Source organism: Ruegeria sp. CG1 (genome assembly GCF_056537265.1).
The window spans coordinates 55,198-142,630 of sequence record NZ_JBQFRF010000007.1 but is presented as its reverse complement, the minus strand read 5'-3'; the positions used below and the strand labels follow the sequence as shown (position 1 = coordinate 142,630).

83 protein-coding genes, 1 tRNA gene and 1 pseudogene (1 of these 85 cut by a window edge) are annotated in these 87,433 nt (G+C 55.9%); 40 read left to right on the top strand and 45 right to left on the bottom strand.

Annotated features, from left to right (window positions below; translation table 11 throughout):
- Positions 1 to 472: 472 nt before the first annotated feature.
- From ACR0AU_RS18640 to ACR0AU_RS18625, 4 genes are all read left to right on the top strand, one after another.
- Entirely contained in the window at positions 473 to 1,222 is a 750-nt protein-coding gene (locus ACR0AU_RS18640) for a 5-oxoprolinase subunit B family protein (RefSeq protein ID WP_480796079.1), read from the top strand.
- A complete protein-coding gene (locus ACR0AU_RS18635) occupies positions 1,219 to 2,214 on the top strand; it encodes a 5-oxoprolinase subunit C family protein (RefSeq protein ID WP_170776386.1) in 996 nt (331 codons plus the stop codon). Before ACR0AU_RS18640 ends, ACR0AU_RS18635 begins: the two co-directional genes overlap by 4 nt.
- A gap of 12 nt (positions 2,215 to 2,226) precedes the next feature.
- Positions 2,227 to 2,988 carry a LamB/YcsF family protein gene (locus tag ACR0AU_RS18630; RefSeq protein WP_480796078.1) on the top strand — a complete coding sequence of 254 codons (762 nt, stop codon included), beginning with the start codon at positions 2,227 to 2,229 and terminating at the stop codon, positions 2,986 to 2,988.
- 130 nt (positions 2,989 to 3,118) lie between these two features.
- Positions 3,119 to 4,366, top strand: a complete 1,248-nt coding sequence (locus ACR0AU_RS18625) for a hypothetical protein (RefSeq protein ID WP_480593253.1) — start codon at positions 3,119 to 3,121, stop codon at positions 4,364 to 4,366.
- Between the two features lie 66 nt (positions 4,367 to 4,432).
- On the opposite strand, the gene ACR0AU_RS18620 is transcribed toward ACR0AU_RS18625, so the two are convergent.
- Together ACR0AU_RS18620 and ACR0AU_RS18615 are read right to left on the bottom strand one after the other, a co-directional pair.
- Positions 4,433 to 5,803 (bottom strand): D-alanyl-D-alanine carboxypeptidase family protein, encoded by a 1,371-nt coding sequence (locus tag ACR0AU_RS18620; RefSeq protein ID WP_170396050.1) that lies wholly within the window; start codon positions 5,801 to 5,803, stop codon positions 4,433 to 4,435.
- A 281-nt stretch (positions 5,804 to 6,084) separates the two neighbouring features.
- Positions 6,085 to 6,786: an HAD family hydrolase gene (locus ACR0AU_RS18615; RefSeq protein ID WP_480796077.1), complete on the bottom strand. Its 702-nt coding sequence runs from the start codon at positions 6,784 to 6,786 to the stop codon at positions 6,085 to 6,087.
- Between the two features lie 94 nt (positions 6,787 to 6,880).
- Between ACR0AU_RS18615 and clpS the strand changes: the two genes are divergently transcribed.
- From clpS to hemF, 4 genes are read left to right on the top strand one after another with little or no spacing between them, the layout of a single operon-like run.
- Complete coding sequence (gene clpS / locus ACR0AU_RS18610) at positions 6,881 to 7,222, top strand: ATP-dependent Clp protease adapter ClpS (RefSeq protein ID WP_170396046.1); 342 nt, start codon at positions 6,881 to 6,883, stop codon at positions 7,220 to 7,222.
- A gap of 9 nt (positions 7,223 to 7,231) precedes the next feature.
- Positions 7,232 to 8,194, top strand: a complete 963-nt coding sequence (locus ACR0AU_RS18605) for a class I SAM-dependent methyltransferase (protein ID WP_480796076.1) — start codon at positions 7,232 to 7,234, stop codon at positions 8,192 to 8,194.
- Positions 8,195 to 8,231: 37 nt separating this feature from the next.
- Positions 8,232 to 9,032, top strand: coding sequence for an SDR family NAD(P)-dependent oxidoreductase (locus ACR0AU_RS18600; protein WP_170408883.1), 801 nt, complete (start codon positions 8,232 to 8,234; stop codon positions 9,030 to 9,032).
- Between the two features lie 5 nt (positions 9,033 to 9,037).
- Positions 9,038 to 9,922: an oxygen-dependent coproporphyrinogen oxidase gene (gene hemF, locus ACR0AU_RS18595; protein ID WP_170664081.1), complete on the top strand. Its 885-nt coding sequence runs from the start codon at positions 9,038 to 9,040 to the stop codon at positions 9,920 to 9,922.
- Positions 9,923 to 9,925: 3 nt separating this feature from the next.
- Here hemF and ACR0AU_RS18590 read toward each other — a convergent pair whose 3' ends face one another.
- A complete protein-coding gene (locus ACR0AU_RS18590; protein WP_170396038.1) occupies positions 9,926 to 10,342 on the bottom strand; it encodes a hypothetical protein in 417 nt (138 codons plus the stop codon).
- Positions 10,343 to 10,530: 188 nt separating this feature from the next.
- Between ACR0AU_RS18590 and ACR0AU_RS18585 the strand changes: the two genes are divergently transcribed.
- On the top strand, positions 10,531 to 11,043 hold the full coding sequence (locus tag ACR0AU_RS18585; RefSeq protein ID WP_170396036.1) for a toxin-activating lysine-acyltransferase: 513 nt from the start codon (positions 10,531 to 10,533) through the stop codon (positions 11,041 to 11,043).
- A complete protein-coding gene (locus tag ACR0AU_RS18580) occupies positions 11,040 to 11,963 on the top strand; it encodes a Hint domain-containing protein (protein WP_170733632.1) in 924 nt (307 codons plus the stop codon). Before ACR0AU_RS18585 ends, ACR0AU_RS18580 begins: the two co-directional genes overlap by 4 nt.
- Positions 11,964 to 11,966: 3 nt before the next feature.
- Here the strand turns inward: ACR0AU_RS18580 and modC are convergent, their stop codons facing one another.
- From modC to modA, 3 genes are read right to left on the bottom strand one after another with little or no spacing between them, the layout of a single operon-like run.
- A complete protein-coding gene (modC, locus tag ACR0AU_RS18575) occupies positions 11,967 to 13,058 on the bottom strand; it encodes a molybdenum ABC transporter ATP-binding protein (protein ID WP_170733631.1) in 1,092 nt (363 codons plus the stop codon).
- Positions 13,055 to 13,747, bottom strand: coding sequence for a molybdate ABC transporter permease subunit (gene modB, locus ACR0AU_RS18570; protein ID WP_170423885.1), 693 nt, complete (start codon positions 13,745 to 13,747; stop codon positions 13,055 to 13,057). The genes modC and modB overlap by 4 nt, the downstream gene beginning before the upstream one ends.
- A gap of 4 nt (positions 13,748 to 13,751) precedes the next feature.
- Entirely contained in the window at positions 13,752 to 14,516 is a 765-nt protein-coding gene (gene modA, locus ACR0AU_RS18565) for a molybdate ABC transporter substrate-binding protein (protein WP_170733630.1), read from the bottom strand.
- Between the two features lie 408 nt (positions 14,517 to 14,924).
- Between modA and ACR0AU_RS18560 the strand changes: the two genes are divergently transcribed.
- The 12 genes and pseudogenes from ACR0AU_RS18560 (at position 14,925) to ACR0AU_RS18505 (ending at position 28,560) form a co-directional block, all read left to right on the top strand.
- Positions 14,925 to 15,000 (top strand) — tRNA-Val (locus ACR0AU_RS18560).
- A gap of 130 nt (positions 15,001 to 15,130) precedes the next feature.
- Positions 15,131 to 16,138: a tyrosine-type recombinase/integrase gene (locus ACR0AU_RS18555; protein ID WP_480796075.1), complete on the top strand. Its 1,008-nt coding sequence runs from the start codon at positions 15,131 to 15,133 to the stop codon at positions 16,136 to 16,138.
- A 540-nt stretch (positions 16,139 to 16,678) separates the two neighbouring features.
- Positions 16,679 to 18,190, top strand: coding sequence for a hypothetical protein (locus tag ACR0AU_RS18550; RefSeq protein ID WP_480796074.1), 1,512 nt, complete (start codon positions 16,679 to 16,681; stop codon positions 18,188 to 18,190).
- A gap of 774 nt (positions 18,191 to 18,964) precedes the next feature.
- Positions 18,965 to 19,189, top strand: a pseudogene (locus tag ACR0AU_RS18545) (transposase); the annotation flags it as partial.
- Positions 19,190 to 19,974: 785 nt separating this feature from the next.
- Positions 19,975 to 20,967 (top strand): TRAP transporter substrate-binding protein DctP, encoded by a 993-nt coding sequence (gene dctP, locus ACR0AU_RS18540; RefSeq protein WP_480796073.1) that lies wholly within the window; start codon positions 19,975 to 19,977, stop codon positions 20,965 to 20,967.
- Positions 20,968 to 21,025: 58 nt separating this feature from the next.
- Positions 21,026 to 21,607 (top strand): TRAP transporter small permease, encoded by a 582-nt coding sequence (locus ACR0AU_RS18535; protein ID WP_480796072.1) that lies wholly within the window; start codon positions 21,026 to 21,028, stop codon positions 21,605 to 21,607.
- Positions 21,607 to 22,896 carry a TRAP transporter large permease gene (locus ACR0AU_RS18530; RefSeq protein WP_480796071.1) on the top strand — a complete coding sequence of 430 codons (1,290 nt, stop codon included), beginning with the start codon at positions 21,607 to 21,609 and terminating at the stop codon, positions 22,894 to 22,896. Before ACR0AU_RS18535 ends, ACR0AU_RS18530 begins: the two co-directional genes overlap by 1 nt.
- An 18-nt stretch (positions 22,897 to 22,914) precedes the next feature.
- On the top strand, positions 22,915 to 24,168 hold the full coding sequence (locus ACR0AU_RS18525) for a sarcosine oxidase subunit beta family protein (protein ID WP_480796070.1): 1,254 nt from the start codon (positions 22,915 to 22,917) through the stop codon (positions 24,166 to 24,168).
- A 14-nt stretch (positions 24,169 to 24,182) separates the two neighbouring features.
- Positions 24,183 to 24,449, top strand: coding sequence for a sarcosine oxidase subunit delta (locus ACR0AU_RS18520; RefSeq protein ID WP_480796069.1), 267 nt, complete (start codon positions 24,183 to 24,185; stop codon positions 24,447 to 24,449).
- On the top strand, positions 24,446 to 27,241 hold the full coding sequence (locus tag ACR0AU_RS18515) for an FAD-dependent oxidoreductase (protein WP_480796068.1): 2,796 nt from the start codon (positions 24,446 to 24,448) through the stop codon (positions 27,239 to 27,241). The genes ACR0AU_RS18520 and ACR0AU_RS18515 overlap by 4 nt, the downstream gene beginning before the upstream one ends.
- The gene (locus ACR0AU_RS18510) at positions 27,234 to 27,842 is read left to right on the top strand and encodes a hypothetical protein (protein ID WP_480796067.1); all 609 of its coding nucleotides are present in this window, start codon (positions 27,234 to 27,236) and stop codon (positions 27,840 to 27,842) included. The genes ACR0AU_RS18515 and ACR0AU_RS18510 overlap by 8 nt, the downstream gene beginning before the upstream one ends.
- A 28-nt stretch (positions 27,843 to 27,870) precedes the next feature.
- On the top strand, positions 27,871 to 28,560 hold the full coding sequence (locus ACR0AU_RS18505) for a TetR/AcrR family transcriptional regulator (protein ID WP_480796066.1): 690 nt from the start codon (positions 27,871 to 27,873) through the stop codon (positions 28,558 to 28,560).
- Here ACR0AU_RS18505 and ACR0AU_RS18500 read toward each other — a convergent pair.
- On the bottom strand, positions 28,557 to 29,036 hold the full coding sequence (locus ACR0AU_RS18500; protein ID WP_480796081.1) for an Lrp/AsnC family transcriptional regulator: 480 nt from the start codon (positions 29,034 to 29,036) through the stop codon (positions 28,557 to 28,559). The genes ACR0AU_RS18505 and ACR0AU_RS18500 overlap by 4 nt on opposite strands.
- A gap of 93 nt (positions 29,037 to 29,129) precedes the next feature.
- Here ACR0AU_RS18500 and ACR0AU_RS18495 point away from each other — a divergent pair, with 93 nt between their 5' ends.
- From ACR0AU_RS18495 to ACR0AU_RS18480, 4 genes are read left to right on the top strand one after another with little or no spacing between them, the layout of a single operon-like run.
- Positions 29,130 to 30,335, top strand: a complete 1,206-nt coding sequence (locus tag ACR0AU_RS18495; RefSeq protein WP_480796065.1) for a methionine gamma-lyase — start codon at positions 29,130 to 29,132, stop codon at positions 30,333 to 30,335.
- A gap of 22 nt (positions 30,336 to 30,357) precedes the next feature.
- A complete protein-coding gene (locus ACR0AU_RS18490) occupies positions 30,358 to 31,674 on the top strand; it encodes a trans-sulfuration enzyme family protein (protein WP_480796064.1) in 1,317 nt (438 codons plus the stop codon).
- The gene (locus ACR0AU_RS18485) at positions 31,674 to 32,225 is read left to right on the top strand and encodes an OsmC family protein (RefSeq protein ID WP_480796063.1); all 552 of its coding nucleotides are present in this window, start codon (positions 31,674 to 31,676) and stop codon (positions 32,223 to 32,225) included. Before ACR0AU_RS18490 ends, ACR0AU_RS18485 begins: the two co-directional genes overlap by 1 nt.
- Positions 32,226 to 32,248: 23 nt before the next feature.
- Positions 32,249 to 34,630, top strand: a complete 2,382-nt coding sequence (locus ACR0AU_RS18480; protein ID WP_480796062.1) for a 1-deoxy-D-xylulose-5-phosphate synthase N-terminal domain-containing protein — start codon at positions 32,249 to 32,251, stop codon at positions 34,628 to 34,630.
- Positions 34,631 to 34,746: 116 nt separating this feature from the next.
- Here the strand turns inward: ACR0AU_RS18480 and ACR0AU_RS18475 are convergent, their stop codons facing one another.
- A complete protein-coding gene (locus ACR0AU_RS18475) occupies positions 34,747 to 35,103 on the bottom strand; it encodes a hypothetical protein (RefSeq protein ID WP_480796061.1) in 357 nt (118 codons plus the stop codon).
- Between the two features lie 606 nt (positions 35,104 to 35,709).
- On the opposite strand from ACR0AU_RS18475, the gene ACR0AU_RS18470 reads away from it, so the two are divergent.
- The gene (locus ACR0AU_RS18470; RefSeq protein WP_050602995.1) at positions 35,710 to 37,398 is read left to right on the top strand and encodes an adenylate/guanylate cyclase domain-containing protein; all 1,689 of its coding nucleotides are present in this window, start codon (positions 35,710 to 35,712) and stop codon (positions 37,396 to 37,398) included.
- Between the two features lie 72 nt (positions 37,399 to 37,470).
- Here the strand turns inward: ACR0AU_RS18470 and ACR0AU_RS18465 are convergent, their stop codons facing one another.
- The 15 genes from ACR0AU_RS18465 to ACR0AU_RS18395 form a co-directional block, all read right to left on the bottom strand.
- Positions 37,471 to 37,884, bottom strand: a complete 414-nt coding sequence (locus ACR0AU_RS18465; protein ID WP_480796060.1) for a cupin domain-containing protein — start codon at positions 37,882 to 37,884, stop codon at positions 37,471 to 37,473.
- A 199-nt stretch (positions 37,885 to 38,083) separates the two neighbouring features.
- Positions 38,084 to 38,242 (bottom strand): hypothetical protein, encoded by a 159-nt coding sequence (locus tag ACR0AU_RS18460; protein WP_480796059.1) that lies wholly within the window; start codon positions 38,240 to 38,242, stop codon positions 38,084 to 38,086.
- A 559-nt stretch (positions 38,243 to 38,801) separates the two neighbouring features.
- Positions 38,802 to 40,583 carry a thiamine pyrophosphate-binding protein gene (locus ACR0AU_RS18455; RefSeq protein ID WP_170734030.1) on the bottom strand — a complete coding sequence of 594 codons (1,782 nt, stop codon included), beginning with the start codon at positions 40,581 to 40,583 and terminating at the stop codon, positions 38,802 to 38,804.
- Positions 40,583 to 41,992, bottom strand: a complete 1,410-nt coding sequence (locus ACR0AU_RS18450; RefSeq protein ID WP_170734029.1) for an aldehyde dehydrogenase family protein — start codon at positions 41,990 to 41,992, stop codon at positions 40,583 to 40,585. The genes ACR0AU_RS18455 and ACR0AU_RS18450 overlap by 1 nt, the downstream gene beginning before the upstream one ends.
- A complete protein-coding gene (locus ACR0AU_RS18445) occupies positions 41,973 to 42,887 on the bottom strand; it encodes a sugar phosphate isomerase/epimerase family protein (protein ID WP_170734053.1) in 915 nt (304 codons plus the stop codon). The genes ACR0AU_RS18450 and ACR0AU_RS18445 overlap by 20 nt, the downstream gene beginning before the upstream one ends.
- Before the next feature lie 154 nt (positions 42,888 to 43,041).
- Complete coding sequence (locus tag ACR0AU_RS18440; protein ID WP_480796058.1) at positions 43,042 to 44,232, bottom strand: Gfo/Idh/MocA family protein; 1,191 nt, start codon at positions 44,230 to 44,232, stop codon at positions 43,042 to 43,044.
- A complete protein-coding gene (locus ACR0AU_RS18435) occupies positions 44,225 to 44,899 on the bottom strand; it encodes a hypothetical protein (RefSeq protein ID WP_170734027.1) in 675 nt (224 codons plus the stop codon). Before ACR0AU_RS18435 ends, ACR0AU_RS18440 begins: the two co-directional genes overlap by 8 nt.
- On the bottom strand, positions 44,889 to 46,076 hold the full coding sequence (locus ACR0AU_RS18430; RefSeq protein ID WP_480796057.1) for a Gfo/Idh/MocA family protein: 1,188 nt from the start codon (positions 46,074 to 46,076) through the stop codon (positions 44,889 to 44,891). Before ACR0AU_RS18430 ends, ACR0AU_RS18435 begins: the two co-directional genes overlap by 11 nt.
- A complete protein-coding gene (locus tag ACR0AU_RS18425) occupies positions 46,066 to 46,881 on the bottom strand; it encodes a citryl-CoA lyase (protein WP_170734025.1) in 816 nt (271 codons plus the stop codon). Before ACR0AU_RS18425 ends, ACR0AU_RS18430 begins: the two co-directional genes overlap by 11 nt.
- A complete protein-coding gene (locus ACR0AU_RS18420) occupies positions 46,878 to 47,750 on the bottom strand; it encodes a shikimate dehydrogenase (RefSeq protein WP_480796056.1) in 873 nt (290 codons plus the stop codon). Before ACR0AU_RS18420 ends, ACR0AU_RS18425 begins: the two co-directional genes overlap by 4 nt.
- A 1-nt stretch (position 47,751) precedes the next feature.
- Positions 47,752 to 49,638, bottom strand: coding sequence for a bifunctional sugar phosphate isomerase/epimerase/4-hydroxyphenylpyruvate dioxygenase family protein (locus tag ACR0AU_RS18415; protein ID WP_480796055.1), 1,887 nt, complete (start codon positions 49,636 to 49,638; stop codon positions 47,752 to 47,754).
- Positions 49,638 to 50,933 (bottom strand): TRAP transporter large permease, encoded by a 1,296-nt coding sequence (locus ACR0AU_RS18410; protein ID WP_480796054.1) that lies wholly within the window; start codon positions 50,931 to 50,933, stop codon positions 49,638 to 49,640. Before ACR0AU_RS18410 ends, ACR0AU_RS18415 begins: the two co-directional genes overlap by 1 nt.
- Positions 50,930 to 51,505 carry a TRAP transporter small permease gene (locus ACR0AU_RS18405; RefSeq protein ID WP_480796053.1) on the bottom strand — a complete coding sequence of 192 codons (576 nt, stop codon included), beginning with the start codon at positions 51,503 to 51,505 and terminating at the stop codon, positions 50,930 to 50,932. The genes ACR0AU_RS18410 and ACR0AU_RS18405 overlap by 4 nt, the downstream gene beginning before the upstream one ends.
- A gap of 30 nt (positions 51,506 to 51,535) precedes the next feature.
- Positions 51,536 to 52,546: a TRAP transporter substrate-binding protein DctP gene (gene dctP / locus ACR0AU_RS18400; protein WP_170734020.1), complete on the bottom strand. Its 1,011-nt coding sequence runs from the start codon at positions 52,544 to 52,546 to the stop codon at positions 51,536 to 51,538.
- Between the two features lie 90 nt (positions 52,547 to 52,636).
- Positions 52,637 to 53,938 carry a Gfo/Idh/MocA family protein gene (locus tag ACR0AU_RS18395; protein ID WP_480439442.1) on the bottom strand — a complete coding sequence of 434 codons (1,302 nt, stop codon included), beginning with the start codon at positions 53,936 to 53,938 and terminating at the stop codon, positions 52,637 to 52,639.
- Here ACR0AU_RS18395 and ACR0AU_RS18390 point away from each other — a divergent pair.
- Complete coding sequence (locus ACR0AU_RS18390; protein WP_170734019.1) at positions 53,937 to 54,590, top strand: GntR family transcriptional regulator; 654 nt, start codon at positions 53,937 to 53,939, stop codon at positions 54,588 to 54,590. The two genes, ACR0AU_RS18395 and ACR0AU_RS18390, sit on opposite strands and share 2 nt — an antisense overlap.
- A gap of 343 nt (positions 54,591 to 54,933) precedes the next feature.
- Here the strand turns inward: ACR0AU_RS18390 and ACR0AU_RS18385 are convergent, their stop codons facing one another.
- Positions 54,934 to 55,605 carry a GntR family transcriptional regulator gene (locus tag ACR0AU_RS18385; protein WP_170734018.1) on the bottom strand — a complete coding sequence of 224 codons (672 nt, stop codon included), beginning with the start codon at positions 55,603 to 55,605 and terminating at the stop codon, positions 54,934 to 54,936.
- Between the two features lie 117 nt (positions 55,606 to 55,722).
- Here ACR0AU_RS18385 and ACR0AU_RS18380 point away from each other — a divergent pair, with 117 nt between their 5' ends.
- From ACR0AU_RS18380 to ACR0AU_RS18365, 4 genes are all read left to right on the top strand, one after another.
- Positions 55,723 to 56,721, top strand: coding sequence for a TRAP transporter substrate-binding protein (locus ACR0AU_RS18380; protein ID WP_170734017.1), 999 nt, complete (start codon positions 55,723 to 55,725; stop codon positions 56,719 to 56,721).
- A 78-nt stretch (positions 56,722 to 56,799) separates the two neighbouring features.
- Positions 56,800 to 57,285 (top strand): TRAP transporter small permease, encoded by a 486-nt coding sequence (locus ACR0AU_RS18375; protein WP_170734016.1) that lies wholly within the window; start codon positions 56,800 to 56,802, stop codon positions 57,283 to 57,285.
- Between the two features lie 10 nt (positions 57,286 to 57,295).
- On the top strand, positions 57,296 to 58,579 hold the full coding sequence (locus ACR0AU_RS18370) for a TRAP transporter large permease (protein WP_170734015.1): 1,284 nt from the start codon (positions 57,296 to 57,298) through the stop codon (positions 58,577 to 58,579).
- 45 nt (positions 58,580 to 58,624) lie between these two features.
- Complete coding sequence (locus ACR0AU_RS18365; protein ID WP_170734014.1) at positions 58,625 to 59,770, top strand: alpha-hydroxy acid oxidase; 1,146 nt, start codon at positions 58,625 to 58,627, stop codon at positions 59,768 to 59,770.
- Between the two features lie 24 nt (positions 59,771 to 59,794).
- Here ACR0AU_RS18365 and ACR0AU_RS18360 read toward each other — a convergent pair whose 3' ends face one another.
- The 13 genes from ACR0AU_RS18360 to ACR0AU_RS18300 form a co-directional block, all read right to left on the bottom strand.
- The gene (locus ACR0AU_RS18360; RefSeq protein WP_170588270.1) at positions 59,795 to 60,208 is read right to left on the bottom strand and encodes a methylglyoxal synthase; all 414 of its coding nucleotides are present in this window, start codon (positions 60,206 to 60,208) and stop codon (positions 59,795 to 59,797) included.
- On the bottom strand, positions 60,189 to 60,707 hold the full coding sequence (locus ACR0AU_RS18355) for a 2,4'-dihydroxyacetophenone dioxygenase family protein (RefSeq protein ID WP_010437260.1): 519 nt from the start codon (positions 60,705 to 60,707) through the stop codon (positions 60,189 to 60,191). Before ACR0AU_RS18355 ends, ACR0AU_RS18360 begins: the two co-directional genes overlap by 20 nt.
- Before the next feature lie 9 nt (positions 60,708 to 60,716).
- Positions 60,717 to 61,418, bottom strand: coding sequence for an SDR family NAD(P)-dependent oxidoreductase (locus tag ACR0AU_RS18350; protein WP_480796052.1), 702 nt, complete (start codon positions 61,416 to 61,418; stop codon positions 60,717 to 60,719).
- Entirely contained in the window at positions 61,415 to 62,041 is a 627-nt protein-coding gene (locus tag ACR0AU_RS18345; protein ID WP_480796051.1) for a 2-dehydro-3-deoxy-6-phosphogalactonate aldolase, read from the bottom strand. The genes ACR0AU_RS18350 and ACR0AU_RS18345 overlap by 4 nt, the downstream gene beginning before the upstream one ends.
- Complete coding sequence (locus ACR0AU_RS18340; protein ID WP_170546583.1) at positions 62,038 to 62,958, bottom strand: 2-dehydro-3-deoxygalactonokinase; 921 nt, start codon at positions 62,956 to 62,958, stop codon at positions 62,038 to 62,040. Before ACR0AU_RS18340 ends, ACR0AU_RS18345 begins: the two co-directional genes overlap by 4 nt.
- A complete protein-coding gene (locus tag ACR0AU_RS18335; protein WP_108861947.1) occupies positions 62,939 to 63,628 on the bottom strand; it encodes an RraA family protein in 690 nt (229 codons plus the stop codon). The genes ACR0AU_RS18340 and ACR0AU_RS18335 overlap by 20 nt, the downstream gene beginning before the upstream one ends.
- A 12-nt stretch (positions 63,629 to 63,640) precedes the next feature.
- Positions 63,641 to 64,672, bottom strand: coding sequence for a C-terminal binding protein (locus ACR0AU_RS18330; protein ID WP_010437255.1), 1,032 nt, complete (start codon positions 64,670 to 64,672; stop codon positions 63,641 to 63,643).
- Complete coding sequence (locus ACR0AU_RS18325; protein WP_010437254.1) at positions 64,665 to 65,159, bottom strand: lactoylglutathione lyase family protein; 495 nt, start codon at positions 65,157 to 65,159, stop codon at positions 64,665 to 64,667. The genes ACR0AU_RS18330 and ACR0AU_RS18325 overlap by 8 nt, the downstream gene beginning before the upstream one ends.
- 22 nt (positions 65,160 to 65,181) lie before the next feature.
- The gene (locus ACR0AU_RS18320) at positions 65,182 to 65,970 is read right to left on the bottom strand and encodes an SDR family NAD(P)-dependent oxidoreductase (RefSeq protein ID WP_050606103.1); all 789 of its coding nucleotides are present in this window, start codon (positions 65,968 to 65,970) and stop codon (positions 65,182 to 65,184) included.
- Position 65,971: 1 nt separating this feature from the next.
- A complete protein-coding gene (locus tag ACR0AU_RS18315; protein WP_170719185.1) occupies positions 65,972 to 66,973 on the bottom strand; it encodes an ABC transporter permease in 1,002 nt (333 codons plus the stop codon).
- Positions 66,970 to 68,493, bottom strand: a complete 1,524-nt coding sequence (locus tag ACR0AU_RS18310) for a sugar ABC transporter ATP-binding protein (protein WP_353009384.1) — start codon at positions 68,491 to 68,493, stop codon at positions 66,970 to 66,972. Before ACR0AU_RS18310 ends, ACR0AU_RS18315 begins: the two co-directional genes overlap by 4 nt.
- A gap of 84 nt (positions 68,494 to 68,577) precedes the next feature.
- On the bottom strand, positions 68,578 to 69,612 hold the full coding sequence (locus tag ACR0AU_RS18305; RefSeq protein WP_170734008.1) for a sugar ABC transporter substrate-binding protein: 1,035 nt from the start codon (positions 69,610 to 69,612) through the stop codon (positions 68,578 to 68,580).
- 26 nt (positions 69,613 to 69,638) lie between these two features.
- Positions 69,639 to 70,508, bottom strand: a complete 870-nt coding sequence (locus tag ACR0AU_RS18300; protein WP_170734007.1) for an SMP-30/gluconolactonase/LRE family protein — start codon at positions 70,506 to 70,508, stop codon at positions 69,639 to 69,641.
- Positions 70,509 to 70,614: 106 nt separating this feature from the next.
- On the opposite strand from ACR0AU_RS18300, the gene ACR0AU_RS18295 reads away from it, so the two are divergent.
- The 7 genes from ACR0AU_RS18295 (at position 70,615) to ACR0AU_RS18265 (ending at position 77,898) form a co-directional block, all read left to right on the top strand.
- Entirely contained in the window at positions 70,615 to 71,286 is a 672-nt protein-coding gene (locus ACR0AU_RS18295; RefSeq protein WP_170663106.1) for a GntR family transcriptional regulator, read from the top strand.
- A gap of 147 nt (positions 71,287 to 71,433) precedes the next feature.
- On the top strand, positions 71,434 to 72,987 hold the full coding sequence (locus ACR0AU_RS18290; RefSeq protein WP_480439434.1) for a sugar ABC transporter ATP-binding protein: 1,554 nt from the start codon (positions 71,434 to 71,436) through the stop codon (positions 72,985 to 72,987).
- A 2-nt stretch (positions 72,988 to 72,989) separates the two neighbouring features.
- Positions 72,990 to 73,976, top strand: a complete 987-nt coding sequence (locus tag ACR0AU_RS18285) for an ABC transporter permease (RefSeq protein ID WP_174818509.1) — start codon at positions 72,990 to 72,992, stop codon at positions 73,974 to 73,976.
- Positions 73,977 to 74,032: 56 nt separating this feature from the next.
- The gene (locus tag ACR0AU_RS18280) at positions 74,033 to 75,028 is read left to right on the top strand and encodes a substrate-binding domain-containing protein (RefSeq protein ID WP_010437236.1); all 996 of its coding nucleotides are present in this window, start codon (positions 74,033 to 74,035) and stop codon (positions 75,026 to 75,028) included.
- Between the two features lie 52 nt (positions 75,029 to 75,080).
- Positions 75,081 to 75,983, top strand: coding sequence for a hypothetical protein (locus ACR0AU_RS18275; protein WP_480796050.1), 903 nt, complete (start codon positions 75,081 to 75,083; stop codon positions 75,981 to 75,983).
- A complete protein-coding gene (locus ACR0AU_RS18270) occupies positions 75,971 to 76,780 on the top strand; it encodes an NAD-dependent epimerase/dehydratase family protein (RefSeq protein WP_480796049.1) in 810 nt (269 codons plus the stop codon). Before ACR0AU_RS18275 ends, ACR0AU_RS18270 begins: the two co-directional genes overlap by 13 nt.
- Before the next feature lie 611 nt (positions 76,781 to 77,391).
- On the top strand, positions 77,392 to 77,898 hold the full coding sequence (locus ACR0AU_RS18265; RefSeq protein ID WP_480796080.1) for an MFS transporter: 507 nt from the start codon (positions 77,392 to 77,394) through the stop codon (positions 77,896 to 77,898).
- On the opposite strand, the gene ACR0AU_RS18260 is transcribed toward ACR0AU_RS18265, so the two are convergent.
- Both ACR0AU_RS18260 and ACR0AU_RS18255 read right to left on the bottom strand, forming a co-directional pair.
- Positions 77,795 to 78,019 carry a helix-turn-helix domain-containing protein gene (locus ACR0AU_RS18260; protein ID WP_171181575.1) on the bottom strand — a complete coding sequence of 75 codons (225 nt, stop codon included), beginning with the start codon at positions 78,017 to 78,019 and terminating at the stop codon, positions 77,795 to 77,797. The two genes, ACR0AU_RS18265 and ACR0AU_RS18260, sit on opposite strands and share 104 nt — an antisense overlap.
- An 840-nt stretch (positions 78,020 to 78,859) precedes the next feature.
- The gene (locus ACR0AU_RS18255) at positions 78,860 to 80,254 is read right to left on the bottom strand and encodes an aminotransferase-like domain-containing protein (RefSeq protein ID WP_480796048.1); all 1,395 of its coding nucleotides are present in this window, start codon (positions 80,252 to 80,254) and stop codon (positions 78,860 to 78,862) included.
- Positions 80,255 to 80,370: 116 nt separating this feature from the next.
- Between ACR0AU_RS18255 and ACR0AU_RS18250 the strand changes: the two genes are divergently transcribed.
- Positions 80,371 to 81,231, top strand: coding sequence for a DMT family transporter (locus tag ACR0AU_RS18250; RefSeq protein WP_171181573.1), 861 nt, complete (start codon positions 80,371 to 80,373; stop codon positions 81,229 to 81,231).
- A gap of 120 nt (positions 81,232 to 81,351) precedes the next feature.
- Here the strand turns inward: ACR0AU_RS18250 and ACR0AU_RS18245 are convergent, their stop codons facing one another.
- The 6 genes from ACR0AU_RS18245 to rhaS form a co-directional block, all read right to left on the bottom strand.
- The gene (locus ACR0AU_RS18245; protein ID WP_170733121.1) at positions 81,352 to 82,746 is read right to left on the bottom strand and encodes an FGGY-family carbohydrate kinase; all 1,395 of its coding nucleotides are present in this window, start codon (positions 82,744 to 82,746) and stop codon (positions 81,352 to 81,354) included.
- Positions 82,743 to 83,057: an L-rhamnose mutarotase gene (gene rhaM / locus ACR0AU_RS18240; protein ID WP_058272415.1), complete on the bottom strand. Its 315-nt coding sequence runs from the start codon at positions 83,055 to 83,057 to the stop codon at positions 82,743 to 82,745. The genes ACR0AU_RS18245 and rhaM overlap by 4 nt, the downstream gene beginning before the upstream one ends.
- A gap of 1 nt (position 83,058) precedes the next feature.
- On the bottom strand, positions 83,059 to 84,042 hold the full coding sequence (locus tag ACR0AU_RS18235; RefSeq protein WP_170733122.1) for an ABC transporter permease: 984 nt from the start codon (positions 84,040 to 84,042) through the stop codon (positions 83,059 to 83,061).
- Positions 84,039 to 85,019, bottom strand: coding sequence for an ABC transporter permease (locus ACR0AU_RS18230; RefSeq protein WP_170624480.1), 981 nt, complete (start codon positions 85,017 to 85,019; stop codon positions 84,039 to 84,041). Before ACR0AU_RS18230 ends, ACR0AU_RS18235 begins: the two co-directional genes overlap by 4 nt.
- Positions 85,016 to 86,557 carry a sugar ABC transporter ATP-binding protein gene (locus ACR0AU_RS18225; RefSeq protein ID WP_170624482.1) on the bottom strand — a complete coding sequence of 514 codons (1,542 nt, stop codon included), beginning with the start codon at positions 86,555 to 86,557 and terminating at the stop codon, positions 85,016 to 85,018. Before ACR0AU_RS18225 ends, ACR0AU_RS18230 begins: the two co-directional genes overlap by 4 nt.
- 77 nt (positions 86,558 to 86,634) lie before the next feature.
- Positions 86,635 to 87,433, bottom strand: the 3' portion of a protein-coding gene (gene rhaS / locus ACR0AU_RS18220) for a rhamnose ABC transporter substrate-binding protein (protein ID WP_058272419.1). The gene runs 200 nt beyond the window's last position; the window shows 799 of its 999 coding nt (coding positions 201-999); the start codon falls outside the window, past its right edge; the stop codon is at positions 86,635 to 86,637.

The window sequence follows — 87,433 nt, the reverse complement described above, 5'->3', positions numbered from 1 at the left end:
AAAAACCTCAGATGCCCCCAGTCTCTCCCGAGCGTCTCCGCAGCTTCCACCGCGTCCCAGCACCTCAGCAGCGCCGGTGAAGGGCGTTCTATGCCTTACGCATTCAACGCGCAAGTGGAAAATTCAAGAATATCGCAAAAAACTTCAAATTCATTTTTTATACAATAATTTCAAATAGCTGAATGGAACTCACCTCATAGAAATCGGCGAAAATCATCCTTCAAGCACATCAGATATACCGCCTAGGTTTCAGTGCTTGTTGGTTCAAACCCAACATATAGTGAGAACACTACAGTCACCCACAAGACTATACCGACTCGACGGCAATCAGCGATTCATTTCCAATCCCGGAATCGCACCCGATATCGGCGCCGTCAGGCGCAATGCAAGTTGGTCTTACAGGGCCTTGCGCATTGTCTATGGATAGGCTCAGGTCTTTTCAAAGCAAACCCGATACGCCTGTGACCTTGATATGACGAATGACATTAAGTTTCCCTTGCTGCGAACCGTTGGATTTGACGGTCTGTTGGTGACCTTTGCGCAAACCATGTCCGAGCCGTCCAACCGCGCCGCCCTGGCGTTTCGGGGCGCAGTCGAGGCGCAGCAGATTGACGGCGTGCTTGAGACTTCGGCCTCGCTGGCATCTGCATTTATTAGGTTTGATCCATTAAGCCTGTCGCATCGGGACATCGAAGAGTTGCTGCGGGCTATGCTGGTCAGTCGCGATTGGTACGCTACATCGTTGCCTGCGGGGCGACGATTCTGGAAAGTGCCGACGGTCTACGGTTCCGATCTTGCGCCACAGCTAGAAGACGCGGCATTGGCAGCAGGGTTGTCACCAGCGGACGCCATTGATCGTCTCAGCCAATCGCGTGTGCGGGTTTTAACCATCGGATTTGCGCCGGGCCAACCTTATCTCGGGCCACTCGGACCCGAATTCAACATTCCACGCCTGAAAGAGCTGACGCCGATGGTACCTGAAGGGGCGTTGGTTTTGGCAATTTCGCAATTTGTCCTGTTCTCGGGGCCAACCCCAACCGGATGGCGTCATGTTGGACAAACCGCGTTTCGTTGCTTTCGTCCGGACATGGAGCAAAGTTTTGCCCTCAACCCCGGTGATGAGATGCAGTTCATCTCAGTCTCGCGCGAGGAGCTTGAGGATATCCGTACAACCTGCACTGATGGCTCTGGTGGTGCGAGTTGCGAGGAGATCACGACATGACGCTGATCGTCCATCGCATCGGCCCAGCTTGCACGGTTCAGGATCAAGGGCGCACCGGGTATCTGGATCAAGGCCTGTCGCGTTCGGGCGCCGCAGATATAGTTGCGCTTTATGAAGGGGCCGCGTTGCTTGGTAACACCCCAACGAGCGCCGCCCTCGAAATGGCGGGGATGGGTGGTGAGTTTGAGGCAACCGCACCAACCGCCATCGCGCTGACCGGCGCACCGATGCAGGCCAGTATCGATGGCAGCCCCGTCTTGTGGAATGCCTCGCATCAGATGGAGGCTGGGCAGCGGCTGGTAGTCGGGTCGGTGCTGCAGGGCAGTTACGGGTATCTGAATCTGGGTGGCGGGATCGGGACCGACATGACGCTGGGCTCACGCGCGGCCCATCTGACCGCAAGGATCGGGCGCGCCGTTCAAGCGGGTGATCACCTGCCTTCGACGGAAACCGGCAAGACCGGCCTGAAGCTGCGTTCGGAGGATCGGTTTTCAGGTGGGACGTTGCGGGTTGTGGCCAGCTTTCAAACTGCACTGTTCGATGACGAGACGCTGGCACGGTTTACGCAAACGACATTCCGCCGCGGCGCCCGAGCCAACCGGATGGGCATGCAGCTGGATAGTGAAGGTGACGGCTTCGCGGCCAAGGGTCAGTTGAACATACTGTCCGAAGTCATAACCCCCGGCGATATACAGATGACCGGCACCGGTGCGCCCTACATCCTACTGCCCGAGTGCCAGACCACCGGAGGTTACCCGCGCATCGCAACCGTTCTGCCCTGTGATCTGCCCCGCGCTGCACAGACCCCGGCGGGAGGCGAGGTGCGCTTCGAATTCGTAACACTAGAACAAGCCATCGCGCTGCAAGCCGCATTTAAGGCCGACCTTGCCCGCCTGCCCGCCCGTGTTGAACCATTGGTCCGCGATCCGCATGACATCCCGGACCTCCTGTCCTACCAACTGATCAGCGGAATGATCTCTGCCACCGAATAAGGAGTTATTGCGATGCCGAGCGTCGATCTGAATGCCGATATGGGCGAAAGCTTTGGCCCGTGGAAGATGGGTGACGATGAAAGCCTTCTGAAGATCATCACATCAGCCAATATCGCCTGTGGCTTTCATGCGGGTGACCCGGATGTGATGGCCAAGACCATGGCTCTGGCAGCCCGGAACGGTGTGGGCATCGGTGCGCATCCCGGTTTTCCTGACCTGCAGGGATTCGGGCGTCGAAACATGAAAGTGCCCCATGAGAGCTTGCGCAATCTGGTGCGTTATCAACTGGGATCGGCAATCGGCATGGCCAAGGCGGTGGGCACTGAAGTGCGCCATCTAAAGCTACATGGAGCGCTGGCCAATATGTGCTCGGTCGATATCGATATGGCGCGGGCCTGTTATCAGGGCGCATTGGACGTGGACCCGGACATCATCATCATGGTGCTGGCGGTAACCAAACAAGAAGAAGCGGTGCGCAAGCTGGACTGCAAATGGGTGGGCGAAATCTTCGCCGACCGTGCCTATAACGACGATGGCACTTTGGTGGATCGGTCACTGCCGGGAGCCGTGATCCATGATCCGGCGCTGGCCGGACCGCGCATTCTGAACATGGTGAAGGAAGGCGCCATCATCACCGAATCCGGCAAACGCCTTGAGACCTCAATCGATACGATCTGCCTGCATGGTGATGGCCCGACGGCAGTTCAGATCGCGCACTCGGTGCGCGAGAACCTGATCGCGGGCGGAGTCGAGGTCACAAAATTCATCCATTAGTTACAACAACGTAACTTTGGCACCCCATCTCCAAACTGTTGCCCATGCAGGCCTTAGCGCCTAGCATGCATGGCAAGTGCATGATCTGACTACCACAAATCCAAGCAACGCGCCGCAAGGAGGTGAGCCTATGTCTTTTGATCTGATGTCCTACCAGCCAAGGGGCGACAAGAAGAACTCGGACTTCTTCACCGAATATCTTCCCAGGATTTACGAGCGCCGCATCAGCTCGGGCATTGCGGATCAAGTCGGTGCGATGCGGGCCATTGTCATTCAGGTCGAGACAGATGCGCTGTTTGACACGCTGGTCGAGCTTTATGTGATGACCCCCTATCGCCACACCGCCAGCTATTTGGGACAGACACACAAGTTCTCGGTGATGCATTCACATGCCGATTATCCGGCGCTGATCCTGATGGCTCCGCTCAGCCCGGCATTCGAGGATTTCATCCCGCGTATCAATCGTATGTACCCGCTGGCGCGCGGTAAGCCGCAGACGCGATATGTAGGTGAGATTTACGGTGCCACCGACCTGAAGGCGCTGACTGGAACGCTGGAGGATCAGAATATTCGGTTCGAATATTCTGGGGACACCGAAAATCCGTTCTACACGCTGGAAGGATACCGCTTTACGACGCCATCGGATTTCACGTGCAATCGCGTCGGCTATTCCACGCTGGATTTCAACGACACAGACAGTCTGGGGTTAGGCGATCGTGTTTTGCTGAGCGATGTGGAACAAGCCAAGCTGGATCAGGCCGCTGCGTTTGGGATGGATAGCAAAATCGCACCCCTGATGCTGGGGATCGACCATCTGGCGACACGCATTCTGGCCGGGGAACGTGAGGACGCGATCCTCGAGTTTCTGACCATGGTGCCTTATTACTTCTGGGGGGCCTACAACATCTTCGACATGAACTCGTCGACCAATGTGAATCGCAATGCCAGTGTGGATGACGACAAGAAATCCCCTGCCAAGGTCTTTACTGCTAACAACACGCCGTCGTTCGTGAACTCTTTCGAGCAATTGCCGATGCCAACCGAGGATTTCGTGCGTAATTTCGGACGACGCTTGCACCACATGGCGGTTGAAATTCAGGACGGCGACCATGGCGCGGGTGAGAAAAATGTCGATTTCGTGGTCAACACTCTTAAAGACAAGGGCGTTCCGTTCCTGGCCCATGTGGTCGGGGAATGCAAAGATGATCCGAACCTGAAACAGATCTTCTCAAAGCACTCGAAACACACGCTGCTGATCACCGAATACATCGAACGTTGTCATCACTACGACGGTTTCTTCACCAAGGATAACGTTGCAGCCTTAACTGCGGCGGCCGGGCAAGATGAACAGTACAAGCACGGCCACGTCTTCGATTGATTTGCCATAAAAAATGGGCTGCGAGGTCATCGCAGCCCAGGCCCATCCAGGAGAGAATGCCGGGTCTTATGACGGCCCGATCATGAAACACGTGACATTGCGCGCCTGTAACCGACGACAGGCCAGATCAGCCTGCTCGCGGGTCATGCCCTGAAATGTCGCGTCAAACCCACGCGAGCTTTGGTTCACCTTACGCAAAGTGCCTTCCAAAGTGGTCATTTCCGACAGCGCAGTTTTCAACAGAACCTTCTCGGCCTCATACCGTGTGGTGTAGCGGCCAACATTGACGCCCCAAAGGTGACCGCCGGAAGTGGACAAGCGGGTCACAACTTCGGGTTCAGGCTCGGGCTGTTTGGCCGGTTCGACCGAGGCCAGCACAACGTTTTCGGAAGGCTTGGCGCCATCCGACGGTGCTATGTCTGCTGCTGCAATCGCAGCAGCGATACCGTCCTGAATCCGGGTGTTGTCTTTTTCAGCCGTTGCGGCGACCGACCCCGCGACCTGAACCGTTTCGCTCGCCACTGGGCGCAACACCGGGCGCAGGCTCTTTTTCGGCGGGCCCGCTTGGGCGACCACTTGTGCGCTACCCAGACCTGCATTCCCTGCATAGGCCGGGCGGGCGGGCTTACGGATTGGCGCACGCGAGGGGGCACGGCGGAAACCCATATCCAAAAGCTCGGCCACCCGGGCGTTGCGCGATGCACCTGATTTGCCACCGAAGACGGTCGCGATAATACGTTCATCCTTGCGCTTGGCCGAAGCAACCAGATTAAACCCTGCAGCGCGGGTATAGCCGGTCTTGATCCCATCGGCGCCTCGATAGGCTGCCAAAAGGCGGCGGTTGGTGTTCGGTACAGTCTTGATCCCGGCATTCGTCGATTGGCGCGAGAACAGGTTGTAGTACTGCGGATAGTCATACAGCAGGTGACGGCCCAGCGTGGTCATATCCCGCGCGGTCGACAAATGCCCCGACTCGGTCAGACCATGGGCATTCTTGAAGGTGGTCCGGCTCATCCCCATCGCCTTGGCGGTGCGGGTCATGCGACGAGCAAACGCCGCCTCGGACCCGCTGAGGGCGATGCCGATCGCGGTTGCCGCGTCATTGGCGGATTTCACCGCCGCCGCCCGGATCAGATAGCGAAACGCGATTCGCTGCCCAGTGCGCAAACCCAGCTTCGAGGGCGGCTCAGCCGCTGCAGCCTTGGTGATGCGCACCTGAGTGTCCAACGTGATCTCACCATTCCGCACGGCCTCAAACGCAATATACAGCGTCATCATCTTGGTCAGAGATGCCGGATGCAACCGCGTGTCGGCATTGCGGGAATGCAGCACTTCTCCGGTGCGTGCGTCGATCACCATGGCCGCGTAAGGGGCCGCCATGCCCTGAAGTGGTGCAAATGAAAGCAGCCACAGAAATGCTATAAGTAATAAGCCCATTCGGGCCGGAACTGTCCGCCGAATCTGCACGATCTTTGCCTCTGTCTGCCTCGCGCCGCCGGGTTTTCCCGGTCAGCAATTTTTATTTTGATATTCTTCAGGCTAACACAGGGACGGGTTTAAAGAAACTGAAAGCTGCGTTTGAGTGGATCATATACACGATCAGATTCACGCTACATATGGTGTTTCATGCGCGCCCGGACACCATACCGGCGATTGTGCCGAATTTCAGGCAAGCCGTGTCGTCGAATTTTTTGTGACTGATGTCAAACGGCAACAGGTCAGGAAATCCGATCAATCAAAGCTGAAAGATCACCCAAATCCTTCAACTCGCGGAACCGTGGGTTGGAAGTTGGGACCTCGGCCTGCTCGACCTCCCATACCAACCCGTGCGGGACATGCACGCCCCAGCACCCGGCTTCGATTGGGGCCACCACGTCAGAACGCATCGAGTTTCCGATCATCATCGAAGCGTCGGGTCCATCACCGTACTGGTCAAAAATCATCGCATAGGTCGCCGCCGTTTTTTCGCTCACGATCTCGACGCCATCGAACAGCTCACCCAATCCGGATTGCGCCAGCTTGCGCTCCTGGTCGATCAGGTCGCCCTTGGTGATCAGCAGAACCTTATGCGTCTTGGCCACCGCCTCGATGGCCTCGCGCGCATGGGGGAGCAGTTCGATGGGATGTGCCAGCATCTGCTGCCCCGCTTCAACAAGTTGGCGGATGACGCGCGCCGGTACGCGATCTTCCGTCACCTCAATCGCTGTCTCGATCATCGACAGGGTAAAGCCCTTGATGCCATACCCATAGTGCTGGATGTTGCGCTTTTCGGCGGCAAGTAGACGTTCCATCAGGTGATCGTGATCGGCGTGATCGGCCAGCAATTCGGCAAAATATGCCTGAGTCAGCTGGAAGAAACGCTCGTTATGCCAAAGGGTATCGTCTGCATCGAACCCGATTGTTGTCAGCTTGTCCCGCATCGCATTTCCGTCCGGTTGCTCTTTTCTCTGGCCACCGTGACGTTATATAAGCCGGGAAACAATTCGTAGTGTTAATCGAGATTCTCTTACAGCAATGCGCAAACACCAGTGGATCATGTCTGAAAAGGACGACGAAGACGACGACACGTCGGTCCTGGTGCAAACGCGCCCCAAGACCAAGCGGCCGCCGCTGTATAAGGTGTTGTTGCTGAATGACGATTACACGCCGATGGAGTTCGTGGTGCATGTGCTGGAACGGTTCTTCGGCATGACCCATGCGCAAGCGTTTGAAATCATGCTGACCGTCCACAAGAAAGGTGTCGCCGTGGTTGGCGTGTTCAGCCATGAGATTGCCGAGACAAAGGTCGGGCAAGTCATGGATTTCGCGCGCAGGCATCAGCACCCGCTGCAATGCACCATGGAACGCGAAGAATAACGCACGGCCATGTCCTCTCGCCTTGATCTAGCCTTGAACAGCGGGCTCAGCCTGTCGCAACCGCTGACTGTTTTGGCGCCTACCCCGGACCACGATTTGTCGGACCTTCCGCGCGAGGCGCAGATGGTGCAGCCGTTCAAACCGTTCCACGATCACTTTGCCACGCAGGGCTTTGTCGCAACGCCCAATAGTGACGCGCCTTGCCAGGATGCGGTCGTGTTTCTACCGCGCGCCAAGGCGCTGGCCCGGGCGCTGATCCATCAGGCCTGCAGCCGCGCCAGCGGGGTCATCGTGGTGGACGGGGCCAAAACCGATGGCGTCGACAGTTTGCTGAAAGACATCCGCAAGCGGGTCGCGATCGAGGGGCCAATCTCGAAGGCACATGGCAAGATTTTCTGGTTTCAGTCTGATGCGGACGCCTTTGCCGACTGGGCTGCGCCTGAAAACCAAATGGTTGACGGCTTCCATACCGCGCCCGGTGTGTTTTCCGCCGATGGTATCGATCCTGCCTCGGCCCTGCTGCTGAAGTCTCTGCCAACCAAGCGCGGCACGCGCATCGCTGATCTGGGTGCAGGTTGGGGCTTTCTGTCCGCAAAGCTGATCGACGACACCTTGCGCAGCCTGCATCTGGTTGAGGCCGACCACACCGCCCTTACTTGTGCCCGCGCCAACGTCACCGACCCCCGTGCGCAGTTCCACTGGGCCGACGCCACCAAATGGAGCACGCCCGAGCCGCTGGACATGGTGATCATGAATCCGCCCTTTCACACCTCGCGCAGCGCCGACCCGACATTGGGCCAGGGCTTTATCACCAGTGCGGCACGCAACCTCACCCGCAACGGTCAACTCTGGATGGTCGCCAATCGCCACCTGCCTTACGAGGCAACGCTGGCCGAGGCTTTCGCCCGTGTTGACGAAGTGGCAGGAGACAACCGCTTCAAGGTTTTCCATGCCTCTCGCCCTCGGGGCTGAGGCCCGCTAACCTGCGCCAGAACTCAGGAGGATTCGCATGTCCTTTTCCATCGCGGGCAAGACCGCAATCGTCACCGGGGGTGCCAACGGCATCGGACTGGCCATCGGACGGCACTTTGCCGATGCAGGCGCCAATGTCATGTTCGCCGATATGGATGAAAAGCGCCTGTCCGATGAGCTGGGCGAACAGGCGGATGACAGCAACATCCGTTATTTCGCCGGTGACCTGCGTGAAAAGCTGACCATAGCCAATCTGCTTTCGGCCACGCTGGATGCGTTTGATCAGGTTGATATCCTGATCAATGGTGCGCGGCAGGTGATCCCGTCGGACCCGCTGGACACCGATGACGATTCCGTGCGCACATTGCTGAACCAGAACCTGATGCCCGCGCTGCGACTGAGCCAACTAGTGGCTAAGCGATTTATCAAACAGGCTGATGGAGACGATGAGAACCCTGCCGGGTCAATCATCAACCTGTCCTCGATTGCCGCACGCCGCACCCATCCCGATCTGATGGCCTATTCCGTTTCGACCGCTGCGCTGGATCAGATGACCCGTTCGTTGGCGGTTGCACTTGCGCCCAGCCGCATTCGCGTAAACTCCATCGCACTAGGATCGGTCATGAGCGCCTCATTGCAGTCAACGCTGAAAGAAAACCGAGATTTCCGGGACGACATCGAAAAACATACTCCGCTTTCCCGGATTGCCGCTCCGAACGAACTGGTCGAAACCGCGCAATTTCTCGCGTCGGACGCTGCGGGCTTCATGACAGGCCAAATTCTAACCATTGACGGAGGCCGCACCCTGCTGGACCCTGTCGCAGCCCCGGCCCACTGATCCCAATGTTCGATAAAGAAAAAGCCACCGCCGCTGCCTGGTTCCGCCAGTTGCGAGATGACATCGTAACCGCCTTCGAAGCGTTGGAAGACAGCCACACCTCAGGCCCCTTCTCGGATTCTCAGCCGGGAAGGTTCGAAGTCAAAGAAACTAAACGGCAGTCTGACGATGGCTCCGACGCGGGCGGTGGGCTGATGTCGGTGATGCGCGGGGGCCGCGTGTTCGAGAAGGTGGGCGTTAATGTCTCAACCGTCTTTGGTACGCTGGGTGAGCGCGCGCAAAACGCGATGGCCGCGCGCAAGGGTATTCCGGGGATGAAGGACGACCCCCGGTTCTGGGCTTCGGGCATCAGCCTTGTGGCCCATATGCAGAACCCGCATGTGCCTGCGGTCCATATGAACACCCGGATGTTCTGGACCCCACATGCCTGGTGGTTCGGCGGCGGCTCCGACCTGAATCCCTGCATCGAATATGACGACGACACCGCCCATTTCCACGCCACCCAAAAAGCGCATCTCGACCCGCACGGACCCGGCCACTACCCGCGCCTCAAAGATTGGGCTGACGAGTATTTTTATATCCCCCACCGAAAGCGCGCTCGGGGTGTCGGCGGGATCTTCATGGATGACTATTGCACCGGCGACTGGCAGGCGGATTTTGCGCTGACGCAGGACATCGGTCGCGCCTTCCTGCCCGCCTTTCTGCCTCTGGTCGAAAAACGCCGGGTGCAAAGCTTTGACGACGCGGACAAAAACACCCAGCTGGTGCATCGTGGGCTCTATGCCGAATACAATCTGGTCTATGACCGGGGCACCAAGTTTGGTCTGGAAACCGGGCACGACCCCGATGCTGTTCTGATGAGTCTGCCGCCCTTGGCCAAATGGGTCTGACCGCTAAAACCCCATATCGATGGAATTATCAAAGCAGTAGTTTTGCGCCGAAGCGGCGGAAAGGTTCTCACCCACCCTGTTGACGGTCAAAGAATATCCCGGATTGGTATCCGCGCCGGGCGGTGGAGTTAGCGAAAACTGCACTGTGCGAACACCTTTCTCGTAAGCTTTGGAAACATAAATCCGCTGCGAGTTTGAAACTCCCAATGTGCGAACTGCATAATCCCCAATTCCACACCAATAGGTGACCGCGGCCGAGGACCCGCCGACGGGCTTCACTTCGTAGGTTCCATCCTTTAGCGGCGTGATCTGGGTTCTGAACTGCGGTCTTAGTTTATAGCCAAAACCAACGCCCTGAGACTGCGCAATGGTGGGGGCCAGTATGATGGCTGTCAGAGAGAGGCATGTAAGAAAACGCATATAAAACACCCTATGAAAAACGCGATCACGGCTGAGACGACGTGGGACCAACCAGCCTATACGAATCAATATAGTCAAACCGGGCCTCAGGTCTAACTCAACCCGTAACACATCAACTTGAGTGAAAATTCTTTCTTTGAATATGTGGTGCGCTATGATCTCTGCATCAGCAGTTTCCAGAGTGGCCCGTGGAAAAGTCATTTCCCAAAGACTGGTTCGATCTTTCCGGTGAAAAATACGCCGACTTCGGTGCGTTATTTTATCTGGCTGCCCTGACCAAAACGCATCGTAACCGCAGTTTGGCGCAGGTTCTCTATGCGTTCGAAACGCCGCTGAGATTGGGCCAGTATCACATCTTCCGCCAAAACGGCTTTCCGCGCGGATTCGTGACATTTGCCGGTCTCAGCCCGGAAGCCGAATATCGCTATGCGGTGGAGGAAGAGCCGCTGAGAGATGTCGATTTCGCCAGTGGCTCATCCTTCTGGATCATCGATATGGTGGCACCCTTCGGCCAAACTCGTCAGATCGTCGACATGCTGAAACGGGACATCCCGCACCCACGCGTGCGCACCAATCGCCTCAGCAGCGACCTATCCACAAAACGTATCGTCGAATGGACACGCGATGACCAGCAACAGGTGCATATGCGCCTTTACCGCGATGCCGAATTTGCCAGAACGCTCGAGCAGGAAAACGGATGACTTCGGTTGTAACCATATCGGGCGATATCACGGGCGACGTGACCGGCTTTCCTCCTAATGTCGCTTCGGGTGACCTCGATGTCACCGCAACATCGGATTTCGGAACCTTCACCGGGGCCACCTGGGCAATCTCCGATCAACCGGATTTTGGCACCGCCTCAATAGATGCGAACGGCACATGGACCTATACCGTCGACCCGGCCTTCTTCGATAGCCTCGATGACGGAGAAATCCAATTGGACTCGTTCGAGGTGACGGTCACCGCCAATTTCGCCAATGGTTTCTTCACCTTCAGTGGAACCCAGACCCAGATCATTGATATCACTATCGAAGGCGTTTGCTATACCGCAGGCACTCTGATTGAAACGGCGGAAGGCCAGCGCGCCATTGAGACCCTGCGCGTGGATGACGACGTGTTGACTGCCGATCACGGAATACAGCCGATCCGCTGGATCGAAAGCAGCCCCATGTCGCCCGAGCGGTTGCGCGCAAATCCTGCGATGCGCCCGGTGCGTGTGACCGCAGGCAGTCTGGGACCCGGTGTTCCATCCCGCGATTTGCTGGTGTCTCAACAGCATCGCCTCCTGATCAGCGGCCCCAAGGTCGAGATGCTGTTTGGCGCGCCCGAAGTGTTGGTCGCCGCCAAACATCTGTGCTCGTGGCCGGGAATAGATATTGATACCGGTGATGAGCCGGTCGAATACCTGCATATCCTGCTTGACAGGCACGAGATTTTGTTTGCCGAAGGAGCTCAGGCCGAAAGCCTGTTTCTGGGTGAAGAAACCCTCCACACGCTGTCTTCTGACGCGCTCCAGGAACTCGCCGAGATATTCCCCGAGCGCGCCTCGGACGAACATATCGGCTTCGGCCTTGCTGCGCGGCTGATCCTGCGCGAACATGAGGCGCGTGCGCTTGCCTAGGTCCTAGACAACCCGCCCACCGACATCCTGTGGAGCCAGCGCGACGGTCTTGATCACCGCATAGCATGTACTGCCCTGCTGCAAACCCAGCGCCGCGACCGAGCGTCGGGTCACGCGCGCCAGCACAACACCCGCAGTTGTTTTGACCGACACGATTGCACCGGGCCCCTCACCTGCCCGGATCGCCTCGACCTGCCCCGACAACACATTCAAGGCTGAAAGACCCTCGGGTGGTCTATTGGACAGGATCACCTCTTGCGCCGGAATACGAATACGCAGCTCTTCGCCGATTTGATGGGCAATCCGAGGCAGGTAAAGACGAGCGCCACCGGCATCAAGTTCGGACAGGCCATCGTCGTGATGCGCCGTAACACGGACCCGCAGAACGGCCCCCACCGCGCGCACGCCTGCAGGGGCCACGGATGGGTCCGACAGAACATCGGACGCGGGACCATGCCGCACGACACGCCCGTCCTGCAGCGCGACCACGGACGTTGCAAGCCGGGCAACCTCGGCCGCCGAATGGGTCACATAAAGTATCGGGACCGATACCTCGTCCCGCAACCGTTCGAAATAGGGCAGGATTTCAGCCTTTCGCGCGTCGTCGAGCGCGGCCAGAGGCTCATCCGCAAGGATCAGGCGCGGGCTGGCCAGCAGGGCGCGGCCAATGGCGACGCGCTGTTTCTCACCCCCCGATAGCATCGCTGGGCGGCGGTCCAGCAGATGGCCAACACCCAACATCTCGATCACCCGATCCGGGTTTTCGCGTCGTGCCCCGCGCGGTGCAAACCAGCGACCATAATTCAGGTTCTGGCGTACGGTCAGATGCGGGAACAGACGGCCTTCCTGAAAGATATAGCCCAGACGCCGCCGATGCGGCGGCAGCCATGCCCCACGATCCGTGTCGAATAACACCCAATCGCCGACCGCGACCCGCCCGGCCTCGGGCCTCAGTAGCCCCGCGACTGCATTCACCACCGTCGTCTTTCCCGAACCAGAACGCCCAAACAGAACCGTTACACCGGAAGGTGCGTCGAAATCGAGGTCCAGCTTCATCCCGGTCAGCTGGTGTTGCAGGCGGACGGACAGGCTCATGATCCGGCCACGCGTTTGGCCACACGACGGCCCACATATTCCGACAGCAAAAGCGCGCCCATAGCGACGATGATCGAGATGATCACCAACCGAGTCGCCGCCGCCTCACCCCCTGGAACCTGCAAAAACGCATAGACTGCCGAGGGCAACGTCTGCGTCTGACCGGGTATGTTCGAAACAAAGGTGATCGTGGCCCCGAACTCTCCCATCGCCTTGGCAAACGCCAGGATCGCGCCCGCAATGACCCCAGGCAGGATCATTGGCAGCGTCACCGTTCCAAAGACCAGCAGACGCGACGCCCCCAAAGTGGCGCCTGCCTGTTCCAGTTTTGGGTCTACTGCCTCGATCGACAGCCGGATCGCGCGCACCATCAGCGGAAAAGCCATGATCCCGGCAGCCAGCGCAGCGCCGGTCCAACGGAAAGCAAAAACGATCCCAAGCTCGGCCAAAGGCGCGCCCAACGGCCCCTGAATCCCAAAGGTCAGCAGCAGCAGATAGCCGGTCACCACCGGCGGCAGGATCAGAGGCAGATGAACCAGACCATTCAGCAACTGGCGCCCCGGAAACCGCCAGCGCGCAAGCGCATAGGCAATGAAAATCCCAAAGGGCAACGTGATCAGCGTTGCCCAGAACGATACGCGCAGCGACAGGCGCAATGCCTCCATCTCTGCCGGGCCCAACCATCCCATCGTACTAACCTTCGGGCAGGGAGAACCCCTGCCTCACAAATTCGGCCCGTGCGGAATTGCCTTGCAAATAGGTCAAAAGCGCGTGCGCCGTAGGTTCTGCAGTAGAAGTCAGGGCTGCTGGATACACAATTTTTGGGTGGATATCTGCCGGGATGACACCGATGACCCCGACCCGCTCATCAGCCACAGCGTCCGAGCGATAGACAATGCCCAAAGGCGCCGCCCCCGTCGCAACCAGCGCCAGCGCGGCGCGTACATTGTCCGTCTGGGCGATCTGGTCCTGAACATCGCCCCAAAGTCCCAGACCCTGTAACGCGGCCTTGCCATAGATGCCCGCAGGCACCGCATCGACCAAAGCCATGGCCAGATACCCACTGCCTAGACGGGTGCTCAGGTCAAACCCCGCCTCAATCTCGGCCGTGTCAGCCCCCGGCGCACCAATCAAAACCAGCCCGTTACCCAGCAACTCAATACGTGAAGCGGTATCGATCAGGCCCTGATCCTGCAGCACGTCCATCCAATCCTCGTTGGCGGAAATGAACAGATCGGCGGGCGCCCCCGCTTGTATCTGCCGTGCCAGCACCGAGGAGGCCGCGTACGACACCGTCACCTCTTGCCCGGTCTCAGCCTCATAACTTCTGGCAATCACGTCCAGTGCGGTCTTGAGGCTGGCGGCGGCAAAAACCAGCACGCCCTCGGCCCGAACCGGGACAGCGAGTATCGCGCAGAAGGCCAAAGCTGCGATCAGACAGCGACAGGCGCCCGTCATTCTTTGCCTCCGGATCAGAGGGTTGCAATCCCTCTGGGCATATCGGAGGCAACACGTGGCAGGCAAGGCCCTTTGGCCTTACAACCAAAGCTACGGCCCATATTGAACTCAGAATTCGGTGGAAAACGAGAATCGCCCAACCCAAGATCAATATGCTGTCGCGCTTCTCTAAAACCGGAAACTCCCGAGGTAGAGCGCTCAATCGCTAAACAACGTGTCTGATCCGCCTCGCCTGGACAGCGATATCCGCATTTCGCTATTCAACCACGATATGACACATGAGTTTGCTCGATTGGTAACCGCGCCCAGTTGCCTAAACGCTGATCTGAAACCTTGCGCGATTTTGCAAAAGAAATTGTGCCATACCCTCTTGCACCCACGCACGGGCTTAGCTACATGAGCCCTCACGGGTGATTAGCTCAGTTGGTAGAGCGCTTCGTTTACACCGAAGATGTCGGGAGTTCGAGTCTCTCATCACCCACCATCCTTTCCCCGCTGTGTATCAAGGTCTTACGCGACTAGCACCTTTTGCTGGACTGCGAATGAAACTGTGCCCGCTGCACCTCCGCTGCACTTAAACGGAAAAGGTGTCTCCAACACAGGAGATATGGGCCATGGCAACAATCGTAAAAAGACCTAGCGGAAAGTGGCAGGCGACAGTGCGGAAGGACGGACAATCCCGATCCAAGTCTTTTCTAAAGCGTGCTGATGCGACGAAGTGGGCGCGAGAGACCGAGTTGAGCGCGGACAGAGGATTGCTAACTCCAACCCTCGGTGCGAGCACGTCCGAGATGAACCTTGGTGAGGTGCTGCGCAAGTACCGGGATAACGTCACGAGCGAGAAACGGTGCGCGGACAATGAAAGTTATGCAATCAACGGGTTCCTGCGCAAGTGCTCCAAGTTAGCCAGCAGGAAGGTCAGCAAGCTGCGATCCTCAGATTTTGTCCACTATCGTGACCAGCGCATCAAAACTATGAAGGCGGCAACTGTCGTTAGGGAACTGGGTTGGTTACAGCACGCGCTTGATGTCGCCTGTGAGGATTGGGGGCAGAATCTGCCACAGGGAAACCCGGTCAAGTCTGTCCGGCGACCAAAGATAGACAACCGCCGCGAGAGACGATTGCGGGAAGGAGAATGGAAGGCTTTGTTGGGAGCCGTGAACCAATCTCGGTCCCCGTTGATGAAGCCATTGTTGATGCTGGCTTTGGCTACCGGGATGCGACGTGGCGAGTTGCTGTCGATGCAATGGAAGCATGTAGACCTTGAGCGTCGGACAGTGTTCTTGCCCCAAACAAAAAACGGTCGCGCCCGTACTGTTCCTCTCAGCCCAAATGCCGTTGCCGTGTTGATGGACCTGCCACGCGGTGACGAACGGTGTTTGCCCCTGTCTGGTAACTCCGTGCGATTGGCCTTTGAACGCCTCAGACAACGTGCAGGTGTGGTTGACCTTACATTTCATGATATTCGGCACGAGGCCATGTCCCGCTTTGTGGAAAGCGGGTTATCGTTGGCGCAGGTCCAAATGATCAGCGGACATCGAGATTTGCGGATGCTAATGCGTTACACCCACCTGCAGACCGATGACATCGTGGCAAAGTTGGCAGCCGTCGAACATGCCTAAATCGGCGTGATGTTGTTCAGGGTGGTCGTAGTCTCTCGATGCGTCAGTTTTTGACCACCCTACTCCCTATCAAGCGACAACATTGCTCCCCTAGCCTTTTGGCTGTCCCGTGGCTGGCTTTCTGTCCCGCACACATTTGGAAATGGCATTAACCCTTCCTCTTGTGAACACACAGGCGCTAACCCTCCGTCTTGTGAACTAACAAGCGTTACCACTCCCTCATTTGAGCAAAACCGCTCCCTCAGTTGAGCATATAGGTTTCGCTTGGTCAGTGTTGATCGGGTCGCTTAGACGACTTGGCCTTCCTTCACTCCAATGCGAGTGGAGCAAGAGGCAACTAAGCATAAGTAAATAAACACTAAATCACGCTGACCTGTAAGCAAAGGTACTGAATAGAGGGCTATTGATCCCTCTAGTTTAGCCATTGCGCGTTCACCGGGAGTTTTCCCAGTCGCCCCAATGGGGCAAATCCATCTGCTCGACACACGTCAGAGCACTATCCCCAAAATAGGTCCAATGGACCAAAAACAGGAGACCTTCATGTCCCACATTCGTCTTGTCGACATGCCATGCGGCTATGGCAAATCCACACAGATCAACCGCAGCTTCAAAAAGCAGGAGAAGTACATAGCAGTTGTGCCTTACCTGAGTGAGGTGGACCGGTTCATCGAAGATGCCCGAAAAGGCTCGGATTTCATTCTTACACAACCCGTTAGCAACGTTAGCAACAAAAGCGATCACTGCGAGAAGTTGATCCGCGCAGGCAAATCTATCGCTTGTACTCACGCACTTTTCTACCGACTTGGAACTCTGGCAACCCAAGACACAGGGATTGCGAGATGTACTAAGTTCGATAGCAATGGCAAACCGACCATCGAAGTCGATCACCTACTCGATGGATACAACCTCATCATCGACGAGGTCATTGATCCCTTGAAGGTGGACCAGACAGTCCGAAAGGTTGACTTTAACACAGCTTACCTCGGCCTTGGCTTGGCGGAAGAGGAGCCTGTCGGACGTATTGTTCCGACGGCACTGTGGGATGAGCTCTACCACAAAGGAAACAAGACATTTGACCGATCACTCTATGACAAAGCCAAGTCGGGTGCACTGTATCGCATAAGCGAGAAGCTGTTTGTCCTCGCCATTCCCAAAGAACTCTTGCTTAAGCCCAAATCCGTGACGATTTACACGTACCTTTCTGAAGGATCGGTGCTGCTGCAGTACCTGCAAAAACTGCGGAAAGACCACCCCGAATGCTTCACTCTGGAAGTGGAGCGTCTGGATGCAGTAGATGAGGCAGCATGGCGAGAAGATGTTGCTAACGCGCTAACGGTTCTACCAATGCCAGAGATAGCGAACCAAAAGTGGACACATTGCGCACAGCTAAAGTCGATCAAAACCCATCGGGAGTGCTCTTCGATCGGTCAGAAGCTACGCAAGTTCAAAGACAGAGAACTGTATGGAGTAAACCTAAAAACCGTTATGCTGACGTGTGCACGTGACCTGTGGCATGGGGCAGTAACAGGCCAAAAGCCAAAGGCAGGCAGGCTATCAAAGCATACACGGCTGTTTGGTCGCGCAGTGAAGGAAGACGTGTACAACAAGGACACGGAGACCTTTGACGAGGAATGGACCACAAACGGTGTCAGCTTTGTGCCCAACACTACGCGCGGGACCAATGATCATATCGGGTGCACAACAGCGGTGTACCTCTATGATCAACACCCCAACCCACAACTGCTTACGTTTCTAGGCATGAAGCGCAATAGCATTGAGGCGCGTAGGTTCTCGGATGCCTATGCGTTGACGGAACTGGTGCAGTGGCTCTTCCGATCCGCAATACGTGTCGGGGGTCTAAATCTAACCGGACACGCCTACGAACCGCGGCGTCGGGTAACGCTCTACATGCCTTCTCAGAGAATGCGGAACTTGCTGTTAAACTGGCTGCTGACTGGACAGGTCAACAGTGGACCGGTCAATGCGAAAGGACAGAGACAGGTTGAGTTGCTTGCCCGGTTGGAGGGTCGTCGGGTGGCGGCAGTAGCCTAATGCCCTTTGACATAGCAGAGGAACAGATGTTCCTAACTCGTGAAGAGGCCGCCGTGCGCGGCCTTTCTCGTTTCTGGACAGGTCGTCCGTGCAAGTATGGACACATGGCTGAGCGGTATGTCAGCAATCGTCAGTGCGTTAAGTGCAACGCCGAGAAAACGGTGGAGAGGGATCGACAGTGTCGAGCAAACGATCCTTCTTACCGTATGTTCAGGTCAGTACAAAACCGATCAGGTCAGGTATTGAGGGGTTGGGCCAGCCCGTCTCGGGCAGTCGGTTGCTCGCATGCTGATTTAAAGCGGCACATTGAAGCCCGGTTCTCGGTCGGCATGACATGGGATCGGTATGGTCAATGGGAGGTGGACCATATCACCCCTCTCTCAGCTGCAGGGTCTTTGGAACACCTCATCGAACTTTGCCACTACAGCAACCTGCAACCTCTTTGGAAGCGGGACAACCTAGTAAAGGGCGGGGCGTAAGCCTCGCCCCTGCGAGTGGGCATCTATCTTCTTTGGGTTAGGCCGGTTTCAAGAGTGGCATAGGCCGCTCTGATAGCGTGTTCCGGCTAGAAGGACCAAGCAGACATTCCCTGATCTTTAGCCGAATTTCCGCTCTGCGGGACAAAACGCTCTTTCGCTGCGACTGCGCGAATGACCGCAATAGCGGCGGCGGAGCCTTGTCGCTACAAAATGGCTGATCCAGATATTCCTCCGCAACTGACCAAATCCTCTTAGCGGTCCGGGTCGCTTGCGGCGCGCAGAACAACGAAATCGAATAGCTCATCTCGTCGCACTCTCTGATGGCTATTTGACTGATTTCTATAGCCACAAGGGCCGGCCATTGGTCGATGCTAAATTGATGATCCGCATGCTTCTGGTCGGCTACTGTTTCGGCATCCGATACGAGCGTCGGCAGTATGAAGAGGTGCATCTGAACCTCCCATACAGATGGTTCTGTAAGCTCAATCTGAATGATCGCGTCCCGCATCACTCTACATTTTGCCCGGTGCCCCCGCGTGTTGAGAGACGTCCAGAAATAGAAAAACAGCGCGAAACTCTGTTCCGCGCTGCCTATATGATTTGATTGGGGCCAAAGGGAAAACTCCCGCCGACCCTCCCCTGATGCAGGGGTTTACATCATCATCATCCAAACGTTTCCGGCAACCACGGCGATTGTTAGCGTGATCATGATGGTGGCTTCTTTTGCAATTTTCAGGCCGTTAGACATTGTTTTGGCTCCAGGGCGCATGTTGTTTCTAAAATCGCACCTAGACCTCCTTTTGAGTCCTGAGAAGTGAAATTTTCGCAACCCTGCTATGCAAATTTGCCCTGCCAGATGAGGGCTATTCTCCCAATGACCGAACGGTCGTGTTGGCTCTCAAATGCCGCCTGGTGCAGGTGACGGGCATAGTGCCAACAAGGTTGTTGGCCTACTGATGCTCCAAGTAGGACAAGCTGCACTGACATCGTCCGATCAGCACGAAACTGATTCGGACTCTCAGATGACCACTGAGCATCACTTAATTTTCACCGATTGCTGACGTGCCCACTCAGAAGTGATGGCGTTATAGCTGCGGGGAGAGAATAACATTTTCTATCAATACGGTAGTCAAGATTGACAGGTTCTAAAACGCCAAGCGTCTCTGCTGCTATCGCCCGCTTTCAAAGCAACAAAAAAACAAATCCTTGCCATAACGTCATTTGTATCCCTATGTTTGACCATAGGGCAACCTATGTTCAAGAGTTGCTGTTTAACCAGATTCACAAACCAACAGGAGACTAGAAATGAAATTCACGTCACGTCTGATGATGATGACCGCGGCCGTGACGCTGGCCGCGTCAGCCGCTGTTGCGCAAGATGTACGCCTGCGTATCGCGGGCACCGTACCTGCCGAGCACTTTGGAAACGCCGTGCTTGAACAAATGGCGGAGAACATGGAAAACGCTAGCGTCGGCCTCAAGGTGAAGTACTTCCCCGCAGGCCAGCTTGGTTCCGGCGAGGAACTTCTTGAAAGCGCCATTCGCGGTAACGTGGATATGGTTCATGCCACGGTGTATGCACAGAAAGACCCAAGGCTCGAAATCAACAGCCTTCCCTTCCTGGTCACCACCAAGGAAGAACTGGATGCTGTCTATGGCGATCCGAATTCAGAGTACAACCAGATCCTCGAAGAGATCCTGACATCCTTTGGCATCCAGCCGCTGGCAACTATTGGCGAGGGCCTGATCGGAATGATCGCCACCGAACGTCCCGCGAATCCAACTGGACTGGGCAATCAGGAGATGAATGTACGCGCCTGGTCTTCGCAGATCGCGAAACAGACCATGGAAGAATTGGGCTACCAGGTGACGACCCTGAACTGGGCCGAAGTCTTCCCTGCCGTACAGGCTGGCACCATTGACGGTGCAATTTGCTGTACACCTGAATGGGCCTATACGACCTTCGCAGCAAGCGACGTAGGCAACACATATGTGCCGTACAACGCCTTCATCGAAAGCACGATGATCTACGCCAATCAGGATTTCTACAACGAACTGAACGATGAGCAGCGTGCCGTTGTGGACAAAGAAACAGCTGCAGCCGCCGCTGAGATCAGCCGGTTGGCCTGGGAGCGCAGCCAGGGCTTTGTCGATCAACTGGTCGACTCAAACTGGGAAATCATCGAATTCACGCAAGAAGAGCGCGATGCGATCAAATCCCATATTCAGGCTACCGTTTGGCCGAACGTGGCGGATGTCGTTGGACAGGACATACTTGACCGCCTGACCGCCAACTGAAGCCTAGCGAAGTGGGCCATTCTCCCCGGCCCACTTCGTCAATTCTGGAGCGGTTGCCGTGATAGAACTTGCCGATCAACTCCCACCCAAATTGGGACAAACCGTCAGACGGCTGATTAAGATAAAGTCAGCATTCCTGATGCTTTCAACATTCATCCTCGCGCTGACATTCTTCATGGTGGTGGTGCTGCGCTACGTGTTAAAGAGCGACCTATTTGCCTACGAAGAGTGGCTGATGCCCATGTGCTTTTGGCTGTTCTTTCTTGGTAGCGCTGTAGGCACATATGAAGACAGTCAGATCAAAGCCGACATTCTGGAAAGCTGGCTTACGAATCCAACTATCGTCTGGTGGCGAAAAGCCATCATCACTTCGGTTGAGTTAGTTGTAACCTGTTTTCTGGTTTATTGGGCGATCCTGATGCTACGGGATGAGATCGCCTCCTACCCGCAATGGCAGACAACGATTGCGCTTCGCATACCCTTCTTTGTCCCACGGCTCGGGATATTTGTAGGGTTTTCGTTCATGGCCTTTTACAGCGCGCTCCACCTCTACGTACTTCTGAAATTCGGAACTGCAGGCGTGATTGCTCAGATGGATAAGAGCGGCATTACCGGCAATCCCGGGAAGGGACATCCATAATGATCATCGGCATTTCCGTCTTACTTATCTGCATCCTGCTGTTTGCGGGTGTGGCTGTCCCAATCGCCTTTGGCGGCGTACTGATCTTTTTGGCTTATACCGGCGGCCATGACGTGTCTGGCTTCCTGCCAACTGGCCACTGGAAGATGAACACCGTCGTGATACTTGTGATTCCCCTCTTCATTGTTGCGGGCGACATCATGAAAAACGGTAAGATCGCCTCTCCGATTGTCGATCTGGCTGAGATGTTGCTGGGCCGCATTCGAGGCGGTCTGTCTGGAGCGTCAGTGGTCGCAAGCGCGATGTTTGGAGCCATCTCTGGTAGCGGGGCTGCAACACTGACATGCATCGGCTCGGTCATGATGCCGCATTTGCGCAAAGCCAATTATCCCGAGGGGTTTTCAGCCGCGCTTCTGGTGGCGGCAAGCCCGCTGGGCCTTTTGATCCCGCCCAGCTCAGCACAGCTAATCTATGCCTGGATCACGCAGCAATCGGTTCTCAAGTGCTTTCTGGCCACAGTTTTGCCCGGCATCATCGTCGCCTCTCTCTTGGTGATCATCAACCTGATCATGATGCGCAAACAGACCAATATTGTTTTGCCTGAAGAGCGCGAGCGACTGATCCTCGCGTTTAGTCGCAAGACCCTTGTCGCATTCCCCGCTCTGATGATGCCCATCATCATTTTGGGCGGCATTTACGGCGGCATCATGACTCCGACCGAGGCGGCGGGCGTTGCGGTGATCTATGCGATCCCTATCGGTTTTTTTGTCTACAAGGGCCTGACCTGGAAAATATTCCTCGAAACTCTGAAGGAATCCGGGGTTACCATTGGTGTGGTCATGGTCATGATCTTCATGGTTCTGATCGTTAGCCGGTTCCTGATCTTCGAAGACATCCCCGGTATGGCTGAGGAGCTGATCTTTTCGATTTCGGACAACCCTATTGTTGTTTTGCTGATGATCAACCTGACGATGATCTTGATTGGCATGATCATGGATGATTTCAGCGGCTTGATCCTGAGTGCGACGCTGCTTTTGCCTATCGCAAAAAGCGTTGGCGTGGATCCGATCCACTTTGCCGCAATCCTAGGTGTCAACTTGGGTATGGGTAACATCACGCCACCAACAGCACCTTTGTTGTTTCTTGGCGCTCGCGTCACCGATGCACCGGTGCAAAAAATGCTTGGTCCGACCATGATCTTCATCTGCTTCGCATGGTTGCCGACGCTCCTTTTGACCACATTCATCCCCGGCGTCGCACTATGGCTGCCGGAACTTCTGCTTGGCTGACAAAACAAAGGACACACAATGTCGCGTCACTATTCGGCATTTTCGGTCTTCCGCGAAGGGTTGCGGGGCCACAAGGGATGGGCTCCGCTCTGGCGGAGTCCGGCCCCGCAAGACGCCTATGATGTGATTGTCATAGGTGGTGGTGGCCATGGTTTGGCAACGGCCTATTACCTGGCCAAGAACCACGGTGTCAGAAAGGTTGCCGTGATTGAAAAGGGTTGGCTTGGCGGCGGAAATACCGGCCGCAACACAACCGTAATCCGGTCGAACTACTTCTACCCGGAAAGCACCCGACTCTATGATCTTTCGGTCCGGCTCTACGAAAAGCTCTCCCGCGACATCAATTACAATGTGATGTTCTCGCAGCGCGGAATGATGGTGTTGACCCATTCCGAGGCTGAGATGGAGATCGCTTCTCGCACAGTAAACGCGATGCAGATCAATGGCGTGGATGCGGAATTGTTGGACGCCAAGGACGTTCAGAAGAAAGCACCCATACTGAACTATGGAAGCGACGCACGTTATCCGATTCACGGGGCCATCTTTCAGGGGCGCGGTGGAACCGGGCGTCATGATGCGGTGGCATGGGGCTACGCGCGCGCAGCAGACCAGCAGGGTGTCGATATCATCCAGAATTGCGAGGTCACCGGTTTTCTGATCGAAGGCGGTGTTTGCAAAGGTGTCGAAACAACACTGGGTAAAATCCGTTCAGATCGCATCGGGGTCGCCGTTGCCGGTCACTCTTCGGTACTTGCCGAAATGGGGGGCTACAGCCTGCCCATCCATTCTTACGCCCTTCAGGCCTTCGTCACCGAGGCGGTCAAGCCGGTCATGGATACGGTGGCATTTTCACCGATGACAGGTAGCTACTTCAGCCAATCCGACAAAGGTGGATTGGTCATTGGCGGCGGTTTGGACCGCATCCCGTCTTATGCACAGCGTGGAAATTCGCCGATGCAGGAAACTGTCCTGTCCGGCATCATCGAGATGGCACCCGCCTTGGCCAAAGTCAAATTGCTGCGGCATTGGGCAGGTAACGTGGATGTCAGCCCGGACAGTTCCCCGCTTATCGGGCCTTCGGGCACCGAAGGGATCTATATCAACTGCGGTTGGGGCACCGGCGGCTTCAAGGCGATCCCGGCTGGCGGATACGTCTTTGCGCATTTGCTGGCGACAGGCGGCCACCACGATATCAGCCGCCCCTTCGACCCTGACCGTTTTCGTACCGGCCGCCTCCTGGACGAGGCTGCCGGCTCTGGCATTGCGCATTGAAGAAAGAGAGCTGAATGCAACGCTTCCCCTGTCCATTTTGCGGTCTTCGCGACGAACGAGAGTTCCATTTCGCTGGCGAGGCCGGAAAAACACGTCCTGACACCACACAAGATGTCAGCGACAAAGAGTGGGCCAACTACCTGTTTTTTTGCAAAAACGCCAAGGGACCAACCCGCGAGATTTGGGTTCATACAACCTGTCAGGAATATTTCATCATGGAACGCGACAGCGCCACGATGGAAGTATTGGGGACCACCGCAATGCGAAAGGATGCGGCATGACTGGGCACCGCATTGGAACGCGCGGTCTGGTTAACCGCTCGAAAACCCTCAGCTTCCGCTTTGATGGCAAGACTTACCAGGGGTTTCAAGGCGACACGGTCGCATCAGCCCTCTTGGCCTCCGGCGTCCGTGTACTTGGCCGGAGTTTCAAGTATCACAGACCACGCGGTGTCTGGGGCGCTTGGTTCGACGACCCGAACGCGATCGTTGATATCGAACTTGCCGGCGTCCCCTACCCCAATTGTCAGGCAACCATGACTCAACTCGTCGAAGGAATGGATGTACGCTCCGTCAACGCCTGGCCGACAGCTCAAAAGGATCTGAAGGGACTTCTGGATCTCGCCCACAGATTTATGCCTGCCGGGTTCTACTACAAGATGTTCATGTGGCCAGATTGGCACCTGTTTGAACCGATGATCCGGAAAATGGCCGGGATTGGCACGCTCAGTGCAGATGCCCAGGACGGTTTTGAAGCGGCCATATTGCACGAGCACTGTGAAACACTGGTGATCGGCGGCGGGCCTGCTGGTCTGACGGCAGCCAGAACCGCTGCCAAGTCTGGCAAATCAGTTCTTTTGATCGATGATCATCCCGAGTTTGGTGGCAGCTCCTATCGCTATCCCAACGACGCCGCAGAGGCACCGTCCTATTGGGTTGCTGAACAGCTATCCGCAATTGAGGATGCCGGTGGTCGGGTTTTAAGCAACACAACAGCGATTGGCGTTTATGATCATCAGGCGGTTTCGGTTGTGACAGATCGCGGGCTTGGAATCGCTCCGGTGGTCCGGAAACTTCGCCCCGACAACGTCATTATCGCAACCGGTGCTGTGGACCGCCCCGTCACCTTTTCCAACAATGACCGCCCCGGTGTCATGTCCCTGGATGCGGGCGCGGAGTTTCTTGCGCGCTATGGCGTAATGGTCGGACAACAGATCGCGATCCTGTCAAATCGCCCGGACGCTCAGGATGTGGCCGCGCAACTGGAAAATGTCGGGGCAAATGTTGACCTCGTCGATCCAAAATCGGGACCTGCAAAAGCGATCGGCTCCCGAGGCCTCAAAGGACTACACCTGGACGAAAACACCTATCCTTGCGATACGATCCTTGCCTCGGCGGGTCTCACACCTCTGGTTCATCTTTGGCGCCACGCGGGAGGAAAGTTGGATTGGGACGAGGGTCGACAGACGTTTGTACCGTCCAACGGACCAGAATGGATGCGCGTGATCGGTGGCGCGAATGGCACCTATGAACGAGGTGCGGTTGAGGAAGAGGCCAGAAGTGCTGCACTCAACACTCCAAGGCCAGAGCGTCATGTTTACAGCATTCCACCCCTTCTGCCCGATACGCGTAACACGGACGGGCGTCAGTGGATTGATTTTCAACATGACGTGACACTCAAGGACGTGGCTTTGGCGCATCGCGAGAACATGGTCTCGGTCGAGCACCTGAAACGCTATACGACCCTGGGCATGGCAGGCGATCAGGGAAAGACGTCCAATATTGCCGGGCTGGCAGCCATGGCCGAGCTGAAGGGTCAGAAAATCCCGGAGGTTGGAACAACCACCTTCCGCCCACCTTTTGTGCCCGTTCCGTTGGAGGCCTATCGGGGGGCGCACCGCGACACTCAAGTTGCGCCACTCAAACGTCTGGCGCTTGAGGCTGAGCATCGTGCGCTTGGCGCGGCTCTTGGTGAATATGGCGGTTGGCTGCGTCCGGCCTGGTATGGTGGGGATGATGAACAAAGCGCTGTCGCAAGGGAGTGCGAGATCGCGCGAACGGCCGCCGCGATCATGGATGGCTCAGCGCTCGGCGCGATTGAAGTGATCGGGCCTGACGCGCGCGCCTTTGTAAACTTCATCTACTACAACACCATGTCCAATCTGAAGCCAGGCCGCATCAGGTATGGATTCATGCTGACCGAAACCGGTTTGGTTTTTGATGATGGAGTCATGGCCTGTGTGGATGACACACGTTTCATCATCTCTTGTTCGTCTTCTCACGCGGATGCGGTCATGGCGCATCTTGAACATTGGCGGCAGGACAGTTTTGACCCGGATCGCGTCCATATCCACGACGCCACGCAAAACTGGTCCACGGTAACGATTGCCGGGCCCAAGGCCCGCGCCATTGTCGACGAATTGGGCGTTTTGGACACGCTGGAGGATTTCGCGCACATGACGCTGAAATTTGGCGCATTCGAAGGGGTTCAGGCCCGTGTTGCACGTGTGAGCTTCACCGGGGATACCAGCTTTGAGATTTCGGTGCCCAACAGCGCCGTCTCAAGTTTGTGGCAACGGGCAATGGCCGTTGGCAAACCATATGGCGCAGCCCCCGTCGGGGCAGAAGCGTTGATCGTCCTCCGGGCCGAAAAGGGATACATAATCGTTGGAAAAGATACCGAAGGTGAGACCATGCCCCATGACCTTGGGTTTGGTGCCCCTCGCCTTCGCAAATCCGCTGCCTTTGTTGGCGACCGAAGTCTGCATACAGAGAATGCCAGCCGTGAGGACCGCAAACAGCTTGTGGGCCTCTCGGTCGAAGACGACGAACCCTTACTTCCGATTGGGGCGCATATCGTCAAGGACCAAAATGGGGAACGGATGTCTCTGGGATACGTGACCTCAAGCCACGACAGCCCAAGCCTCAATAGACCGATCGCCTTGGCGCTGGTGAGCGGGGGTTTGGGAAAAATGGGTCAGTCCGTGGATATCTGTCATATGGGAAAAACCCGGCGGGCAACTATTACACCTTCCTGTGCATTTGATACCGAGGGAGCACGAATTGATGCGTGATGATCGCAGTAAATGGCCAGCAGCCTTGGGCCGAGAGCGCCCTTCCCTGTCAGGTGTAGGCATCGAAGTACACATGCTTGATGTGGGACGACAGACCGTGATCAGCGGTGCGCTGAACAATTGCCTTTCGATATGCGGTGCAGATATCGCGACTAAGGGCGGTACAGAAATGGCATCGCGGGATTTCTATGCGGTGCGCCAGAGACGAGATCGTATCCTAGTTGTGAATGGTCCGGCATTATCCGATGGGTGGCACACCGAAGAAGGCGTTGCGATCTCAGACATGAGTTCCGCCTATGCTGTGTTGTCCATTACCGGGCCAAATGCCGAACGGCTGATCGCGACGGGCACGGAATTTGTGGGTTGTGCGCCTTCTCCTTCCGTTTCCAGGCTGTGGCACGGATTTGGTGTACTTTTATATCGTCATGATCATCCCCAGACATATCGTATGCACGTCCGAGCTGCGCTTAAGGAGGCTGTATGGGAGATGCTTGAGCGACAGATTGCCAGTTTGACTGGTGTTCCGGATCTGGACACAGCATATGGAGGCGTCGCTAACGGGTGTAACCACGCCGGACACATTCGGAAGAAAGCAAGCTGACGAACGATCTTATGGAACGGAAACCAAATTGAGCGCCAAGAAAAGAGCACCAAAGGCAGGTTCGATTTCAGCTGAAGACTGGATCTCGGCGTCGCGGGACGTGTTGATCAAACGTGGCATATCGGCCGTCAAGGTCGAGCCACTGGCCCGGAAGTTGAAAGTAACGCCTGGAAGTTTCTACTGGCATTTTAAGAACCGCGATGCCCTGTATCGCGCACTGCTGAAGGATTGGTTGGCCACCAATGTTCATCCTTTTTTTGAAGCTCTGGAAGAAGCCGCCGATGAACCCCGCGCCCAATATCTCGCTCTCGCATATGTTTGGGTCTTGAGCCCCCAGTTCGATGCGCCACTGGATGTTGCGGTCAGGGAATGGAGCAAAACGTCTAAATTGGCTGCACGCACCCTACGCTTTATCGATCACAAACGCATATCACTGTATCAATGGGTGTTCGAAGGGTTCGGGCACGACCCTATGTCCGCTTTGGTGAGAGCGCGCACGATGTACTACCATCAGATTGGATACTACACGATGCGTATCGAGGAAGATCCGGGCAAACGGCTTTTGCAGATCCCCTACTATGCCGAAATCATCGCGGGCGATACCTGGTTGAAGGACCTGAAAACGCCGGACGATGTGAAGCGCGCATTGGCTGACTTTCCCCGGCGAGAGAGCCTGGCGGACCGTATGGCGCGTCGCCCCTTATCGTCGGTGGACTAAGCGTCGAGTTCGGGAAAAACATGCGCCTGTTTCACAACGCCGTAGACAAAACTGGTGTCGATTGAATTGATGCAACCGATCTTGTGAAGGCGCTGGCGAACAAACCGTTCATAGTCTTCTAGGTCTGATGCGACAACACGGAGCAAATAGTCGGCTGCCCCCGTCATGACGTAGCATTCCAGCACTTCCGGTATATTGCGCACTTCGTCTTCAAACAGACCAACAATATCCGCCGTGTGCCCTTGAAGCGTGACCCGAACAAACACGGTGATGGGCAGTCCATATGCTGCGGCATCGACATCGACGCTGTAGCCTCTGATTACCTCTTTCTGTTCGAGATTTCGGAGACGTCTCAAGCAGGGTGAAGGCGACAGGTTCACCTCATCTGCAAGATCGAGATTCGTTATTCGACCATTGTTTTGGAGGGCACGGATCATCTTGCGATCTGTCGCGTCTATTTTCGTTGCTTTTGGCATAAAGTTCCAATCCATGACGTCACAAGGGTGAAGATAGCAACCAAATGCCCTCTGCTCCATCCTAAAGTGCCGTGACACATAGGAGGGTCTCTCATGACGAAAGACGTTGCCGGGTTTTCCACGCGGGCAATCCATCATGGCTATGACGCAGGAAATCATCAGGGGTCACTGAACCCGCCTATATACCTGACCTCCACATTCACTTTTGAGACCGCGGAAGCGGGTGGCGCGATGTTTGCTGGAGAACAGCAAGGACATTTCTACAGCCGCATTTCAAATCCGACGCTTGATCAACTTGAAGAACGCATCGCCAATCTGGAAGGTGCGGAAGCCGGGTTGGCCACAGCCTCTGGTATGGGCGCGATTACTTCTGTCTTCTGGACACTCGTCGAAGCAGGTGACGAGGTGATTATCGACAAAACGCTTTATGGTTGCACTTTCGCCTTTCTGAGCCACGGGCTGACAAAGTTCGACGTCAAGGTCACCCCTGTTGATCTCACCGACCCCGAAAATTTGACCGAAGCGATCACGGACCGAACCAAGGTTGTCTATTTCGAGACTCCAGCCAATCCCAACAACCGTCTTGTAGACATTGCGGCAATCTCACGGATTGCCCAGGCAAAAGGCGCAAAAGTGGTGGTCGACAACACCTATGCGACACCAGTGCTAACCCGACCGTTGGAGCATGGGGCAGATATCGTCCTGCATTCGGCTACCAAGTATCTGGGTGGCCATGGTGATCTGGTGGCTGGTCTCATTGCAGGCTCTGCCGAAGACATGAAACAGGTTCGGTTGGTCGGATTGAAAGACATGACAGGATCAGTCATGTCCCCTTTCACGGCCATGTTGCTCTTGCGTGGCTTGAAAACACTGGAACTGCGGGTTGAACGGCATTGCCGGTCAGCGATGCAAATCGCCCAAATGCTTGAAGATCACCCAGCGGTGGCCAGTGTTCACTATCCGGGTCTCGACAGTTTCCCGCAAGCCGAGCTTGCACGCCGTCAGATGTCGGACTTTGGCGGCATGATCCCGTTTGAAGTTGTTGGCGGCAAGGATGGCGGTATTGCCGTCATGAACCGCCTGAAACTCATTCAACGCGCGGTCAGCCTTGGTGATGCGGAAAGCCTTATTCAGCACCCTGCAAGCATGACCCATTCCACATATTCGCCGGAAGAACGGGCCGAACACGGCATTGCAGAAGGTCTCGTGCGCCTCTCCGTTGGATTGGAGACCGTCGATGACCTGATCGATGATTTGATGGCGGCCCTGTCTCAACACAATGCCATTGCGGCTGAGTAGACCGCACTGACTGGAGGATGAAATGACCAAGAAACCACTATATGGCGATGCCACCAGCCATGCAGCGACACGCAACCAGGGCGGCTGGATCAACAAACTGGACCGAGCGCGCAAATCCGGGCCGTTTCTGGACACCCATCCGATGGACAAAATGGGCATGTCGACCAAGGCCGTTCATGCTGGCACCCATGATGACCCACGTACCGGCGCCGTTGGAACACCGATCTACCAGACCTCAACCTTCATCCTGCATGAGGAAACCTATGGGTCTATCGAAGAAGGGTTTGGTCGCGATCGTTTCATCTACACGCGCTACGGAAACCCGTCGCAATGGGCGGTCCAGGAAAAGCTCGCCACGCTTGAAGGTGCAGAAAGTGCCATCGTGTTCAGCTCAGGCATGGCAGCCATTACGGCAGCGGTCATGGCCCTCGTCGACAAAGGTGCCCATGTGGTCGCGGCAAGCGATCTCTATGGCGGCACATATAATCTCTTCAATCAGGAATTTCCGTCGCTTGGCATGTCCGCCACTCTGGTGGACAGCTACGATCTTGAAGCCATCGAAGCCGCGATACAGCCCAACACCCAGATCCTCTACTTTGAGGTGATCACCAATCCGGTGCTGAAGGTTGTCGACATCCCTGCCCTGGTTGATATCGCAAAGCGCCATAACCTGCGTCTAATCGTTGACAGTACCTTCGCCCCGCCCCCCGTCATGAAGCCGTTGGAATTGGGCGTGGATTTGGTGGTGCACTCAGCGTCGAAATACCTCAACGGCCATTCGGACCTTATCGCTGGGGTCGTTTGCGGTCCACGCAAGCTGGTCGACATGATCTGGCCGCGACTGCTGAACTATGGCGGGTCGCTCGACCCGCACGCTTGTTTCCTGTTGGAACGTGGCCTCAAGACACTGGATATTCGTATGAAGGCCCATGAAGCCTCGGCCACTGCATTGGCTGAATTTCTTGAGACCCACCCTGCGGTTGACAAGGTCTTGTATCCGATGCTGCCCAGTCATCCCGACCACGCCCGCGCCAAAGAGTTGATGAAGATGGGCACCGGCAACGTGACCTTTTTTGTCAAAGGCGGAGATCAGGCCGCTCTCGCTTTGATGGATCATCTGAAACTGCCGAAACAGGCGACCAGTCTTGGCGGTATCGAAAGCCTCATCAGCCTTCCCTTCAACTCTTCACAAGCCACGATGACCGCGCGCCAACGCGCAGATATCGGCATCTACCCCGGGTGCGTCCGCCTCTCTGTGGGCATCGAAGACGCAAATGACCTGATCGCCGATTTTGACCAAGCTCTCAACGCCATCTCCGCCATGAAAGGTGCTGCATAATGCGCAACTCCATCCCTACCGCCGCCCTGAGCGAATTCGTCAATGAAGTCTCGGGCAATCCCGAAGAAGGCCTGATGAACTACGGCATTGAGATTGACTGGGAAAGCGGCACCCGCGCACGTTCATCGACCAAGCCAATGCTGGTCGGACCTCACAAAGTCAGCAGGTCCTTCACCTGGAAAGCGGACGAACCGCGCCAGTTGATGGGCAACAATCATGGCCCCAACCCTCAGGAATTGCTGCTGTCCGGTCTTGGGTCCTGCATGATGGTTGCGTTTGTGGCCGGCGCCACGGCAGAAGGAATTCAGTTGGAATCCGTCAAGATCGACTTTGACGGAACACTGGACCTGCGCGGCTTCATGGGTCTGGGCACCAATGCTCCGGTGGGCTTCCCGGAAATCCGCTACACCATCCACGTGACAGGCGACGGCACCCCGGAACAGTTCGAAGCGCTGCATGAAAAGGCTGTCAAACACAGTCCCAATGCTCAAACGATTATCAACCCAGTCGCCCTGTCTGGCGAGATCGTCACCACACAAATCGAAGACTAACGCCCAACTCTGGGAGGCTTGCCATGACCGCTTCGCGCAAACATCTGAAAACCGTCGAACAGCTCCTGCTGTGGCATTCGCACTGGATGATCCACCACGCGAACCATGTCCGACCGAAGGTGGACGGGATCAAGATCGGCGGTCACCAGGCCTCTTCAGCCTCCATGGTGTCGATCATGACGGCACTCTATTTCTCGGCGCTGCGGCCCGAAGACCGTGTGGCTGTCAAACCCCATGCCTCACCGGTGTTTCACGCGGCCCAGTATCTGATGGGCAACCAGACTCGCGAGAAAATGGAAAACTTCCGCGGTTTGGGCGGTGTACAAAGCTACCCTTCGCGCACCAAGGATATTGACGATGTCGATTTCTCCACCGGCTCTGTTGGCCTGGGCGTCGCGATTACTTCCTTTGCATCGATCATCCAGGATTACATAGCCGCAAAAGACTGGGGCAAGGGTGCCCCCATGGGCCGCATGGTGGCACTCGTTGGCGACGCCGAGCTGGACGAAGGCAACATCTACGAGGCGCTGCAGGAAGGTTGGAAAAACGATCTGCGCAATACCTGGTGGATCATCGACTACAACCGTCAGTCGCTCGACGGGATTGTCCGCGAAGGCCTGTTCGAGCGTGTCGAAAAGATTTTCGACGCCTTTGGCTGGGACGTGGTGCGCGTCAAACATGGTGCCCTTCAACGGGCCGCGTTTGAAGAACCGGGCGGCGACAAGTTGCGCAACTGGATCGATGCCTGCCCCAATCAGGAATACTCGGCGCTGACCTTCATGGGGGGCTCGGTCTGGCGCAAGCGCCTTATGGATGATCTGGGCGATCAAGGTGATGTTACCGCCCTCATCGATCGGCGCAGCGATGACGAGCTGGCAGCACTGATGGAAAATCTCGGCGGGAACTGTGTTGAGACCATGGCCGACACATTTGACGCCATCGACCACGACCGTCCGACCTGTTTTCTGGCCTATACGGTCAAAGGCTGGGGGACGCCGATTGCCGGGCACAAAGACAACCACGGCGGGTTGATGAACAAGACCCAGTTTGCTGATTGGCAAAAACACATGGGTGTCGCAGAGGGCCAGGAATGGGAGCGGTTCGCCGGTGTGGAAGATGTTGCTGCTCTGGAAGGTTTCCTGAAAGCTGTCCCGTTCTTCGCAGATGGACCGCGTCGGTTCAGCGATGCAAAGGTGCCGGTGCCTGCGGTTGAATTCAGTAGTGATCGTGAAATCTCAACCCAAGCCGCTTTTGGTAAAATTCTGGATGACCTGTCCAAAGGTGACAGCGACCTTGCAGCCCGTATTGTAACCACGTCTCCCGATGTGACTGGCACCACGGGCCTTGCCTCTTGGGTGAACCGGCGCAAGCTATTCGCGCGTTCTGAACAGGCGGATGCCTTTATCGAGCATCGCATTCCTTCGACCGCAAAATGGGCATTTACGCCCGAAGGCCAGCACATCGAGCTTGGCATCGCCGAGATGAACCTGTTCCTTTTGCTGGGCGCGGCAGGGCTTTCGCATTCCCTTTTCGGTAAACGCCTGCTGCCCATCGGCACGGTCTATGATCCCTTCGTGCATCGTGGCCTCGATGCGCTGAACTATGCCTGTTACCAAGATGCGCGCTTCATGATCGTCGGCACGCCGTCAGGTGTGACACTGGCCCCAGAAGGCGGCGCGCACCAGTCGATTGGGACGCCGTTAACCGGCATGAGCCAGGACGGGCTGGCCGCCTTTGAGCCCGCTTTTGCCGATGAATTAGCGGTGATAATGGAATGGGCTTTCGATTACATGCAGCGTGATGGTGAAGGCGATCCGGATGAACGCACCTGGTTACGTGATGAGACCGGTGGCAGCATCTATCTGCGCCTGACCACCAACCCTATCGAACAGCCCGGGAAACGGCATGATGACGCATTCCGGCAGGGTGCCATCGATGGCGCTTACTGGCTCCGCAAGCCCGGCCCGAATTGTGAAGTCGTGATCGCCTATCAAGGTGCCGTGGCTTCCGAGGCAATCAAGGCGGCCGGGATCATTGGTGAGGGTCGGCGCGACGTTGGTGTTCTTGCGGTTACGTCAGCGGACCGGCTTAATGCAGGCTGGACTGCCGCGCAGCGGGCCCGCTCACGCGGCAACGCACTTGCTCGCTCCCATATTGAGGCCTTGATGGGCGAACTGCCGTCTCATTGCAAAATCGTCACCGCAATCGACGGCCACCCCGCCACCCTGGCGTGGCTTGGGGGTGTGGCGGGACATCAGACGATTTCTCTCGGTGTCGAGCATTTTGGTCAAACGGGCACAATCGGTGATCTCTACGAGCATCACGGAATAGATGCCCGCTCGATTGCGGAAAAGGTGCAAGGGTTGACCCACGGCCGTCACATCCGTGTTCACGCCGCATCGTAACCCAGACTGTCCGGGACGGATCACGGCTCACTTACGAGACATGCTCAAAAATGCAGAACTGTCGTGGCCCGAGCGAGGCCACGACCGATGACTTCAAAACACTCTGATCGACGTATTTAGCTCACTACAGTGCGCAGCTTATCAGCTGTGTTGAATTGCACGATCTGCTCGAAACGCGCCGTGAATGCCTCTGGTTCATACTCGGAGTTGATCTGGCCGAGCAATTTGTCATCATCTCCAAAAGTGAGGATCGTCGGGTATGACTGGATACCCAACGACGTGGACAGTCCATAGCTCTCGGCAACCAACGGTGTTTCCTCGGTGGCACTGACGATCGCATTGGTATCAAGTGGCGGAAAGCCGTGCGTCTCGCATATCTCATCATAGGTTGCCGCAGCGTTCAGATCCTTGCCATTCAGAAAATGCTCGTCCTGCAGGATATGCGCAAACTCCAGAGCGCGATCCGGTGCCAATGGTCTGGTTGAAGTGCTTGGAAACCACCTCGCTTCGATGCCCCGCTACTCGATTAACTATCAAAGCAAGCGGCACATGACCCGCCGATTGCGTGCGTTCATTGATCTGGCAAAGACCCAATCCAGCTTGCAATAGCTGCCGTTCGCACAATTCGCAGCATTATGAAAATTGGGCTCGCAGTCAGATTTCGCGGCGCGGGGCGTCAACACTGGCTATTGATGTGGGGATGTCGGCGCATCCGAAAAACCAGCTATATCTCAGCTGTGTAGACCGCTGGTCAAACGGCCGGTTCGAGAACGCCTCCATCGCCGGTGATGCTGCACTGGCATCGGGCGGCAGTGAGCCCAAAGCGGAATTGCTTTGCCACGAACATTGGCAGCTAAAGAAACGCAAGTAACTAACTCCGCGGATATGAAGGTGACCGTTTGCTGAATGCGCGACAGGTATTTGAGCATTACCTTTTTAGTTGTGCGTGTATGCCTGTACCTGTGCTTTCTATTCATTAAGGCTTTTCAAAATCTGACGAATGGGCTGACAGAAGCAACCCACCGAGCTAACTTCATTGCAAAGAGGAGGGGTGAATGGGAAGACGTCTCACGACGGTATTGGCCGCCGACATTGTGGGCTATTCCGCGCTGATGGATCAGGACCGTACTGGCACAGTCGCTGCATTAAAGACCTTCCGCGAGGACACGTTTCTCCCGATCGTGGAAGATACCAATGGTTCACTGATCAAAAGCATGGGCGACGGCTGGATCGTCGAGTTTCAATCACCATCTGAAGCAGCAGCTTGCGCGATTGCAGTTCAGTCCGCCCACAAACCTGACCACATCAAACTGCGCATCGGGGTTCACACAGGGGAAGTGGTAACCGATGGCGATGACATTTTCGGCGACGGCATCAATGTTGCGGCGCGTCTGGAGGCTCTCGCGAAGCCGGGACAAGTGCTCTTTTCAGATATGTCACATAACAGCCTTGACCGTAACGATGCGGGATTATTCGACGGCGGAGAGCAAACCGAACTGAAAAACATCACGCGGCATGTTGGAATCTGGTGTTGGCCAAAGGGCACGAAAGCCAATCTCGCGATCAAAGCGGATGTGAGGCCGGGAATCGCAGTGCTCCCATTCGACAATATGTCGGGTGATCCGGAGCAGGAGTTCTTTGCCGATGGCATAACGGAAGACATCATAACTGAGCTATCTCGGTTTCGTTGGTTGATGGTCGTCGCACGAAACTCTTCTTTTGCTTATAAGGGGAAAAGCACGGACATCCGCGACGTGGGCCGCGACTTAGGGGTTCGGTATGTACTGGAAGGCTCCGTTCGGCGTTCCGGGCAGCGCGTCCGCATAACGGGACAGCTCATAGATACCGAAAATGGGAGCCATTTGTGGGCGGACCGCTTTGACGGTGTGCTCGACGACATCTTTGATCTTCAAGATCAAGTCACCGAAGACGTAGTTACAGCTATTGAACCATCGGTGCGGCACGCTGAAACAAATCGTGCGCGTGCAAAACCCACCAAGGACTTACAGGCATACGAGCTCTACCTCCGAGCTTTATCACATTTCCACTTGCTGACTGACCAAGACAACATAGAGGCAATACGACTGACAAAACTGGCTTTGGATCGAGATCCGGAATACGCCTCCGCAGCGGGATTGCTAGCATGGCTTCATATCCAACGTCTTGTGCAAGGTTTGGAACCTGTAGATCAGGGACCCAAGTCAGCTGTCGCGGCCGCAGAGCAGGTGCTGCGGAGCGATCGCGCGGACGGCATTGCAAAGGCTTATGCCGCGCATTCAATCTCTATGCTGGCACAAGACCTGTCCCGCGCGCGGACAGCCTTTAAGGAAGCATTGTCGGAAAATCCCAACGCGGCGACGGTCCACATGCTCGCCGCTGCAAATCTTTATTTGCTGAATCGCCCTGACAAGGCGCTGGAACATGCAGTCCGGTCTGTCGAACTCAGCCCGGGTGATCCATTGCGGCACGCCGCTTTCATGGGACAGGGTGCCGCCTTGTTTCACTTGGGACGTTATGAGGAAGCCGCGCAGGCCTGTCGCGAAGCCTTGTCTGTGCGTGCAACCTTCCTGATGAGCCACCTGATGCTGATTGCGTCGCTCGCTGAGCTCGATGACATAGATGCGGCAAAAACAGCGGCTGTCAAATTGAACGAAATCGCTCCGAATGCGGCTTCGATAACCGAGACAACACGTTTACCATTATTCTCTATTCCAACCTGCGCTGATCGCTGGCGCAGCGGGTGGAAAAAAGCAGGGTTGCAAGTGTGAAGGCAAACGGCACCCCCCCCGGTTCCGACAACCATGCATTCGGTAAAGGATATTTCGCCTTTGTCTTGAAAATCAGTCGCTGACCAAAACTCTGCCTGGCTGGCCCTCCTCATGGACACGGAACACCAAAATGGTTGCCCCTTCGTCCCCTGAGCGAGCGGTGTGCACTTTTTTCAACGGAACGACGCCTACGTCACCTGAAAAAGCTTCTTGTTCGCCTTCGCCGTCTAGGATGAGGGTGACGCTGCCCTGCAGAATGTAGGCAAATTCTTCACCGGGATGCCAATGCATTGGTAAAGTGAGGTTTGGTGGTAGGGCAACATGGCTCACGACAACCTCCAAGCCCTCAGTGCTTTTGAGCGACTCGGTTAACAAGTCCTGAATAAGCGGTTTTTGCAAAGTCGCTGGATCCCGCACATCGTGTGACATAGCCGCTGCGGCACCAGTCACGAAAATCAAAAAAGCAAATATGATTGGTTTCCACATCTAATCCCCTCCTACTTTTAGAAGATGATGGCATTGGGACCTTTTCTAAATCAATGCTGGTGTGCACGCGGTTAACTGCGGCGTTCCAAATTGTTGTGTCAAAGGCTGTTCCAGGGTCCGCAAAGTTCGCGGAGCGCTTCTTAGTGGAAGGTGCGGCGAGTGGCGGCTTAGTCCGCGACCTGTGAATTCGACGCCTGTTTCATGCTGCGATCAGCACGAACGGCCGTTTATGCTGCTGCACACCGGCACGGAGTTTTTCGCTCGTGCCGCAATTTTCACGCTGCGAGCACGCGCAGCGAAAATCGAACACTTCCGGTGTGGGCTCGAACCTGACGTTGCGCTGGTTTCGCGCGGTCACATTGGGCTCTTTGCTGTCCTATCATGTGCACGTCATAATACGTCTCTCAAAACTTCGCCCTCGTCTAATCTGACCCAACAGTCAAAAAGTCCAGATACCCCGCGCTTGGAAAGCGTGGGGAATAAACAAAACTGCGCTGCGTCCGGGTGAAGCTGGGGGGTGGGGTGCGACATTCCGACTCAATCGGGTTTCGGGCGGAAGAACCGCCAAGCGATTTGATTTTAGTGGCAGATCAGGGGCAGGAAAACGTTGACGGGAATTTATTCAATGTTTTGAGTACTGTGGAACGTCACTGATATTTGACTCAATTGACACCCAAAACCTCAGCAAATCGGTAAATTCCGTCATTCAATTCTGACCCAAACGTCAAGCATTTCTGACCCAAAACACTTACAAGCTTTTTCCGATGCCGGTGATGTTTCAGTTGAAGAGATCATCTCTTGTACGACGCAGTGTTAGCCCAAGATATTGAACCTGAGCACAGCGGCACTTGCCGTTCTGTTTTGCAAACATAGGCAAGTGCCTTACGCGTAGAAGTACGCCCAAATTCTAAACTACGTCAGGTTGCGACGTGCGAAACATCCCTGTCTGGCGAATAGATGTCGAGGATGTTCCAATGCCCGGTAGTTGGCGTCGGATTGTTGATCATCGGGACATCAAGGACAGTTGGTTTGCCGCTGGCGATTGCCGCTTCCAATGCCGGCAACAATTCATCAGCAGCACTGAGCCTGTGCCCTTCAGCACCGTAGGCTCGTGCGATGTCTGCATAACCCGGTCCGTTTGCGGGAGCTTCAGCTGATCCAGGGAACGTAGTCCCGTATGTCAGACCATAATGCGCCTTTTGCAGACCTGCGATAGTTCCGAAGGCGTTGTTGTTCATAACCAGCCAGATGATGCCCAGATCAAGTTCGACGGCCGTTGCCAGCATTGATGGGTTCTGACCGAAACCGCCATCGCCAACCAGACTGATCACCACGCGATCTGGTGCTGCCAGTTTCGCACCGATCGCGCCCGGAGGGCCAAACCCCATAGTCGCGAACCCGCCCGGAGTCAGGATCGAACCGGGCGTCAGGATATCGAACTGTTGCCCAACACCGTTCTTGTTCCAGCCAACGTCCGTAGTGATGATGGCATCCTCAGGCAGTGCCTTGCGGGTATCTGCCAAAATGCGCTCGGGCATCATCGGAAAGGCCGATGAGGTCGCCATTTCCACGTTGCGCGCTTTGAAATCCGTTCGGAAGTCGGCGATCTTCTGTTCCAGCGCGGGGCGTTTGAAGCCGTCCGGATACATCTCGCGGGCGACCCGGTTGAGGACGCGCAATGCGGCCTTGGCGTCAGCAACGACTCCGATCTCGGTGGGATAGTTCCGACCAATCTCCTGCGGTTCGATGTCGATGTGAATGACCTTGGAACCGGGAATATTGAAGGTATAGCCGGGGTACCAGCTAGAGCAATCGGCCTCTTTGAACCGGGTTCCCAGCGCAAAGATGTAGTCCGCATTCAAGCAGGACTGGTTGACCAATTCGGTGCCCCAAAACCCGGTCATTCCCAGTACAAGCGGATGGTCGTCTCGCAACGCGCCTTTACCCATCAGGGAATGCGCGACTGGAAGGCCCATATGTTCAACAAATTCTCGCAACTCCTCGCTGGCCTGTGCCAGAAGAATACCACCCCCGACATAAGCGACTGGGTTTTCGGCTTTAGCCAACGCTTCGACAATCTCTCCCGCTGTTTCATCGTCAATCGACGGTTTCTTGAGCGCGCGCGTGTTGTCGCGGATACGGTCGAAACTGTCCGAGGGGATCACCTCTGAAAAGATGTCCATGGGGACATTGACCAGTACCGGCCCGGGCTGGCCGCTTTCAGCGAGATGAAACGCCTTTTCCAGAATCTCGGCCATCAGGTCGGCGCGATCCACGCGCCAAGCGCGCTTCACGAAGGGTCGGTAAATCTCCCATTGGGCTGCGTCTGCATGCAGGTTCACTTCCTGATGCGGATGTTTACCGTAGTAATGCGTGGGAATGTCACCCGCGATCACGACCATCGGGATACAGTCCAGTGCGGCGTTGGCGACCCCGGTGGCGCAATTGGTCAGCCCCGGGGAGAGATGGGACAGCACCACCGAGGCCTTGCCCGTCACGCGGGCATATGCATCCGCCGCGTGGCTGGCGATTTGTTCGTGTCGTACTGTGACGAAATCGATGGGACTTTCCGCCAGCGCAGCTAGAACCGCAATGTTCGTGTGCCCGCACAGGCCGAAAACGTGCTTGACCTCACGGCGTTCGAGAAAGTCAACGATATGTTCGGCAACGGTTTTGCCGTCCAGTTTCGCTACGTCCATCACGCGACCTCCTGTCCGTAGAACTCACCGAACAGGTCCGGCTCCGAGGGGCGATCCTCAGGGATCGGACGGCTGACCCAAGTGTAGTTCATCATGTGTTTCATGGTGACGTTTTCGTTGGTGATGTTGCCGCCCCAGATGCCGCAGCCCAGGCTGCTGGTCATAGGCATGCCATTTGTCCAGGCACCCGCATTGGCCTTGGATTGAGGCTGTCGCACCATCATACGGCTGACCGGAGCCAGACGCGCCAACCGGTCGATGTGATCGTCATTGTGGCTGTAGATGCCGCAGGAGTGACCTTTGCCCCCGGTGTTGTAGATCTGGCTGACCGTTTCCAGCGCGTCATCGAACGTGTCGAAGTGATAAAGCGCCATCAGAGTGGTCAGTTTCTCCTTAGAGAACTTGTGCTGCGGGCCGATTTGCCCCTGATTTTCAACCATCAGAAACTTGCGATCTTCGGGGATGCTAAAACCGGCGACCTTGGCCGTTTGCTGCGGCGGACAAGCGATGGTCGGAAACGTACGGTTGCCCTTTTCGTCCCACATGGCCGCTTCGAGCATGGCCTTCTCTTCATCCGAACACAGGTAGCCGCCCTCGGCTTGAAGTGCCTTGACCATATCATCGTAAACTGAGCGCTGGATGATGATGTTGCCATCGGCTGAGCAACCGGACCCAAAATCAGAGGTCTTTGAAATACGCGTATTCTGCGCGGCGATGTCCAGATCGGCGGTTTCATCGATGACGATGGACGAATTGCCCGCGCCGACGCCATAGGCCGGGCGCCCAGAACTGTACGCCGCTTTGACCATGGGTTTGCCACCCGTCGCCAAAGTCAGGTCGCAGATCTCCATCAGATGTTGCGTCAATGGGATCGACGGTTTGCGAATGGATTGGAACAAGTCCTCGGGGGCACCGGCAGCACGACAAGCTGCTCGCATAACCTCGACCATTTCGAAGGTGGTATGGGCGGTTCGCGGGTGCGGGCTGAAGATGACCGCATTCCGTGCGTTTGCGGCGGACACGCCGGTCACCGGTGGCGTCATCGCCGGGTTGGTCATCGGGATCAGGGAGGCGATCACACCGGCAGGTTTGGCATATTTCACGAGCCCCTTTTCTTCGTCGACTTCGACGATCCCCGTCGAGGGCGTACGCAAGACGTCTCGCAGCACCATGTGAATCTTGAATCGCTTCGCAGGGCGCCCTGCGCGATCTCCGATGCCGCTCTCGTCCACGCCTTGTTGAGCCAAACGCGTGAAGGTTTTCTCATTACCCGCATACCACGCAATTGCCTGAGACAGGCGGTCCAGCCTGTCCTGATTCCAATCCTCGATCTCGGCCATGGCAGCGCGGGCGCGTGCCAGCATATCGGCCGCCATGTTGCGGTCGTTTTCAGTGAGCTCTTTGCCCATAATGATCCTCTTGGTGTTTTGGAATTGCTGCATCGGGCATACGACGCTGTGACTGCGCCTCGCCGAATGTTCGCTTGGCGTGGCTGAGACAGCGACGCGCGTGTTCTTCATATCCCAACTCGGCAACGCGGCTTTGGTTGGGCAGTTCGATGGAATAGTCGACGGGTGGCATCCGTTCGATGATGCCGGTGAAATCGATCCAACCTTCGCCGGGATACAGCCGCGCATCGCGGGCCAGTTGGATCATGCCCTCTCGCGTATCGGCGATGCCGGGTAGGCAATCGGAGATATGCAGGAAGTGAAACAACTCCGAGGGGACGTGCAGAAGCTCTCCGAGATCAACGCGACTGAGGTGCAGATAAAGCGTATCGACCAGAATTCCGCCATTCGGCTGATCGGAGGCACGGACAATATCCAATGCCTCATCCAGAGTGCGCAAGCGAGAAAAACTTGGGAACTCCAGGTCCACTGTTAGCCCGTAGGGCGCGGCCAGTTCGCAGGTTTCAGAATAGACGTCGATCAGGAAGTCACGATCATCGCGGGTATTGGTCCACGCGCTCATGATTATGCGTTTAGCGCCCAATTCCCCACCGATCTCAAGAGAAGGTTCAAAACTGCGCGGATCGACGTCTTCCGTGATGCGCGCAAGTTCGACATCGAGGACTTTCAAGCCAGTGGTAGAGAGAGCAGTTTTGGTGGCTTGCACCTGTGCCTTGTCGTTTGGAGATTGAGTGAATTCACCGGGCACATGCATCGGAATAAATCGGGGGCTGACGGCATCGTACCCGGCCCGCGCGGCGATATAGACCAGCTCGGGCGGCGTACAGCCAATCAGCGTCAGATGCGCCAAGGAATAGAGAGAGGGGCTTGCGCCAGCCTCTTCGGGTTTCACCATGAACGACAGCTCCACGTGTCTGCGAATCTCAGAATCATCACACGTAGTAAAAAATATCTGATATTTTTTAAAATATCAACTCTCAATACCAGGTAGGAAAGCAAATCGCCCGGGCCATTGCCCGGGCGTGATTTAAATTCGTGTTGGCAGAGCCTTAGAGAGTGACCCATTCCCCTCCGGACTGGTGAGAGCGCACAGAGGCTTCAATGAATCGGACACCGTCTGCACCTTGTTCGACACTGGGATAAGCAAGCCAATCGGCCGGAACGGTAACGCCATCCCGACGCGCGGCTACGGCCATGGCAAATTCCGTATAGAGGTTGGCCCAGGCTTCAATAATCCCTTCGGGGAAGCCGCGCGCGGTCCGGATCAGGCGTTCCGCGTTGGGGCCAACGCCGTGCCCGTGACCTCGGCTGATGATACGATCCGGCTCACTAAACCGATTGAACTTCAGCTGTTCCGAATTCTCCAAGTCCCACTCGAGGCCTCCTTCGCTACCGAATATCCGCAACCGCAACCCACCCCGATTTCCTGGGGCAAGGCGCGTCGCCATCAGGGTTCCTGGAACTTCATTTTGGTAACGGGTGAACATGAAAACTGTGTCTTCCAAAGGCTTTGGCGCACCGCAGACATGAAACTCGGCTCTCAGGTCGGTCATCGGCAGGCCCGAGACAAAACTAGCAAGATGCGCGGCATGGGTGCCGATATCGCCGACACAACTGGTCGGGCCAGAAATCTTTGGATCCAGCCGCCATTTGACATGAGGCGCATCAGCCACATCTTCGGGCGTCATCCAGTCTTGCATGAACTCGACATGGATTTGGTTGATCTTGCCGATGCCGCCTTCCGCCACGATTTGTTTGGCTTGACGGATGACCGGAAAACACGACATCGCATAACCTACGGCAAAAACCTGCCCTGCGCGCGCGGTGATCTCCTCAAGCCCCTCTGCCTCGGCGACTTCATTGGTCAGCGGCTTGTCGCACAGCACATCAATGCCTGCTTCCAGAAATACCTTGGCCGCGTCGAAATGAACGTGGTTCGGAGTAGTGATCATTACGGCATCTACGCAATCCGGGCGCGCCGCCTCGGCCTGTGCCATCTCCTCGAACGAAGCATAACACCTGTCCGCTGGCAGATACCACTCGGCCCCCCGCGCCTTGCTGCGCTCGGCGTCGGAACTGAGCGCGCCAGCCGCGACCTCCCACCGGTCGGTCATCCGCGCAGCCGTTGCTTGCGTGACCGAGATCCGTCCACCTCCAACAACGCCCAGCCGCAAACGGCGAGACAAGCGCGGAAAGGGACCGTCGAAGTTCAGGTTTTCAGGTAGAAGCCTCTCAGCCATTCTGAACCTCCATTTCCAGGACCCGTGCGCCCTCGGGCAGCATTTCCACCGCCATGAATATGCTTGGGGTAATCGTCTCGTACTGATGCCAGGGATAGTTGCCTTCGGCGTCATACATCGGCTTGTGCGTCGTGCCCGGCGCCATAAATTCTTCGAGATAGAGCGTCTCAACGTCCCGTTCACGACATTGCTGCATTTTACCGAAGCCAACAATTTGCGTATGCACTTCGCGGAACCCCGGCACCGGACAGAACGGATGATCCTTGTGCAAACCGACATTCAGCGGAACCGAGCCCGAGTGGTACATCGTCAGTCCGACGTTACCCACGAAAACCTTCGGCGACATGTAATGGCTGACACCGCGCAGACGCTCCTCTTGGCGAACATCAAAAGCAGATGGCCACGTATCTTTCACCCATGCGAACAGCTTATTGTCATCACCATGGGCGTCGAAACCGTAGACAATTACCGCGCGTTCTACGCTGTTAAGCGTGCTGTCTTGCACGATGACAGACGAAAGCGGTGCAACGGTCTGATCCACGACCGAAAGGTCTCGTCCCCCAAGGTTCAAAACAATTGCACGACCCTCGACAGATATTCTGTCTTCATCGGTTATGTGCTGAACGCGAAAGAATGGCTGCGCAAAGTCGAGTGTCTCAATCGGCATGCGCCAACTCCTTTCTCTCATCGTTCAGGAAATCGACCGGCAGAAGTTCCGGTGCTTCGCAACGGCTTTCTATTGTCTGGTAAGCACCAAATTTCGGCGCCCGTTCAATCGCGTCCATGACCTCGAACACATGGTAGGCAACCGCTCCACTCGCGCGGGGTTGGCGTCCTTCTTGTGCCGCCAGAGCCAGGTCCAATAGGCCGAGGCCACGGCTGTCTTCGTTAAACCCATGTTTGTTTTCGACCACCTGCCAGTCTTCGCGACCGGTTGGACGAGGTTGATGAGCCCAGCGCGAGGTCTCCCGTGTCTTCAACCAGACATCTCCTTGAAAGATATTGGCCCCATGAACCGGGTCAGGATCAGGGATGCTGATGGTGCCGTTTTCACCATAGATCTCGAACCGCGGCGTTTCGCTGTCCCAAACGTCGAAACTCATAGTCATTGACCCGATGGCACCGGACGAGAACTGCAGCAGGCTCAGGGAGTGCGTGTCGACCTCGACATTCATCCACTCTCCGTTGCGCGGACCGTTTTCGATCATCCGCTGGTCAAATGTCCGCCGCGCCATTCCGGCGACACGGTCAATTGGTCCAAGACAGCAGATCATCGCGGTCAGGTAGTATGGTCCAAGGTCCAGCAAAGGCCCACCACCCGCCTGATAGTAGAAGTCCGGGTTAGGATGGTGGCGCTCCGTCCCGTGGGTACCGACATGGGCAAAAACCCCTGTTGGTTTGCCAATGGTACCCTCGTCGATCAAGCGCCGAACGGTCTGCCAGCGACCGCCCAGAAATGTGTCGGGTGCGCAACCGACCAGCAACCCCTTTTCAGAGGCCATGTGCAGGATCGCCTTGCCATCCGTTCGGTTCATGACCAGTGGCTTTTCGGAATAGACGTGTTTCCCCGACTCCAGCGCGCGCAGGCTGATTTCGGCATGCGCCGCCGGTATTGTCAGATTCAGAACGCAGTCAATCGTCGGATCGTCAAACACTTCATCTGGCGTGCAGGCCTGGGCGACACCGTATTGATCCGCTTTGGCGCGGCTTTCCGAAGGATCAAGGCTTGCACAAGCCACGACTTCGACGCTCGAAAATTTGGATAGTGTCTTTAGGTAAATATCACTGATACGACCACAGCCAATAAGGCCGACCCGGAAGGATTTCGATGTCTCACGTGTCATCATTCCTATCTTCGTAGAGGGGTAAGTAATTCGGGGGCATCGGCCCTTTGTTGCGGCCACCCTGGTTCATCTGTTCCCAAGCGTGGGCGAGTATTCCGACCGAGCGGGACAGGCAGAACAGCCCTCGTGACAAGGGCGCAGGAAAGCCAAGTTCGCAGAAGATCACAGTTGTCGCGCCGTCAATATTCATGGCAATTGGCCGACCGCCTCGTTGACGACCGAGTTCGGCTTGAACCTCTTCTCCGATATCGGCAAACCGGCCAGAAACTGTGCCTTCTGCCGCCGCATCACGAACAAGTTGCAACAATCGTGGCGCGCGTGGGTCGACAGGCTTGTGAAACCTGTGACCAAAGCCCGATACGATCTTGCCGTAGGTCTCGCGCCAAACGTCCAAGCCATCCCGAACAGCGTCATTCAGCGAAGTTCCCGCATCCATGCGGACTGCGATATCATAGTAAAGCTCTGCACACTGCTCTCCTGCCCCGCCGTGCACGTCGCCCAGCATGTTCACCGCAGTCGCCATCGCATTATTGAGACCTACCCCGCAGGTGGCGGCCATACGCGCAGCCGCAATCGAGGGAGCCTGCGGACCGTGATCCACGCCTGCGACCAAAGCAGCCTCGAACAGGCGCGCTTGAGCGTCGCTGGGCAGATCGCCCCGCGCCATCAGCCAGATCATCTGTGGGAAAGATACGTTTCCGATCAGGTCCTCAATAGGATGGCCGCGAAAAGCGATCTTTCCGGGTTTCATGTCGATGATGGATGTGCGCCACCATTGACGGATGACTTGCTCGTCGTTTGTCATGCCGTTGCACCTCTAAACTCGCGCATGCGCTGCTGACGAAGTGAATCGAAAACGCTTTGAAGACGGCTGATTGAGGCGGTGCAGCCGGTGAAGATCTCAAAAGACGCTGCAGCCTGATGAACTGCCATTCCAGCACCATTCATCACTTTTAACCCAGTTGTGCGGGCGCTGCTCAGAAGGTGTGTCTCAAGCGGGAAATATACTATATCTGCCACCCAAGCATCCGGCCGCAACAATGATGGATCAATTACCGACCCTGGGTACTTATCCATCCCGAGCGGTGTCGCGTTGACCACTCCGTCCACAAATTTGACCCGTTCCAACGAAATCGAGGGGGAACCCTGAAGCTTTGAACGAGGGCGCAAGACCTTTAGTCGACTGACCAGCGCCTGCGTTCGTTGGAAGTCAGGATCGATGATCTCCAGATCTCGAACACCTGAATCAAGCAAAGCCAAAGAGACTGCACTGCCCGCGCCACCAGCACCAAACATGAGAACCGTTTCAGTCTTCGATGATCCCAAAAAATCTCCGAAGGCACTGTGGAATCCTATGTAATCGGTGTTGTGGCCAACCATTCGGTCGTCACGAAAAACTACCGCGTTGACAGCTTGAAGTTCCTCAGCAGTCTTGGAAAGCTCATCAAGATGATCAATGACCGACGCTTTGTAGGGGTGTGTCACGTTGACCGCCGCACAGCCTAATTCAATGGAATAATGCAGTAAATCAGCGACCGACATTCCACGAAATGGCTCTTTTGCCGTGTCGATCCTACCGTAGCTCAGATCGATACCCTGCGCCCGGCTCTCCGCCTCGTGCATCTCAGGCGTCATGGAGCCAGAAATCGCTTGTCCGATTAGTGCGGCCTTCATATTAGGTTGTTCCTTCCGCCACGTGGTGTCGCGTTTGCGCCGCTAATCGAAACGCAGCGTTACGCGCGCCATAGCCGGCGTAACCAGTTCGGCGCTCAACAATTTCAAAGAAAAAGCCGTTAAAGATAGGTCGACTGTAGATCTGAAAGTACTCGGCACCCGCCGCCTGATCGTAGAGTATGTTATCCCTGCGCATTTGGGCGATCAGCTCCTCACTTAACCCGAATGTCGCTTGCAGATCAGCGTAGTAGTTTTCTGGGATGGAAAGGCTGGGAAAACCGGACTTCCGCAATTGGGCTGAGGTTTCAAAAATGTCGTCCGACTGGAAGGCGATGTGCTGAACACCGGCACCAAAACCGTCTTCAAGGAATGAAGCCGCCAGTGTTCGACGCCCAACTGCACCATTCAGGTTTAAACGCACTTCGCCTTCGGGGCTTTCGATGGCTTGGCTTTGCACAACACCCGACGGGTCGGCAACGTTCAAGATCGGGGATTTCGCCATCTCAAAAGTCGAAATGTAATAGAGCAGCCAGCTTTGCATCTCATCGTTACGCATCGTCTGTGCCAGATGGTCGATGCGGCGCAGACCGGCGGGCTGGCTCGCTTTGGTCTTGGCGACTGGCTCGAACTCGATGTCCCAAACCCGATGCAGATCGGATTTCTCATCTATGAAATGGACAACATTGCCACCAACACCTCGGATGGCCGGGATGTCCAGTTCCCCGGTCCCTACTGGCTGCGAGAAATTCGGCGCGCCCAACGCGGTCGCCCGCTGAACCGTCTGATCCGCATCCCTGACACGCAACCCCATGTCACAAACGGAGGGGCCGTGACCCAGGAACGCCGAATGGGCAAAACCTTCCTTCTCGGTATTCACAACGATGTTTATCGCGCCCTGCCGCCACAGTTCGACGGATTTGGTAACGTGTTTTCGCTCCATTCGAAAACACATTGCTGACAGCATATCTGCCAGCTGCGCGCCGCTTGTTTCGTCGGCTGTAAATTCGACGAATTCGAAGCCTGACGCATAGACGCGTTCCGGCAGGTCCGGGATGCCGAAATCGGTTCCCGGCTCGGTCCGGGATACCTCATCCAGGAGGTTCACCAGCGACCTGTAGCTGTCTCGAGCCAGTGTCCGGCCACCGGGTTGAGGAGCTGCTTCGTTGACGCGTGCAACCGACCAAGGCCCTTTGTATCCGGCGCGGGCAAGCACGCGCACAAAGCCCGCAAGGTTCAGCGACCCAAGCCCCGGCAGAAGCCCAAAGTGCCGTTTGAGCCGACGTATATCCATCTCAAGCCGGGGCGCATCGGACAGTTGCACATGGAACAGCCGCTCGCCGGGAATGTCCCGAAGGCGGGCGGGTTTGGACCCGTCAGCGAGCGAGAAGAAGGAATTCAAAGCCAACCCCAAATGAGGGCTGTCGATTGCTTCAACGATGCCTAGCGCCTGCGTATCCGAAGGAATAAGGTTCGACCATGGCAAGCCCATATAGGCCAGACGCAACCCCATCTCTTTCGCGATCTCGGTCGCTTCGCCAAGATCTGCGATTACCTGTTCTTCGGTCACGTCGACATCGACCTCGAAGGCAGACCCGATAAGCAGCAATTCCGTACCCAACTCGCTCATCAGGTCGAGTTTGCGTTTCAGCCGATCAAAGGCGCGCTCTCGTCCACCGCCGGACTGGCCTTCAAGGTTATGGAAGGGTTGCAGCAGGCAAATCTGAAGGCCGAGATCTGATGCAATGTTCCGAATTTGCGATGGCGGCCCATCAAAAGCGGTCAAATCCGGTTCGTGTAATTCGACACCTCCGAACCCTGCGTCAGCGATAGCACTCAGTTTTTCGGCCAGATCACCGGGGATCGACGTTGTCGAAACCGAGAGGCACATTATCCCTGATATCCAAACATACGCGGCAACCACAGGACCAGATCCGGCATCAGCATCATGATCATGAGGGCGAAGATGAGCACCGCCAGGAAGGCCCAGATTTCCGAGATGATTTCACGCAGCGGAATGTCCGTCACGGCGTTGATCACAAAGAGCAGAATTCCATAGGGCGGCGTAATCAGACCAATCATCGAGTTCACGACGACCAGCACCCCGAAATGCACCAGATCAATCCCAAGCGCTTCGCAGGTTGGAATGAACAGGGGCACGATCACAAGAATGATCGTTGTCGCGTCCAACACGCAACCCAGCGCGAGGATCAGCAGATTTACGAGGATCAGGAACACAATCGGGCTGACATCCGAACCCTCCAGCAGTGCCGAGATCGTCTGAGGGATTTGCTCCTGAATGACGATGAAGTTCAGAATGAACGCGCCACCAATGACAACCCCAACGGCCGCCGACGAACGGGCACTGTCGACGAAGACCTGATAGAGGCCACGGAAGGTCAGCGCGCGGTAGAACAATGCTGCCAGTAGCAAGGCGTAGAATGCAGCTACGGCGGCAGCCTCGGTCGGGGTGGTGACGCCGCCATATATGCCGTACAGCAGAATTGCGGGCATCAGCAGTGCCGGGAACGCGTTGGCGGTTTTAGTTGGCAACTCGCGCAGCGGAACAGGTTCTTCCAATGCAAAGTTCCGCTTTCCAGCCAGATAGTAGTTCATCGCCATTAGGACGACGCCCATGATCAGGCCTGGCAGAATACCGGCCAGGAAAAGAGACCCGATGGAGGCCTTGGAAATGAGCGCGTACAAAACCATCGGGATGGAGGGCGGAATAATGGGCCCGATCGTTGCCGACGCCGCCGTGATCGCCGCTGCGTAGCCTCGGCTGTAGCGGCCATCCTTGGTCATCATCTCAATGATGATTTTACCGATCCCTGCTGCATCCGCGACGGCCGACCCGGACATACCCGAAAAGATCAGAGACGCTACCACGTTGACGTGCCCGAGGCCGCCCTTGAACCGCCCGACCGCAGCAACACAGAAGTTCAGCAGCCGGTCCGTGATCGACCCCGCGTTCATTATGTTCGCGGCGACGATGAACAAAGGCACGGCAAGCAGAATCGTGCTTTTGTAGAAGCCTTGCAGGATCTTCTCACCCGCGAGGGCGACGTCCAATCCGGCCGTGCCCAGGTACACTAATGAGGCCAAAAGTATGGAATAGCCGATAGGTGTCCCGATGCCTGCCAGAAGAAAAAGAGCGAGCAGGCAGGAAAGAAGTTCAAAACTCATTTGTCTGCGTCCTCGTCGTCTTCACCGTCGACCCGGGGGTGATCGTCGACCACGTTAAATCCCACGACCATTTCAAGTTCGGTTTTGGGCGGGCCGTTGCGCATGATATCGAAGAACAGCCAGCCATAGCGTGCGGCCACGACCAGCATGAAGACAGCATAGATCGAGAACACGGTGCGCAGCGGTATCTTCTCACCAGAGAACGGATTGCGCACAGTCGAGGTTTTGCGGATTTTCATCCAGTCGATGTAGTCCCACGTCGGCAGGAAACTGTAGAGCATCCCGACCACAATCGCCGCAGCCGCCAGCATCGCAAAGACCTGACGAACGCGCATCGGCACCGAAAGATAGATGATGTCGAACTTCACGTGATCTCTCTCGCGCACGATGAACGCGCAGCTAAAAAAGATCACCCAGACCCAGAGGATGCCTATCAGTTCAAGTGTCCAACCGGCGGGGGTAAAGAAGTACCGCAGAAGAATTTGCAGAAGGAAGATTAGGAAGATTGCCGCCAGCATCCCACCGGCAATCGCTTCGGTCAGTCGGGAGAACCCCTTTATGAAGCCATTCATCGTGGTTCTCCCTCCCTTCTTCAGACGACATTAGTTGCCCAGAGCATTGATCTGCTCAAGTACACCGTCGGGCCATGATCCGGCGAATTCACTTTCCAGATACATCGACTGTACCTGATCGCGGAACGCCGCCAGGTCAGGCTCGTAGACCTCCATGCCCTGCTCCTTGAGGAAGCTGACAAGGTCCTCTTCTTTCTGAAGCTGCTTCTGGCGACCGGATTCGGCCGCAGCATCCGCAGCTTCCTGAACCTTAGCCTGCTGTTCCGGTGTCAGCCCGTCCCAAACCTCTTTACCGATGGCGATGTAGTTCAAGTCAACCAGGTGCGATGTCAGGATGATCTGATTGGTCACTTCGTAGAATTTGGCATCTACCACGGTCGGCAATGGGTTGTCCTGACCGTCAACGGCACCGGTCGACAGAGCTGTGTAAACCTCTGAGAACGCCATTGGTGTCGGGGCGGCACCCAGCGCTTTGCCAAGGAACTGCCACGCATCGGTGCCCGGCATCCGCAGGTTCACACCCTCCAGATCAGCCGGAGTGCTGACGGTCAGTTCATCCTTAGGTTGGCGCAGGTTCACCTGACGACGGCCCAGATACATGACCGACAGTAGTTTGACGCCCAGTTCTTCTTCGGCCTTTTGCTTGAAGGCATCCATCAAGGGATCGTTGAAGACAGCCACCTGATGCGCGGCGTCCTGGTGGACATAGCCTGCGGTAAAGATCGAAAACTCGGGGAAGAACTGTGCCAGCTCCTGCGCCGAGGTGATCGACATCTCCAGATTGCCGCGACTGATAGCGTCCAGCTCAGTGCCTTGCGCGAAGATCGTGCCGTTGTAGCTGGGCTCATAACTTGCGAAATCAGCGACCATGGGCGCGAAAACCTCGGCCATGGCGACCGAGCGTTGGTCAGTCTCCGATCCTGATGTTGCGAGGCGAAGTTGGACTTTGTCGTCTGCCAGCGCACCGCTTGTCGCGCTAAACAGAACACCGGTTGCAACCAGGGCTGATACAGCAGCCCGGCGGGTAAGTTTGGTAATCACTTTGCTCCTCCCTGAGACATCATGATGCTTCTTTTTGCGATTCAGAGTTTTGACCTATTTTAGGCATTTTGCAAGATGTTTTACAAAATATCAGATATTTTTTATTACCTGCAATCTCTGCTGCTGCGTTTCCTGAAGGTTTCTTATCCTGACGGTTTCGCCAGTCCTGCAGGATTTCTGAATAGCTTCAATAACTTGAAGCGTTCTAAAACCTTCCCATCCCGACACAATCGGATCTGCTTTGCGCCGAGCAACTTCAACAAAGTGCCTAAGCTGATTGACCAGAGGGTCAGACGCACCCTTTTTCAGCGCGGTTGATGTGATTGGCGTCCACCAATCCCTTTGCTCTCTCTGGTAACTCCACAGGCGAAGATCGGGAACGGATAACGAACCATGAGAGCCACCGATCATGTAACTACTCTCAGTGGTCGACGGATAGATTGGATATTCCTGAGACGTCATCTCCCAGCTCCACGGAGCGACGATGCTGTCGGACACACTTATGGTCCCGATCGCCCCACTTTCAAACGTCAACAGCGCGCCGGCGACATCTTCGTTGTCGTAACCCCGCTGCGATGAAGCCGACTGCGCCTGTACGGTCATGACTTCTCCGGCCAAGTACCGAAGCAGATCAACATCGTGGACAAGATTGACCGAGATGGGCCCTGCACCGGGTTTCTTTCTCCAAGGCGCAGCATCAAAATACTCGTCTGGCTTATAGAACCAGCAATTCGCATGGACAGCGCGCACATTTCCAATCTTCCCATCGACAATGGCTTCCTTAGCCGACCGGATCAGAGGATTGTGTCGACGATGATGTCCGACCATCAGTGGCACATTGGCCTTCTCCGCTGCTTGAACAAGCTCGAGTGCAGCGGTGGCTTCCACGGCGATCGGCTTTTCGACAAGAACGGGACAACCATGTCGAACACACGTGAGGCCTTGCTCGACATGAAGCGTGGTCGGAGTCGCCAGAACAGCTCCGTCTGGCGTCTGATTTGCTAACATTTCCTCGAGGGTTTCGTAACATGCGACCCCATGCTCAACGGCGTAAGCACGGCCTTCATCGCTGGGGTCGACCACCGCGACGAGATCAACATGGCGCAACGCTCGGATAGCGTCTGCGTGGCGGCGTCCAACAAGGCCAATGCCGACAATGGCAATGCGAAAGTTCTTAGACACTTTGCTTCCTTCCGGAGGGTCCGGAAAATCCCGAAACCGATGATTGCGATCGGGCTGCTTTGCCCAACTTGGCCACGACCGTATTGGGGTTTTCGCGATTCCGCAATAATGTATGATATTTTTATTTTTACCATACATCAGTTTGGATTGCTGATGTCTCTGAAAAATGCTAATTGAACGAGGAAACTGATAATATCGGGTGAAACGCATGGCGAAACAGCCGTCTACGATAGGTGCAAGCACCTATCAGCGCATCAAGCGGGACATCATCTTCGGGGAGCTGCAGCCCGGCTCCAAACTGAAGCTGGACGCCTTGAAGGAACGCTACTCGGCAAGCCTTTCGACACTTCGTGAAACGCTAAACAGGCTCGCCAGCGATGGATTTGTCGAAGCTCCCGAGCAACGGGGTTTCCTGGTCACGCCAGTCTCACGAGAAGACCTAACCGAGATTTCAGAGCTGCGGGTCCTGTTGGAATGCCACGCTTTGGAGTTATCCATTGCGAATGGCGACACGGACTGGGAAGGCAACCTTGTTGCCGCACACCACAAACTGCACCTGATGGAACAGCAGCTTCTCAAGGGCGACGAGTCTGAGAAAGAAACCTGGAAACGATATGATTGGGAGTTTCACCAAGCGATGATCGCGGCCTGCAACTCCAATAACCTTCTGTCTCTGCACTCGATCATCTACGACAAGTACCTGCGGTACCAGATGCTCGTACTAACGTATCGCGGCGAAGAGGCCGTCAAGGAGCACAAGGGCATGTTCGATGCAGCACTGGCCAGAGACGCCGACACGGCCAAGAAACTGTTGGAAGATCACATCCGAAACGGTCTCGCACATACGCTGGAAGCTATGTAGCTCGCCGTGGTTACCGCCTGTCTCTAACACCTGGATCAGCGACGCGGGACCTGAAAGGTAAGTTAAATTACTGTGCTTACTAGGCGAATTTCGCAAACTTATCATTCAACACCCGAACCCCGCTGTACCAGGGAGCCGTTTGGACAGAGGTTAAAGCGCTAACCGGCGCCATGAAATTGGCGGGGTTTTGTAACTTAGCAAAAGTAGTTCTATCGACGGCCTTCGCCTCAAATGGCAGGTCTCGTAACCACTGGATGTTAAAGGCCTGATACAGGAGACTGGAAAGCCTCCAGTTGCCGCCAAATGCGCTTTCTATTGGCACAGTGTTCAGATGGCAGGATACTTATGCTTGCTTCAGACCAACCAAATCGGAATAAGAACGCTCACCGCGAGTGATTTGACGTTTGAGGGTGTTCGTTGCTGCTTTTACTTTACTCTCGCCCAATAGCGATGTGATCGCTTGATGTTCCTTGAAAGATTTCTTCGTTCGATTGGAACGCTTGGACAGATGTGTCCGCATAGTTTGGACGATATCACTGACTTTTTGATATCCATCCCGCAGGTAACTGTTTCCGCAGGACCTGAAAAACGCGTCGTGAAACTCGGCGTCAAGTTCCAAGTACTGCTCGAATTCATCCGCTTCCTGCGCTTCTGACATCTTAGAAACAATTGTAGCCAGCTCATTGATCAGAACCGAAGGGTTCTTTTCAAGCGACTGCTCCAAAGCTGCGGATTCTAGGATGAGCCGATACTGGCAAAGCTGCACCACGTCCTCTTGAGAAAGAGAGAATACAAAGGCTCCTCGATGAGGAAATATCTGAACGAGCCCCTGAAGGTTCAATGCCGATAGCGCTTCGCGAATCGGAGTTTTGCTGATGCCCATGGCATTTGAAAGCTTCACTTCCGGCAACGATTCACCCAATTGAAACGTGCCATTGATTATGCCTTTTCGGATATGCTCTTCAGCAGTTTTACTCAACGAATCCGGGCGCTTAATCTGCAAAATCTCGGTCATTTTCACTTCGTCCTATTTCGTCTCTCTAACACAATAGCACATGTAAGCTTGATTTCTATATTATATCTGATATCTCAGATAATAGATCGAAAATAACTAAATCCGTGGGAGGATACCTTGTTCAAGAAATCAACATTGGCGCTTGGCGTCGTCATGTCAGCCGGGCTTGCTTTTGCAGCATCCGCTGAAACAGTCATTAAGGTTGGGCATGGCGCAGCAGAAGCGTTTCATATGCATCGCGCGCTACTGAAATTTGAAGAACTGGTCGAAGCTGGCTCGAATGGTGAGATCGACGTACAGATATTCCATTCGTCGCAGATGGGCCCTGATCGCGAGATGATCGAAGGTGTTCAAACCGGCGTTCTGGAAATGGCCATTCCTCCTTCCTCTTTCTTCGCGGGCTGGGATCCGGCTTTTGCAGTAATTGAACTGCCTTACATGTATTCCTCCAAGGACATCGCCTTTGATGTTCTTGATGGTGATGCTGGTGATGGGATGCTTGCACGGGTCGAAAACCAGGGATTGGTCGGTCTTGGCTGGCTTGAATTGGGTATACGCAATGTGACCAACAATGTCCGTCCGGTTGCAACCCCCGCAGATCTCGAGGGTGTCAAGCTACGTACCATGAAGGTTCCGGCGCATGTGGCGACATTCGAAACGCTCGGAGCCAACCCGACGCCAATGAACTTTGGTGAGGTCTATTCTGCTCTCCAGCAAGGCGTGATCGACGGCCAGGAAAACCCACTGGCGATCATTACCTCACAGCGTTTCTACGAGGTTCAGAAATACCTTTCGACCACGGGCCATGTCTTTGCGGTCTATATGCCCGTCATCTCCAAACCGTTCTTTGAATCGCTGTCCGCAGAGCATCAGCAACTGGTCCGGGACTCGATGGCCGCCGCACGTGAATATCAGGCTGAACTGGTCGCGAGCGAAGATGCGGAACAACTGGAACAGATTCGTGCTGCTGGTGTCGAGGTTCTGGAACTGACTGCAGAGCAGCGACAGGCCTTTGCCGACAAAACCGAAAGCGTCCGCCTGCAGTATCGCGACGAGGTTGGCGCTGAAGCCTATGACGACTGGGTAGCGGCAGTTTCCGCAGCGAGCGGAAGCTGACCCTCAGACTACTCAGCCAATACGGGCACCCGCGCCATGAAAGTTCGGGTGCCCCTTTCGTTCAAGGGGAGGTGAACGGTGTCGGTTATCAAATGGATCGATATGAATGCCGAAAAGGTCTTAGCCAGTGCACTTTTGGCCGCGATTGTCTTGTTGATCTTTGGAAATGTGTTCATGCGCTACATTCTGAATGCCTCTCTTTCATGGGGCGAAGAGCTAACGCTTTGGCTGTTTGTATGGTTTGTCTGGCTAGGCGTCAGCTATGCGTTCCACACAGGCGATCATGTGGGTATCACGGTCCTGCGTGATGTCCTAAGCGAGCGCGCAAGGCTTTACGCGGATGTTGTGATCGCGCTTCTTGTCCTTGGATTTCTGATCGTTCTAACAATTGAATGCATCAAGCTTATCCGACAGCCTTTTGTCGCCAGCCAGACTTCGGTCGTTTTGGGGCTACCGATTCCGATCCTTTATGCTTCGGCGCCGATTGGCGCGGGCCTGTCCGCGATCCGCGTCACTCAACATCTGTTCCGAACCCTGCGTCTGATCGCAGGAACCAAAGCGTGAGGAACCCGGTATGCTTGCAACAACGCTTTTCTTGACGCTCTTTGCCCTGTTGCTCTTCAGCGTGCCTATTGGCATCTGTCTGGGCTTGGCCACTATGATCGTGATGGTCTTTGTAGATGGCACACCACCCATGGTTCTTCTGGCACGGTCGGTGGTAACAGGCGCGGACTCCTTTCCTCTAATTGCCGTCCCTCTGTTCATATTGGCAGGCGACCTGATGCAACACGGCGGAATGTCTCGCCGACTGGTTGGATTTGCCAATGCGCTGATCGGTCATATCCGGGGTGGGCTGGCTTATGTGAACGTGCTCGCCTGTGTGTTTTTTGCCGCCATATCCGGCTCATCTCCTGCGACCGTAGCCGCCATCGGGTCGAACATGATCCCAGAGATGGAAAAGGTCGGCTATACGCGCAAATTCAGCGGCGCATTGACAGCCTCCTCAGGAATGATCGGTGTAATGATCCCGCCAAGTATTCCCTTCATCATCTATGGTGTTACTGCCGAGGTTTCGATCGGCAAACTGTTTCTTGCAGGCGTTGTTCCTGGCATCCTTTTTGCCCTCATGTTCATGTTGGTCGCTCGTGTTCTGCTGCGAAAGGACGAGGTTGTTCAGCAATCGACGACTACGTTCTCAGGCCCAGGCGTCTGGCAGAGCTTCCGGTCTTCCATCTGGGCGCTATTGGTGCCGGTAATTATCCTTGGGGGCATCTACAGCGGTATCTTCACCCCAACCGAAGCCGGTGCCGTGGCCGTAGTCTATGCCGCTTTCATCGGCATATTCGTCTATGGCGACATCACCCTCAAGGACCTGCCAGAGGTTTTGGCGGGCAGTGCAAAGACCAGCGGGACCATTCTGATATTGGTGATCATGGCGACCGCCTTTGGCAGGTTGATCACGCTCGCAAGAATCCCGACAGAGCTCGCAACAACGATCACCAGCCTGTCCGACAACCCAATCATCATCCTGTTGCTGATCAATCTGCTGTTGTTGGTGATCGGAATGTTCATGGAGACGATTTCGTCGATCATCATCATGACGCCGATCCTGCTGCCGGTTGCAACCGCGCTAGGTGTCGATCCGATCGTTTTTGGTGTCATCTTGACGGTCAACCTGGCCATTGGGTTCTGCACACCGCCATTGGGTGTGAACCTGTTCGTGGCCAGTAGCATTTCGAAGGTTTCCATCGAAAGCCTCAGCCGGGCGATCCTGCCATTCTTTGTCGGCATGCTGATCTTGTTGATGTTCATCACCTATGTGCCCGTAATTTCCTTGGCCCTGCCATCCCTTTGGTGACCGACTGAGGAGCTTCAAACGTTAGACAACGAACAGAGGACCCGGATGGATCTGGACCTTTCCCACCCGTCGATAGAAGACCTTCGGAAAACCGCACAAAAGCGCATTCCGAAGTTTGCCTTCGAATACCTCGACAGCGCGACCGGCCGGGAGCTGGGGTTGAAGGTCAACCGGGACGCACTTGATGCCATCGGGTTCATGCCGCGTGTACTATGCGGCCGAACAAAGGCCGACCTACAGACTACATTGATGGGTAGAACTTACGATCTGCCATTCGGAATAGCACCGGTAGGTATGTCCGGCCTGATGTGGGCAGGAGCAGAGCGGATGCTTGCAAAGGCTGCGGTTGCTCACAATATTCCGTTTTCGTTGTCCAGCGTGGCGGTTGCTTCACCGGAAGATGTGGCACCTTACATTGGAAAAAACGGATGGTTTCAGCATTACCCGGTGAACTCCGGCGATCTGCGTCGCGCCATGCTGCCGAGGATTAAGGCAGCGGGATTTCATACGCTGATTGTCACGGTGGACGTTCCAGAAGAGAGTCGGCGCGAACGACAACGCCGCGCCAATCTGACGGTGCCTCCAAAAACTGACCTGCGCACGCTGACAGAAATGGCGTCACGACCCGCCTGGTGCCTTGCACATCTTCGCGAGGGCATCATGCCACGTATGCGGTTCTTTGACGATTACGTCCCGACCCGCGGACGAGAAAGTTTTACTCATGCAGGCGCTCTGATCCGTGGGATTCCAGATTGGGACTACCTGCGCGAACTACGGCAGGAATGGGGGGGTCGCCTGATCGTCAAGGGTGTTTTGCGGCCGGAGGACGCGCAAAAAATGGTGGCCGAGGGCGTGGATTGCATCTGGGTCTCAAACCACTCCGGGCGTCAATTCGAAGCCGGACCCGCTGTGATTGACCAACTCCCGAACATCCGCGAGGCGGTCGGAATAGATGTGCCACTGATCTACGACTCTGGCGTTGCCTGGGGATTGGACATCATGCGTGCCCTGGCGAAAGGTGCGGATTTCGTCATGGTCGGGCGTGCCTTTCAATATGCTGTTGCAGCGTTCGGAGCACGAGGGATCGACCATCTCGTTCACATCCTGAAAGCTGACATTGAGGCCAACATGAGCCAGCTTGGCAGCGAAAACCTCGGCAGTCTGGCAGAGCACCTTCTGAGAACTGGCTGATCGGCGCTTGCGGCGCGTGGCGTATCACGCAGACGCGTTGTCATCCTCGTCAATCAGCCCCTTGACGATCAGATCCGCGGTTGAGCGCGAACATGCCATTGGCAGATTATATACCGTTGCGAGACGGGTCAGAGCCTTAACGTCGACGTCATGTGGCATGGGTGAGAGAGGGTCGACAAAGAAAATCAATGCATCCAGTTTCTCTTCGCAGATCATGGCGCCGATCTGTTGGTCGCCTCCGAGTGGTCCGCTTTTCAGGCAGGTCACATCCAGTTCTGGATAGGCTTGCTTAATGCGGCTACCGGTAGTCCCAGTCGAAAAGATTTGTACTCTGGACAGGCGGGCCAATTGCAGACCCACCCATTCAACGATTTCGTCCTTTCGCGCATCATGCGCTACAAGCGCGAAACGCGGCGCATCACCGGATGAATTGTTCAACGTAATCTTCTCCAAGACCGACTTCCCCGAAATGTTTTCGGCACAGATCAATCTTGGTAAAGACATCTTCGTAGCCAGTGACCTTGCCCCACGGATCAACATAGCACATCACGCCATTGACCTGGAAATAGGTGACCATCTCTTCAACATCGTCGGGAACGACCAAAGTATGAGTCTCACCCGGCGGCTCAAAGACATATCCCCCCTCTTCCGCAACCCAATCATGTTCCAGATAATGCCAGCGGCCTTTCAGGACAAAACCGTGGACTGGCTGTGGATGGCGGTGCCGCGAAAGAACACCAGCTTTGCGCACTTTGAGAAGGTTCATCCAATAACCTTGCGAGCGGTTCAAGCAGAGCGGTCGGAACCAGACGTTCTCTGCCTGCGGAACCCATAGCCTGTCGTCTTCGCTCATGGCATTCGGGATCACGATCTCGTCTTGCGCATCCTTGGGAAACGGCAACTGATATGGCATTCGGGCGGTGTCATCGTCATTCATTGATTTTCCTCACATAGCGAGATAGCCGCCATCGACCGGATAGATTGATCCGGTCACAAAGCCGGCGTTTTCACTCAAAAGCCATTGCACAAGCGCACCGACTTCTTCGGGTTTCCCCCAGCGTTTCATAGGCGTACGCGCCATGATCCCCGCTGTTCTTTCAGGGTCTTCCCGAAGGCCCTGGGTCATCTCTGTCTCAATCCAACCCGGCGCGATGGCATTGACCCGGATACCGTCTTCGGCCCAGCGACCTGCGAGCGCCTTGGTCAACTGTGCCACGCCGCCCTTAGAAGCGGAATACGCCGGAACCAAAGGCCCACCAAAGGTACTGAGCATAGAGGCGGTGTTGACGATGGCCCCACTCGCTTCAGCCAACAATGGATGCGCGGCAAGACAGCAGCGCATGGTGCCTGTCAGATTCACATCGAGCACCTTGGCGAAGACGTCGATGTCATATTCTTCGCCACGCAAAAGAATACCTGCGCAGTTCACCAAGGCATCGAGACCCGTGAGTTCGCCGAATACATCATTGATGGACGTCTGGTCGGTGACATCCAAGAGCTGCACCTTTAACCCGTCCTGAGGCTCGAATGCATCCAATTCGGATTGGGAGGCGGATGCGGCAATGACGGACCAACCTGCGTTTGCTAACGACCGTGCAACACCCGCACCAATCCCTCGCGTTCCGCCCGTTACAAGGGCCTGTTTCATCCAATTTCCTCCAATACACTGGTGAAGGCGCGCGCGCGCCTTCCGATATCATCCAATGTATAGCTCGGTTTGAATAGTGCAGAGCCCAGCCCATATCCATCTGCACCCACGGCATGATACGACGCCATCGTATCCGGCGTTATGCCCCCTACCGCAGCGATGACTGCATCTGCAGGCAATACGGCACGCATGGCAGCTATGGCAGCTGGTGGCACCATTTCTGCCGGAAAGAATTTGAGGACCGATGCTCCGATATCCAACGCCGTAAAGGCCTCGGAGGGGGTCATGACACCTGGACACCAATACAGATCCCGCGCGACGGCCGCGCGCCCGACGTCCGGGTTCATATTGGGCGACACGATGATCCGCCCGCCTGCATCTGCGACCGCCGCGACCTGATCCGTAGTCAACACTGTGCCAGCGCCGACGATGGTCTGAGCGCCATGATTTACGGCGATCTGCCCTATCGATTCCAGCGGGTCCGGTGAGTTGAGTGGCACTTCGATTATCCGAAACCCGGCATCGAAGAGTACATCAGACACCGGGCGCGCATTTTCTGGTGCCAGCCCCCGCAAAATCGCAATCAGCGGGTTCTCGGCAAGAGCTGCGGTGAGGTCAATCATCCAACCAACCCCGCAGCGCGAGCAATCAGAAAATGCCCTTTCGCAACGATATCATCTGGCGCGCGACGGCTGTCGAAACCAGCAGTTCGAAGCGCTATTTCGTATCGGTCGGACAAGTCGCTACGTCCAACAACAGTGATCGTGCCGACGTCTTTTACTTCGCCGGTCGCGGCAGCAACCTCGGTCCCGATCAACAAGCCCGACAAATAGTCGGCCGTGGCAACCTTTGGGATTTTGCCCATGAGAGGAAGCGTCCGAACATGAAACAGGCTGTGCAGCAGGTTCGACTCGCCACTGAGACCCGCCTTGACGCCCATCACGAATGCGCCTTCGCTGAAGGCGTCCTCCTTCATCAAGGTGCCAAGGATCGTGTGTTCTTTCAGCGCCGAAAAGATCTCACCTGTCATGTAAGTCGAGAAATCCACGATCTTCCCGTCGGCAACCTGAACCCATTTGCTGTGCGTTCCCGGCATCACGAACATACCTTCGCTCAAGCCTAGCGAAGATGCCCCGATGATCTGGGTTTCCTCGCCGCGCATCACGTCCGGTCCTCCAGCATGTTCTGTCGAAGCACCTGTCACAAAATGAATACGCGCTCCGTTGGCCGCTTCATGCGGGACCAACGCTCGCGCAAGACCGCCAGCACCCAGCGGCATTTCAGCATATTGCGTTTCTACCCAGCCATTGCGGCTGGTGATCATGCCAGATGCCAGGATCGGCAGGTTAGCCTTGGCGACCCAAGGGCCGATGAGACGATCAAGGACCGCCTCAAAGGTTTGTCCCGCAACCTGCATGATACCTTCAGGCGACGAGACCCCATCGATCACGTCGCCCTCCGCACCAATTAGAAATGCACGAAACGATGAAGTGCCCCAATCTACGCCGATCAGCGCTGGCTCAGATGCGACCGAATTCATTTAGCAGATCCTCAACGGTTTTGCCTTGGGCCACCCATTTACGGGTTTCCTCCTCACGGTCAGCTTGCTCTTGAGCAAGGCGCACGGTTTCTTCGGCAATTTCCTGTGGAACCACGACGACGCCCATAAGATCAGCTACAATGAAATCTCCGGGGTTTACCACGACGCCCCCACAGGCGATTGGTACATTGATCGAAAGTTCTTCTTTACGTTCCGAGAACATCGTGTGCGTTCCGCGCGGCGTGATCGCGCGCGTCCAAATCGGCCAGTTGATGTCTTCCAACTCATCTGTGTCACGCCCGGTACCATCGACGATCATACCGCGAATGCCACGGTTCTTGGCCAGACCACCCATCAAACCGCCGCAGACCGACGTTTGACGATCTCCACCCGCGTCCACAACGATCACGTCCCCGGGTTGTCCCATTTCAAGCGCTCGCAATGGGTCGACCAGGTCGCCTTTTGAAAGCTGAACCGTCACGGCCTGGCCTGTCACCTTGGCGCGGAAGGCGGGTTTGATGGCGCTGTCCATCACGCCTGTTCGGTACTGCACATCCGCAAAAATGGCAGCGGCAGAGTACGCCTCCAACACCTTGTCGAATTTTTTGAGAAGTTCCGGGTTTCTTTCAAAATCATTGAAAACCCTGAGGTCCGTGCTGACGTCTGGCATTCTTGTCTCCTGTTATGCGGTAGATACGGCCAATGCGTCGGCATTGACGGTATAGTCGGGGTTTTGCCCTGTCAGGACCTTGGCCACCTGAGTGGCCGCGGTGACCCGCGCTGCGTGTATGGATTCCTCGGAATAGTAGGCCGCATGTGGCGTTACGAGGACGTTGGGCAGCGTGAACAACGGGTTGTCATCAGGCGTCCAGTTGGCGCGCTTGGCCGGCTCTTCTTCGGGGTCGTCGAGCCCTGCAGCGGCCAGATGGCCTTCGGTCAGCGCCCGGAATAGGGCTTTGTTGTCGACCGTTGGTCCGCGTCCGGTGTTCACGAGTATCGCACCGGGTTTCATGACCGAGAATTCGGCATCCGACAAAAAGTGATGCGTGTTCGGCGTCATCGGTGCCTGCATCAGGATATAGTCGGACCTTGCCAGCAATTCGGGCTTGCTCACCAGCTCGACCCCAATCTTTGCCGCGACTTCTCTTGGCAAATACGGGTCGTAGGCGATGACCGTAACCCCGAAAGATTGCGCCCGCGCCACGATGGCTTGCCCGATTTTACCCAGCGAGACGACACCCATCGTCCGCCCGCGCAAACGGTAGACCGGCTGCCCGCTTTGCCATTTCCAGATCCCTGCATGAGTGGCCCGATCATAGTCAGGCAACTTGCGCGCCAGGGTCAGCCAAAGGGCAATCGCATGATCGGCGACCTCCTCGGTGCAATAGTTTTGCACATTGGTGACGAGGATACCTTTTTCCGTCGCCGTGCCGACATCCACGATATCCACGCCTACGCCATAGCGCGCGATGACCTCGCAGTTTCGCATCCGCGTGATCGTTTCTTTCCCGATCCGGGCATATTGGTTCATCATCGCTGCGCAATGCGGCGCGACATCGAACAGGTCTTCCTGACGCTTGGCCTGAAGCGCAATCACCTCGGCTCCTGCGGCTTCCAGGATTTCCGTCTCAACGGCAACATCACCAAAGTCGTAATCGGTGATCACGACCTTGGGTTTGTCCGTTCTGGGGGGAAAGGCGGCGCGATCAGTCATAAGCACCCGCCGAATAGGTCAATTCGTACGAGTGGCTGTAGAGCTCGAAAATGTTGCCAAAAGGGTCTTCCATATAGACCATGCGATAGGGCTTTTCACCTGGGTAATACTTGCGCACTTGGCTCATGCGCTGGCGCCCGCCCAGGTCTTCGATAACCTTGACGCGGCCTTCCAGATCCTCGTCCTGTACGCAGAAATGAAACAAGCCACGCCGCCAATATTCAAACGGGCGTTCTTCTTCGACGGTCTTCGGGAACTCAAACAATTCGATGCCAACACCGTCGCCCATCGACAAATGCGCGATGCGGAAGCTTCCCCAACCTTCCCCAAATACATCGTCGCACATCTGACCGATGGCGCTTTCGTCATGCAGGATTTCAGTTGGTTCCATCAGCACGTAGAGGCCGAATGCCTTGGAATAAAACTCCACGGCTTTTTCCAGGTCGGGAACTGTGATGCCGATGTGAGAGAAAGTGAGAGCGGCCATGTAGGGCTCCTCCAGTTAGAAGTTAAAGAATGTTGCGAACGATGCCGCCTTCGATCCGGTGCGCAGAACCATTGGAGGCCGTGCTTGCTGAGATCGTGACGATCATGCGGGCGACTTCGTCTGGTTGGACAAAGCGTTGTATGAGCGATGTGGGCTCATCTGATTTGAAGTAATTGTCGACGATCGTGTCGAGCGGCTCACCCTTTTGATCGGCGAGGCCGTCAAAATAGGCCTCGACACCTTCGGTCCAGGTTGGACCAGGCAGGATCGAGTTAACCCGGACTTTTGTCCCCTTTGTCAATTCTGCCATGCCACGTGTCAGACCTAACATGGCAGTTTTAGTGACAGAATAATGCACCATCTGAGGTAGTGGTTTCACTGCCGCTTCGCTGGCCATGTTGATGATGGATCCCTTATCCCGGCCGAGCATGTCAGGCAGGAAAATCCGGCTCATCCGAACGGCGGACAGGACATTGATGTTGAAGTAATGCATCCAGTCGTCATCCGTGAGATCCTCGAACGGTTTGACCGAAAAGATGCCAACATTATTCACAAGAACGTCCACCGCACCGCGCGCACGAGCAAACTCTGCCAGAGTTTCCGCATCAGTGGTTTTGGTTAAGTCGGCCGCAATGCCTTCGACCTTGCCCAGAGATGACAGGTCGTCGACGCAGTCGGACACTTCCGCCTCGGTCAGGCCATGCACGATGACCCGCGCGCCTTCTTCCAAGTAAACCCGGGCAGTGGCTTTGCCGATGCCGGAACCTGAGCCAGTCACCAGAACCAACTTATTTTTGAGCCCCAGATCCATCTCAGGCCTCCTTCTTAACGTTAGATGATTGCTGCGATGAAGGGCGACCGAACATTCGACCCATCAAGCCCGAAATCTCTGCACGCCACATGTCTATGCCGACGGCCAACAGAATGATCAGGCCCAACACGATGTTCTGAACCGAAGATGGCGCAGCGTTCAGGTTCAAACCATTCTGGACGATAACGATTGTCATCGCCCCCATCAGCGTGGCGAGGATGTTGCCACGACCGCCTGCAAGGCTGGCTCCGCCGACAACAGCAGCGGCAATGGCCTGCAGTTCCAGCGTCTGGCCATAGTTTGGCGAACCAGAGTTGAGGCGCGCTGACATCAGGATCGCACCAACAGCCGTCATGAAACCAGCGATGACAAATGTCGTCGTCTGAACTTTACGTACGTTGATACCCGTCAGAACGGCAGCGGCTGGGTTACCACCCACGGCATAGATCTCACGCCCAAGTTTCGTGAAGTTCATGGTGAACGCAGCAAGGACGTAGAAAAATACGAGGTAGAAGAAAGGCATCGGAACGCCGAACAGCTTGCCGTAGAAGATTGGCTCTAACGCCGGATCCAGCGAGAAGATCGGAGACCCATTGTTGAAGGTCAGGGCAAGGCCCCTGAAGGCAATCAACGCCGCCAATGTCGTGATAAACGACGGGATACGCCCGTAGGCTGTTATCAGCCCAATGAACAGACCAAGCAATCCGCCCATGAAGAGTATGAGGGGTAGCGCCAGAACCAGTGGAATGCCGACAAATTTCAACATTTGCGCAAGGATCATGGTCAGCAAAGCCACCATAGACCCGGAACTCAGATCGATGCCCGCAGCGAAGATCACGATAGTAGACCCGATTGCGATCAAGGCCACGATGCTTACCTGTAGCGAAAGGTTAGAAAGGTTGCCCGGGTTCAGGAAGCGTTCGGTCGTAAGGGCCACGATCAGTGCGACAATCACCATTGCTGCGAATGGCCCGATCAACTGGGTGTCAAAGATCCGCTTCATGCGAAAGCCTCCTTAGGCTTGGATTGGGGGGTGTCGGCGGACGCGCGAACAAGATCGTCATGCGTAAGGTCGGATGCATCGACCGTTCGCACTATCGTTCCGTGCTGCACGACGGCAATCCGATCGCTCATCGCAAGCAACTCATCATGGTCTGAACTGATTAGAATGATCGATTTTCCCGCCCGCGTGAGCCTGTTAATCAGCTTGTAAACAGCGATTTTCGCGCCGATATCGATCCCCTGCGTCGGCTCATCAAGGATCAGAATGTCCGAGGCTGAAAACAGCCAACGCGCAATAACAATCTTCTGCTGATTGCCACCAGACAAAAAGTTGACCGTCTTTTCCTCGGCCTGGGTCGAGATTTCCAGATCGCGGATCAGGTCATGGGTAGCTTGCTCTTCCGCCTTAAGGTTCAACACGCCGAACCGGCTTAGCCCGCCAAGGGACGCTGCGGTGACGTTCCCGCTTGCGCGGAAATTGAAGAACAACCCGTCAAACTTTCGATTCTCTGGGACAAGAGCCAAGCCCGCACGGATCGCATCAATTTCCCGACGAAAGCGAACCGGTTTGCCATTTAGTCTTATCTGTCCGCCTGTTAGCTCGTCTGTTCCGAACAGGGCGCGGGCAATCTCTGTGCGGCCACTGCCCAATACGCCACCCAAGCCCAGAACTTCACCCTGGTGCAACGAAAACGATACATCTTTCACGCCCGAATTGGTGCTCAGACCTGCCGCTTCCAGCACAACATCCTTGGTCGCGTTCTGCTCCTTGGGATAGTGCTCACCAATGTCCTCACCGACCATTGCGCTGACAATCTCAGAGACGTTGATCTTGGTCTCGCCACTCGCTCGCACAACACAGCCGTTGCGCAAGATCGTCACTTCATCAACGATCCGTTCAACCTCATCCAGCCTGTGCGACACATAGAGAATAGCGGTTCCGCGTTCACGCATATTGCGCAGTAACTGGTGCAGGCGTTCAATTTCATCTTCACCCAATGCCGCCGTCGGCTCATCCAGGATGATCATGCGGGCGTCCATCGCGACGGCTTTCGCGATCTCGACCAGTTGTTGCTCGCCTACCGATAGCGAGCCGGTGATTGTTTCGGGAGAAACATCGACATCCATTTCCGCCAAAACGCGCGCGGCTTCGTTGTGGACCTTGGCCCAGTCGATCACGCCAAAGCGGGACCGAGGCATATTGCCAAGGAAGATGTTTTCGCCAACCGACAAGGTGGGCACGATCGAGAATTCCTGAAAAACTGTTGCGACACCAAGTTCACGTGCCGCCTGCGGATCGCTGATCGTGACCGGCTTGCCATTGTGCAGGATTTGACCGCTATCGGGTTGCTGCACGCCGGACAGTGTCTTGATCATAGTCGACTTACCACAGCCGTTTTCACCCAGCAGCCCATGAATGGAACCGGGCATAAGCCGGATGCAGACCTTGTCATTCGCCAAAACTCCAGGATAGGCCTTGGTGATATCGACAAACTCCCAAAGGGGCGTTGCGGGTGTCATTGCGATTGCCTCGATAAAAGGGGATCTCGGTTGAATTGCGACCCGGCAGCACGCGCACGCGCCACCGGGAAGCGGGGAGAAAGTTCAGTACTCTTTGGACGGCTGCGGGAAGAGCTTTTCTGGCTCTTGCAGCACGCTGATCGCACCGTCTTTGTCTTCAATCGATGTGGGCGTTTCGATCCAGCCGCCGGGATAGGACCCGTTGAGCGCATCAATGGTTGCGTGCATGGCGGCTTTACCCATTAAGAATGGCGAGGTGTTGACGGTTGCCGTGATGTTGCCAGCCGCGATTTCTTCAAGGCCAGACGTGTCACCATCATTGCCCAAAAGGACGATATCATTGCGGCCAAGTGCTTTTGCAGCAAATGATGCCCCAATGATCATGTAGTCGTTCGCCGCAAAGATCATGTCGAGATCGGGGTTCGACTGCAGGATATCCATACCAGCAGTGTTGCCGCCTTCAACGTTCCATTTACCATCAATGGATACCACAACGTCGAAGTTATCATTGCCCTCGATACCGTCGAGGAAGCCGCCCACACGTTCGGTCGAGTGATAGCCAGGCTGCCCTTCGATAATGCCGACCTTCATCGGTTGATCACCATAAGTTTCAATGGCCCAATCAGCGATAGCATGCGTGCCGTTACGCTGAGAGTACCCGACAACGCCATGAATTGGTGTCGGGAAGTTCGGGATGTCCGAATTGATCATCAGAACTGCCATGCCCTTGTCTACTGCCTGCTTTAGCAGTGGTGCGGCAGCAAATTCGTCGTGTGTCCCAAAGATGATTGCATCCACATCCTGCGTCAGCACATCTTGGATCATTCCCATTTGGCCGTTGATGTCCGCACCGGACTGGGGCGCAAGCATGAAGACTTCGACCCCGGCCTCAGCAGCAACCGCTTTGATGCCTTCACCGATGGCGATGTAGTAGTTGAACTCGGTCGCCGGCGGCATATACGCGATCCGGAACGTATCGTTCTTGGGTTCTATTGCATCGATTGGCGCTTGTGCCCCGTCCTCAAGTGGAACCGGTGTTGGATAATTTTCCGCCAGAGCGACCGCTGCCAGCGTGGCGAACCCCGCGGCAAGCGTAGTGGTCATAAGCGTTTTCAACATAGTTTTCTCCTCCAGAATTTCGTTTGTTATCCTTTGAATGGCGCGTCGATCACGCCACGAACGCCGGGTTTCGCAGCAAAGAGGCCGCCGGATTCCGGTTCTTTTGTTAAAGCTGCTTCGTCACTCATCAGCCTTGAGGTCGTGATGAACAGCGTGTCGAGATCAGGGCCACCGAAAGCGCAACAGGTGGGCTTCCAGACCGGCACCTCGATCACGCGATCTATCGTGCCATCAGGTGCGACGCGAACAACGCGATGGCCTTCCCATTCGGCGTTCCAGACGCCCCCTTCGGCATCGACACAGGACCCATCAGGCAAGCCGGGCTCATCATTGAAAGAAGCGTGCCGCCGACGGTTCGAAACGGTTCCACTGCGGGTGTCGTAATCAAATGCGACGATTTCCCGATCCGGAGTATCCGCGAAGAACATCGTCTCACCGTCGGATGTAAAGCAAGTCGAATTGGCGCAAGACACTCCTTCGATAATCGTCCGCACACTCAAGTCTTTATCGACGCAGATGACTGACGAATCGGCCTTACCAGTGACTTCGTTCATGCCTCCAACAATCAATCGCCCCTGGCGATCGGTTCGCCCGTCGTTCAGCCGTGTCTCCGGATTGTTCGGCTCGAATCGTGCCACGAGGGTTTCCTCGCTATTGGGCGACTCGAACAAGACAACTCGATCAGCATAAGCAACAATCAGACCGCCAGACGCGCGCGGCGCGAAGCAACACACACGCTCCGGCATCTCATGAGAGGCGGTGTCTGACGTTGCAGCATCAAATGACCAAAGCGCACAACCTTCAATGTCGGTCCACCAGACAAGACCATCGGCGGGATTCCAGAAAATCCCTTCCCCGTGCTGGTTCTTACAATCGACGACCAACTCTGCGCGCACTTTTGGTTCTCCCTAGTACATTCTGATATCTGATATACCAGCTTGCCTAATCTGGTGTATCAGATATCTTGCATCTGGCAACACCTTTTTTTGGAGATATCCTCAGATGGCGCTTGAGAGACCCAAGTCTTTGCGTGAACTCGCACTGGAACATTTGCGGAATAGTATTATCGATGGCTCCCTGAAAATGGGCCAGGTTTTGTCGGAGCGAAAAATCTCCGAAGAGCTGGGCGTATCGAAATCGCCAGTCCGCGAAGCACTCGCTCAACTACGTGACGAAGGGTTGGTCAGTATCGAGCCTCAAAAAGGCGCACGTGTTTTTTCGCTGTCTGAGCCGGAAGTGACTCAGATCTGCGATTTCAGACAGGCTATCGAAACTGCCGCCTTTGAACTTGCGTTGTTGCGGAATCCGGAAGGTCTTGCCGGCGACATGCAGCGTGTCGTGAAGGACATGGAGAAAGAACGCAGGCGAGGTAATGAAAAGGGCTACCTTTCACTGGATACCACATTTCATCAATTGATTTTTGAACATGCAGGTAACGACTACCTGACGGCCAGCTATACACGCTACATCGGTAAGATTGCCGCATTGCGAACCCATTTGGCGAAGCTGCCACAGCATACTGAGCTCTCCTTCGATGAGCATTCGAAAATCGCTATTGCCGTTCGCGAAGGCGACATGGCCAAAATCAAATCTCTTCTCACTGCGCATATTGACCGCACCAGACAAGCCTACAAAAGCGCCGCCATCGTCCTCGAAGGAGCGACCGCATCCTAGCAAAAACGTAGCTTCGTTGTGACGGGGGCCGGCCAAAACGGCGCCGCCCCTTTCTTTTGGGCACCTCACGGTCTTTTCTTTTTCAGTTGACATCTGAGATATCAGATGCCAATCAAAAGGCGGGAGGAAGCTTGTATGACGCCAGCAATGAAACCTGACTCACCGGGGCTACAGCCACTGATCCAGCTGGATCGGGTTGGCAAAAGCTTCGGCACGAACATTGTTTTGGATGGCGTCGACTTTGAATTGAGACCCGGCGAAGTTCACGCGCTATGCGGGGAAAACGGCGCCGGAAAATCCACTTGTCTCGGCCTGTTTTATGGACTTCACCAACCTTCTGCTGGGCGTATCCTGTGCGACGGAAAGGAAAAGCGAGTCGAAAGCCCATCACACGCGCAATCCTTGGGCATCGGCTGTGTTTTTCAAGAACTCAGCCTCGCTGGCGCGCTCTCTGTTGCGGAAAACATCTACGCGGGGCGCGTACCCACCCGGTTTGGCGTAGTTGACTGGCCTGAACTGCGCCGCCGTGCGGAGGCGTTACTGGCGGAATTCGGTCTGGATATCGACGTCTCAACACCCGTGGAAAACTTGCCAATAAGCTCCCGCCAGATTGTTGAAATCGCCAAGGCGCTGTCGTTGAATTCCCGCGTCCTTTTGCTGGATGAACCGACATCAGCATTGGCACCCGACGAAGTAGACGCACTATTCGAAGTCCTAAAGTCCCTGACAAAGAAAGGGATTGGCATCGTCTATGTCAGCCACCATATGGCCGAGATTTTCCAGATCTCGGATCGCATTACCGTTTTGCGAGATGGGCGCCACATCAGCACTTTACCGGTTTCGGAAACTTCTCAGGAACAAGTCGTCGCCGAGATGATCGGCGGCGCTCACCCCGGTGATGTCACGCGGTCAGGTAAGGTTAACGGCGAAGAGGTTTTGCATGTCCAAGAATTAACCCATCCAGATGAATTCGAAGACATTTCTTTCTCCATTAAAGCCGGAGAGATTGTAGGGATGGCAGGGTTGATGGGCGCTCGCCGCAGCGAGATTGTTCGATCGATTGTCGGGTTGATGCATGGCGCGACCGGGGAGATCAGACTGCACGGCAAGCCTGTTAACTTTGCGTCCTTGCGGCAGGCGATGCGTGCTGGGGTCGGGTTTGTTCCCGAGGAACGCAAGACTGAAGGCCTCTTTCTGGAACAATCACTCAGCGACAACCTGATCGCGGCCAGTCTTTCCGATCATGCGTCTGCTGGGTTCATGCGTTCGGGCTCGATCAAAGCAGCCAGCCAAACAGCCATTGACGCATTCAGTGTCAAAACTAGCGGGATTAACGAACTTGTTGGTGATCTCTCAGGGGGCAATCAGCAAAAGATTATGTTGGCCAAGTGGCTCAAACGCGCGCCAGCTCTTCTGATCATTGAGGAGCCCACAAAAGGGGTCGATGTCGGAGCCAAATTCCAAATCCACACGGAACTTTTGCGTCGGGCAGCCGAGGGAATGGCCATCCTCGTAGTGTCATCCGATTTTCCCGAACTGGTCTCTCTCTCGACCCGCATCCTTGTCGTCCACGACGGTCGCCTCATGGGAGACATCGCAGCCGCTGAGGCAACCGAATCCACGCTTCTTCAAATGGCCGCTGGAAATTCCGTTCCAATTGTGGACGCACCCCAAACCAATCAATCAGGAGTCGCGACGTGACCATGACCGCTCAAGCCAACTTGCCCATGAAGCGTCCGCTGCTGCGCCGTGTTCTACAAGCTTTTGTCGATATTCGTGAACTAACGCTGATCGTTCTGATCGCCGCCATCATCATCGTGATGTCCAACGTTAATCCCTATTTCCTCAGCTTCTCGAACTTTCGAGCCGTGGCCGTGGGCATGGCCCCCACCGCGATCATCGTGATCGGTATGGCGATCCTACTTGCATCCGGCGGGTTCGATCTTTCCGTTGGATCGGTTATGGCTTTGTCTTCTACCGTCGTAGCCATGCTGCTTTTGACTGGCATGCCAATTCCGCTCGCTGTGGTATGCGGATTAGTGTTGGGTGGAATTGTCGGGGTAGTGAACGGTTTGCTCGTGACCGGCCTCGGGATCAATCCGCTTATCGCGACCCTCGGCACGATGTCGATCGCGCGCGGCATCGCTCTTGTCCTGACCGAAGGTTTTTCTGTCTCAAGCCTGCCGGCATCATTTGCCTGGATCGGCAAAGCTGACATAGGCGGCTTTCCGGTCATCGTCTTGTTCACCATTCTGCTCGTCGTCTTGTTTGACCTGGCCGTCCGCCACACACGCTTTTTCCGTCAGGTCTATTTCATCGGCGCCAATGAAAAGGCCGCGATGTTGTCAGGCATCCATGTCACACGCGTGCGTATCATTCTGTACGCGCTGACCGGTATTCTGGCTGCTTTGGCGGGTGTATTGCTGGCCTCCCGCTTGATGAGCGGTACACCCACTGCAGGCAACGGTATCGAACTTCAGGTTCTGGCGGCGGCGGTCATCGGTGGCGCATCCCTACGCGGCGGCGAAGGTACTATTCTCGGCGCTTTCCTCGGCGTCGTTTTTGTCGCGTTGATCAACAACACCATGACGATGCTGGCCGTATCGATCTACTGGCAGATGATCGTCATCGGCGGTGTGCTCGTTACAGCGGTGGCCTTGGACATGCTGATCCGAAGCAAACGGGGCTAATCCATAAGCTTTCCAAAACCCAACAACAACCAAAGATCCAAAACAGGGAGACTACGATGACTGAATTGAATGTGAATCGGCGCAGGCTGCTGACAGCGGGCACCACCGCTGGATTGGCCGCAGCGTTCGGACTGCCCATGCTGTCCAAAGAAGCCATGGCGCAAGCGGCCGGCAAGGAGTATGTGTTCCTGTCCATCGTCACGCAGGTGCCGTTCTGGGTGGACTATCGAAATGCGATGGAAGACCTTGAGGAACTAATGGGCATCAAGGCCACATTCACGGGCCCATTGGATTTTGACACGGCCGCACAAGCACGCCAATTGGATGAACTGATCGCAAGACGTCCCGCAGGCATCCTTATCTTCCCCGGTGATCCGGCCACTCTGGCCCCCGGCGTCGAACGTGCGGTAGAGGCTGGCATTCCAGTCACATGTTGTATTGGCGATATTCCCGACAGTCCCCGGTCCACATTCCTTGGTATCAACGGCGTTCAGGCAGGACGTGTCGGCGGCGAGATGCTGGCGCAAGCGATTGGCGGGAAGGGAAAAGTTATCCTCGGCACTTTCCCTGCCCCTTCCACATTGGAGCGTGTCGAAGGGTACAAACAAATCTTTGCCGAGAAGTACCCGGATATCGAGGTCGTCGACGTCGTCAACGATAAGGCCGACCCGTCCTATGCGCCGACAGCCTACCTTCAGGCAATTCAGGCGAACCCGGATATTGTTGGTATTGGCGGCACGGACGGCGACAGCGGCAAAGGCGCGGCAATTGCCGTCAATGAGGCGGGACGCAAGGACATCAAGATCGTCGCGATGGACCGAAATGATGATATGCTTCCTTATATCGAAGACGGCACAATTCACGGCGCAGTGGCTCAGAAATCCTATCTTGAAATCTTTCTCGCCTTCCACATGATGCATTGGCAGAACACTGACGCGCTGAAGGTCTTGCCCGATTGGAAGGCGGCTGGCATCAATCCTCTACCCGAGCGCGTTGAAACCGGGGTTATGCCGATTACTGCCGAGAACGTCGTCCAGTTCAAGCACACCTAAGCGATTTTCCCGGTGCATTCCGTCGCGCCGGGAAACCGATAGGAGGGTTTATATGTCGGACAGATGGAGCGTTCTTCAACTGCAGCAAAACGATCTGCGGCTGACAGTCCTGCCTGGCATCGGGGGCCGTTTATGGGATGTTAGTTTCCAGGGGCGCTCCCTCCTCTTTCAGAACACAGATCTCGACGGGTTGGAGGTCGATGACACGCGGCTTACTGATCTACCCACACGCTCTCCACAATTTGGTTTTCCACTCTGGGGCGGTGAGAAGACGTGGATCGCCCCGGATGCATCCTGGGTAAATGGCGCTCCGTTTCCCGTGTTGGATAGCGGCGCTTACCAGATCACTTCAAGAAACAGCTCTCGTATCGACATCACCAGCGCAGTATGTCCAACCTCGCACTTATCGGTGTCGCGTCGCATCACACTGACCTCAGCGGAAAGCTGGGATATAGAACACATCGTCGCCAACCATGGGGCCTCCTCGCGCCTGACCGGCATTTGGTCAGTCATGATGCTTAACACTCCCACGAAGATCGGTGTCGAATTGGAAGACCCTGCATTTTATCCTGTATTTGGCTCTGCCGAAGGGATGATAGCCACGCACGGCAATGGCATTGTCGTGGATTGCGACAAACAGCAGGAATTCAAGGTCGGGCTACCGAACCCCAACGGTCGTACACTGATACGGTGCGGCCGCGATGCCCCTTTGCTGATGTGTTCGGTACCAGAACCTCAACAGGGCGATCAATTTGCGCATGACTATCCGTTTGAGGTCTTTAATTCGGGCGATTACGCCTATTGCGAGGCGGAGTGGCACTCTCCGGCACGCAACCTCGCACCGAATGAAACACTGAGTTTTCGGCAGACGTTCCGCGTCTTGTCAGATGAAGACGCATCCCAAATGCCATTGGGGCTCACAAACAACAAGGAGTTCCTGTCATGCATGTCTTGATCACGGGCGCAAGCGGGCATCTCGGCCGCAAACTCTTCAACGCGCTAGAAAGCGACCCCGATTACACCGTCTCTGGCATCGACATCCGTCCCGTTGATCATCCCGACATACACATTGCAGACCTTTCTGACGACAGCGGTTGGGTCAGTTTGCTAAAGGGAGTGGACGTTATCGTGCATCTTGCTGGTGACCGAGAGCCCTCCGCCACTTGGGCCTCCGCGATCAAACACAATATGGATGCAACGCTTTCTCTCTATCACCATGCGGCAGCCATGGGCGTCAGGCGCGTGGTTCTTGCCAGCTCCAACTGGGTTCACGGCGACAAAAGGTTCACGCATAAGGTGCTCAACAGCGCGACACCACCAGGGCCAGTAAACGCCTACGGCATGTCAAAGTTATTCTGTGAACGGACAGGGGCCTATTTCGCTGAGCATCACGGACTATCGGTCATCTGCTTGCGCATCGGCTGGACGCAATGGACTCACGGCAACCAACCCGGCACACACATGGCGATGGGCCGGTGGGGTCAGGAAATGTGGTTGAGTGATCGGGACTTTCTAAGCGGAATGCGCGCCGCAATAGATGCAAAGGATATTTCCTTCGCAGCCCTAAACCTAATGTCAGATAACCCAGGTATGCGCTGGGATATCACCGAAACACGACAAACGATTGGCTACTCTCCAGAGGATGGAAGCCCCGCAAAAATAACAGTGGGCATTTCCTTGAGATCCATGCTGCAGCGGCTGTTTACAGTCCGACTCCCCAGCTTTTTCGCGACACGTTTCCCGGATTGGTAGAGTACAAGATCCGAGCATTGTTGTTGCGTTGCGCAACCAGTTTACGAAACCTCGCATCGAAGTAAGCGCTGAAAAGGTCAGCTTTGTCTGCTTCGCGGTAGACGGAGAGCGACATAAAGAGCACCAGATTTCGCAACCATTGGATGTTTGATGATTCGATGACGACTTGCGCACATCGTTGAAGCGGTTTTATGTGAAGCGATCTCTGGTTGAGTGATGGCCGTTCATAGGAACGAGTACGAAAGGCTGCCTCTGCGGATTTTGCTGTCATTAGACACTATCTGATTAATGTCTGCTCTCAGCCCGAAACAGAAGGCAAAAAAGCGTTCAGACAAAGTAAAGCTGACCTTCGACGACCCAGAAGCTCTCAAAACTGTCTGACGACGGACACCTAGTCGGCGTACACGAGTACAAAAATTCAATCCCGAGTAAGTGTAGTTGCGACGTAGCCTACAGATTGACCGGTAGATCATGGTCGTGCCGGCGATCTACTCGAACGCATTTTCAATTGCGAATAGTGCTATGGCTGTGTTCCCTTGGCCGGCATAGAGACGAAGCTGAATAACGGAAGAGTGGTGGTGCAGGCACAACTCATAACACTACGATCTGTCATGCTGGCGATGGCGGCCATACAGTTGGTGACGGCGGCTTCCGGTACGCTAGTGGCTCTTTATTTTGCCGAAACAGGAGCTTCACAAGCAAGCGCTGCCATCGCATCCGCTTCATACTCTCTAGGCTTCCTGCTTGGCTGCTTCTTTGCTGCCGGGCCTATCTCCAAAATCGGGTATATCCGATCCTTCTCGGCAGGGGCTGCGATATCTGCCGGGTCCGCGCTTGTGTTTTCGCTCACCGAGTTCGAGCCTGCCTTGTTCTTCGTTCGCCTTATGACCGGCGTGGCGACAGCCGGACTATTTGCGATTGGAGATTCATGGATAAATGAGGCTGCGGATAAGGCGTCACGTGGCCGATTGCTGGCAATCTATGCTGTTGCTAATTCATCTGCAGGCACCTCCGTTATTCGTAACGTTCCGGCCACAGAGCCTCGGGCGTTGTCCCAAGCTTTTCTGCTATGGCTTTCTGGACGTAGTCAGAGCGCCTGTATCCTTGTGACACAGTAGACACTGAGCTGATGGAACGGCCGATATCTCGGCTCAGCTTAGCCAGTGAACTGCCTTTTAGCCGAAGGTCACACTTGATCTGCTCATGTTTCGCGAGATCGACAATCAAATTCCCGGTCATGTCAAATGTTCCGACTGATTCCAGTTAACGAAACCTAACAAATGACTTTACAGGTGTCATTTTTATTGTTTAATTTCTGATGTTTACGTATTTGCGCCTCAAAATTCCAATGCAATGTCGGAAGACAATCAGCTAAGTTGCTGTATCGCCGACGGCTTTGCGCCAAGAGACGCAAATAGAGGTATCTGACGTTGAAGAAACTGGGTTAGGCTTGAGCACAATAGTCGAAATAAAATGTGGCAGAGTTCCGACTATTTTCCTGCGAGAGACGCCAAATGCGTGGCAGCCATACCTGCGCCGCAAACTCCTCGCTTTGCTTAGACAAAGTAAAACCCATAAGGAATTTGCCACGCGGCTCGGAATTAGCCCGTTGGTTGTGCGACGGCTCTTGGACTTGCTTGGCGTCGATTATGTTCAACGCCTCTATAGGCAATATAAAAAGGGAAAAACCTGCTCAGATATTGCCAACGCAAACGGGATGAAGCCTGCAACACTGTCCAAACTCTTTAGGGAACGAGGCTTTGAGGTACAGCGTGGGGTTCGCAGACCCAAAGTGCCAAAACATAAACTGCGCCGCATCTGGACAGAGACCCAAGTAATCAACAGGGTGGCGCGAAAACTCAAAATCCACTGGGAAACGGCGCTACGTCTGCTCGAGGATGAAAAGCTGATCGTGGGTTACAAAGGTCGACCGAGAAAACTCTCAAAATCATCACGGCCGCCTTAGGCTCTTCATATACGCCTCAGGGGCATACTAGCAGACCTAGAAAACTCTTGGTTCGGCCCAATGCCGACATTTGCTTCATCAAACAACGCTGCAATGCGGCTTCCCCAAAGCGGTCATTGTGGCTCGGCCGCACTCATCAGCTCACGAAGCAGCCTTTTATGCGTCACTCCCGTCATCTGGCTCACGTTGAAACGCATAAACGAGTTCTTGGACCGGGTCGGACTGAAGACATTTCCCGGGGCAAGCACAACGCCTTGTTTGAGAGCTTCCCGTGCCAGCATGGCCGAATCCCTTCCGTCTGGCAGCTCACACCATAGGTAAAATCCGCCCTTGGGATACACGAAGGGCTTGATGTTTAGGGTGCCCAACTCATCGATAGAACGCGCGCGGGCGCGATCCAGTTTGGCCCTCAGCGTGTCCATATGTTTGCGGTAGCTCCCATCGGTGAGGGCTGCGTGCAGCAATTCTGATACCATCGGGCTCGGCCCACCAAAGCTGATTGCGACCTGAAGGTCGGTCAGGGCGGCAATCCAGCTAGGCCTGGCAGCTATGTATCCGCATCGTAGCGACGCCGAAAGCGTCTTGGAGAAGCTGCCAATCGTGAGAACACGGTCCAGCCCATCCAACGCGGCTAGACGCGGAGACAGGTCCGGCTCGAACTCAGCAAAGATAGCGTCTTCCACGATAAGCAGATCATGGGTCTCGGCCAGAGATAACACGCGATGCGCGGTCGCTGCTGAGAGCGTCGCGCCAGTTGGATTGTGCAATGCCGAGTTGGTCAGATAGAGCCGGGGACGCTCTTTGCGTAGAACGCTTTCGAATATCGTGAGATCGGGACCATTGGGCGTGTAGGGCACACTAACAAGTGCGACCTGATGCGCACGCAAGAGGGCTTGAAAATTGAAATAGCACGGATCGTCCACCAGAACTGTATCACCCGGCTTGAGCAGCAATCTGCAGATCAAATCCAGCGCTTGTGACCCAGAATTTGTAAGCAAAACGGTGTTTGGGTCGACGTCTATATTTTGATCGCCCAACATGCGTGCCACGTGTTGGCGCAGGCCCGCATGCCCCTTTGCATTGCTGTAGTCGGTCAACACATTGCTGTTGCCCCGTGCCACATTACGCATGGCCCGACGCAGTGACTCCAGAGGCATCCAGTCTGACGGCATCCACCCGCATCCGGGCTTCTCCATGCTGTCTTCCGCATCAATGGATTGCCGAGCGACCCAAAGCGGATCAATCTCTCGCTCAAGCTGTGGCCCGGTTTGCGACACGACAAAGGGCTGAACGCGGTCGGAAACAAAGAAACCAGAACCGCGTCGGGCAAAGATAACGCCCTCAGCGGCCAAGACGTCGTAGGCCTCAACTACGGTCGAGGGTGAGACGCCCAATCTACGTGCGAGCACCCGGACAGACGGCAGCTTGGTTCCTGCGCTATATGTACGAGACCGTATCCTGCGTGTGATATGGTCCATCACGAGTGTGCGACGGGTCGCTTTGGCCATGGTACAATCAATCTGTTTGGGTTCATCTATCGTTACAGTTCGAGTGAACTGTACTGTTCTGTATCTGCATTTACTACAGCGCTTCCACTACAAGATCCAAAAAGGATTGTGTGGCGATGACGTCTTCATTTTCGGGTTGGGGCAGTGGATTGATCGGTGTGCTGATCTTCAGTGGGTCCTTGCCCGCGACACGAGTGGCCATAAATGGATTTGACCCTCTTTTTCTGACCTCGGCTCGTGCCGTGCTGGCGACAGCTCTGGCACTGTGTTTGCTGGTCTTATTCAAACAGCTTAAACCTTCGCTGGCGGATCTGGGATCCCTCATAACAGTGGCCTTGGGCGTCGTGATCGGCTTTCCTCTGCTGACAGCCTTGGCCCTTCAGCACATCACGGCTGCGCATTCAATCGTCTTCATCGGGCTTTTGCCCTTGAGTACCGCTGCATTTGGCGCGTTGCGCGGCGGCGAACGTCCGGCCGGAATGTTCTGGTTGTTTTCCGTCTTGGGGAGTGCGGCCGTCGTTGGTTTTGCCCTCACGCAAAGTGCAGAAGTGTCCCTGATTGGAGACCTGTTTATGCTGGCGGCCATCCTCGCCTGCGGATTGGGCTACGCCGAAGGGGCGCTGCTCTCGCGTCGATTGGGCGGCTGGCAGGTGATTTCCTGGGCGCTTGTCTTGTCATCACCGTTCATGGTCATTCTCGCAATCTTCACATGGCCTGACACATTTGCCGATTTGAGCATGCCTGTCTGGCTCAGTTTGGGATACGTCTCCATTTTTTCGATGCTGGTTGGATTTGTGTTTTGGTATCGCGGTCTGGCTCGCGGGGGCACAGCAGGTGTTGGGCAGCTACAACTGCTTCAGCCGTTTTTCGGCTTGATCCTTGCAGCGGCCTTACTAGCGGAACCGGTCGCGCCTTCGATGATCGGGGTAACGGTTTTCGTCGTGATTTGCGTGGCCGGTGCGAAGCACTTCGCGTAACGGCCCAAAGCGGCCATTTGCGTCAGCCGCATCGAAGGTCTGGTTCGAGCCCATTCCGTTCAGTTTCACGCTGGTCCCCAATGTCTGAAATCGGAGTTCCGTGCAGGTTTTTAGGGTATCCTATGGGCGTGGTTCCAGGCCTGCTTTTGCGGCTCTGTGCCAACTGTTCGCGTAACGTTGGTAGCTCACGTCGGTCTTGTGAAAATAGGTTTCGACGTCGAAGGCCGCGCGCTCGGGGAGTGCGCCTGTCGCCAAGAGGGCGGCTCCCTGGCTCGTCCCTGTTGCGGTGACGGTCGCGTCGACCCTGCAGTTTGTCGCCGCGGCGAGCATACTGGCGAAGCCTTTGTTCCTGGCAAATGGACCTTCGACGATAATGGGGCCCTTGTGTCCGGTCAGCGACAGGCATTCCGCGGTCATCAATCCGAGGTAAAAACTCACCGCCGCCGCGCGTTCCTGGGTTCCGGGCAAAGGCTCTGACCCCATCCAGCTGTGTTTTTGCCCCTGAAACGGTCCGCTGTCCGGGACCATTGCGGGCAAGAGCATGGGGCCGTCTTTCGCGACCAGGTCAAGGAATTGCTCTGCACATTGAGTGGTTTGACCGTTCATCGCCAACTCGAACTCGCGTCCCCCCATGAAACGGGCGGAGGGTACCGGGGCACCCAGTGCGTTGACGTTAAGAAGCGTGTCACGCGAAGGTTCCAGAGTTACTTCTTCGCCGCCGATGGTCATGGCAATGACCCATGTCCCGGTCGAAACGACGGAAAACGGCCCGGTTCGGGTCAGTATATGAGGCAAAAGCGATGCGTTTGAATCGTGGATACCGCAGTACACCGGCGTGTCAAAGCGCAGGCCGGTTTGCGATGCGACCTGCGGCAACACGGGTCCGAGAACCTCCGCAGATTTGCGCGCGGGCGCCATTTTTTCAGATATACCCAACCGTTCGACCAACGAAGAATAGTGCGCCTTGGACGGTTTCCACAGATCCGTGTGACAACCAAGGGACGACACGTCGCTGGCCGGCACTCCTGTCAGGCGATGCCCCCAGTACTGCGGATAGGTAACAATGGCGGCGGTGCGTTCGCGAAGCGCGGGGTCCTGCTCAAATTGCCAATGCAACTGCGCACCCAGGTTCAGACCCATCGGCAACCTTTGCGATCCGGTTTCCTCAAAGGGCGGGCGGATGGCGTCGTACGCCGCGGCCAGATCATCAGGGCCTGTGTGCTCATAGTCGAGGATCGGGGCAGCAAGGGCGCCGTCTGGCGCGATCAGGGCACAAGACGCCCCGTGGGTCGTGATGGAAATGGCATCTACGCCGTGCGCCTTCTGAAACTGCTCCAACCCGTCCAGAAGGAAGCGCCAGATCGCCTCAACATCAAAGTGCGGATAGGGTGGAGCGACGAGAACCACGTTAGGCCGGGTCAGTACCTCCACTTCGGACATGTCAGTCGCATCGACCAGCGCAAGCTTGGCGTTGGTCTTGCCGATGTCGATGACGGCGACGTGCCGGGGGGTCATGGCATGTGGAAGACGGGCGTCAGCGGCACCGCCACGGGTTCGTTGTCGGGCTTGGTTTCCATTATGTCCGCCATATGCGCCCACCATCGCTGCATGATCTCGTTGCGGGGCAAGGCATCCATTTTGTGGTCGTCGGTGCGCCAAAGGACGCCAAAAAGAATGTTCGTTTCTTCGTCCAGATGGATCGAATAGTCAGACACGCCCGCGTCTTTCAGCAGCGTGGCAAGCTCTGGCCAAATCTCATCGTGGCGCTTTTCGTATTCATCCCTGCAGCCCGGGTTGAGCTTCATCTTGAAGGCGTATTTTTCCATGTCAGCCCCTCCACATCGACCAGAGCCGGGGCAGCGCGATGACCGTGATCAGCAACGCCCCGATAACAATCGACATCACGATACCGGGCACGTTCAGCAAGCCAAGTCCGAAAGTCACAAGCCCCATGACAAAGGCCGCGATCACAACGCCGGGGATGGAGCCGGAGCCGCCGAGGATGTTGACCCCGCCAAGGACGACCATGGTCACGATCTCAAGCTCCCACCCGAAGGCAATGGAGGGTCGGGTCGAGCCGAGGCGGGATGTCAGGCAGACGGCGGCGACCCCGGACATCAGGCCCGTCAGCAGGAACAGGGTGAACTTCACCCGGCCCACCCGAATGCCCGAAAACAGCGCCCCCGTGGCATTGTTTCCGATGGCATAGACCGCGCGGCCGAAATTGGTCATGTGCAGGACGACCGCGTAGATCACCGCAATGATGGCGAAGAGGACGAATTCGAAGGAAATCACCCACCAGACATAGCCCTGCCCGAAAAAGGCGAAATCGGCTGGATAACCCTTGTAGACCTGATCGCCCAACACGATGAAACTGATCCCGCGGAAAAGGCTCATCGTGCCGATGGTGACGACGATGGATGGCAAGCCAAGGCCGGTGACGAGGAAACCGTTTACCGCGCCACAGGCCAGACCGACGGCCAGACCGATGAGGACCAGCCCCTCTGTCCCGACACCCGCCTGCACGGCGGCGCCAATGGCGGTCGAAGCCAGTGCGATGATTGCGGCGACGCTGAGGTCGATTTCGCCAGAGATTATAAGCAGGGCCATGGCAAAGGCGATCATCGCCTTTTCGGTGAAGTTGAAGGTCGCGTCGGAGAGGTTCCAGGCATTCAGGAAATAGGGTGAGGCGAAACTGTTGGCGATGAAGATGCCGATTGCGACCAGCATCAGCAGGCTTTCCCAGCTTTTTAGGTTCCGCTCCAGCGGCGAGCGCAGGCGATCGGGGATCGAGCGTGCCGTCGTGGTCATGTCGCGTGCTCCGCGCGTTTTAGGATGACGCGGCCCTTCGTCCGGTTGGCCTGGGCGTTTAGAACAACCGCGATGATGATCGCACCGCCCGAGATGGCCATCTGCCAGAAGGGAGAGATGTTCACGACCGGCAGGGCATTGGCAATGATGCCGAGGAACAGCGCGCCCAGCAGCGCGCCGGGGACCGAACCGATGCCACCCATGATCGACACGCCGCCAATGACGCAGGCCGCCACGACGGTCAATTCAAACCCCCCAGCAACATCGACATAAGCAACCGCGAAGCGAGAGACCCAGAGGTAGCCGGTCAGACCGGCCAGCGCGCCAGAGATCGTGAAGGCCCAGAACTGGGTCCGGCCCACGTTGATCCCGGCATAGGTCGCCGCATGGGGGTTGCCCCCGGCAGCGTAGAAGGCGCGGCCCAGGGTGGTGCGGGTCATGACAATGGTGAAAAGGATCACCGCCGCGATGGCAAACCAGCTTAGCACCGGAAGGCCAAGAAGCTCGGTGCGCGGGAATGCCTTGAAAGTGTCGCTCATCTCGTGGCTGTTGACCCATTTGCCCTCGGTCAGAAGGAAGATGGTTCCCCGGAAGATGGTCATGGTGCCAAGCGTCACCACGATAGGCGGGATGTCCAGTTTCCACACAAGGATACCGTTGAACATTCCAAGGCACGCCCCGAACCCAGTGGCCACGGCCAGCGTTACGATAATCGGCAGACCTGGTGCCGAGATATTGATCAGGGACACGACCATGCCGGTCAGCGCGAGGTTGGCGGCGACCGAGAGGTCGATGCACTTCGTCAAGATCACGATCATCTGGCCGATAGCCAGCAGGATCAGCGGCGAGGTGTCGTTGAAGACGGTAGCCAGGTTCGACAGCGTGATGAACGCCGGGAAGCGGCTTGAGATGATGCCAAGCACCAATGCGATGGCGACCAGCAGCAAAAGTTCGCGGGAGGCGAGGATACGTTTCATTGCGCGGCTTCCCTGATCCCTGCGGCGTGGCTGACAAGCGTTTCGGGCGTGATCTGGTCGCGGGCCAGTTCCGCCACTATGCGCCCCTCGCGCATGACGATCACACGGTCCGACATGCCCACGATCTCGGGGATTTCGGAACTGACCATGATGACGGCGAGCCCTTGCGCGGCAAGCTCCGCCATGAATTCATGCACGGCGGCCTTGGACCCGATGTCGATGCCCTTGGTGGGTTCGTCCAGGATGATGACCTTGGGCTGGGTGGCGAGCCATTTGGCGATCACGACCTTCTGCTGGTTGCCGCCCGACAGGTTGCCGACATCGGTGTCCAGCGAAGCGGCGCGCAGGTCGAGACGTTCGGTATATTCCCGCGCCAGCTTGAATTCCTCGGCCAGCCTGATGAACCCCTTGCGCGAGGTGCGAGCGAGTGACGGCAGCGTCACGTTCTGAAAAATCGGCAGCGCGCTGATTGTGCCTTGCTTGCCCCGGTCCTCCGGGACATAGACGATGCCACTTGCGACCGCGTCGGCGGGCGATGCAATCGAAACCGGTGCCCCGTCGATCCTCAAGCTTCCGCCCGAGAGGCGGGTGATCCCGAAAAGGGCCTGCATGAATTCGGACCGACCTGCGCCGACCAGCCCGTAAAACCCGAGTATTTCGCCGCGCCTGAGCGTGAAACCGATATCCGCGAATTCGGTCGGGTGGTCGTACCCTGCGACTTCGAGGATATCGTGGCCGACGTTGTGGTCGCGTTCGGGGAATATCTGGCTGACGTCGCGGCCTACCATGAGCTTGACCAGTTCCGGCTCGCTGACATCTACAATCGCCCCTTCGCCGACCATCTGGCCGTCGCGATAGACGGTGTAGAAATCGGCGATGCGGAAGATCTCGTCAAACTTGTGGCTAATGAAGAGGATCGCCTTGCCTTGCGCCTTCAGGCTTTCAACGAGTTCGTAAAGCTCTTCGATTTCTTTCTGACTGAGGGCTGCGGTCGGTTCGTCCATGATCACAACGCGCGCGTCGATGGACAGCGCCCGGGAAATGGCAACCAGGTGCTTGTTCGCGGTTCCAAGGTCCTTGAGCGTCGCGCCCGGATCAATCTTGGCCCCGATTCCATCCAGAATCTCGCGCGCACGGGTCGCCATGGCAGTTTTGTCGATCAGGCCAAATCGCCCCTTTGGCGCATGGCCGAGAAATATGTTTTCCGCCACCGTCAGTTCGTCGAAAAGGACGGTTTCCTGATGGATGGCGGTCACGCCAGCAGTTTCGGCGGATTGCGGTGTCGGGAAACTGAGAGCCTCGCCATCGATCCGGATGTCACCCTCGTCGGGTTGATAAATGCCCGTCAGAACCTTCACCACGGTAGACTTGCCAGCACCGTTTTCGCCCACCAATGCCGTGACCTTGCCCGGGTAGAGGTTTAGCGAAACATCTGAAAGGGCCCGCACGCCGGGAAATGTCTTGGTCACGCCGGACAGGCTCAGAAGCGGTGTAGGGGCGGCGGCGTTCGACACGTCTGGTCTCAATTCCAACTGCATGGACGGTGTTTCTGGATGTGGGAAGAATGGGGTGTCGGGGCGTGGGTCATCGCACACGCCCAGACACGTCGTTCAGATTAGAAGATCGACTTGAACTGTTCGATGTTCGAGCTGTCGTAGGTGAACGGATCAGCCATGGCTGCCGAGCCGGTGTCATCCAGCGTCACCGAGCCCATGCGGCCCATCGGGATTTCGGCACCGGCACCGGTTTCAGCACCGTTGGCGATTGCGTGCGCAAGCATGGTGGCCGAGTAGCCAAGGTCAATCGGGTTCCAGATTGCGAAGCTCTTGGTTGCACCGCTATCAACACAGCCTGCCATCTCGGACGGGAGGCCCAGACCGGTCACGTTGATCTCACCGATCTTGCCCGCGTCGGTCACCGCCTGGCAGGACGCCAGGATGCCAACGGTCGTTGGCGCGATGATCGCCTTCAGGTTAGGGTAGGATGCCATGAGGCCCTGTGCTTCTCGGTAGGATTTGTCGCTGAGGTCGTCGCCATAGACGGTGGCCACCAGATCTACGCCGTCATAGTTCGGAAGAACCTCTTTCGCGGCCTCGATCCAGGCGTTCTGGTTGGTTGCCGTGGCCGACGCCGACAGTATCGCGACTTCACCACCATCCGGCATGTGATCCGCGGCAAGCTTGATGATCGTATTGCCGATCAGCGGGGTCGAGGATGGGTTCAGGTGCATTTGGCGTCCGCCTTCAGCCACACCCGAGTCCCAGGAAATCACGGTGATACCGCGGTCCATCGCGCGTTTCAGCGCTGGCACAAGTGCATCGGGGTCGTTTGCCGAAATCGCGATGGCGTCGACACCCTGCGCGATCAGGGAGTTGATGACCTCGATCTGACCTTCCGCAGTGGTGTCGGTCGGG

Bases quoted from the DNA above. Each gene is read 5' to 3' on its own strand.
- ACR0AU_RS18280 (WP_010437236.1), top strand. From the start codon at position 74,033: ATGACTGAATTGAATGTGAATCGGCGCAGGCTGCTGACAGCGGGCACC.
- ACR0AU_RS18395 (WP_480439442.1), bottom strand. From the start codon at position 53,938: ATGCGTTTCACCCGATATTATCAGTTTCCTCGTTCAATTAGCATTTTT.
- ACR0AU_RS18295 (WP_170663106.1), top strand. From the start codon at position 70,615: ATGGCGCTTGAGAGACCCAAGTCTTTGCGTGAACTCGCACTGGAACAT.
- ACR0AU_RS18630 (WP_480796078.1), top strand. From the start codon at position 2,227: ATGCCGAGCGTCGATCTGAATGCCGATATGGGCGAAAGCTTTGGCCCG.
- ACR0AU_RS18620 (WP_170396050.1), bottom strand. From the start codon at position 5,803: ATGGGCTTATTACTTATAGCATTTCTGTGGCTGCTTTCATTTGCACCA.
- ACR0AU_RS18615 (WP_480796077.1), bottom strand. From the start codon at position 6,786: ATGCGGGACAAGCTGACAACAATCGGGTTCGATGCAGACGATACCCTT.
- ACR0AU_RS18495 (WP_480796065.1), top strand. From the start codon at position 29,130: ATGACGAAAGACGTTGCCGGGTTTTCCACGCGGGCAATCCATCATGGC.
- modC (WP_170733631.1), bottom strand. From the start codon at position 13,058: ATGAGCCTGTCCGTCCGCCTGCAACACCAGCTGACCGGGATGAAGCTG.
- ACR0AU_RS18385 (WP_170734018.1), bottom strand. From the start codon at position 55,605: ATGACCGAGATTTTGCAGATTAAGCGCCCGGATTCGTTGAGTAAAACT.
- ACR0AU_RS18370 (WP_170734015.1), top strand. From the start codon at position 57,296: ATGCTTGCAACAACGCTTTTCTTGACGCTCTTTGCCCTGTTGCTCTTC.
- ACR0AU_RS18340 (WP_170546583.1), bottom strand. From the start codon at position 62,958: ATGAATTCGGTCGCATCTGAGCCAGCGCTGATCGGCGTAGATTGGGGC.
- ACR0AU_RS18580 (WP_170733632.1), top strand. From the start codon at position 11,040: ATGACTTCGGTTGTAACCATATCGGGCGATATCACGGGCGACGTGACC.
- ACR0AU_RS18435 (WP_170734027.1), bottom strand. From the start codon at position 44,899: ATGCCGATTGAGACACTCGACTTTGCGCAGCCATTCTTTCGCGTTCAG.
- ACR0AU_RS18480 (WP_480796062.1), top strand. From the start codon at position 32,249: ATGACCGCTTCGCGCAAACATCTGAAAACCGTCGAACAGCTCCTGCTG.
- ACR0AU_RS18520 (WP_480796069.1), top strand. From the start codon at position 24,183: ATGCAACGCTTCCCCTGTCCATTTTGCGGTCTTCGCGACGAACGAGAG.
- ACR0AU_RS18355 (WP_010437260.1), bottom strand. From the start codon at position 60,707: ATGAATGACGATGACACCGCCCGAATGCCATATCAGTTGCCGTTTCCC.
- ACR0AU_RS18510 (WP_480796067.1), top strand. From the start codon at position 27,234: ATGCGTGATGATCGCAGTAAATGGCCAGCAGCCTTGGGCCGAGAGCGC.
- ACR0AU_RS18500 (WP_480796081.1), bottom strand. From the start codon at position 29,036: ATGCCAAAAGCAACGAAAATAGACGCGACAGATCGCAAGATGATCCGT.
- ACR0AU_RS18350 (WP_480796052.1), bottom strand. From the start codon at position 61,418: ATGAAACAGGCCCTTGTAACGGGCGGAACGCGAGGGATTGGTGCGGGT.
- ACR0AU_RS18425 (WP_170734025.1), bottom strand. From the start codon at position 46,881: ATGACAAACGACGAGCAAGTCATCCGTCAATGGTGGCGCACATCCATC.
- ACR0AU_RS18330 (WP_010437255.1), bottom strand. From the start codon at position 64,672: ATGACTGATCGCGCCGCCTTTCCCCCCAGAACGGACAAACCCAAGGTC.
- ACR0AU_RS18255 (WP_480796048.1), bottom strand. From the start codon at position 80,254: ATGGCCAAAGCGACCCGTCGCACACTCGTGATGGACCATATCACACGC.
- ACR0AU_RS18325 (WP_010437254.1), bottom strand. From the start codon at position 65,159: ATGGCCGCTCTCACTTTCTCTCACATCGGCATCACAGTTCCCGACCTG.
- modB (WP_170423885.1), bottom strand. From the start codon at position 13,747: ATGGGATGGTTGGGCCCGGCAGAGATGGAGGCATTGCGCCTGTCGCTG.
- ACR0AU_RS18450 (WP_170734029.1), bottom strand. From the start codon at position 41,992: ATGGGCAAAGAGCTCACTGAAAACGACCGCAACATGGCGGCCGATATG.
- ACR0AU_RS18345 (WP_480796051.1), bottom strand. From the start codon at position 62,041: ATGATTGACCTCACCGCAGCTCTTGCCGAGAACCCGCTGATTGCGATT.
- rhaM (WP_058272415.1), bottom strand. From the start codon at position 83,057: ATGGAAAAATACGCCTTCAAGATGAAGCTCAACCCGGGCTGCAGGGAT.
- ACR0AU_RS18320 (WP_050606103.1), bottom strand. From the start codon at position 65,970: ATGGATCTGGGGCTCAAAAATAAGTTGGTTCTGGTGACTGGCTCAGGT.
- ACR0AU_RS18315 (WP_170719185.1), bottom strand. From the start codon at position 66,973: ATGAAGCGGATCTTTGACACCCAGTTGATCGGGCCATTCGCAGCAATG.
- ACR0AU_RS18405 (WP_480796053.1), bottom strand. From the start codon at position 51,505: ATGAATGGCTTCATAAAGGGGTTCTCCCGACTGACCGAAGCGATTGCC.
- ACR0AU_RS18590 (WP_170396038.1), bottom strand. From the start codon at position 10,342: ATGCGTTTTCTTACATGCCTCTCTCTGACAGCCATCATACTGGCCCCC.
- ACR0AU_RS18445 (WP_170734053.1), bottom strand. From the start codon at position 42,887: ATGGTGAAACCCGAAGAGGCTGGCGCAAGCCCCTCTCTCTATTCCTTG.
- ACR0AU_RS18290 (WP_480439434.1), top strand. From the start codon at position 71,434: ATGAAACCTGACTCACCGGGGCTACAGCCACTGATCCAGCTGGATCGG.
- ACR0AU_RS18285 (WP_174818509.1), top strand. From the start codon at position 72,990: ATGACCGCTCAAGCCAACTTGCCCATGAAGCGTCCGCTGCTGCGCCGT.
- ACR0AU_RS18485 (WP_480796063.1), top strand. From the start codon at position 31,674: ATGCGCAACTCCATCCCTACCGCCGCCCTGAGCGAATTCGTCAATGAA.
- ACR0AU_RS18420 (WP_480796056.1), bottom strand. From the start codon at position 47,750: ATGAAGGCCGCACTAATCGGACAAGCGATTTCTGGCTCCATGACGCCT.
- ACR0AU_RS18310 (WP_353009384.1), bottom strand. From the start codon at position 68,493: ATGACACCCGCAACGCCCCTTTGGGAGTTTGTCGATATCACCAAGGCC.
- ACR0AU_RS18430 (WP_480796057.1), bottom strand. From the start codon at position 46,076: ATGACACGTGAGACATCGAAATCCTTCCGGGTCGGCCTTATTGGCTGT.
- ACR0AU_RS18270 (WP_480796049.1), top strand. From the start codon at position 75,971: ATGCATGTCTTGATCACGGGCGCAAGCGGGCATCTCGGCCGCAAACTC.
- ACR0AU_RS18465 (WP_480796060.1), bottom strand. From the start codon at position 37,884: ATGTGGAAACCAATCATATTTGCTTTTTTGATTTTCGTGACTGGTGCC.
- ACR0AU_RS18605 (WP_480796076.1), top strand. From the start codon at position 7,232: ATGTCCTCTCGCCTTGATCTAGCCTTGAACAGCGGGCTCAGCCTGTCG.
- ACR0AU_RS18245 (WP_170733121.1), bottom strand. From the start codon at position 82,746: ATGACCCCCCGGCACGTCGCCGTCATCGACATCGGCAAGACCAACGCC.
- ACR0AU_RS18515 (WP_480796068.1), top strand. From the start codon at position 24,446: ATGACTGGGCACCGCATTGGAACGCGCGGTCTGGTTAACCGCTCGAAA.
- ACR0AU_RS18640 (WP_480796079.1), top strand. From the start codon at position 473: ATGACGAATGACATTAAGTTTCCCTTGCTGCGAACCGTTGGATTTGAC.
- ACR0AU_RS18335 (WP_108861947.1), bottom strand. From the start codon at position 63,628: ATGCCAGACGTCAGCACGGACCTCAGGGTTTTCAATGATTTTGAAAGA.
- ACR0AU_RS18555 (WP_480796075.1), top strand. From the start codon at position 15,131: ATGGCAACAATCGTAAAAAGACCTAGCGGAAAGTGGCAGGCGACAGTG.
- ACR0AU_RS18415 (WP_480796055.1), bottom strand. From the start codon at position 49,638: ATGTGCCTCTCGGTTTCGACAACGTCGATCCCCGGTGATCTGGCCGAA.
- ACR0AU_RS18600 (WP_170408883.1), top strand. From the start codon at position 8,232: ATGTCCTTTTCCATCGCGGGCAAGACCGCAATCGTCACCGGGGGTGCC.
- ACR0AU_RS18635 (WP_170776386.1), top strand. From the start codon at position 1,219: ATGACGCTGATCGTCCATCGCATCGGCCCAGCTTGCACGGTTCAGGAT.
- dctP (WP_480796073.1), top strand. From the start codon at position 19,975: ATGAAATTCACGTCACGTCTGATGATGATGACCGCGGCCGTGACGCTG.
- ACR0AU_RS18275 (WP_480796050.1), top strand. From the start codon at position 75,081: ATGTCGGACAGATGGAGCGTTCTTCAACTGCAGCAAAACGATCTGCGG.
- ACR0AU_RS18365 (WP_170734014.1), top strand. From the start codon at position 58,625: ATGGATCTGGACCTTTCCCACCCGTCGATAGAAGACCTTCGGAAAACC.
- ACR0AU_RS18440 (WP_480796058.1), bottom strand. From the start codon at position 44,232: ATGGCTGAGAGGCTTCTACCTGAAAACCTGAACTTCGACGGTCCCTTT.
- ACR0AU_RS18490 (WP_480796064.1), top strand. From the start codon at position 30,358: ATGACCAAGAAACCACTATATGGCGATGCCACCAGCCATGCAGCGACA.
- hemF (WP_170664081.1), top strand. From the start codon at position 9,038: ATGTTCGATAAAGAAAAAGCCACCGCCGCTGCCTGGTTCCGCCAGTTG.
- ACR0AU_RS18250 (WP_171181573.1), top strand. From the start codon at position 80,371: ATGACGTCTTCATTTTCGGGTTGGGGCAGTGGATTGATCGGTGTGCTG.
- ACR0AU_RS18550 (WP_480796074.1), top strand. From the start codon at position 16,679: ATGTCCCACATTCGTCTTGTCGACATGCCATGCGGCTATGGCAAATCC.
- ACR0AU_RS18525 (WP_480796070.1), top strand. From the start codon at position 22,915: ATGTCGCGTCACTATTCGGCATTTTCGGTCTTCCGCGAAGGGTTGCGG.
- ACR0AU_RS18235 (WP_170733122.1), bottom strand. From the start codon at position 84,042: ATGACCACGACGGCACGCTCGATCCCCGATCGCCTGCGCTCGCCGCTG.
- ACR0AU_RS18455 (WP_170734030.1), bottom strand. From the start codon at position 40,583: ATGGACGTAGCGAAACTGGACGGCAAAACCGTTGCCGAACATATCGTT.
- ACR0AU_RS18225 (WP_170624482.1), bottom strand. From the start codon at position 86,557: ATGCAGTTGGAATTGAGACCAGACGTGTCGAACGCCGCCGCCCCTACA.
- ACR0AU_RS18410 (WP_480796054.1), bottom strand. From the start codon at position 50,933: ATGAGTTTTGAACTTCTTTCCTGCCTGCTCGCTCTTTTTCTTCTGGCA.
- ACR0AU_RS18625 (WP_480593253.1), top strand. From the start codon at position 3,119: ATGTCTTTTGATCTGATGTCCTACCAGCCAAGGGGCGACAAGAAGAAC.
- clpS (WP_170396046.1), top strand. From the start codon at position 6,881: ATGCGCAAACACCAGTGGATCATGTCTGAAAAGGACGACGAAGACGAC.
- ACR0AU_RS18530 (WP_480796071.1), top strand. From the start codon at position 21,607: ATGATCATCGGCATTTCCGTCTTACTTATCTGCATCCTGCTGTTTGCG.
- modA (WP_170733630.1), bottom strand. From the start codon at position 14,516: ATGACGGGCGCCTGTCGCTGTCTGATCGCAGCTTTGGCCTTCTGCGCG.
- ACR0AU_RS18260 (WP_171181575.1), bottom strand. From the start codon at position 78,019: ATGACCGGGAATTTGATTGTCGATCTCGCGAAACATGAGCAGATCAAG.
- ACR0AU_RS18390 (WP_170734019.1), top strand. From the start codon at position 53,937: ATGGCGAAACAGCCGTCTACGATAGGTGCAAGCACCTATCAGCGCATC.
- ACR0AU_RS18230 (WP_170624480.1), bottom strand. From the start codon at position 85,019: ATGAAACGTATCCTCGCCTCCCGCGAACTTTTGCTGCTGGTCGCCATC.
- ACR0AU_RS18265 (WP_480796080.1), top strand. From the start codon at position 77,392: ATGCTGGCGATGGCGGCCATACAGTTGGTGACGGCGGCTTCCGGTACG.
- ACR0AU_RS18305 (WP_170734008.1), bottom strand. From the start codon at position 69,612: ATGTTGAAAACGCTTATGACCACTACGCTTGCCGCGGGGTTCGCCACG.